This window comes from Catenovulum agarivorans YM01, from assembly GCF_000281085.1.
GTDB classification, from domain to species: domain Bacteria; phylum Pseudomonadota; class Gammaproteobacteria; order Enterobacterales; family Alteromonadaceae; genus Catenovulum; species Catenovulum agarivorans.
Genome location: NZ_JH767535.1, coordinates 65,882 through 146,735, shown reverse-complemented (window position 1 = coordinate 146,735; position 80,854 = coordinate 65,882). Strand labels below are relative to the sequence as shown.

The following is an 80,854-nucleotide window of genomic DNA, read 5'->3' as shown; positions in this document are numbered from 1 at the left end:
GGCGCGCATTCTACGCTTCTCATTTCGCTTGTCAACCCTTTATTTTTAAGCTTTTTAGATAAGTTTTAAAAACAAGTTTTTGATTCAAGCTAGCAGGATTTGGAAGAGTTGTTTCTTGCCGCGTCGCTGCGTTGTGGTGGCGCATTATAGGGACAAAAGAATTGCCGTCAATACGTTTTTTTAAGTTTTTATCGTTTTTAGATTCGTTCGGTTATTTTTCAAACAAAAGCGTACATTTCTCGTGCTTTAAGAACAAAAAAACGGCAATTAAGCCGTTTTTTTGTTTGTACAATATAACCTGAAGAAAGTTATTTATCAGATTTCTCTATTTCAGTTTGCTCAACAGAAGAATCAACTTCTTCAGGATCTTTCTCAACTACATCTCGCGCTTTTAGCTCTTTAACACTTCGGTAAGTAATAATTGGTCCAGACAAAGCGTACAAAGAAAACAAAGTAAACAATACTAAAGCAGGTTCAGTTGCTACCACTACAAATACCAGTACCACTAACAAAATACCAATAAATGGTACGCTTGATTTCCAGTTAACTTCTTTAAATGAAGAGTATCTAAAGTTACTCACCATTAATAAACCAGTTAAGATGGTGATCACTGTCGCTAAAAAGCCAAATGACCCTCTATCTAAATCATACTCTGCCCCCAACCAAACCATACCTGCAACAATCGCAGCGGCAGCCGGGCTTGCTAAACCTTTAAAGTAACGTTTATCGGCAGTATCAACCGTTGTATTAAAGCGCGCTAAACGCAGCGCGGCACCCGCGGTATAAATAAACGCAGCCAACCAACCTATTTTACCTAAATCGTGTAACGCCCAATTATACGCCACTAATGCAGGCGCAATACCAAACGACACCATGTCGGCCATACTGTCGTATTCAGCACCAAATGGGCTTTGCGTATTGGTCATACGTGCGACACGTCCGTCGAGCGCATCAAAAATCATCGCAATAAAAATGGCCACTGCGGCACTTTCAAACTGGTTATTCATAGATGCAATAACTGCATAAAAACCTGAAAACAAACCGCCAGTGGTTAATAAGTTAGGAAGAAGGTAAATTCCTTTTCTGTGATTGTGCACAGTTTCGCTATTGTCAGACATATTTTCTCTAGAGATAAAAGCCTGCGCTCAGGCAGGCTATATTTTATGATTTTGAAATGAATACTAATTTATCATCTTTTTCATCAACAACAATGGTTTTTTCCAAAGGGAGTTTGCCAGAGAGCAAATCTTGCGCTAATGGATTCTCAATTTGTTGTTGAATTGCGCGTTTAAGTGGTCTTGCCCCAAACACAGGATCAAAACCAACCGCAGCAAGTTTATCCAACGCGCGCTCACTAATTTTAAAGCCATAACCTTTTTGCTCTAATCTTGCTTTTAGACTAGACAACTGGATTTTGGCAATATTTTTAATATGTTCAGCTTGTAATGGGTGGAACACTACGGTTTCGTCAATACGATTGATAAACTCAGGTCTAAAGTGTGTACCTACAATTTCCATTACTGCACTGCGCATATCTTCAAAACTAGCATTCTTAAATTGCTCTTGAATAACATCCGAACCTAAATTCGACGTCATAATAACAACAGTATTTTTAAAGTCGACTGTACGCCCTTGCCCATCGGTCAAACGGCCGTCATCCAACAACTGCAATAAAATGTTAAATACATCAGGGTGCGCCTTTTCCACTTCATCCAATAAAATAACTGAATAAGGTTTGCGTCGCACCGCCTCGGTTAAATAACCGCCCTCTTCGTAACCAACATATCCAGGGGGCGCACCAAGTAAACGCGACACCGCATGTTTTTCCATAAACTCAGACATATCGATACGCACCATAGAGGCTTCAGTATCAAATAAAAAGTTCGCCAAGGCTTTACACAATTCAGTTTTACCCACACCTGTTGGGCCTAAGAATAAGAAGGAACCAATGGGACGATTTGGATCAGACAAACCAGCGCGTGAACGACGAATTGCATTTGCTACAGAAGCAACAGCTTCATGCTGGCCAACTACGCGTTTGTGTAATTCATCTTCCATACGCAACAATTTGTCACGCTCACCTTCAAGCATTTTAGCAACAGGAATACCCGTCCAACGCGACAATACTTCGGCAATTTCGGCATCTGTTACTCTATGTTTAAGCAAGCTCATATCTTGCATTTCAGCTTGTACAGCTAAATCAAGTTGGCGCTCTAATGCTGGAATTTTACCGTATTGCAATTCAGACATACGGTTTAAGTCACCTGCACGGCGTGCAATATCTAAATCTAACCTTGCTTGTTCAAGCGCAGTTTTAATATTTTGCGCACCTTGCAATGCCGCTTTTTCAGCATTCCAAATTTCTTCTAAGTCAGCAAATTTGCGTTCGTTCTCGTGAATTTCTTGTTCAAGCAACTGCAAACGTTTTTTACTTGCATCGTCACGCTCTTTGGATAACGCCTGTTTTTCCAATTTTAATTGAATAGTACGGCGCTCCAATCTATCTAACTCTTCTGGTTTCGAATCGATTTGCATACGAATGCTAGAAGCAGCTTCGTCAATTAAGTCGATGGCCTTATCAGGCAATTGGCGATCAGCAATATATCTATGCGACAAAGACGCCGCCGCAACAATTGCTGGATCAGTAATTTCTACTGAATGATGTAACTCGTAGCGCTCTTTCAAACCACGCAAAATCGCAATAGTGTCATCAACAGTTGGTTGTTCAACTAAAACTTTTTGGAAACGACGTTCAAGTGCTGCATCTTTTTCAATAAATTGACGATATTCATCTAAGGTGGTTGCACCAACACAGTGTAGTTCACCACGCGCAAGTGCAGGTTTAAGCATATTGCCAGCGTCCATTGCGCCTTCTCCTTTACCAGCACCAACCATAGTGTGCAATTCATCAATAAATAAAATAACTTGGCCTTCTTCTTTAGCAAGCTCGTTTAACACAGCTTTTAAACGCTCTTCAAACTCACCACGGTATTTAGCACCAGCGACGAGTGCGCCCATGTCTAATGACAATACGCGTTTGCTTTTTAAACCTTCAGGCACTTCACCATTAATAATGCGTTGGGCTAAACCTTCGGCAATCGCAGTTTTACCCACACCAGGCTCACCAATTAACACAGGGTTATTTTTGGTGCGGCGTTGCAGTACTTGAATAGTTCTGCGAATTTCTTCATCACGGCCAATTACAGGATCTAACTTACCTTGCTCGGCTCTAGCTGTTAAATCTAAGGTGAATTTTTCTAACGCTTGGCGTTTTTCTTCCGCATTTGGGTCGTCAACATTTTGCCCACCACGAATTTGCTCAATAGCTTTTTCTAAACTTTGTTGGCTAGCACCCAAGCGGCGTAAAATACCCCCTAACTCGCCTTTATCTTCAATTGCAGCAAGTAAAAATATTTCAGACGAAATAAATTTGTCTTTGCGTTTTTGTGCAAGTTTGTCAGATAAATTAAGAATATTGATAAGAGAGCGCGAAAGCTGAACGTCGGCATCCGCCCCTTCAACTTTGGCAAGCCTGTCTAACGCTTCAGCAAGTTGAGATCTTAAACCAGTAACGTTAACACCGGCTAAATTTAAAATGCTGCGAACAGAACCGCTGTCTTGATTAAGCAGCGAGTACATTAAATGAATAGGTTCAATAAATTGATGATCGCGCCCAAGCGCTAAAGACTGAGCATCAGAAATTGCAATTTGAAATTGGCTGGTCAATTTATCTAGTCGCATAACAACCCCATTTACCTGTTTGGCTGATATTTTGTATAACTAGAAAATGGGTATCAGGAAAAAATAATTCAAGAGCAACGAAAGATAAAATATGATCTAGCGCAAACTATTCCAGCCAAATTAAGGATGCTTGGCGACCAGTCGCGCCTTCTTTACGATAACTAAAATATTTATCGCTATTGGTGACTGTACATTCAAAATCAGAATAAATTTCAGTGACGTTCAGTTTATTTAACTCAATGCTGGCTAATTTAAAAATATCCGCCAAAAACTTACCTTGATTAGACGAAGGTTTAAAAGCCTGCGCGTAACTTTTATCAATTTCAACAAAAGCTTGTTTAACCTCAGCGCCAACTTCAAAAGCATCTTTACCAATTGCTGGGCCAAACCAAACTAAAATATCGCTCGCTTCAATTGAATGCTCAGCTATGGCTGACTGAATAACTTGGGTTAACAACTGCTGCTGCAAACCACGCCAACCACAATGCACTGCCGCAACAAAGTTAGCATTTTTGTCGGTTAATAAAACAGGTAAACAATCGGCCGTCATTACCACACATACTTGTTTAGGTTTATGAGTGATAGAGGCATCGGCCACAGGCACAGAATTAAAATTATCTAACTTAGATAAATCGACACAATTATTACCATGCACTTGCTCAAGCCAAACAATAGGATGTTCAACTTCTAACAATTGGCGGTTTTGCTCAACCACAGCGGCGTCATCCGCTACATGCATGGCTAAATTAAAACTGGAATAAGGCGCTTTGCTTAAACCATTTAAACGTGTTGTTTGCATGGCCTTAACCTTGGCAGGTGCAGGCCAATTAGGCGCAAAACAACGGTTTGAATTAGTCATTATCCAAGCCGTTTAATTTAGTGTCTTCACGCAAAATAGCAGCAATGCTGGTCATATCTTCAGGTATTGGCGCTTCAAACTGCATCCACTCACCTGTTGCTGGATGTTCCAACTCCAAAATTGCAGCATGCAAAGCTTGGCGACGAAAATTGCGTAGCGCTTCAATTAAACCTTCAACCGCACCTTTTGGTGGGCGAACTTTACCGCCATATGCATAATCACCCACCAAAGGATGTTTTAAATGCGACATATGCACACGAATTTGGTGAGTACGGCCAGTTTCTAAACGCAAACGCAAACGTGTATGCGCGCGATATTTTTCAGCAACACGATAATGCGTAACCGCTGGTTTACCGTCGTGTACTACAGCTTGAATTGTACGTTTAGTTGGATGACGACCAATTGGGTAATCCGCCACACCACCTGCTGTCATAGTGCCATTTACAATAGCTTCGTATTCACGCGTTACCGTTTTGTCTTGCAACTGAGCAACCAATGAAGTTTGTGCAGGTAAATTTTTCGCAACAACCATTAAACCTGTGGTGTCTTTATCTAAACGATGCACAATACCCGCACGTGGCACCTGCTCAATTTGTGGGTAATGATGCAACAAAGCATTCAAAATTGTGCCTTTTGGGTTACCCGCACCTGGGTGCACAACCAAATTAGCCGGTTTATTTATCACTAAAATATCGTCGTCTTCGTAAACAATATCTAGCTCAATATCTTGTGCTGGCGCTTCAACTTCAGCTTTAATTTCGGCTTCAATTTCAATAAGTTCGCCGCCTAAAACCTTTTCGCGCGGTTTAGTTGCAACCACACCATCCACGGTAATATGGCCAGCTAATAACCATTCTTTTAAACGAGATCGAGAATATTCAGGGAACAATTCTGAAATTGCTTGATCTAAACGGCTACCAATTGCAGTTTGGGGTAGCGTACCAGTTAATGTAATTTTTTCTGTCATATCGCGCTCTGAATGATAAATCTGTGCAACTTGGCTTGCCCTAGGTTAGAATGGGCAGATTATTATACAGATTAAATTACCATTTAAAATAAGAGGGAGTTCAGGTTGAACTTGAAACATAGCCTAATTGTGGGTGCTTTGGCGCTAAATGTACTTGCTGGATGTTCAAACACCCCAGATGAAATAGTAGTTGCAGAGCAATCTGCAGTAGAAGCTCAGTACAACGAAGCAAAAGATTTATTACTTCAAGGTAATTACGTAAGAGCGGCAGAAATTTTATCAGCACTTGATGCAAGCTTCCCTTTTGGCCCATATTCGCACCAAATTCAGCTAGACCTAATATACTCGTACTACAAAACCGACAACACAGCGCAAGCTTTAGCGTCGATAGACCGCTTTTTAAAATTAAACCCAACCCACACAGATATTGACTATGTGTACTACATGCGCGGTTTAACCAACACCAAAGCAGCACAAAATGCCTTGCAAGAAATGGTTGGCATAGAACGTTTCGACCGTGACATAACCGAACACAGAGAAGCGTTTAACGACTTTAACACCATAATTAACCAATACCCGCACAGCAAATACGCTAAAGACGCGCGCCAACGCATGATTTTTATAAAAGACTTTATTGCAAAAAGTGAATTGGCCGTAGCGCAATACTACATGAAACGCGGCAGCTACGTAGCAGCAGCCAACCGTGCACAATATGTATTGGAAAATTTAGGCGACACCCAACAAGTAGAAAAAGCATTAGAAATGATGTTAGAAAGTTACCACCAGCTTAAATTAACTGACTTATACAACAATACTTACCAAGTGTTGAAGCTAAACTACCCTGATAACCCAATGGTTAATTAAGCTAGTTTGAGCGTTTAAAGTTTGAAATAAGCCAGATTTGATTGGGGATTGAATCTGGCTTCAGCCAAAAGCATAAAGCGGCTCTGCTTCCACTTCTAAATTACTGTTTACATACAAATCATATTTGGTCTGCAAACTCAGCCAAAATGCAGCATTAATACCGGTAGATCGCTCTAACTTATATGCTAACGGCGCTGTTACAGACACCTTGCCATTTACAAAATTATTCAAATGAGGTCGGTTAACATGCATCAACTTAGCGGCTTGAACAATTGTAATCTTGTGCCTATCTAAAATACGCTTTTTAAAAATAGCTCCAGGATGCTGAGCTGGTAATTTATTGCTTCTAACTATGCTCATAAGTCACCTAATTAAACTCGTTTAAATTAACATTGTAAGCGTCACCATGGCGATACAAACAGGTAACACTACCAACTGGCTCTACACTATTAACTGTAATGGTAACAGCCCAATTTTCTGGTTCGTACTCGTCAATCTTGAAACCACCGAGTAATTCTAAGTCAGTAATGCAAGTTGACGAATCTAATAAATCTAACACCTCAATTACTTCATAAACATAAATACTCGGTAATAGCGAAATATCACTAGTCGTCCATAACCTCTCTAAAACATTTGATTTAAAACTAACAATCAAAATCCACAACCCTTTGTATAGTGTATGCTCACACGATACAAAAATAAAAATATAATATCAATAACGATTTTGTTAAATGTAATAAATTTGGATAGAAAATTAGAGCGTTGTGCAAAATGGCTGGTTCCGCAGCAGCCATTCCGTATAACTCGTTTCACCCCAAAATGAGTCGACATAAATGATCTGAGAGCGGCTTTGAGCGAATGCGGACGGTCGGACGGGTAAACACGATTTTGAATAAAAATGAGTTAGGACGAATGCGTGTTTTGTGCCAATAGCGGATCTTGGCTTATAAATTTTAAAACCAGCTGCTCATAAGCAGACATTCATCCAACTCGAATTTTGCATATTTGGTAGGTGGGGTAAGCCAGAGGAGAACCCAACGTATTGAATTATAGCATAATATTGTTAGGATTCACTTCGTTCGACCCAACCCATCGAGTTGCTAGTTAAGAAGTTTGGCGTAATGATTTAATATGAGCTATCAATTTGTCATAAGTTTCAGAAATTTCTGATTTAGTAGTATCTGGATTTTTTCTATTCTCGTACACCCACTCTACAAGTTTATCAAAATTGAATTTTTCAAATGATGAATCGCCATGTTTAAATGGCATCACCATGATGTTTTTATCAATCAAAGAAATGGAAGAGGATAGATAGTGATGTAAGTGCTCACAAAACCCTATATTTTCATTTTCTACAGCTAAACTTTTATATTGATCAGGACATAAGAAAGCCATTCGAGGCCACCTATCTCGTCGGTTAATTTCCATAATAAATTTGAGCACGGAATCATCGATTATGCATTTTGCGTCTTTAGTATATTCTATAATTTTTTCTTCCTTATTTTCAGTTTTGTTATAAGAAATATTTAAACCGTGAAAATATTTAGGCAGTAAATAATTTTGTAAAAATATAACAGACTCAATTCTGGGACTTGCACTTACTTTTATAATATATTCATCATCATGCTTTTCGATTTCAAGCTCTTGATTTTTATTAGGTTCAGATTTGATCGTGTATGTAACTAACTTTAATGTAACCGAACTGGCACTAACGACGCTTTGTGTGTAATGTTCAGTTACACCTAACTGTATATTAGGTTTATCATTATCTGCTTGCGAACCAGTAATAAAATCCTCAACAGAACTCAAGCTAATTACAAAAGCATCTAAATACTCTTTATCTTTTGAGTTACAGTTATTCCTTTCCTGCTTAACGTACGAAACTAAAGCTTCAGTAATGTATTCAAACAATTCATTTTGTTTTGATTGCTTTAGTTTGTTTCGATTTACTTCTAAATATTCATCGGCATTGAAGCCCAATATATCAATATCAAAACAGCAAAAACTGGTAGTGAAAACTGTTTCTAAGATTTGACCTTTAAAAAGCAAGTTACTTCTATATGTACCTTCGCCAAATTTACTGTTATCTGATAGCTGTATTAATTTGATTCTGAAACCTGACTCATGGAAATAACCACTATTGCTAAACCCTTGGTAATCTGTATTAATTCTCGAACCATTAAAAATTAAATCTATTGGTACATAGCTGTGCACTGAAAATTTAGTTACTTGATATATTAGTTTAAGGATATCTATATTTAGTTGCCTGTCCTCAATAAAGTCGTAATTATTAATTTCGGCGACTAGATTTTCATCATCTAAAGAATAAGAAAAGCTATTTAAAATTTTCTTCGTTCGGAATCTGAATTTAAGCAATGAGCCTGTTTCATATTTATAACCTGCTTCTTCTTTTTTTATAAAAATATTGCCTGACTTAGATTTGTTAGGAGCATTCATCTCAACAATAAGTACCTCATTGTCATAGAAACTCTTAGATCGGATAATTACTTGATCGGTGATCATAAATATACTTTGAAAGCCAATTCCAAAAGCTCCCGAAGGTTTTAGCCAATAAGGCATCGAATCGATAAGCGCTTTCTTTCTTAAATCCTTATTTGAAGAGCCAATGTTTTGTAAAAATTTCAGACCTTCTTTATTAATCCCCATCCCTTTATCTTCAATTGATATTTCCCATTCAACAATATTGTCATTTGCGCGAATCTCATCAATACAAATATTAATACTATAGTTGTCGTTTAAAATAGGATTTAAGCCATCAGACGGTTGTTCAAAACTAACCGTCTTATATTTATTCCGTATTGTTTTATCACACCAAAGCTTTAAAAGCGTAGTGTCTGCTGCATTTTGTAAAATTTCCCTTATACATTGAAAACGTTCTTTATATATTCCAGAACCTTCAATGATGCTAAACATTTTATCTGTATCAACTTCAAACTTAGGTGTACTGTCACGACTCAGTAATTCATATCCTTTTAGTTGAATATCTAGGTTCCCGATAGTCGGTAGCAATCCCATTTTTTTATTAGGTACAATATCATCCCAGTGCATCATCTGCTGCTGGACTTCTTTTTCTAAATAGCTAAACCAGCTAGACGTAGCAGTATAACCATCATATGTTTCACATTCAGCAGTAACTTCAATCCTATTCTGATCCATACGAAAATGTCTTATAGACAAATGCTTTTCTATATGAGCATGAGTTGATGCTGGGGGGTTCCCTGCTGTTTTGAGCATAACAGGGCAAAAACGGTTGTCATCTAAATCTAATAAATCCCCTAATCTTAACAAACAGGCAATATACCTAGGATGGGCCTCATCATTACCTAAACCTACTTCTTTTTTGGGCAATGACATGACGTCTTCAAATGAATAACCATGATGAGCACTAACAGCCCCCAAGACTCTAAACAGTCTATTTGGCAATAATTCATTTCTAGGGCTATTAAGCCCAATTTCAGTCGAGGGGTTTGCTATTATTTTACTGGCATTGCTAGCATGACTCTTGCGATAGAACTCTGCTAATAAAAGCTTAACCTCTTCAAGGGTATCTAACGGCCAACCTGAATTAGCCAGAAAATCATATTCAAAGCCGTCCTGATATTTCTTTGCTATAGAATTAAACTCATGGGTCGTATCATTGACGATTGAACTTAAAAAATCTTTAAACTCAGTTTTTTTCCAGTCCTCACGTATTTTATCCATAGGTACAACCATACCAATATCATGGCAAAAGGCAGATTCTAATATAAGCCATAGGTCGGTTGCTGATAATAAGTTAATATTTTCTGTTCCAAGAATGCGCTCTATGTTTGTTACAATTTGATTTGAGTGGGATGCATCATGCAAACTATAATGAGGAAACGTTTGGCCTATATTATTCAACGCTTTGGTTATTAATAACTCATCTATAGTCCATTGTGCCCAAAGAGTTTGTAGTGAATTATTTTCCTCACACAGTTCTTTAAGTCTGTTTTTTATAATTGAAGCCATATATCCCTCTGCGTTGAATAGTTATCTTAAGAATAATCTCATATTTGTTCTAATTTTCATATTCTTATGATTAGCGAAAATGGAGATCAAAATTAGAATTAATCTATAATTACAGCGACAACAAAACAGATCTCAAAAATGTTATGTCCAATATACACAATATATGAAAGCTTTATTTACTCCATATAAAATTGAACATAAGCTAACCCGATAAGCAGACGCTCCATTAAAACCTATTTAAAATCCGCTCTTCGCTCTAACCAGCCCCCAAACCACTCACCCCACCAACAAATACCTTGTACTCCTGCCACCTGCACCTGACTTAACTAGACATCCAGTTTCAACCAGTGCGGCTAAGTGTCTTGTGGCGGTTGGTCTACTTACTTTTGTTACTTTCTGGTATTGGCTGGTGTTTATGCCTTGGTCAAAATCGCCATCTAACATGCGGTTTAATACTTTTACTTGTTCGCTGGTTAATTTTGTTTGGTCTATTCGTCGCCAGTAATTTGTTTTAATTACGGTTTTGTCTACTTCGGCCATTACACCGGCAAAGGTTTTATCTAGCGTTTGTAAAAACCAAACTAACCAGTTGGTTATGTTTAAATCACTTTTTTGTGTTTGTTCTAGTATTTGGTAATAACCTTTACGGTCGGCCAATATGGCAACTGACATGGCGTAAAATCGTACCGATTGTTTCTCTGCTTGTGCCAATGCTAAGTCTGTTAATAATCGGATTATTCTGCCGTTGCCATCATCCAACGGGTGCAAAGTTACGAACCATAAATGGGTTATTGCCGCACGTAGTAAAGGGTCTAATTCGCTGTCGGTTTTGCTTTGGTTAAACCAGTTTATAAAAACATCGAGTTCGGCTTCTAATATTTGTCTGTTAGGTGCTTCAAAATGCACTTGTGGTTTGTCTATTCTGCCCGACACCACTTGCATAGGCGCATCACCTCTTAGCTGGCCTGCAACTGTAGGGTTAAATAATGTATAACCGGCTGGAAATAGCTTTTTATGCCAGTCTAAAATGCGCGTTAAGGTTAATGGCTCGTCGAGGTTTTGCACCGCGTCTAGCATAATTTCGGCTAAACCATCGGTTTGTTCTGTGGTTGGAAAAGGTTTTTCTTCGCTTAAACCGAGTTTATTCGCAAGTGAGGAGCGCACCGAAAAGGCATTGAGTTTTTCACCTTCTATCGCGCTGGAATGCACTATGTTTGCCAGCAAGGTATCTAGCATTGTTTGGTTTTGATCAGCGGTTTGTGCGCCAACTTTACCCAACAATACACCTTGGTTAAGACGAACTTGGCGTAATATAGGGTTGATTACTTGTTTATCCCAACTAAAGTTGGGCCAAGTTTCTCGTTGCCAAAGCCACATATTAACCTCGCGTGATTCAAATAAACGCCTTAATTGAATCACATTATGAGTTGAATAAACTTTTTATTCAATTATCACTATCATTAGAAAGAAATTTATACTCGCCTAAATCAACACCTTGATCATTATCTAGCGCTGCCTCCCCAAGTGAACTTGCGCTCCCCAGCCCACTTATTTTTCGAGTTTCAAATGACATTGCTCCCAGGGCATCCATTACAGACAAAGTTGATGGCGATAAACCAAGACCAAGCATCATAGAATGGGACAGACCAAGTCCTGCAACCGAATCCAAATTAGATAATACAGGGTTCCCCTTCAAAAAACGTTCTGCATATAAATGTTCTCCAGACAATTGAGCGGTTTCTCTCAAATCCCGAACCTCCAATTGCAGTTGCCTAAGATTTTCAGACATACTTTTGTGTTGCTCCTTCTCATTGGACAATGCAGAAGCTAACTCTTCGATCTTTGACAGATGCTCTTCTTGACTGGCTTTTACCTGAGCAATTCTTGCTTCGTGAACATTGATTTCTGCAGTCAGTTCCTTTACAAAAGTCCCCATCTCATCAGCATTTCCAGCAATTTTATTGAAAATGGTTAAGAAATAGGATAACAACTTGTGATTTGAAAAATTTGGGTACCTAACTCTATGATCGATTTCACTCCAAGCCTCTTCAAATATCGTTCGAACTTGAATTTCGGAAATGATTTTTTTTATCGTTGGTTGTGTTGAGATAATGTAATGAATTGACCTATAACCCGAAGGATGAGTCTCAACCTCACACTTGTTTTGTTCATAACTCTTAACAACTGAAGCCTCATCGCCTTCCCGAATATACGCTTTAATGCCTTCTAACGGAGTCCAGTAGTTCAAAATATAACCATGTATATCTAACCATTCATACTTGAACAAATGTAAAACCCTAACTCCGACTAAATCGGTGACTAATTCAGAATAATTATTTTCATTAATTTCAAGATACTTTTTTACTCCAGACATTCGCTTTCTAATTATCTTTTCCGCTAGGTGTTCTGGATCTTTAATACGCCACCGTACCGAGTGTACTTGCGGGCATTTTTGTAACATCTTAGCTAAAAACTCAGCAGCTTCATTCAAATGAGCTGTGTTATCTGCATGCTTCTGTAAAATTAGATTCAAGCTATCTAAACTAATATTAGCTCTATTCCAATCATCCTTGGAAATATTGAGTCTTGTACAGAAACCATCTAAATCATTGATCACATTTCCCCCTTTGATACTAAGTTATGGTTCTAGAATTCATAAACGAGTGATCAAATTCAAATAATCTACTCAAAATATTGGAGCCTTCTGCAATTGCTCTCTGGGTATTTCGGACAATCACCAGAAGAAGATAACATTCACTAAGCCTAATTGATTGCACAAACTACAAATTACACACAAGTGTGGAAAAATTCCACTTGCCCTGATCTTGAATGGCAACAGACACTTCATTCGCTGGCAGAAGCACAATTTGCGAGTCTTTATCTAGTAGGACATTATTACATAGAACCGACACTCCATCTGGATCGGTATTTGGGTGATACATCCATCGAACGAAATAATTGTCAACAAGTTCAGGCATAACATCTACAACAATAAACCCAGCGAAAAATTTACACACTATCCCAACCAATAACAAAATCGTACAAATTGCCAAGATAACATCCGAATTGGGTAAATCATCTTTCGCCAATTTGTACTGTAAAAATAAAGCCAGCGGCATCATCAGAGCTTGTAACACCGCAACCCACATAACCGAGCTATAGACGATGACCAATAGGTGTTCAAATATAGAAAATGTACCGGAGGGCGTTTTTGTTAAGCGCGCCATGTATGTCGCAATTTCGATAGAGCAATAAAACGTAATAGAAATACCTAACGAAATAACCACGAATTTTACAAAAAGCGACTTAAAAAGTTTGCTGCTAACCAATGAATATTTGAAATAGAAGTATGTAATACATAAAACCGCCCCTGTGAATAAAAACAAAATCAACCACTTGTTAGCCTTCAATATGGATAAAAGCGCAAAAATTGCGATTAGAACAACCGAAGCAACTTGAAAAAATAGTAAAAACCTTGGGGCAAAATGCCACAAGATATCGGATCTACATTCCAACCTTTTTTGGTCAATGTGGTGCGCATACCATCCCAAAAAAGCCGAGAAAAGAAGAAGCCAGTACAAGAATATAGATAGTTCCAAATAATCCCCCACGTCCTAATGTACAATTTAAAACAAACTACATAAATTTTTAGTTCACTCTTCTTCCGTATCAAAAATCTGGTGCGATTCTGCTTCTTCTTCCACTTCGGTTTGGTTTGACAGCAGCACAGCTAACCAGTGGGCGGAATCAGATGAGTCGGCGGCTATTTTAACAACCATAGTTAGGGGGACAGATAGCAGCATACCAACAGTCCCTAATAACCAGCCCCAAAATATTAAGCTTAAAAATACCACTAAGGTGGAAAGGCCTAACCCTTTGCCCATGTATTTTGGCTCGACCACGTTGCCCATTACCGTGTTTATAACCACATAACCTATGGCTAAACCTAACGCAGCACTTGGGCTTATTTGCACTAAAGCTAATAACACAGCGGGTATTGCAGCAATTATTGAACCTATATTCGGAATATAGTTAAACAAAAATGCCAATACGCCCCAAAGCACAAAATAATCGACGCCGATAATCCAACACAAAGTACCGGCCAATAAACCTGTGCCTATGCTGACCACAGTTTTTATGGCCAAGTAGTTATTAACCGACTTTAAAAACTCGTCAATTTTGTTGATGTGTTTGGCAGGCTCATCCCACATTAAATAGAGTTTTTTATGTGCAGTGTCGGCTTCAAACAACATAAATACTGTGGTTAATAAAATTAAAAATACGTTAGCCAGGGTATTACCTAAACCCGATAACATATTAGTGGCTAACGACATAGCTGCACCTGGGTCAAAATGTTCGGCTATTTGTTCTTTGTTTAAATGTATGTTCACTGACGCTAGTTTTTCAGTTAACCAAAATATTTCGCTTTGCAGTTTGTTTTTATAGAGTGGTAGGTCTTTACTAAAGTCGTTAATTGACTGGCCAACTAAACTAGCAAGTGAAAAACCTAAAGTAATTATCAGCGCCACCACAAGTGTAACCCCTGCCCACTTAGGTACTTTTACCCCTTCCAACAAACGGATAACCGGCTGACATACAATGGCAATAAAGATAGATAAAATAAAAGGTACAAGCAGTTGTTGCGACGCTTTAACACCTGCCAATATCACTACAAGTGATGCCAGCACAATAAAAACGCGAAAAACTGGATGATGGGTAACAGACATATAGATGATCCATTCTTTAGCAGAATTCGTTATATTGTGCACATATTGAAAATAATTGACGAATAAATCAAGGAAAACAAATGAGCAACCAGCCGCATCTTGCCACTATTAAAATTAAAAATTTAAGGCTTAGAACTTTTATTGGCATTAAAGACGAAGAAATTCAAAACAAACAAGATGTTGTGGTAAACGCCAAAATTCAATATAGCGCAGAGCAAGCTAGCCAAAGTGATAATATGGACGATGCACTTAACTACCGCAGCATCACCAAAAAAATTATTCAGCATGTTGAAAACAATCGCTTTTATTTATTAGAGAAATTAACGTCTGATGTGTTAGAAATTGCCAGCGAACATGCTTGGGTGAAATATGCTGAAGTAGAAATTGATAAACCTTATGCTTTAAGGTTTGCAGACTCAGTTTCGTTGACTTTAAGCTGCGAGAAGTAGTCTATACTCTTACTCATACCCACATATCTGGGTTAACCATCAGCTAAGGTGTCTGTTATGAAAATTTTGATAACTGGCGGTACAGGTTTAATTGGTCGTGCATTAATTAGCAGCTTGTTAGCTGATGCTAAAGCTAACAACAACTCAAACAACCATATTAGTGTGTTAACCCGCACTCCCGCCAAAGCACAAAAGTTATTGCCTGACGAAGTTGATTTGCTTTCGCAGTTGCCCGCAGCTAACGAGTTTAATTTTGATATTGTGGTTAACCTTGCAGGCGAGCCGATTGCTGATAAAAGATGGAGCGATTCGCAAAAAGATAAAATTTGCCAAAGCCGCTGGCAGATAACGCAACAATTAGCTGACTTAATTAACCAAACTGAACACAAACCACAGGTGTTTATATCAGGCTCGGCCATTGGTTATTACGGCAGACAAGCCGATAGCGAACAAGTAGACGAAAGCAACTATCAAGTTCATCCAGAATTTACTTATGAAGTGTGTAAAAAGTGGGAAGATATAGCGCTGAGTTGCAATAGCAATACGCGCGTTTGTGTTATTCGCACCGGCATAGTTTTAAGTAGAGATGGTGGCGCGCTGGCTAAAATGTTACTGCCGTTTAAGTTGGGTTTAGGTGGGCCAATGGGTAGTGGCAGGCAAATGATGTCGTGGATTTATATTGACGACCATATCAATGCGATTAAGTTTTTAATTGAACATCAGCACTGCCATGGTGCTATTAACCTAACTGCGCCAAACCCCGTATCTAATACAACCTTTAGTCAGACCTTAGCCAAAGTACTACATCGCCCTTGCATATTTCGCACGCCCAAATGGGTATTAAGTAGCATTTTTGGAGAAATGTCAGACATTATCTTGACAGGTCAGGCTGTGTGGCCTAAGTATTTAACTGACCAAGGTTTTTCTTTTCAATATAACAGTTTAGAATCCGCCTTGTCTAAATGCGTAGGCAGTTAACGCGTTAACTGCTCCTATCAGTTGTAAAAACACACTTAATGACTTTAATCCCCTTATTTTACATGATATAAAGTCACAGATAGGAGCTTAAAACCAAATATGAATATATTTTTTATAGGTGGTTTTAAGTGAAGTCCAAATTTTAAAAAGAGTAGTAGTTGGATATTATGGACAAATTTTTTAGCGGTAAACAAATAGAAGCAGCCCGTAAAGCTGTTGGTTTGGCTCAAAAAGATTTATATCAAGCAGCCAAAGTATCACGAGCGACTTACCACAACTGGGTAGTAGGTAAAAGTGAGCCAAATGTAAGTCAGTTTTTAGCAATGATGCAAATATGCTGGCAACGCTCACCCGAAACAAAAGCTAACGACGAATTCCAAAGTTTAATTAAAAACTTGGTGACCGTTGGCAAACCTAACGCCATAGCAGACTAAGACCACCTGCAAGAAAAAGAGTTAAAAGTTGGCATCGGCTAATGCTTGGTGCCAAACTTTTTCTTTGTCTTGATACTTCATTGCAGCATATGCCGGGCTAGTTGATGGCAGCTTGTATATCTGCAACCCTTCTACACTTTCCAATTTTGTAAGCACTTTCTTTTCAAATAAGCTAATGGCTTTTTGCCCATTTAAAAACACATGTTTAATTTTGTTGTATTCAGCAAATAATTGCTCAAATGGGTTGGTTTGAATGCTACTGGTAACAATTGCTGAGTCTAAACTGCCTTGGCGTTGGCAATGGGCGATAACGTCCCATAATGCAATGCCACTATTATTTAATTCAACAACATTTTGTTGATAGCTGTTGTCTGCATTAAATGCAAAATAGCTACGCATTATCGGCCAAAAAGCATTTCGTGGATGCGCATAATACTGCACGTTTTCTAACGACACCTGCCCCGGCATAGAGCCAAGTACAATACCTGTGCAATTTGCGCTAATTTGTGCGGTTAAACCTGTTAACAAGCAATTCACCATGTTTGTCTATTTAAACCATTGAATTATACATTTTTATCCCTATTAATACTCCAATAACCAATTAATGAACTTTTTGTACGGTGCTGAGTCTGACGAGCTCGGGTACAGATTAACTAACAGATAAGAATAAGATTATGCCGGCAGAACAATTTAACCAGCTAAAACACTATTTAGACACTCAAGTAATAGGTCAGCCAGAATTGACCGAAAGCATGTTAATTGCATTGTTAGCCAATGGTCACTTGTTGGTTGAAGGGCCGCCAGGTTTAGCAAAAACCCGCGCAATTAATGCCTTAGCTAAAGGAATTGATGGCGATTTTCACCGTGTGCAATTTACCCCAGACTTATTACCTGCCGATTTAACAGGTACAGATATTTATCGCCCTGAAAATGGTTCATTTGAGTTTCAGCCAGGGCCTTTGTTTCATAACCTAGTGTTGGCCGATGAAATAAACCGTGCGCCTGCTAAAGTGCAATCAGCTTTATTAGAAGCAATGGCAGAGCAACAAATTACCGTGGGCAAAAAAACCTACGCCCTGCCCGATTTATTTTTGGTTATGGCGACACAAAATCCGCTTGAGCAAGAAGGTACATATCCGTTACCAGAAGCTCAGCTAGATCGCTTTTTAATGCATTTAGAAATTGATTACCCGGGCGCAGAAGTTGAACAACAAATTTTGCGTTTAACCCGAGGCGAAGCCTTAAGCAAATCAGTTAGCTTAACTGACAAGCTGTCACAACAAGACATTTTTGCCGCTCGCGAAGCTGTATTAAGCATTCATATGGCAGATGCAATTGAACAATATATTGTTGATTTAATTGTCGCAACACGTCAGCCAGCCAAATACGATGCGCAATTAGCCAGTTGGTTAGGGTTTGGTGCTTCACCACGTGCAACTATTTCATTAGACAGATGCGCCCGTGCCAAAGCTTGGTTAGCAGGTCGTGATTTTGTAACACCAGAAGATGTGCAAGCTGTGTTTCATAATGTGTTGCGTCATCGTTTGGTATTAACCTACGAAGCAGAAGCAGATGGTGTTAAAGCCAACGACGTATTAGATAAAATTTTACAACTTGTCGCTGTTGCGTAATTCGCCTTATGTCAGCTAAACATTTAGATTGGCTGCAGTCTATTTCAGCCGATGGATTAAAAGTTGCTATGCCTGAGTTGCTGCATTATCGCAGCAAAACGGGTTTGCTCGACTTGTCACCTAAACATGGTTTGCAAGCACGCCTTGCAGGCCAATATGTTTCGGCGCACAAGGGCCGTGGTATGGAGTTTGACGAAGTTCGCCATTATCAGCCGGGTGACGATATTCGTATGATAGATTGGCGTGTTACCGCGCGTACCAATGTTACCCATACTAAATTGTTCCGCGAAGAACGCGAACGCCCTGTGTTTATTGTCACTGATTTATCTGAGTCTATGCAGTTTGGCAGTCAGCTTATGTTTAAGTCGGTACAAGCTAGTCATTTAGCGTCTTTAATGGCTTGGTCGGTTAACCGTATGGGCGATCGTTTAGGTGGTATCGTTTTTAACGAGCAACAACATAACGAACAAAAACCCAAAGCGCGCACACCTGCGGTTTTACACTATTTGCATCATTTACAACAAATGACCAAACAAATCAGTGAGCAGACTGACGAGCAAACAGCAAACAACAGCGCTAAATCAGACAATCATTTCACCCAAACTTGCATGCGCCTGCGCCGCTTAGCCCGCCCAGGTAGCTTAGTAATTATCATAAGTGATTTTCACAACCTTAATGAAGTTGCAGCCAAACACTTAACTTTGTTATCGCAACATTGTGAGTTAATGGCGTATCGCATTTTTGACCCTATGGAACAAGCTTTACCTAAATTTTCTGGGCGCATGAATTTGCCCGTTGAATACAATGGTGAACAAGGTGTTGTGACTTTAGGTGATAAAAAAATTGCACAGAGTTATCAAACTGAATACCAACAAATGATAGACCAGCAAGACACTTGGTTAAGACGCTGCCGCTGCACTGCAATTAATATTAGTGCGGGCGAACCGTTAGAGGTACAACTTAGATGAATCCGAACGATTTAATGGAAGCATTTAAAGATGTGCAAGTACCAGCAGAAACCAGTTGGTGGCCGCTAGCTTGGGGTTGGTGGTTAGTTATTATTCTAGCCTTGGTGCTTGTAATTGCCCTTGGCCGTTATATCTACCAACACAAAAAATTTAATACATTTAAAAAGCAGATTATTAAACAGCTTAAGCCTAGTTTATCTGCCAAACAAGCAGCCGTGTTGCTAAAACAACTGGCAATGCATTATTACGGTCGTGCGAGTGTTGCTAGTTTATCAGCCAGCCAAATGCATGAATTTTGGTTGAATAAAGTAGTTAAACACACAGAAAAGTCTGCTAAAAAATGGCAACCAGCTGAACTTAATTTATTAAGTAGTTTGTACAGCCACCAATATGCGGCCGAAGATCACAGCCAAATACTTTCAGCCGAACAGTTAGCAGCTGTGGTGAAATTAGTTAAACAGATCAGTCGTAAAAATGGAGCCCAAGATGTTTGAAGTTGAGTGGCCGTGGATATTTTTACTCCTTCCTTTACCTTGGTTAATAACCAAGTTTGTAACCAATAAAACCCAGCTTGAAGGTGCGCGGTTAAAAGCACCATTTCTGTCGAAGCATAGTTTAACTCAGCAGCAAACGGCTGAGTCGAAAACATCTATTGGCAAAACTTTAGCCGCTTGGCTTATTTGGTTAAGTTTATTAGCATCCGCCAGTCAACCAATGTGGGTTGGCGAGCCGATTACTTTACCAGCCGAAGGTCGCGACATTATGCTGGCGGTCGATTTATCAGGCTCTATGGAAATGGACGACATGGTGATTAACGGGCAAAAAGTTAACCGCTTAGATATGACAAAGTTTGTATTGAAAGACTTTATTCAGCGCCGTTTGGGCGATCGCCTAGGGCTTATTTTATTTGCTGACACCGCCTATTTACAAACACCCCTGACTCGCGACTTAAATACAGTTGCACAAATGTTGGATGAAACTGTAATTGGTTTAGTGGGTGATAAAACCGCTATTGGTGATGCTATGGGTTTAGCAGCTAAACGTTTTGCCGCCAAAGACAACAGCAATAAAATTTTAATTTTATTAACTGATGGGCAAAATACCTCTGGCAACTTACAACCAAAAGAAGCACTGCAACTGGCTAAAAGCGAAGGCATTAAAATTTATACCATAGGTGTTGGTGCTGATGAGATGTTGGTTAAAGGCTTTTTTGGTTATCAAAAACATAACCCGTCAGCTGATCTAGATGAAAAAACCTTAAGCAATATTGCTAAAGAAACTGGTGGTTTATATTTCCGAGCGCGTGATGCAGGTGAGCTAAGCAAAATTTACGCTGAGTTAGATAAATTAGAGCCAATTAGTGAAGAAGCCATTCAGTTAAGGCCACAAACCAGTTTGTTCTATTGGCCTTTGTCGCTCGGCTTTATTCTAACTTTATTGCTAACACTAACGCCGTTGTTATTTCAGTTTAAAATGCAGCTTAGCGATAAGTTAAGTGCCAAGTTGAACGCTAAACCAGAAGGAGCTAAATAATGAGTGATTTTCATTTTTTACGCCCTGAATGGTTAATCGCCTTACTGCCTTGTATTCTGTTGGCTTGGTATATGAAAAAACACCAGCTTATACAATCAAGCTGGCATAAATTTATTCCACCCCACTTGGCAACTAAACTGCTGTCAAACAGCAGCCAAGTTAAACAGTTTCCTTTGTACAGTTTAGTTTTTTTGTTGACTGTTATTATTGTCGCGCTAGCTGGCCCTGCGTGGGAAAAACGCCCACAACCAGTATTTAGCGCCGATATTGGCCGAGTGATTTTATTCGACTTATCTATGTCGATGCGCTCGGAAGATTTGAAACCAGACCGCTTAACTCAAGCGCGTTTTAAAGCTATTGATCTCGCACGACAAATTACTGAAGGTGAATTAGGTTTAGTAGCGTATGCGGGTGATGCTTTTACCATTAGCCCACTGACGCCAGACAGCAAAAACGTTGTTGCATTACTACCAAGCCTACAGCCAGAAATTATGCCGGTTATGGGCAGCGACGCAGGTTTAGGTATTTTAGAGGCAATTGAGTTATTAAAAAATGCTGGCCATGTGAAAGGTGAAATTTATTGGTTTACCGACCATGTAAGTGAGCTTGAATTTAAAGATGTTGGTAGCTATTTAAAAAATACCGATTACACCTTAGTTGTATTTGGTGTTGGTACACCACAAGGCGCACCAATAAAGTTGCAATCAGGCGAGTTATTAAAAGATAGCGCTGGCGGCATTGTTATTCCGAAGTTAAATGAATCGGAACTTTCAACCCTTGCAAGCTCAGTTGCTGGCCATTATCACAGATTAACAACCAACGATCGTGATATTAAATATGTAACTAATAGCCTTGAAAAACAAAACCGCAATGCTAAACAGCAGCAAACTGAAATTACCGGTGATGCTTGGTTTGATTTTGGTGCAGTTTTATCTGTTCTCGCCCTGCCGTTGTTTTTATGGTTTGCGCGTCAGCAAAGTTTGTTTGTGATCCCTCTACTGTTTTTATCTATGGGTTATAGCAATGATAGTTATGCAGGTGTATTTGATTCGATATTTAAAAACGACAATCAACAAGCTTTAACTGCTTTGCAGCAAGAAAACTATCAAGATGCGGGTGCGCTAGCGTCTGATCCTGCAATAAAAGGTTCAGCTTTATTTAAACAAGGTGATTTAGAAGGCGCGGTTGAGCAGTTTTCTAAACTAGATACGGCCGATGCTTTTTATAATAAAGGTAATGCTTTGGCGCAGTTGGGTAAATTAGACGAAGCGATTGAAGCCTATGATGAAGCGTTAAAACGCAATGCTGATTTTGAAAAAGCGCAAAAGAATAAAGCACTTGCTGAGCAGTTGAAAAATCAACAACAGCAGCAACAAAATCAAGATGGCCAGCAGAATCAAGATGATCAGCAACAGCAAGATGGCCAACAACAGCAAGATGGCCAACAACAGCAAGACGGTCAACAACAGCAAGATGGTCAGCAACAGCAAGACGGTCAACAACAGCAAGACGGTCAACAACAGCAAGACGGTCAGCAACAACAAGACGGTCAGCAACAACAAGACGGTCAGCAACAGCAAGATGGTCAGCAACAGCAAGATGGTCAGCAACAACAAGATGGTCAGCAACAGCAAGATCAACAAACCCAAGCTGAAAAAAATAAACAAGAGCAGTTGCAAAAAATGCTCGAAAACGCTCAACAAAATGGTGAAGAGTCAGATGAAAATGGCGAGCAACAAGTTATGCAGCCAATGACTGAAGAGCAAAGAGCTGAACAAGAGCAGCAACAAATTATGCGTAAATTATTAAATAAAGTGGATGATGATCCTTCTTATTTATTGCGCCGCAAAATGCAACTTGAATATCAACAACGTCGTCGTTCTCAAGCACCAACAGGAGTAACACAGCCTTGGTAACAATTAAAAAAATATGCTTGTTAATTAGTTTAAGTTTAATCACTTTTGCAAAAGCTTATGCGTTAGAAGTGGTTGCAAGCGTTAGTCAAAACCCAGCGGTTATTAACGAATCTATCGATTTAATAGTTACGGTAGATGATAAAGTCGATAGCTCAATATTCGATTTTAAAGTGCTAGAAGATAACTTTAGAGTTTTAGGCACATCGGTTAGCCAACAAACCCGTATGGTGAATTTTGATACCACCCGCGAAACGCGTTTTACCACGAGATTAATTCCTAAAGCTGCGGGTACTTTTACCATTCCAGCATTTAGTTATAAAGGTGCAAGTTCAACACCAATAAAACTGCAAGTAGTTGGCAAAAGTGCACAACAAACTGCAGCGCAAGATCAAGATATTTATATCGAAGCAGAGCTTTCAGCTGATTCTGTCTGGTTACAGCAGCAAGTTAGTTACACAGCAAAGTTATTTATTGGCGTTAACCTAAATAGTGGTTCATTAACTCAACCTGAAATTGCGGGCGCTTTGGTTGAACAACAAGGCAAAGATAAAGAAAACGAAACTCTGGTTAATGGTCGCCGTTATCGCGTAATTGAACGCACTTATTTGATTACACCTCAGCGCAGTGGCGAATTTGTTATCGATGGCCCACTCTTTCAGGGTGAAGTGGTTGATGGTAGACGCAGCCAGTTTTTCTTTAATCAAACCAAAACTATTACCCGCACAGGCCCTTCATTAACTTTGGATGTAAAACCTATTCCAGATAATTATGCAGGCCACTGGTTACCCTCTGAATTGGTTATGCTGAATGATGAAATATCGCCACCACAACAAGAATATCCAGTTGGTGAGCCAATCACCCGTACCATTACCTTATCGGCATTGAATGTCAGCGCTGAGCAGTTACCCGAAATAAAAGTGGAATACCCAAGCAGCTTTAAAGTGTATCCTGATCAAGCGCAAACCCATACCAGTGCGCGTAACAACCAAGTGATTGCCCAGCGTATTGAAACCGCGGCGATAGTGCCTAGCAAAATCGGTGAGTTTATTCTGCCTGAAATTAAACTGACTTGGTGGAATACCACGCGTGAGAAAATGGAAACCACCACAGTCGCAGAACAAAAAATTAAAGTGGTTGCGAATCCTAATCAACAGGTTGTTACACCAGTTGCTGGCCACAACACTGAAGCAATTGAATGTATTGATGTTGTTGAAGATGACAAAACAGATGCTAGCGCAACTACTACGCCTACCCCAATCAATGACAACCAATCTATTTGGTCGAATATTTATGTTTTAGGGCTAATTGGATTAACTATTATTAGTTGGTTAATTACCCTTTGGATATGGTTTGCCAACAAAAAATCAGCACCAGCAAAAACATCAATTGAAAACAATAATGGCCGTGATGAAAAATTAGCTTGGCAACAACTACTAAAATCACTCAAAAATAATGATGCCAGCGACATTCGCAGCAAGTTGCAAGTTTGGTTAAACCTGTTGTTACAAACCGAACATAATTTAGTTTTAGCTAAATTACTTAATCAAATAGCTGATAAAACTGTCGCTGAACAGTTGGCAGCAATGGAAGCAAGCCGCTATAGTAAACAACCAAGTAGTTGGAGCAGTGACCAACTGAAAAACGCATTAACTAAAGTTCGTAATCAACATTTAGTTAAGCAACAACCGCAGTTGAACAAATTAAATCCTTAGCGGAAAAAAATGAAATTATTTTCTCGAAATAAATCGGACAAAGTGTCGGTCTTATCTGACATGAGAGAAAAACAGCGCCAATACGAAGCTTTGGTCAGTGCATATCATAAAGATTTGTACCGCTATGCGTATTGGCTGATCCAAGACCAGCATATAGCCGAAGACGTGGTGCAAGAAACCTTTTTGCGCGCGTGGAAAAGCTTAGATAGTTTGGTGGATGCAAAAGCGGCTAAGTCGTGGTTAATTACCATTTTACGCCGCGAAAATGCCCGTCGATTCGAGCGCAAACAATTTGATATGAGCGAATACGACGAACCAAACATCTTAGATAAATCGACCGATATTGAAGACGACACAGAACAATATTGGTTGAATCGGCAAATTAATAAATTACCACTGGAATATAGAGAACCGCTTGTGTTGCAGGTTGTTGCTGGTTTTAGTGGCGATGAAATTGCAGGTTTGTTGGATTTAAACAAAAACACTGTAATGACACGGCTGTTCCGAGCGAGAAATATGTTGAAAGAAGCGTTGGATAACAACCCAACGTTAGAGAGGTCCGCGAATGGATGATTTAGAATTCAGACGCAAGGTATTTGCTGATCCAAAACATTTGGATGATGAAATTAAACAAGCAGCGCAAGCTGATGCAAGTAAAAAGCGTTTTGTAGATGAAATGCAAAATCTAGAAAGCAAACTTGAGCGAGCAATGAAAGTAGATGTGCCTGACGACTTGGCCAGCCGAATTATCTTACGTCAGTCACTTGATCAACACAAAAGTGAACAAAAACGTAAAATGACTTGGTATATGGCAACTGCAGCCTCTGTTGCATTTGCTATCGGTATTGGTTTTAGTCAAATGAGCCAAGATCCTGAATTTACCAATATTAATCAGTTAGCCATGCAACATGTTTACGACGACGCTATGTATCATGCATCGTTAGATTTAGATGTACCACTTACTGAAGTAAATGCCAAATTAGCAGGTTATGGCGCTGAATTAACCGATTCTATCGGCCATATTTATTCGGCCAATTATTGCCAAATGCAGGCTATTCGTGCACTACATTTAGTCATTGATGGCAAACAAGGCCAGGTAAATATATTTGTTATGCCTAAAACTGATGTTGAGTTAGATTGGCAACATATAGCAGATGAAAAAATGCAAGGCAAAGCCTCTAGGCTACAAGGTGTAGATGTTATTTATATAGCACCGAAACAAGAAGATATGCAGCAAGTGCAAAGTCATCTTGAAAACAAACTTAAGTGGCGCATTTAAAGCGCCACGCTCCTTTCCACAAACAAGTAGTCAGATAGCCTTAATATAGCTGTCACATTGACGTAATCTAGTTGTCACTCCGGTCATTTATTGTGTTGCGCAATCACAAATAGACTGACAATGGTACAACTAGAATGTTTAAAAAATCTCTTATTTGCGCTGCAATGCTTACAGGGTTAACGGCCTGTAGCTTAGAAATTAACACTGACACTGATTCAGATATGCCTAAAGGCGACAAACATGTTCAAATGGATATGTTAGGCCGTGTGGTTTTAAACGCACAATCACCTGAAGGTGCAGCTGAAATTGTTGCTTTCCAAAAATCAACTGGCTACATATACGCAGTAAATAGCTCTGGTGATGACGCGACTGTTGAAGTTATCGACTTAAACGGTGCAGACGCTGACGCTTTAACAGCTGACGACGAAGGTGTAATCAACAATCAAAACCTAAGCATCATGTACACTTTAAAAGTAAGTGATGATGTTGCGGGTGATGCAAACAGTATCGCGATTCACGATGGTGAAGAGTTATTAGCAGTTGCTATGGCTGGCGCGGCTGGCACTAAAGGCAAAATTGCGTTTTATGATATCTCAGGTGCAACGCCTGCTTTCATTAAAGCAGTTGAAGTTGGTTATTTACCAGATATGGTGACTTTCAATAATGCTGGTACGCAAGTATTAGTTGCAAACGAAGGTGAACCTTCTGGCGATTATTCCGTAGACCCTGAAGGCTCGGTATCAATTATCATGATAGCTAACGGCGTTATTGCTGACACAGCACTTGATTTAGGTTTCGCTGATTACGCAAACCAAAAAGATATGTTAATGAGCCAAGGTGTTAAATTCGCTAACCCAAATAACGCATCAGTTAGCCAAGACTTAGAGCCTGAGTATGTTGCGGTAAGCAGCGACGACAAAATTGCCTTTGTTGCAATGCAAGAAAATAACGCTATTGCTGTTATCGACTTAGCTAAAACTGAAATCAAAACCATTTATGGTTTAGGTTTTAAAAACTGGAACATGTACAAAATTGACGTTTCAGACAAAGATTCTGGCATTGAGCTGAACAACTACGAAAACCTATATGGCATGTACCAACCAGACACAATCGCAGCTTACACTGTTGATGGTAAAAGTTACGTAGTAACCGCAAATGAAGGTGATGCACGTGAATATATTGACGATGCATTGTCTGGCGGCAGCGTAAAAGATGAAAACAAACAAGCCTGTGAGACAAAACATCCAAATGGTTTGTATGTTTTTGATGATGAAGAAATTTGTTTCTCTTACCTTGAAGAGTCTCGCATAAAAGACTTAGATGATATCGCACCACTAAGTGATAATTTACAAGCAACTTTTAATGCTAATGGCGGGAATGATGGTTTTGGCCGTTTATTGGTTACAACTGCTTTAGGTTATAACGCGGCAAACAATAAATACGAAAAACTATACGCATACGGTGCACGTTCATTCTCAATTTTTGATGAAATGGGTAATTTAGTATTCGATTCAGGTGATGATTTCGAAATGTACACCTCGTTAATGCACGGTGCTGCGTTTAACAACAACGAAGACGAAAATGAAGGTGATACCCGCTCTGATGCAAAAGGCCCAGAGCCAGAAGCATTAGCAATTGGTAAAATTGGCAGCAGAACTTATGCATTTATCGGTTTAGAGCGTATGGGTGGCATTTTTGTTTACGATATTACCGACCCTTACAATGCTAAATATTCAACTTACGTTATCAACCGTGGATTAGTTGAAGGCGCAGACATTACTGGTGATTTGGCTCCTGAAGGTATGAAGTTTGTTGATGCAGCAAACAGCCCAACTGGTAAGCCGCTATTAATTGTTGGTAATGAAATTTCTGGCAGCGTTAGCGTGTGGGAAGTTTCTGTAGATAAATAGCAGAGAAAGAAGAATAGCAATAACTAAAAGCAAAATTTCTTTTTCAGGGATGAAAAAGCGAAGCGTACATGGAGGTATTCACAGCGGTTTTGCGTTAGTTATTCTGGGCTTATTTCGTTGTCGCATATTGATCAGAAATTGAACTTCTGCTCTAAATTATTGCGCTACCTTTAATTAGTAACCAATTTCAAATCTGGTGAAAAATGTTTAAAAAAAGGCGTTATTTATTTTCGATAACGCCTTTTTTGATCTAGGCTTAAAGGAATTAAATTAACAACTTAGTCCACTTGAATAAGGATGTTCGTTTTGGCGCCTCCAATAGATAAAACCAAAGTATCACTAGCATTAGAAGGTTTTAACATCCCTCCCCGCCCAGAGTTATTGCTCGCTCTGCAAAATGAACTTGATAGCAGTGAACCTGACGTTAAACGAATTTCGCGGCTAATTAGTGTCGATATAGCAATATCGGGTTTTGTGCTTAAAGTGGTTAACTCACCCATATATGCTCTAACCAGACAAATAGACAATGTACAACAAGCTTGCTTGATTTTGGGAGCAAAGCGCATAGTGCAGCTCGTTCGGAGCATTTTGCTTAGGTATAACATCAGTGATAACAAACCTGATGCATTTATCAATGCTATTTGGGATTCGTCAGCAAAACTTGCAGCAGCTTGTATGGCAATATGCCAGCACCTACATTTAGACTTTGCAGACGAAGCATATTCAGTTGGTATGTTTAATAATGCGGGTATGGCATTAATTTACTGTAAACATAAAAACTACCCGTCTATTATTGAACAAGCTTATACGCAAGAACAAATAGATATCTCAGCGTTAGAAGAAAGCCATCTCAAAACCTCTCACGAACTCTTGAGTTTTATGATCGCCGATTCATGGGGACTGAGTCATGATGTCTGCAATGTTTTAGCCTACCATCATAGCTGCCAAACACTCTTCAATACCGGCGGTTTTCATGAAAAACAAATCTTGTCAGTGCTAAAACTAGCCGAGCATGTTCTGCAACTACATAAATGGTTAGGGAATACGGACGCTGATTTTGAATGGAAAATATATAGTGAGCAGGTATTAGATATTTTAGAGCTTGAGGTATTTCACTTAATAGATATCGGAGAGTATCTTTTCCAATGTGGTATCGAAAACCAATACCACGTGGAAAAGCATTAAAAGTAACTAAGATAAAATCAGCAAGCTATTGAACCTTTGCTAAACAAAGAGGCTTGGCCGCTGATAATAACGCGGTTGCCTTTTAGCTCTGTGAATAATTGACCACCACGTTTGGATAGCTGTTTTGCATGCATCTGGGTTTTGTTTAATCGCTCTGCCCATAATGGAATTAAATGCGTATATGCAGACCCCGTAACCGGATCTTCATTAATACCACACTGTGGCGCGAAAAATCGACAGACAAAATCACAATCATCACCTTTGGCTGTTGCTACAACAAAACGCTCTGATATCTGCTTTAACTCTAAAATGTACGGTTCAAGTTCAATTAACTCTTGCTGACTTGCAAACTCTAAAACTAAATATTCGCCCTTATAACTGGCTATTGGCTTTATATTAAAACAGCTTAACCAATCATCTTGCATTGGCACAGGTTTAGGTTTTTGATTAGGAAAATTAAGCCCATAACCATGCTGATTTTTTTCAACTTGCAACAAACCAGATTTAGAGCTGAAGTTAATCACAGGTGGCTGATAAGCTAACTGCTCATACAAGACAAAAGCTGCCGCAAGTGTTGCATGGCCACATAGATTAACTTCAGTTTCAGGTGTAAACCAACGGATATGAAATTGCCCAGCTTCCTCTACGAAAAAGCAAGTTTCAGATAGATTATTCTGCTCTGCAATTTGTTGCATTAGTTTGTCATCAAGCCAAGCTTCAAGTGGCACAATCGCTGCCGGGTTACCGGTAAAAGGCCCAAATGAAAAAGCATTCACTACGTATTGAGTTAAATTTTCTGATGCTTGGTAATCTGTCATATCACTTCCTAAGCTCTAGCTCGGTAAAAATTCAATCGTCCACTGAGTTGCAGTGTCTGCGACCTCTTTGCCAACAAACTGAATACCACGAAGTTTAACAATTAAACGTCTTTCTAATTTAGCATCGTTTAATTCACTACTCACGATAGAAACTTGGCTAATTTCCCCTGTGGACGTAACCAGCATTTCAAACACCACCTTGCCCGCCAGCAGCGGATTTTTGCGTAAAGCTTTGTTGTATATCTGATATAAACTTGCTTTGTGTGCTTCTAAGGTTTGACGAATTTCCTGTTCGGAGCGGCTGGCTAACTCACCTCCTTCAGTGGTTTCGTCAGCTACGCTTGCTTCATCATTGCCGTATAAACCTAAATCTTGTAACTGCTCGTTTTCAGCTAAACGCATTTGTTGATTTGGCACAGCATCGGCTTGTTCAGCCGCTTCCACTTTTGCCACTTGTGCTTGCTGCATGCTCGCAGCTTTTTTACCAGCAGTTGCATCTAACATATCACGCTTAAACTCTGTTTGCGTTTGTTTGCCTTGTTTTAGCGGCTGTTTCGGTTGCTCTACTTTTACTGCATCCCGCAGTGCAAATAACGAGTCTTTCATTGCTGCTAAACCCGCCTTTTGTGCGACTTTTTTCGCCGCTGCTTTGGCAGCTTGTTTTTTCTCGACAGGCGTTGGCTCTGGCGTTTTTTCTTCGATGATTTCTTGTGGTGCTGGTTCAGGTTTTGGTGGTATTTTTTTATCCAATACAACTTTTGCTAATTGTGGCGGCAAACGAGTTTGCTGCTCGCGGGTTAACTCAGGCACATCGATATTGGGTACAACCACTGCCACAACAAAATAACCGATAAACAGTACGGCTAATATTTGTTTAAACAGTTTGTCGGAATAACCGCCGTGCGCTAGCCATTGTGATTCCATTTGCATGCTTGCTGTTGTCATCACCAGTCCCCTTAACCTGCTTGCACTGGTTTAGATTTTTGCTCAACTGCGAGCGATAAATCTCGATAGCCGACTTCTGCACAAATCGCCATCACTTCTTTTAACAAAGCGTATTCGGTTGTTGCATCGCCCAAAATAGTCACTGGCCAACCAGCTTCTGGTATTGTTGCACTACCGTTTTGTTGTTTCTTATCCAGATGAAATTTAAGCTCTTGCTCAATGCTTTGTTTAATTTTATCCAGCTCGTTTACTGCAGCTTGTTTATCACGGCCTTGCCAAACCAATCTTTCATGTACGAGTATTTTGTTGGCTTGAACAGTAATTGTAATATTTTCTTTAGGCAAAGTTTCCGCTACAGAAGCAGGTAGGGTTAATTCTTTATTATTTTGTAATACCCGAACTTCCGACTGATTAACCATTAAGAAAAACACCAAGATGGTGAATATATCCATTAACGAAACAAGATTTAACTTAGCCCCTGCGGCATTGCGTTTTCTGTGTTTAATTTGCCGACGTACTTTTGCTGATACACGCATAATTACAGCTCCTCTGTAGTTGGCTCAGCCAATTGGCTTGTTGGTGCATCGCCCAATGAGATATTGGGAAATAGCTCGGCGTCTACTAAGTTAGCCGCAACCACAGCTTTAAACGACCGCACAGTGTCCATAGTTGAAACTATGGTTTGGTAGTCGGTATTTTCAGCCAGCAATAATACAATGTCGGATTTTTCAATTTTTTGCTGCTGAAAAGTTTGTTTTAAACTTTGCAAATATTCAGATAGCTTTTGATATGGGTAACTGCCATCTGCTTCTTTGGCAAAATCTTTAAGCATAACATTGCTTGGGTAATTCAAAGTAAAGCCCTGATCGCTAACTACAAGCTCAAGTATCTGTTGCTCTGGATCATCTTCGCTTTCTCCTTCTGCTTGTGCGGGCAATTGAATATTTAAAATGCGTATTTGTGAAAAGACTAAACTCAACAACAATACAGGTACTAGCACTATCATTAAGTTCATAAATGATGTGATATCCAACTCAGCATCTTGCCGTACCTTTTTTAGTTTTCTTCTTCCAAAAGCCATATTTAAACCTTTTTCAATTTATCCTTTTTGTGCGCCATATTGAACAATCGAGTTAAGTAATTGAGCAATAATTAAGAGCAAAACTTCAATCGCCATGGATGGCGTTTGCGAGCGTACAAGGACATATTTACAGCGTTTTTGCGATAATTATTCTCAAATGCTTAACCTGCCGACAACTCAAAATCCAATAACTCCAAATGCACAATCCAGTTAAGCAGCTGCCGAACCAGTGGCAATCGTCGGCACCAAAGCATAGCTTTCGCAAACCGCTGTAAATACTTCCATGTACGCTTCGCTTTTTCATCCCTGAAAAAGAAATTTTGCTCTAAGCTATCGCTTTGATACCTGCTAAAGTACCAATCGAGTCGCTGAGGCATTATGCGTCCGAGTTTTGCTTCTTATACGACAAACCATTTAATAACTTGATGCCTGCCATTTCCAACATATCTTCAATTTCCGCCGTCTTATTCTGCAAATTCGTGTGAAAGAAAATAAGCGGAATAGCCGTAATCAAACCAAATGCAGTGGTATTCATCGCCACCGAAATACTTGAAGACAACAAATTCGCTTTCTCAGCAGGATCAGCATTAGCAACAGCAGAAAATGCAGCAATTAAGCCCATAATTGTGCCTAACAAACCCAATAAAGTTGCGATATTTGCAAGTGTCGCCAACATAGGCGTGCGCTTTTCTAAGCGAAACATATATTCCATAACCGTTTCTTCCATCGCATATTCAAGATCTTCTCGGCGTTTAACTTCTGCCATACGATTAATACCCGCTTGCAACACCTGCGAAACTTGCGCATCTGACTGAGCAACTTGTTGTTTAATGCGCTCTATGTCTCCCGCCTTTAAACTTGGATGTAAATTGCGCATAGCAATACGGTTGGCTTTTAAACTTGAAGATAAAACTAAATATCTTTCAATAGTAATAGCCAAACCTGTTACTAACACGGCGGCGATCACATAAATAAACGGACCACCTTCTTGTAAAAATCGAATAATTGAGTCAAATGCTGACATTGTTATTTACTCCTTTGCTGCGTTGTTTGATTGCCCTTGAGCAGCTACATTTGGCTGATTGCTCAAGGCTTGTAATTCATTGAAATAAACCGGTGTTAGTTGAGGTAACACAAGTTGTGTTTTCGGTTGATCAATTTGAATATTTGGCGTCATATTTTGCCAAGGCATTATGTATAAAACATTTGGCTGTGCTTGCTCACCTTTTACCTGGCTATTAATAACAACTTTTTTGCCAGAACTGGTGGAGCTGGCGGCTGAATTAGGGTTCTGATTTGCTGATACAGATTTACTGTTTGCGCAAACAGTAAACAGCACAAGGCCAGCAATCAGTTTTACGACTATTGATAATTTCTTGTTCATCGACTACCCCTGCCCTTGCTGCGCCGCTGCAGCTTTTTGTTCTACTGCAGCTAACCACATTTTAACTTGCCTGTTATCAGGCTCTAGCTGCAAAAAAGCTTGGTAATATTGTTTTGCGCCCTGCCAGTCACCCCGATATAAATCCAATAACACAGCGTAATTAAGCATGGCTTGTTTGAATTCTGGTTTAGCTTTTAACGCATCTTTGTAGGCTTGTTCTGCTTTATCAAAAATACCTTGTTGCTGATAAACCGTTGCCAACAAATGTTGTGCGTGTGCATGGTTTGATTGCTCGGTTATAACTTGCTCAAGTAGTTGTTGCGCTTTAACTAGGTTTTGCTGTTTTTTCGCGATTATGGCGCAGTTAATTAACGCACCAGTTTGTTTTGGGTTTAGCTGTAGTATTTGTTCGAATAAACTTTCCGCTTGTTTATAATCTTGCGCTCGCATGGCGTCTAACGCTTGTTTATACAAATCTTCAATTTGCTGTTGCTGCTGTGCAAGTTTTTCAGCCTGCTGTTGGGCTGCAGCTTGTTCTACAGCTAGTTGCTCAGGAGTTTTTAGTGATTTGGTTGTTTGAGCGGCTGGTGTTTCTGTCGTTTCTGAAAGTTTAGATTCCGATGATTCTGCACTCTGTTTTGGCGAGTCGGCTGAACTGATATCTGTGCTCGTTTGCTCGTTAGCAGTTTGATTGCTTGCGGCAACTTGATCAGTATTACCCGCCGTTAAACTACAACCAGTTAATAGCAACATAAGCACGACAATAGCTAACTGAAAAACGTTGCGAGATAGATCAGCTAAATATTTAGTTAAGTTCTTCATAAATCTCCACCTCAATCAAACTACGCTTGTATTGGGCCGGCACTAAGGCTGCAAGTTTATCTAAACTTTGGGCTATCCACTCATCATATTGATTTGTCCATGTACGGGCTAAATTAACTTGGTGTAGCTCAATAGCTTTTTCTTCAAACGGATAAGCTATTTCTTCCAAAATTAATTCGTATTCTTCAAGCGCAAATTCGTCGATCTCAGCAGGTCTTTCTGACTGCATAATTTCACGCGCTAAGGTGCGATAAAGCTCAGCTAAATGGAAATTAGCGCTAGGGACAAAATCCACTAAAGCAAAGTCTAATACTTGTTGATAATAATAAATTGCATCTTTCATCGCTTGTTGTTTTTTCGCCATACTTTGTTGCAAAGGCACAACTAATTTAACTCTATCAAATGTTTGATGATGTGCTTTTGCCAGTTCAAATGCAGCGAAACTCGCTAAGTATTCAGAGCGTTGTTGTGCTTGAGCTGAATGTAAACTTGCCTCTTTTTTATGGAATTGAACAATTTTGCGATACCAGAAATATTTTTTATTCAGATCACGCGGCTCATTGTAAAACTCAGCCATTTTTAATCTAACTTCTTGCGCCATATCAAAAGGTTTTGGGTAATTATGCGCGTATGTTCTAAGGGCTAACCGCGCAGCTTCCATATCATTGTCTTTGGCGTAATATTCGGCTGCTGTGTATTGAGCTTGGCGTGCTAGTTCGTAACCTTCAGGTTGTTTGGTATTAGTATTTTTTGCAATCAATTCTAATTGTTTAGCGGCAAGCGTCCACTCTTGCTGGTCGGTATAAACCTTGGCTAATTTAGCTGGCACAGCTTTAGCGTAATCACTATTTGGATACTGTTTACTGATGCGTTTTAACACAGCTACACCTTGGCTTTTATCCGCTTGTTCCATCAATATATCTGCTGCTTGGGTTAATGCATTTTGGGTATATTCATTGCTAAAAACAAAGTCAGCTACTTTTAAAAATTGATTTGCGGCTTGTTGAGGTTTTAGCTCCAATAAAGATTGTGCATAGAAATAAACACTCGCAGCGACTAAATTTTGCGTCTGCTTAAATAAATCTTTTTGGCTATTTTTATCTATATATAACAAAGCTTGCTGATAACTTCGCTCAGATTCAACATATTGTTTTAATTGATATTGTAAGTTGGCCACCAGCAAAGTCGCTTGTTGTTTATCTTTAGTTTTGCCATCTAGGTGCTGAATAATAAATTGTTGCTGGCTGATTAAGCTGACTAAATCTTGCTGGGCATAAGCGTAATCCGCTAATTGGCGCGCCATATATAGTGCACGGCGATCAGCTGGATACAAAGAGATAAAATCTTGCCAGTAGTTTGATAATTGTAGCTCTGTAAATTTTTGCTGCGGTTGCACTGATTGCGATTGTTGTTTTAACGCTTGCTGATAAACAATAATTAAACTGTAGAGGCTATCCGCACTACCAGGCTGAAGTTCAACCAACTTTTGATAATGCTCGATACTCGCAACATAATCACTGGCAATATATCTAGCTTGTGCTGCCAGCATAAGTTGTTGAATAAAAGTTTGTTGTTCATCTGTGGTTAAATTCAACTCAGCTAACATTTGCTGACTATTTAAGTATTTTTCAAACCAAATGGCAGCGATACGATAAGCAGCGCTTTCGTCTTCCTCCAAGTCGTAATCTGTATCTTGTGCTGTGGCATACAACTGGCGAGCTTTTAACAAACTAAACTGGCTTAAGTTGGCAAGTATTTGCTGTTGCTGCTGGTCGCTAAACTTATTCCATGCATCGGTGCCAATAAAATAGTCTTCAACAAATTTCACTTTGTATGCAAAAGCTTTGGTGGAATTTTCTGGATATAAAGCAATCACTTCTAGTAAAAATTCAGCTGCAGCGAAATTCTCTGGTTTGCGCTCTATATAAGTTAGATAAGTTGCTAAAGCTTCATTTTTAAGGTCTTTGGCTAACCAGAACTGCGCGAGTTTTTGATACAAAATGGGCTCTAATTCAGTTGTGTCTAGACCTTGTTGCTGCGCTTGTTCAATTAAGGCGACCAGCGGGTTTTCAGTTTGTTGTTCTGTTGCGGTTTCTTGTTGACTTGTTTCTTGTTGGTCCGTTTCTTGTTGACCTGTTTCTTGTTGGCTTAGCAGCAAAATAAGTGCGCGCTCAGCATCCGATATCATGGACGATGCTCTGCCTTGTTTAAGCTTTGCAACTTCACCACTTTGGGCAATTAACTTGATAAAGTGCTGGCTCGCATTTTGGTAATCGTTTAACTTAAATTGGCTCCACGCCAACATATACAAGGCATTGTTTTGATATTTACCTTGGCCAACAGCCAAAGCTTTAGTCAGTGCATCTCGTGCTCTTGGGTAGTTATTATGCGAAAAATAAATATCGCCAATACGAAAATAAACTTCTTCAAGATAAGTACTGGTTGGATAAAGCTCAGCTAACTTTTCTAATGTTTGTAAACTTAATAAGGTTTCCCCAAGCAAGCTGTATGACTTAGCCAGTTGATAATAAATTTTAGGGTTATTGCTGTTATTTGGGTAACTCGCTAATAATTCTTTAAAACGCTCAATGTTGCTGCGCAACATCTCATCTGAATTTTGTGCGCTATCTGCCACTGAGTTATCTTCAAGATCACTACCAACAAGTTCCTCTCCTTGAGCTTGCTCTACTTGATAAGTATACAACTCAGCTAAACGATAACGTATGTCTTCAACCACTTGGTTATCTGGTGTGGCAGTTAATATTTGTTGATATAAATCCGCCAATTGTTGTTTACGCTTGTACGCTGACTGCCAGAGTTTTTCTTCATCAATTGTTTGTTGATTTTGTTGTTGGTTAACACTGACCCAAGCACCTAGACCCTTGTTGTTTTTTGTATAAGCTTGCGTTTGCCCATCTATACTAGAGCAGCCCTGTAATGAACTAAACAATAGTGCAGATGCAAGAACAGACAAACCAAACTTAATGTTAGAGTTTTGGGAATTAAACATCATTGACACTCCCAGCTGAATCTAATTCGATTGTGCCAGCTTGGTTTTTGTGCTCTGCTCGCTCTGGTAAGTTTTCCAATAAGTGTGCAATTGCTTGTTGAGTGGTTAACAAGGCTTGTTCCAACATGCGTTGCTGTTGCTGATAAAAAGCTTGTACCTCTGTTTGATATTGCTGAGTTACTTGCTGTTTGCTCAGCTCGGTTAACTGAACAATGTGCTGATAACTTTGCTGAATTTGGGCAAAGTCACTTTTGTACTGATTGAGTTTAAACTGCTCGCTGGTTAAACTTTGCAACCTTTGTTCTTGTTGACTAAGCTCGGCTAAAGTTTTTTCAATTTGCAGCAATGCCTTTTTGTACTGCCAACTACGCTCGGGTAATTGTTGGTGTACTTGCCAATACAATACAGCCGCAACTTTATCTAGCCTTTGTTGGTATCGCGCTTTTTTCTTGGCATCTTTCTTTTCATTAGGGCGGCTATCGATAATTTGCTGGCTACGATTAAAATCAGCTAACCAAACTGCTTGTTGTGGCTCTAATGTTTTACTCAACTGATTTAACAGCTCAAGTGGTGTTTGTTGCAGGTTTGAATCAGCTGTGTTTGCGCCAATATTTTCAACTATAGCAAGCTCTTGGTTAAACTCAGTTAATTTAGCAGTTAGTTGACCAATCTGTTGCTGCAATTCTGCTTGTTGCACTGAATCTGCAATACGGGTAAAGCGCTTTTGCTGTACCTCAAGCAAATAATCAAACCACTCAATTTTTACTTTAAGCGCAGCTAACAAAGCATCTAATTGACTGACTTGGTTAATTAATTGCTTTGCTCCTGCTACCCCATTATTTTGCATGGCTAAACTGTGCCAAATATCTGGTTCTGGAACAGAGTTAGAGTTAGTCGATGGTGCTTGAGAAATACCAGCAACTAACATTTGCTGTTGTGAGCTGGGTAATTGTTTAATTGCTTGGGTTATTTCTGTTTCAAGTTGCTGATATACATTAAAAGCACGCACATATTGTTGTTGCTGTTGCCATTTTTGTGCGAGCAATGGCATGTTTAACCAATAATAATGGCTAATGCCAAATTCTTGTTTATGCAAGTTTAAAGCAGCTTCGCTTGCGGCTAATTCGTTCATTTGCATTAAAGTTAACGCGTATAAATATAGTGCGTGCTGGCTAAATACATTGTCGCGGGCAAAGTTTTCTAATTGTTGTTTTGCTTGCAAAAATTGCCCTTGAGCGAAAGAAATTTGGCTACGAATGATAGACGCGTAAGCAATTAGGTTTTCAAAGGTTTTACGAGGGCTCGTTTGTAGCGAGCTACTATTCTCTAAATCATCTAGATTGAAATCTTTTACTCGTGCAAACCAAGCCGTTATCTGGGTAGCTGCTTGTTGGTAGTTTTGCTGCTGATACTGATACACCACTTGGTTAAGTTGGTTGGTTAAATCCGCTAGCTTTGTCTCTTTTTTATCATTTTTAATGTTTTTAGCTGCAACTAACTGAGCAATAGTTTCACTGTCAGAGCCTATGTTTGGCCAATAAATAACTTGCGCCAAATTTAAGAACAAAGCTTGCTGTTTGTTTGTTAGTTGCTGCGGCTTATTAATTTGCTCTAAATAAAAGGTTGCGCTGATTAAGTCTTTTTGGCCGAGTGCAACTTGGGTTAGACCTAAAAAAACATCTGCCAACAAAACTTGGGTTTTACTGCGGTTATCGGTTTGCGAAAATTGATATTGTTGAATGCTGCTTTGTGCTTGCCACGGCATATTCAGCTGTAAATACAATTCGGCTAATAACTGATCATGTTTAAGTTGTTTATGCTTAAACTTTTCTAATAAAACAACGGCGTTGGACACTTCGCCTACTTGTTGTAGATAGCGAGCTTGGCGATAAATTTTATCGGCAATGGCTGTTTTATTGAGCTTGGTCGTGTTTTTTGCTATTGCCTCATCTGCGAAAGTCTTGGGGCTTGTAGAAAGAGCGAGTATTAGCGCAAAGACGAGTAGCATAACTTGTTTTAGCTTTGTGATTAAACCAGCTTTTTGCAAAGCAATTTCTCGTAAACAAGTGCACTGCAAATTATTTATTTGAAAGCTTATTCCGCGCCCCAAATCCATATTTATAGCACCCACTCTTCCACTTCAACTTTAGCTTGCTGGCTGCCAGTATCATCCACCAGCTTGAACTCAATCATGCTGGCTTCATCAAGCTTTTCAAAACTAAACTGTTTAGCTTTTTTAATGTTATTGCCTTGTTTGTCTAAACCAATAAAAAACGCAGTTAAGTTATGCTCACCCTCTTTGATATTGCCAATAAAGAGTTTTTGAATACCACCTTGTTCAAGCGCTGTACGCTGCCTGTCGGTGTACAAGGTGCCTGCAATGGGTTGGTCGTTTAGTTTAAGCTCAACACTGTCTAACTTAAAAAACTGGCCGACGTCTAATGAAATAAATACCGCTAATTGGTTACTTGCAGGAAACAATAAATCTTCTTCTAAAATAAACAGTTTGCGATTGAGCTCTAATACTTGTTGTTTGAGATCTTGAATTGATTGATTCAACTCACTGTTATTTGCCATAGCTATATTAAAAAAGCTGCTGGCAAAACTGATGCTGCTAACCACCAAAACTACTTTTAATAACTGCTTATACATTTTCATATCCTGTTCCTTGCCTCTAATACTAGTTATGGCTACCTGGCTTTGGGCACTTAAAAATAAATGCTGGCAAACACACGAATAACATCAGCGGAAAACTGATACAAAGGCTCTTCACCTATCGGCGCTTGCTGTTGAGTGTCTCTAAAATTATGATAATCAAAATCAATTCTGTCCCACTGCACACTCATTTCTGCTGGCCAATCAAAGGGCTGATAAGCTTTGGGTACAATGTAAGTTAAACTTGCACCAATTGTGGTATCAGTAAATTCACTCAGCTCTTTGTCGCGTGCTAAGTAATTTTGTGCGTTGCGATATGGGTATAAATCTTGATAAAACTCAGCTTGAGTTTGCTGATAATGACGCGTTTTTAATTCAAATTCCCAATCGGTAAAAATGGGTTGGCGAAACAAAATTTCGTAATCAGATGCTTGAATATCCCAGCTATCTTTAAAACCGCGATAGCTCAGCACAACTGCGGCTCGCCAAGGCAGAAAATAACGTAGTGATAATTTACCAGCTAGAGAGTTACGCGTTTCTGGATAAACCTCTGGTTGGTAACCGACACCCGATTCTGATTCTTCATCAATAAAACGGACAGCTCGATATGGATTGTTTAAAAAGCCGTTGCTAGCGATTGCTTCTAATTCGAAGCTCGCAATTAAATTGGAAGTTAAAATTTGACTGATGCCAGTGCGAACTCGGTAGCTTTGGGTTTGCGCGATAAAATTGTCGTCGCCATTGCGCTTTACTTCATCATCCCCATAGGAAATACCAAGTTGAACTGTTGTTAAATCACCAAAAGTATCGTGTGATACATTAAAACTAACTGACTGAGCTAGGTAATCATCTTCTTCACTTTGACGCAGCGATAAGGTCATTTGAGTTTTGTTATTTAGGTATTCAAAACCTAAATTTAGCTCGTCACGCTCTTCTTCATACGGGCTGGCGGTACTCATTACATCCACAGAGGCCGAGCTTATGGTATCAGCATAATAAAATGCACTGACAGCAAACGACTCAGAGGCTTTTTTGCGAATAAGTACAGCTGGACCGTCTATTTTCATGCCACCACCTTCATAACTGTGGTACATAACTTCAACTTTATCATCTTCTAAAACTGCGGCTTTAACTGTGCTGGATAACAACAGAGTTAGAGTTGTCAGCAATAACTGAATGAAGTTAAACAAGTGTTTAGTTACAGCCACAACCACCGCCTCCAGTGCCTTCTGCGCCACGCGCAGCTTCCCTAGCTTCGTATACGTGCGCGGCATGGCTTGCTGCAATACCATGGCGACTTGCACTCATGATAGGATCAGCTAAGTTTTGCCGCTCGTAAGGTTGTACCCAAGGTTTTATAGAACTGCAGCCAGAAATAGCACTACAGCTAATTAATAAAACCATTATGGCAAGTTTATTCACGAATAAGCTGCTTAATTGCTTTAGCATATTTCTTTTCATAACCTGCTTTATATCCTTTAAATTCGGCTCTTACTTTGCCATCTCTATCAATTAAAATTGTTGTTGGCATAGCGGCAACTTCATAGGCTGCAGTTACAGTATTTTCGCTATCAAACATAATAGGGAAAGACACTTCAATTTCTTTTAAAAAGCCTTTGCCCGGCTCTGGGTCTTGCTCAACATTAACGCCCCAAACAGCAACACCTAAATCACTAAATTGCTGATGTAAATCTTCTAGTGCTGGCATTTCTTTGCGGCAAGGGCCACACCATGATGCCCAAAAGTTCAGCAATATAATTTGTCCTTTTTGTTCAGACAATTTTACGTTGTTACCTGCAACCGTTTTTAATGTGAAATCTGGTGCTGGTTGGTTTTCTTCTAACGCCCATGCGTTGTTTGCCACAGCCAATAAACTGATGGATACAAGCGCAGCTTTACAGCCTTTTTTAAATTTATTTAGATAGTTATTTATCGCTAAAGTCATTTTGCAACCCGTTAAAAATAAATTGAAAATCCAGTATTAAAACTCAAGTTGTGGGTGGTTTTATTCACACCAGTAATTTGAGTATCAAAAATTAAGTTTTGCATTGAGATATCCCATGCAAGCCAGTCGGTTAAAAACACCCGAAATTGGCTAGCAATCGCTAATGCAAATTGGTCTTGCCCTGCAAATTGCACATTGCCCCCACCTAATTCGAAGGAAAATGCACTATTAAATGCAAGTTCGGGAGTAATAAACACTTCGCCTGGCATTAGGTTATAACCGACATTTAACCCATAATATTTCAGTTTTCTTTGCTCGTCGTCTAACAAAGGCGACACATTAGCGAGCTTTTCAAAGCTAGTTAATCCCCCTTCACCTTGCGCGTAATTAGCCTTGAAGTAGAAAAACTCATTTAAGTGATAACTTAAATTGGCTTGATACCAAGTGTCTGAACCAAAATCTTCGATGCTTAATATGCCTGCCTGCACACCAATAGAAAAATTTTCATCGTCGAGCTTATCTAAAGTTATCTCACGAGTTGTTTTTTCATCTTCAGCTTGCACTTGTGTGGCAAACACTGCCATTGCCAACACACATACCATTGGCAAAATTTTATTTAGAAAAATGCGCTTATCCCAAGTTTCCATATGGTTAAATCTTCATTTAAATCACGATCTGTTAATGCCAAAGCTTGCTGTGCTTCAGCGCGAATGACAAAGTTTCTTGCCAAATGATATTTCAAACCAAACGCCGCTAACATTAGCGTGTGGCTACGTGTTTCTGCTTGTGCCAACACTGAATGCGGCTGAATATGCATGTAACCGCCACCAGCTGATACATATGGTGTTACCGTCCAATCAGGGAACAAATGCATAGTCAGTTGCAAACTATAAATATCACTATTAGAGCTTTGCCCTAAAACCTTACCTGCAGTTAGCTCGGCGGCAACACTTGCGTCAAACTGGTAGCTCAAATTTAAGCTGTAATATGTCGCTTCTTGCATTTGTCCAAACAATACACCAACTTCCCAATCACGCGCTAAATAATCATCTTGGCTGATGGCTAAATCTGATATTTTTTGTGTTGCTGTGGTTAGTTGTTTAAATGCATCTATATGCACCCAACCTTGGTTTGTACGCCTGTCTATTACTTTTATCCAAGATCCACGTTTGCGCTCAATACTGAGCATTTCACCTTTTTCTATTACATTGGTGACTGGATATGCCCAACCAGGGCCTGAATGTAATTCGACAAAAGCTACATTTACTTCAAGTGTATTGCCTTGTTCACTGTTAGTTGTTTGTGCATTTACCCACGCAGGTAAACTCAAAAACATCAATAAAAGCAGTGCTAATTGTTTAATCATTTTATCCATACTTTGCATAGTTAACTTTTATTCCTTTATTGAGGATAAAATGGATTGTTGTAATACTGACCGCCCAAATCTAACCATTCAGAGATCAGTCTTAACTCTGCTGGGCTAAGCATGTTTGTGTGATCAACCGTTTGGCTGTCGGCATCAAATTCGCTGAATAACTGGAAAAACCTTGAACTGCTACGTGCCCCACCCGTTGAGAGAATATTGCGTACAGGAATGGTGGTTAATACAGGAATAGGCTGCTCATTTTCATCTAAAATCAACTCCCCTTCTTCGTCAACTTCGAATAATGGGTTACCGTCACCATCGGTTTGTTGAATAAGTTTGTCTTGCAAAATACCGTCCACAACCTCTTGTTCAACATCATTAAACATAAGTTCTCGATAGCTGGTAAAGTGACGCGCTTGCTCAGTTGATGCACTATTGCTTAAGTCTAATTGCCCTGGCGGTACTTGTGCTAAACCATCTGCATCTTGAGCTGCATGGCAGGCGGTACATTGATTATTGCCTATCACCACAGGGTTTTCATCATCTAGGGTTGTAGGGTCAAAAACTTCACGTGATAAGTCCCAAATAGGCTGAATATGCCATGGGTAATTAATTGAGATGCGGCAATAAAATTGCCATTGGCTAAAACATACAACACCTTCAGGTTGTGGCGTTTGTAAGTCTGCATAAACTAAGTTTATTTGTTCGAGCGCTGGCTGTGCGGCACTATTGCTGGTGTCTGTCCAAACATCGGTTAACTGCATATCCGCTTTAACAAATTGTGCGCCTAAAAGCCGCCATTTAGTTTGTGCCATTGTTTCGCCAATTTCTGCGGTTAAATCTGTTTTGCCAGCGTTAAAAGCACCACTTGCTGCAGCACCCGAATTAATTGGCTCAACTTGGCTATCTAACCTGCCATGGGTTGATGGGGTATTTCTGTCATGACAGCCTGTACATTTGAGCGTTTCCCCCGCGGTTAAGCTTATCCAATGCTGATGGCGTCTACCAATACGTTGACCATTTTCATCTACCAAACTCAGCATAAAAGGTGTATTGGCTGGTAAAGTAACTTTTACTGAACCATCTGGCTCAATTGGCGCATAACCAATAATTTCGCGCATAAGTTGACCCGAGCTACGGCCAAAATCAGTCCCTCGGATTGTGCGTACATCTCGCGGCGGCATTGGCACACCACGAATAAAACGTACCATTTTAACCGGCATATCGTTTTGATTGTGCAAAGTTAAATCTTGTAACTGGCCAATTGAACTGCCGTAATCAAGCTCTCCATCCATATCAAACACACTGGCGATATCTAATACCCCCAAGTTTTCCGCGGCCAACTCAGGCGAGATATTCCCATCTGTATTTTTAATCGCTGGCGCTACGTAAGGCTGCATCACAAAAGCTTGTTCAATAATCTGATTTTCTACTTGGTTAGTAGATTCACTTTGCTCGGTTTGCTCTGCTTGGGTATTTGATGTGCTGCGATTCACTAACTGCTGAGTTTTGTTGGTTGGATCGTACAACCATAACTCGTAAGCTGGCGGCGCTAGTTGATATTCCTCAGCAGCTACATCTTTAACTTGTTGACAAGTTTTTACTTTTTCTTGGTGGATAACCCGACATAAACTCAAGCTTAATAACAAACGGCCGCTGCCATCCTGCATAGGGAATAAATCTGCCAACTGACCCGAGTAAGTGGTTAAGTCTTCATCTGCCAGATTAAAATCAAAATTAAATTGGCTGAGCAAGGGGTATTTTTGCGTTGATGCGGTTTCAATATCCTCAGCGGTAATATCTAAATTATCTTCAACATAATCATTGATATTTAATAGAATAGGGATAATTTTAAATTCGCTGTCTGCTTCTTGCTCGGCTAACCATAATAAATTGCCATCATCCATATTGATAAAACGGCGAAAACGGCTGGGTAACTCTAAGTTTTCATTAATGCTATGTTGCTCGGTAGACCAACCATAAACATAAGAATTTTCGCTACCGTCAGGATTTACTCGATACAAGCTGATGCGATTATTACCATTGGTATCCCAACGGTTATATAAAATACTACCGTCGTCCAAAACATGCGGATACAAATCGTGATTCATATTAAAGGTGATTTGCTGAATGTTTTGCCCCAAATCATCCATAACATGTAAGTTTATTGACGTTGCATCACGCCTATCATTTAGTGCTAAATACTGTGGCCTGCCTTCGTCAAGCAACAAGGCTTTTGATGTTTGCTGGCGGGTAGAAGCAAAAACAATGCGGCCATCCGGTAAATATTTCGGCGAAAAATCATCGGCTAAATTGGCAATTTCGTCACTTTGAATAATTGGATAAAAAGTTTTACTCGAATGTTGATACGACCAAATATTCCAGGTTTGTTGCTCGTTTAACTCTGCTACATCATCACCGGTAAATTGTACTTTTAGCGAAAAGAGCAACTCGTCGCCATTTGGCGCTAAGGTTAAATCTTTAATATCGAATACAGCATTTTCGCCAAAATACTGTTGAAAAAAAGCATCACTGATATTTGTCGCTTTCGATAGAACCGAGGCATTGTGCTTAAGCCAAATAGCAGCACCTGGGTTAAATTTAGTAGGGTTTAAAAACTCATGACTGGCTTGAATCGTTTGGTCGTCAACCGAATAGCTGACGCTGCGCTGTAAAAACACCACAGGGTATTCAACCAACACAGGATCTAATTGTTTTCCTGACTCATCGTTTGTTTGCGTGTCTTGTGTACACCCAAACAAAAGAAGAAATGTCAGCGCGACTCCGCTACAACTCAAAACCGGATTCATGCTTAATTCCTTTAATCCTTTTTTATATCTATAAATTATGCACCTAAGTGCATGTCCAAATTTGTCTGAAACATCGTGCCTATTGAACACATGCTAGAGCATAATTATCGCAAAAACGTCAAACACCACCAGCGCATGTCCAAGCAAGTTCAGAGGTTAACTAGAACAAGTGTAAGAGATATAATTTAGAGCAAAACCTCTTTTTCATGGATGAAAAAGCAGAGCGTACACGGATGTATTCACAGCGTTTTTGCGAAAATTATACTCTTGGACTTGTTCGACAACTCCTGTTGCGATAATCATGTTCTAGTGCTTATCCAACTGCACCAAGTCAAAAATCGATAACAACTCATCAGCCAAACTGGATATGTACTAGAAATAAGATTAAGAGCAAAACTTCAATCGCCATGGATGGCGTTTGTGAGCGTACAAGGACGTATTCACAGCGTTTTTGCGATAATCATGTTCTAGTGCTTATCCAACTGCACCAAGCCAAAACCAATAACGACTCATGAGCCAAACTGGATACGTACTAGCAATATGATTAGGAGCAAAACTTCAATCACCATGGGTGGCGTTTGTGAGCGTACACGGACGTATTCACAGCGTTTTTGCGATAATCATATTCTAGTGCTTATCCAACTGCACCAAGCCAAAAACCAATAACTACTCATGAACCAAACTGGATACGTGCTAGAAATATGATTAAGAGCAAAACTTCAATCGCCATGGATGGCGTTTGTGAGCGTACAAGGACGTATTCACAGCGTTTTTGCGATAATCATATTCTAGTGCTTATCCAACTGCACTGAACAACCGAACTAGATTCCAACAATAAAAATCATTTTTAGGTTAGTTGATATTCAAATAAGATGCTAGCAAACTAATTCACAAATTTGCCAACTAAGTCAAAATAATTTTCCATAACTAAGCTACACTTGCTCAATAGTAACTTCAGTTAACAACTGAAAAACGTAGTTTCTAAGGTCACGGAGACAATAGAATGTTTAACAAAGGTCAAAGGATGAGGTCTATCAAGGCTTTATTAATTTCAGCAAGTCTGCTCATACCCGCCTATGCAGGTTCGCTAGAGCAAGCACAATATATTCATAACCGCCTAGCCGGAGTTCCCGCATCAGCCGAAACCTTGCTACAAATGCAAAGTTTAATCGAACAAGATGATGTACAAGGTGCAGCAGCCCTAGCCGTCGAACACCCAGATTTTTATCGAGTCACGCTTAAATTATTTGCATCCCCATGGACCAATATCGACCAAGACATATACGAGCCGCTGAACGACTACAGCGCAACCGTCATTGGCATGGTAAGAGACGATGTAGATTTTCGCCAAGTGCTACAGGCAGACCTAGTATATACCGCTGATACAACTAAAGTTTCAGTGCCTGCATATCAAGTAAATAACAACAACCACTACCAAACACTTGATGAACAAGCCATTGACCTAAAAGCAAACCTAATTGCCCGTACCCAGTCAGAATTAACCGACTTACCCAGCGAAGCAACCGCAGGCATATTAACCTCACGTGCAGCCGCTAAAGCCTATTTTTACTTGGGTACAAACCGAGCCATGTTGCGCTTTACCTTAATGAACCACCTATGTACCGATTTAGAAGCGCTAAAAGATAATACCCGCCCTGCCGACAGAATTCGCCAAGATGTTAGCCGCAGTCCAGGTGGTGACAGCCGTTTATTTTTAAACAACTGCTTAGCTTGTCATTCAGGCATGGATCCACTTGCACAAGCATTTGCTCGCTACGATTATCAATTTGATAGCGACACAGATCCTGAAGGCGAAAACGGCCAAATAATTTATAGCGACTCAGTAGTTGGCAAATACCATATCAACGCCACCACATTCCCATATGGTTACCGAACAGAAAACGACAACTGGGATAACTTTTGGCGACAAGGCATCAATCAAAAATTTGGCTGGTCACCTGCGCTTTCTGGCTCTGGCCAAGGTGCAAAATCATTAGGTGAGGAGTTATCAAATAGCCGTGCATTTGCAACATGCCAAGTTAAAAAAGTTTTTAACTCAGTATGTTTGCGCCCACCTGCAAGCGAAACAGATAACAACCAAGTGACTAGCTTAACTGACAGTTTTATTAATAACGGATACAAACTCAAACAAACCTTTGTTGAAGTAGCCGAATATTGTTCAAAGGAGAATGAATAATGTTGTTTCGGAATTATAAAGATGCGCTCTGCGCGGCCAGCTTAGTGTTGTTGTCGGCTTGTGGTGGCGGAGAAGTAGCAGAAAATCCACCACCGATTAAACAGCCAGAAACAACAACCTACCAAGGCCCAGCACCAATTAATCAAGAAGTACAAAACTTCAAAATTGCTGTGTGGGATAATATTTCTAGCCAAAACCGCTGTGGTGGTTGCCATACACCAGAAACGCAGCAGCCTTATTTTGCAAGCCGTGAAGATATCAACCAAGCCTTTACCCAAGCAAGTTTATTGGTAGATTTAGCCAAACCAGAAGATTCACGACTGGTCGCCAAAGTATCGAACGGTCACCATTGTTGGTTAAGTTCAGACCAAGCTTGTGGCGAAACTATGACCCAATGGATTAAACTGTGGTCGGACGATAGAGTTGAACAAAACAACCAGCTAGACTTAACCGCACCAGCTGAAAAACTCCCCGGGAGCAGCTTAGCTTTTCCTGACGATGACAATTCATTTGTTGAGCATATTTACCCACTAACCAATACTTATTGCTCGAACTGCCATAGTCCTAGCGCACAATTTCCGGTCTCACCATTTTTTGCGAGTAACGACCAAGTTCAAGCATATCAAGCAGCACAAAAAGTCATTAACTTAGATCAAATAAATCAATCACGTTTAGTTGTGCGTTTAAGCCAGGAATTCCACAACTGTTGGAGCAACTGTGGTGACAACGCCAATGAAATGCGTAGCGCAATTGAAAGTTTTGTTGCCGAGCTAGACAGCAATGAAATAGATGAAAATCTATTAGCCTCTCGCGCACTTGCCATGACAGATGGCATAGTCTCAGCGGCAGAAGGTCGCTACGAATCAGATCTGATTGCTTTATACGAATTTAAAGCCGGTGAAGGTTTGCAAGCTTTTGATACCTCAGGTATTGAGCCTGCTGCCAATTTAACCTTTTATGGCCCAGTTGAATGGCTAGGTGGTTGGGGCATTGATTTAAAAGGAAGCCGCGCACAAGCAAGTACTGCTGGCAGTAAAAAATTCCACCAGCTTATTTCGTTAACCGGCGAGTTTTCAATTGAAACTTGGGTCACGCCAGCCAACGTTGTGCAAGAAGGTCCAGCCCGTATAGTTAGCTATTCTGCCAATGATAACGAGCGCAATTTTAGCCTTGGGCAAACCCAATACAATTATGATTTTATGTTGCGCCATAGCGAATCAGATAACAATGGCTCACCCGCTTTAAGCACGCCAGATGCTGATGAAATACTGCAAGCAAGTTTGCAGCATGTGGTATTAACCTTTGATCCGATAAACGGGCAAAAAATTTACGTCAATAATCAATTAGTCGCCGATGGCAATGCAGAACAACTGGCTTTGGGCACATTATCTAATTGGGATTCTAGCTATGCGCTGATGTTAGGTAATGAAGCCACAAACAATCACCCTTGGTTGGGTCAGGTACGATTATTAGCCGTATATAACCGTGCACTATCACAAGAAAACATCACAAAAAATTATGATGCAGGTGTTGGTGAAAAATTTGTACTGCTGTTCTCAGTCGACCATTTAATTGATTTAGCCGATAGTTACATTATGTTTGAAGTTAGCCAATTTGATAACTACAGCTACCTGTTTGCTACACCTAAATTAGTTAATTTATCTGGCGCGAGTTTAACAACAGACCTCAACATAAAAGGTTTACGTTTAGCCATTAACGGCCGTGACACCTCAGTTGGGCAAACCTTTATAAACTTGGATGTAAACTTAACCAGTGGCACCAATTTAACTGAACCAGTGAGCTTATCTGACCAAGCCAGTTTATTAGCCATCGAAAAAGGTTTTACTCAAGATGAGTTTTTCTTAACTTTCGATAAAATTGCAGAGCATACTTATGCCCGCAGTGAACCAGCCATTAGCGAAGAACAAGCAAGCACAAGTTCAACAGAATATTCAAAAATTGCCTTGCGTAATTTTGCGGAAATCAGCGCGAGCATGAGTCAATTAACCGGCGTAAGCGAAAGCACAAGCTCAGTCGCTAATTTGTACCAAACTATCAAGCGCCAACTTCCGAATATAGAATCAATTGATATTTTTGTTTCAGCGCAGCAAATGGCAATCACCCAGCTAGGCATTGCCTATTGTGATAGTGCGTTCAACAATGAACAAATTCGCAGCAATTGGTTTGGTACATTCGATTTTAATCAACCACCGACTATCACCTACGCTGAAGCAAACAGAACAAACTTTATTGATAATTTATTGGGCAAATTAATGCCACTTGCCAATGCAGACACACAGCCGCTTGATCAACCAAGTAAAAACGAAGTGGCTACCGAAATAAATAATTTAATCGACAGATTAAGCCAATGCGCAACCAATGGCACTGACGGCAGCAGTACTTGCGCAGCCAACAGAAGTTTAACCATAGCAAAAGCCAGTTGTACCTCTGTGCTTGCTAGTGCAGCGACCTTGCTGCAATAAGCCTGAAGGATAAGGACAAGCAAAATGAAAAAAAGACCTTTTCATGTAGATGCACCAATTTTACATTCAGACCATAGCAAACCCGTTTCGCGCCGCGATTTTATCGCCTCAGGGTTAAAAACGGGTGCACATGTTATTGGCGGTTTGTCGATATTTAGTTTATTTGCTAATCCAACAAAAGCATTTGCTGAGCTATCAGGCGATTTACAAACTTTGCGCCAATCGTGCGGTATTAATGTACAAGGTGCAGGTAAAATTCCGTTTATTGCGTTTGATTTAGCAGGCGGCGCCAATATTGCAGGTTCGAACGTATTAGTGGGTGGACTGCGTGGCCAACAAGATTTTTTATCAACCGCAGGTTACAACAAGCTAGGTTTACCAGGCGATATGCTGCCAGGGCAAAACCTCACCAATACAGATTTAGGTTTGGCTTTTCATTCAGACTCACAATATTTACGCGGTATATTAGAACGTTGTGACGCTACTACTGTTGAAAATATTAATGGTGCAGTGATAGCCGCACGCTCTGAAAATGATACGGCGAATAATCCACACAACCCTATGTATGCAATTGCAAAAGCTGGCGCGGATGGTTCGTTACTATCACTGATTGGCTCGCGCAATACCGACTCGGGTGCAAACTCTATGGCACCACTTGATTTTATCGATTCGAATAAACGCCCAACAAAAGTGGATAGACCGTCAGATGTAACTGGCTTAGTCGATATTGGTGATCTATTCGCCCTACTCGACCAGCAAGACGCGGTTGCGGTAATGGAAAGCATTCAACGCATTAGCGCGCAAAAACTGAATAAAGTATCCACAGGCATTAGCCGAGATGAAGTGATTAAAGATTTAATTAACTGTGGTTATGTTAAAAGTGCTGATTTGGCCGACAGATTTGGTGATACCTCAACACTTGACCCAGCAGCCGATCCCGATATTGTTGGCGCAGCAGGCGTATTTAGCAGTGATGAATTTTTGAATGACAGAGAATTTCAAAAAACCGCCTCAATTATGAAGCTTGTAGTTAACGGTTATGCTGGCGCTGGTACAGTAACTATGGGTGGTTTTGATTACCACACAGGCGAGCGTGGAACAGGAGAAATGCGAGATTTACGCGCAGGCCGCTGCATGGGCGCATGTTTAGAATATGCAGCACGTAAAGGTAAACCTTTAATGTTATATGTGTATTCTGACGGCTCGGTTGCGAGTAATGGCCGCATTGACGATTCAGAAGAAGGACGTGGCAAAGGTGAATGGACTGGCGATAACTCATCAACCGGTGCAGCATTCTTTTTAGTGTATAACCCAACGGGCCGTGCAAGCTTAATGGGATCAAGCATTGAAGATCAGTTAAGGCACCAACAAATTGGATTTATGCGCCCTGATGCATCAGTCGAAACCGCATCAAGCCCAGCGGCAAACAATGTAAATTTATTAGTGCAAACCGTATTGCTGAACTACATGGCACTGCATGGTGAACAAGCAAATTTTGCTAATGTAGTCACTAATCAAGGTTTAGGCAACGCGGCAATGTTGGATAGATTAACCGCGTTTCAACCGCTGGATTTTGGGGTTGGTGTATAAACTACGCCATACCCAAAGCACTTTTAATCTTACCAAACAATGTAGGTGCTGAGCTTGGTTTAGCAGCTTGTGCATCCTTCATTGCTTCAATCATAGTGGTGGCAAGAATGGTGTAAGCTGTTACCCAGGCTTCTTTTACTTCGTCATTCCAGTCATCACCTAAACCCTGTTCTAATGTCCACAATAATGCATCGGCAACTATTGGGAAGTGTTCTTCTTTAACACCATAATCTATGTGTTTCACACCGAGTTGCTGTACTACAGGTACTATGGCTTCAAGGTTGGATAAACCATTTACAGCCAAACCAATTGTTTGCATCAACTTTTTGCCCTGCTCGGCCATGTCGGTTGATTTAAACATAGGTTTTACTTGAGGGGCTATCTCAAATAATCGACCATAAAATAATTCTGCTGCTTTTTCGGCAATTGGTGCAACTTTAGCGAATGATTGTTGAACGAGTTGTACTTGAGTTTGATTCATAATTGTCTCCTTGGCTTGTTGACCTATAAACCAGAGCAATTAATATACCAAACAGGTAAATAGAGCTAAATCAATAAGTTAAACAAATAACCGCTCTTAAAATGTTCAATTGTGGTATTTTTTATGCCACTTTTGGTTCAATAGCTTCTTTGTGGTGCATTTAATGGATAGGTGTACTTAGTTAGTGGATAGACCTTTAGAGAAATACATATTTAAATCATCATCAATGACTATGGCCTCATAACCAACAAACTGCTCTAATAATTTAAACCCTTGCTCCTTGCCTAAAATAAATAAAGTAGTTGATAGTGCATCTGTGGTCATTGCGTCTGGACCAACAACCGAAACGCTTACAAGCCCTGTCGCAGATTTGCCCGTTTTAGGGTTAAGTATGTGATGATACCTCTGGCCATCTTCAATAAAATAGCGTTCGTAGTCTCCTGAAGTTGAAATTGCTTCGCTAGCCAATGGTAACAGAGCGGCTTGTTTATCTGCTTGTCTTGGGTGTTTAATTGCTACCAGCCAATTTTGTCCAAACTTGTCACCTAACAATCCAGTGTCACCACCCGCGTTTACCAAAGCATGTTGCACACCGGCTTGCTTAAGTATATTTAAGCATTTTTGCACAGCAAAACCTTTGGCGATGCCACCTAAATCTATCTTAGTGCCTGGCTTTAAAAAACGAATGGTCGATTGCTGTTCATCCAGCAAGATATCATGGTAATTGATAAATTGTGTCGCTTGCTGCAATTCATTATCTGACGGCTTGATATGCTCACGATATTGATATAAATGGCCGGCGCTAGCAAAGGTGATATCAAAAATACCATTACTCAATTTAGCGATATGTTGAGCTTTAGTAATAACCCTAAGTAGATCATTCGATATTTTAACTGATTGAGCATAAGCTTGTTGATTGATTAGTGACAATTCACTGCTTGGTTTGTACGGGCTCATACTTTCATCAACCCCATGCATCACATCAACAAGCTGCTGTAATAATCGTTGTGTTTGTTGATCTGGCATTTTATCTGGCTGGTAAAAACGAATTTCTGCCGCTGTCCCCATTACATTAAATTTATGCTCAAACCACTTTGCATTCACTGAGCTGATAGATAGGCAAGCGATAAAAGCTGAGGTTGTGAGTAAAATTTTAACCAATTTATTCATAAATGATTTGCGCGACTCTCCTGCGTAATTTTGGTAATGTTTGTTCAACAAACCAGTTATTTTTATTTAACCAGATATTATTACGCGGGCTTGGGTGTGGCAAATTAAACAGCTCAACTGCGGGCAACTTTGGATCAATTTTAGTCTGTAACATCCCCTGCTTCACATTGTCAGTTACACCTAAATCATCTTCTTTTAAATAACATTTTTGCGAATATTGGCCAACTAATAACACCAAGTGTAAACGCTCGAATGTGTCCAAAATTGCATTATGCCAAGTGGGTGCGCAAGCTTTTAATGGCGCTTTATCACCAGAACCATTTTTTTGTTTGCCCGGATAACAAAATGCCATTGGCATAATCGCAAAGTTTTCAGCTTGATAAAATTGCTCATCTGTTACACCTAACCACTCGCGTAAACGCTTGCCACTCGCATCTGCAAAAGCTTTGTGCTGTTTATGCGCTTGCAATCCGGGTGCTTGGCCAATAATGAGTATTTTGGCTTGAGCTGATAATTGCACTATCGGTTTTGGCGGCAACGGCAACTGCGCCTGACATAAAGTACAGCTGGTTATTTGCTGGTATAACTCTATGTTTGTTGCTTTTGTTTGCAATGCAAATCCTTAAAAACGAACAAAGCGGCCATAGCCGCTTTGTTAATTCAAAAACGTTATTTAAAACTAAATTTAGCTTAACATTAAATCTGCTTTGGTAGTGCTGCTATATACCTGTTTATTTGTTTGACGATGACAAAAGGCTCTAGTGCTTTTTGGATAATGTAGAACCAACTCGGTTGTTTTGTTTGCTAGCCCTAAATGCCCAGCTTCGTTCAGCCAATAATGTCCTTTGGCTAATTTGTGTTTACTGTGTTGCTGGCAAAAATATGCCTCTTGTTGACACAGTTCACGGCCATTAATAAAAATCCCTGAGTGACCATTGGAAGCACTGGTAACAAGTTTATTATTCACTAACCCTTTCTGGGTCTGGCCGATTGCGGCTTGGTTGGCTTGTCCCCATAAGCCTGATTCAGCATCATACCAATAATGGCCCGCTTGAATGTCGTACCCCAATTTCATTTCAATATGTTCAATTTGTTCTGCAGATAAAACTTGTTGGTTGATGACAACTTCTTTACTAACACTATAAAAACTCGATAAACAGAAAAAGATAAAAAATGTGCGTTTGAAAATATTCATAATAACCTCTACTACTGGAAAAATGCTGCATCTGGCAGCTAACGAAAGAAAGGAAAAGAACAGAATTAAGAAAGGTTTTAGTTGCTTAAATTGTAAGCAACCGCAGGCTAAATACAAGCCTGCGGTAAGTTTGTTTAGTTATATAACAATAACTACTTGCTAACAGCTTCCAGCCAATCCGAAGCTTGTTGTTGATTCGCGCCAGTTAACTCTCGGTACAACCTCATTGCTTTAAGCTTATTGTCAGAACGAATAGCATTAAATATTTCGGGGGTTAATACCGCATCACCATGCGGTATTAAATTCTGTAGTTGAGCTAATTGAGCAACTTGTATTTCTAATTGACTGATGCGCTTGTTTTGCCTGTCTAATAAAAGCAACAAAACAGGTAAAAAGCCACAGGCTAGCGGCAATAACCAAGTAAATTCAGTGGAATCCATAGTACTTCCTTATACGTTTCGAGAAATTAAAATATTAGTCTATCGTTTAGATTCCAGCAAGGTTACTGTAAGCTGAAAACGACTTCTACGCTGGCATTAACATCCGTTGTTCCTGGTTGGCTCGCGCTATCACTACGCATTAATTTCATTTCAGCGACAGCATAGGGGCGATATCCTCCTTGCTCGGTAATTTGCATTGCTCGGCCGAGTTTGCCACCAGCGCTTTCTGCAAGAATCTGCGCCTTAAATCTAGCTTGTTCAATTGCTGCAGCGAGCGCTTGATTGTATAAGTTTTGGTGATTGGAAACATCGGCTTGGACATTACCTACTCGTGTTGCACCAAGTGCCAAAGCGCTGTCGATAAGTTGATCAAAAGTATCCCAATTTTCAATTTCTACCGATAAGGTACGACTCACAACAAACCCGTCTTGAATTTGCTTGCGTGTATCTTTATCGTATTCGTAAACTGGCTGTATTGATAAATCAAAGCTGCTCACTTGGCTATTTTTTATTCCAAGGTTTATCCAGCGTTTAAGTATTTTGTCAGTATTGAGGTCAACTATGCGTTTGGCTTGGCTAACACTGTTGTTTTTTTCTTCTACATAAACTTTCAGCGATAGTTTATCCGGGACTGCTGGCACACTGGCGCTGGCATTTACACGTACCCAATTCTCAGTTTGAGTGGATAAATGATTTTGCGCATTACAAGCTATTAAAAAAGCGGGTAAAACGAGCATTGAGATCCAGCTAATAGCGTGTTTTTTATAAGTTTCGATATTCATAAATTTATTTATCCTGTAAATGAAGCGAGCAACACAAAAGCCGATTTTGGGAGATGGATTGGGGATAATTTAGAGCAAAATCTCTTTTTCAGGGATGAAAAAGCGAAGCTTACAAGGATGTACTTGCAGCGTTTTTGCGATAATTACCCCAAGCCTTCGACCATGCCACGTAACTTTTAGACGAAGTACGCAGCATTCTTGCATAAGTCCCCATTAAATCACGCAAAGTTCCATATTCCCCAGCTTAACTTTGTTACCAATTGTAAATCACACGGTTTTATAATTAATTCTAACCGCTAAGCAAAAAACCAATAACACACTAAAATTGCACTGCTGATCCCAGCCATATCAGCAATCAAACCACAGCTTATTGCGTGGCGGGTGTATTTAATGCCAACGCTGCCAAAATAGACTGCTAATACATAAAAGGTGGTTTCGGTAGAGCCTTGCATTACACTCGCCAAACGACCAGCGAATGAATCAGCACCATGAGTATTCATAGTTTCAACCATCATGGCACGAGCTCCACTACCAGATAAAGGTTTTAATAAACCTGTAGGTAGCGCTTCAACAAATTGGCTGTCGCCATTAAACAATTGCACTAGCCACCGCACTGCCGACAAAATACCGTCTAACATGCCACTGGCACGAACAGCGGCGATAGCGACTAACATAGCAACCAAATATGGGATAATTTGCACTGCAACGGAAAAGCCTTCTTTAGCACCCTCGACAAAATAATCATACGCAGCGAGCTTTTTATAACCAGCGACTGCCAACACTAAACAGATAAAAGACAACAACAAGAAATTTGCCCAAAAAGATGACATTTCAGCTAACTGAGTGGCGGATAAAGTTAACATATAGCTGATTGCAGCAGCCGCTAGTGCAAAACAGCTCGCAAAGATTACTAGCGGCTTTAATTTAAATAACGGCAATTTTTGCACTGTCGCCACAGCAATAATACCAGCCAAGGTTGAAGCAAGTGTGGCGAGTAAAATAGGTACAAACACATCGGTTGGCATAGCCGCGCCAGCTTGCGCACGGTACATAAATACAGTAACTGGAAAAATAGTGACCGAAGAAGTATTCAGCACTAAAAACATAATTTGTGCATCACTTGCAGAATCTTTTTGAGTATTGTGCTGCTGCAAACTTTGCATGGCTTTTAAACCAAGTGGCGTTGCCGCATTATCTAAACCAAGCATATTGGCTGCTAGGTTCATCGAAATATGCCCTTGCGCTGGACTATTGGTAGGTATGCTTGGCATTAATACCCGAAACACAGGCGACATAAAATGGGCAAGTTTATCTATTAAGCCTGCTTTTTCAGCAATTTTGCTTAAGCCCAACCAGAAAGCGAGTAAGCCGATTAAACCAAGTGATATATCCACGCTTAATTTGGCCATATCAAATATAGCTTCAACCATACGGCCAAATATATCGGCATCTTGATTAAATATCGCGCCCCCGCAGGCATAAACAAATGCGCTTAAAATAAACGCTAGCCAAATTCTATTTAACAAACATCACTCCTTGTTAGGATCACAAGACAATTTGCGCTATATTTACGCCACAACAGACTAACCGAAAGCTTCTTGTGAACAAAGCGCTATTACCCGACCACTTTATCAATTTTATTACCCCATGTTTACCCAGCCACCTGAATTTACAAGATTTTATTGACTATTGTGGCAAACCGCTGCGCAAGAGCATTCGAGTCAATACACTAAAAATTTCAACCGAAGAATTTGTTGAAAAAGCAACTCAGCAAGGTTGGCAACTAACGTCTATTCCTTGGTGTAAAGATGGTTTTTGGTTACAAAGACCTGAAGAACAAGAGCAACAAATACAACTTGGTAATACGCTGTCACATTTAACCGGCGAGTTTTATATTCAAGAAGCCAGTTCTATGCTGCCGCCCATTGCTTTGTTATATAAACAAGGTCATGAACTCGATTTAACCTGTTTAGATGTTGCAGCTGCGCCTGGTTCAAAAACCACCCAAATGGCTGCGCTGCTCAATAATCAAGGTGTGATTGTTGCCAATGAGTTTTCATCTAGCCGAATAAAAGTATTATCCGCCAATGTTCAGCGCTGTGCCGTAACCAACACAGCACTCACCCACATGGATGGGCGTATGTTCATTCACCTAAAAGAGCAATTTGATGCCATTTTGTTAGATGCGCCATGCTCGGGTGAAGGCACTGTACGTAAAGATGTTGATTCAATGAAAAATTGGACTGAGCAAAGCGTTCACGATATTGCTGGCGTGCAGCGCGATTTAATTGATGCTGCATTTCACGCCCTCAAACCAAATGGAGTGATGATTTATTCAACCTGCACTTTAAACCAAATTGAAAACCAGCAAGTTTGTTTGTGGTTAAAAGAACAGTATGGCGACGCAGTTGAATTTGAAAGTTTGGCTGATTTATTTGAAGGCGCAGAAAACAGTACAACTGCTGAAGGCTTTTTGCATGTGTGGCCGCAAATTTACGACTCAGAAGGTTTTTTTGTTGCACGTATTCGTAAAACAGCCAGTATTGCTCATCAACTAGACAATCCATTTGCCAAATTAGGTCAATTTCCATTTAAACCTTTGAGTAATAAAAACAGCCAACAATTACGCGAGTTTTTATCAACTCAATTTTCGATGGATAATTTCCCGCTTGAAGCTTGCAGTCAACGTGAAACAAAAAAAGCGCTAGAAATTTGGTACTTCCCACCAAAACTCGAAGCGCTAAAAGGCAAAGTAAAATTTGCTCGCGTTGGGGTTAAATTAGCAGAACTGGCTAAACATGGTTTCAAACTAGAGCATAGCCTAGCAATTAACTTTGCCCAGTTGGCGAACAAACAAACTCAAGAGCTGAATGCAGAACAATGCCAGGCTTATTGGCAAGGTAAAGATATCGACGGTGATTTTGCCAAGCTTAAAAAAGGTGAGGTAATAGTTTGTTACCAAGGCCAAGCGCTCGGTTTTGCAAAAAAATTACCAGATAGACTGAAGAATCAACTACCACGGGAATTGGTGAGAGACAATTTAGACTTTAGCGAGTTTTTATAACCACAGGTTATAAAAATATCCTGTTTAAAGTTAAATGTTCCTTCACTTTCTGCAAAGTTAACTACACTTATTAATACTAAGTTTAGGTGTTCAGCAGTGTGCACTTAATTAGTTAGCGCAAAAAGGCTCAATCCCATTGAGCCCTTCCCCTGTACCCGGACAGCCGTTTGTCCGGGCTTTTTTATGGGCGATATTTAGCTTTAAGTCTTACATATAAGGTGCGCTCGACCCTAGCCACCAATTTACCCTGTTTGTCGAACACTTCTAAAATAAATACAGGAAAATATTTTTTCCCGTCTTTAGTGCGTTCAACTATTTCATTAATCACTTGTTGGGATAGTTCTGCTGTCGTATACAAACTTGACTGCCCTGGTGAGATAAAGTCTATGTGCGCTGATTTATCCCATACATGGTACTTATCACCTAAATTCGCCATTAGCATCAAACTATAAACCGGATCTGTCATGCTAAAAACGCTGCCACCATATTGAGTTCGATTGGCGTTTAAATTGAATTTTTTGAATTTCAACTCAATAATCGTTTTGCGATAGTCTGCAGAAAGCTCGATAATTTTGATGCCCGAATATCGAAATGGTGGCCATATATTCATACCACGGCGAATTAACTTGGGAAATTTAAGTAACTTTTGCATCATATTTTCCGCTAATAAATGTTATAGTTAGATGTTTTTCGTGCCCAGTGATATTTTTACTTTAATTTTACCCACTGGCTTATATAATCTAAACAAACTTAATAAATATTTATCATTATGTCTGATCAAAACACAGAGTTAAAAAAGGCTGGTTTAAAAGTTACCCTGCCTAGAATAAAAATATTGGAAATTTTACAACAGCCAGAAAACCAGCATATCAGTGCAGAAGATTTATATAAACTGTTATTAGATATGGGTGAAGAAATCGGATTGGCCACTGTGTACCGCGTACTCAACCAATTTGATGATGCTGGTATCGTAAACAGACACCACTTTGAAGGTGGTAAGTCAGTATTTGAACTAAGCCAGAAAAAACATCACGATCACTTGGTTTGTTTGAAGTGTGGTAAGGTTGTTGAGTTTATTGACAACATGATTGAAGATCGCCAAGAAAAGATCGCTGAAGAGCAAGGTATGCGTCTTACAAACCACAGCTTATACCTATACGGTTACTGTGTAGACGAAGATAAATGTGGCAGCGAATAAGCTGTCACTTTTCTGCCGCTAAACATATACAACTCTATCTAACTGACGCTTCAGGCAATCTTACGTCTCTTATTTCCAATATTCTCTAAGATGTGACTAGTAACTTGTAGCAGATTTTTAGTTTTTAAATATATAAAAAAGCCGCATGTATAATGCGGCTTTTTTGTTGTTCGATTTTAATTGCTTAAACTATTAATTCAAACCTAAACTAGCTAACTCTTTATTTGCTACTGCAGCAGGAACTGGAATGTAGCCATCTTTTTCTACAATATATTGACCAGTTTTAGACAATACCATTTTTAAGAATTCAGCAGTTAACGGATCTAATGGTTTGTTTGGATGTTTGTTGATGTAAACATACAAGAAACGAGCAAGTGGATATTTACCAGTTACCGCGTTTTCCATAGTTGCATCAATATAGTTAGTACCACTTTTAGCTAATGGTACAGCTTTAACACCAGAAGTACGGTAACCGATACCCGAATAACCAATAGCGTTTAATGAAGAAGATACAGATTGAACAACTGAAGCTGAACCAGGTTGCTCATTTACGTTATTTTTAAAGTCGCCTTTACACAAACCAACTTTTTTAAAGTAACCATAAGTACCAGATACTGAGTTACGACCAAATAACTGAACGTCTTTACGCGCCCACTCACCAGTTAAACCTAAGTCACCCCAGCGCTGTACGTCAGTGTCTGCACCACATTTTAAAGTAGATGAGAAAATTGCATCAACTTGTTGAATTGATAAACCTTGAATTGGGTTATCTTTGTTGACGAATACAGCTAAAGCATCAATTGCTACGCGTACCGCAGTTGGTTTGTAACCAAAACGTTCTTCAAAAGATTCGATTTCTTTTGACTTCATTTTGCGGCTCATTGGACCAAATTGTGCAGTACCTTCAGTTAAAGCTGGTGGCGCAGTTGAAGAACCCGCCGCTTGAACTTGAATAGTTACGTTAGGGTAAACTCTTTTATACTCCTCAGCCCAAAAAGTCATCATGTTAGCTAAAGTATCAGAGCCAACTGAAGAGATTTTGCCTGAAACACCACTCGTTTTTTGATATTCAGGTAAATTACTATCGATTGCGATTGCATTTGCGCTTAACAACACACCTGCCGCTAAACCAATTACCTGAGAGATACGTTTTAACATCATATGCAGCTCCAAAAGCTTATTTGTTGATTAGTTAACCATTCACTTTTGATATGGTTATTTAACTTCGATTGGGATTAGGTTATTACACATTTATGTCACTAATATTACAAAGATGACATTTTTGTTTTTTATGATTAAATTTATTTTTGGCAAAAAAAAGCCCCCAACATTTGGCTTGGAGGCTGCTTCGTATCCGACAAAAGTCTAACTTAGAATTTGTGCTCTATACCAACTGCTAACGTATTGGTATCACCACCTTTCTCTTCAGTTGTATACCAAGCAAATAACTTGGTTGCATCACCTAGTTTATAGTCAACACCCGCTGAAATTGTATCAACACGCAGGTCATTAGCCTTATCATCTAATGTTTGATATTGCAGTTTGTAAGTTAATTTACCAGCTGAGTATGCACCGTTAACCATAACGCCTGTATCAGCGTCTCCAGTGCCATCTGAGCTCTCTTCACGTTGCACAACAGCACCTAACTTAAACGCACCAAATTTTTGGTTGTATACAGCACGAATGATGTCGTGGTTGTCTACATCATTGTCAACCGCAATAGCTGCATATACTTTTGACTTTTTAAGCTTAGCATCACCATACATCACAGCAGCTGATACACCTGCGCTGTCAGCAAAACTCTGATCATTCTCTTCATGGGTAATATAAGTTGCGCCGAACGAGAAACCAGAAAAGCTAGGCGAAATATAAGTGACTGAATCGCTCTCACGATTTTCACCTTCAAATAAGTTTTTGATATCAGCATTGTAATCATTGAATAAATCAACCTTACCTTGCGCTAACTTCAAAGCAGTATCCATACGGCCTAATCTTACTTGACCAAAACCACCCTTTAAACCTACATATTGGTTACGTGCAGTTACATTTTTTTCTTTCGATTCATCCGCAAAATCAACACCAAATTCCGCTTGGTAAATAGCAGTCAATCCATTATCTAATTCAACTTCACCTTTTACCCCAAAACGTGAAGCATTGCTTTTTAAGTCAGTCGCAGTTTCTGCAGCATCAGCATATTGAAAGCTTAAATTAGCTTTACCATATACAGTAAGTGGATCAGCCGCTAAAGTGCCAGCTGAAAAACCTAAAACAGATACCGCTAAAATGCTTTTAGATAGTGTTTTCATGGAATGTTCCTGTATTAACATCTCAGCTCTTAAGCCTAGATTTAACTGGCAAAATATCAAGCTGATTCAAAGTAAAATTAAAACTTCATTTAAAAGATGCGAATATTGTATGAATGTTTTATTACAGTTTTATTTCACTGAAATATTTTTGTAGTAAATTTGAAATATTAAAATTGATAAATGTGCTGTTAAGGCGGGAATTTTAGTGCGAAATCAATGATCTCGCACTAAAAACAATCTTATTTTTTTGAGGCTAACATAGCTTCAATTTTTTCGGTTGGCGTATGGCGAACATCTTTACCTTTAATTAGATAAATGACATGTTCACTGATGTTTTGACATCTATCACCAATACGCTCTAGCGAACGTGTTGCCCACATAACATCCATTATTTTTGGAATTGAACGAGGATCTTCCATCATATAGGTCATTAACTGACGAGTAATGCCCTCATACGCTTTATCAATTTTTTTGTCCATTTTGTAAACGTCATAAGCAGCATCACTGTCCATCCGCGCTAGCGAATCCAAAACTGCCTTAAACATTTGCAAAACTTGTTGACCCATATGGTCAACGTCAACTAAAAATTGGCGTTCAGTTTTATTAAAATGCTCTTGTGCAGCGCGCACCATACGGCATGTTTCGTCACCAATGCGTTCAAGATCAGCAATTATTTTCGCAATAGCCAAAATAATACGCAAATCAACCGCAGCAGGCTGGCGCTTAGCAATAACACGGGCACACTGCTCATCAATTAACATTTCGTACGCGTTAACTTTTTCATCTTCTTTGATAATTTTTTGTGCAAGCTTTGAATCAAATTGACTGATGGCTTCCAATGCTTGCGCAATTTGTTGCTCAACTATGCCGCCCATGTCTAAAACATAGCTCAGCATTTCTTCTAGCTCTTTATTAAACTGGCCAGATATATGTTTATCTATTTTTAAATCCATAGTTACCTCTAATTGCCCCTATTAACCGATGCGCTGTTTAAGTATAGGCACGAATTAACCATATCGACCAGTAATATAATCTTCGGTCTTTTTCTTTTCAGGAGCAGTAAACAACTGGTTTGTATCAGTATACTCAACTAGTTCGCCCATGAACATAAACGCAGCATAGTTAGAAACACGCGCAGCCTGCTGCATGTTATGTGTAACTATCACAACTGTGTAGGTTTCTTTTAGCTCATTAATCAACTCTTCAATGGTTAATGTTGAGATAGGATCAAGTGCAGAAGTTGGTTCATCCAACAACAATACTTTAGGCTCAATCGCAATTGCACGTGCAATCACTAAACGTTGCTGCTGACCACCTGATAAACCAAAAGCGCTGTCGTGTAATCTGTCTTTAACTTCATCCCACAAAGCAGCTTTGCGTAATGAGGTTTCAACAATTTCGTCTAATCGACGTTTATCATTGATGCCTTGAATACGTAAGCCATATACAACATTTTCATAAATTGATTTAGGGAATGGATTTGGACGCTGAAACACCATACCAACGTTTTGGCGCAAGCTGGCAACATCTACATCTTTGTCATATATATTTTTGCCTTCAAGTAATATTTCGCCATCAACTCGACAAATATCAACTAAATCATTCATACGGTTAATACAGCGCAATAAAGTTGATTTACCACAACCCGAAGGACCGATAAAGGCAGTTACCTTACCTTTAGGTATTTTCATGTCGATATTGTACAAAGCTTGTTTTTCGCCGTAGAACAAACTTAAGTTATTCATTTGTAGTGCTGTTTGCTCAGGGGTTAAATCCGTTGGAGCAACTACATTTTTAATTTTGGCTATCTCTGGAGATACTGAAATCATCTTTTTAAACCTTTAAATCTTAATGTTCTAACGACTTATATTTTTCACGTAGGTGGTTACGAATACCAATGGCTGTAATGTTTAACGCCACAATTACGGTAACCAATAAAAATGCAGTTGCATATACTAGCGGTCTTGCCGCTTCTACGTTTGGACTTTGGAAACCAACATCATATATATGGAAACCTAAGTGCATAAATTTTCTATCTACATGGACAAATGGGAAGTTGCCATCTATTGGTAGCGTTGGTGCCATTTTTACCACACCAACTAACATTAGTGGTGCAACCTCACCGGCTGCTCGCGCTACGGCTAAAATTAAACCTGTCATAATTGCTGGACTCGCCATAGGAATAATAATACGCCATAAAGTTTCTGCTTTAGTTGCCCCCAAAGCTAAGCTGCCTTGACGCAATGAGCTAGGGATACGAGACATACCTTCTTCGGTTGAAACTATGACAACTGGCAAGGTTAAAATTGCCAAGGTTAATGCTGACCAAATAACCCCTGGGGTACCAAAGGTAGGATTAGGTAGCGCTTCTGGGTAGAACAATTCATCTATACTGCCCCCCAACATATACACGAAGAAACCTAAACCAAATACACCATATACAATAGAAGGTACACCAGCTAAGTTAATAACCGCGATACGAATAACCTTAGTTACTGTATTTTTAGCCGCGTACTCGTGTAAATAGATAGCTGCGACCACACCAAATGGCGTAACAATAACAGCCATCAACATAACCATAAATACGGTACCGAATATAGCTGGGAATACCCCACCTTCAGTATTCGCTTCACGCGGGTCGTCAGTTACAAAGCGACCCAACTGTACAAAGAATCGACCGAGTTTTTGTAACGCTGACATATCATTTGGAAAATGTACGTCTAACACTTCAGCAATGCGTAAGGTAACAAGTTCACCACGCATGTCTTTTACAACTACTTCATCGCGATCTAGCGCTTTACGTAGCTGAAACAACTCTTTTTCGAATTCTTGGTAAGATTCTTTTAATTGCTTACGCTCTTGCTCAAATTCAGCAATACGCTCGTCTGTCAGTTTATCTTTAAGCTCTAGCGCACGCTCTTCAAGGCGCATTTTTTCTAAACGATAGTTAATTGAACCAATTTCGCCATTTTGTAAATCAACTGCTTGCTCTGAAATATCCACAGCTCGCTCAATCAACTCTTCTAGTCGAGCTGAATCAACCTGCTGACCATCCAAAATAACCTTATCGACATAACCATAAAAGTTACCATTTCGGCTTCGCTCAAACACACCTAAACCCGAAGGTGTGTCGGTTTTTTTGATATCAGTTTGCAACAACCAACGAAAATCTAACTCTACAAATTCGCGGTTACCGGTTTTGATCAATATACGCTCAACTGTTTCACCTTGAAAATCACCTAGGTCAATGCCCATGTTTTTCAAACGTTTAGCAGGAACTTGTTCTCTGTCGTAAATTTCACCGATAATCGTTTGTTTATTATCAGCCTGTTGCACATCAAACTCATACACGTCAGCAGGCCAGAAAAAGCCTAAGCCACGTGCAGCAATCATCACTAACAAACCAATTACAGAAATTAAGCTAATACTTACTGCACCGGCAGTCATCCAGATCCAAGGTGATCCTGATTTAAACCAATCTTTCATTAACAATAATCCCGCCGTTATAGTGAACTGTATTTATCACGCAAGCGCTGACGAACAAACTCAGCTATGGTGTTAAATACAAAAGTAAAAATGAATAATACAAATGCTGCTAAGAATAGAATGCGGTAGTGGGTACTACCAACTTCTGATTCAGGCATTTCAACTGCGATATTTGCAGATAATGTACGCATACCTTGGAATACTGACCAATCCATAATTGGTGTATTACCCGTTGCCATAAGCACTATCATAGTCTCGCCCACAGCGCGGCCTAACCCCATCATTACCGCTGAGAAGATACCAGGGCTAGCAGTTAACAATACAACACGTACCAAAGTCTGCCATTGACTAGCGCCTAGCGCTAGCGAGCCGTTTGACAAATGTTTAGGTACAGAAAATACAGCGTCTTCTGCAATTGAGAATATGGTTGGAATAACCGCAAACCCCATAGCAATACCAACAACTAGCGAGTTTCTTTGGTCAAAGGAAATACCTAAATCGTCGGTGATAAATAAACGTACATCACCATCAAAGAAAACATCATTAAACCAAGGGCTCGCCTCTAACAACAAGTAAGTCATCAATAAAATAACAGGGATAAGTAATAACGAATCCATACCTGTTGGCAAACTATTGAGCAATTTACGCGGCAAGTTGTGCCATGCAAAAGCGAACAAAATAATTGCAACTGGTAAAAACAGAATCAATATAGCTATAGCCGCTAAGTGTTCTTCAATTAACGGTGCTAACCACAAACCCGCTAAGAAACCTAAAATTACCGTTGGTAAAGCTTCCATAATTTCTACCGTAGGTTTAACCACAGTACGGATTTTTGCCGGCATAAAATAAGCAGTGTAAATAGCAGCGGCTAATGCAATTGGCACTGAGAATAACATAGCGTAAAACGCAGCTTTAATCGTACCAAAAGTTATTGGTACTAAAGAGAACTTAGATTCAAAATCATCAGATGCAGAGGTCGATTGCCAAATGTAATCTGGCTCACCATAACCTTCATACCAAGTTTCTTGCCACAAGGCAGACCAAGTTACTTCAGGATGTTCGTTTTCAACATCAAATAAATGCATACCTTGTGAAGTCAAAGTAATGTAAGCATTTGCACGTGGTGAAATTGCCAAATCTAGCACAGCTTGATCAAGCAATTTATCCGCATATAAATGCGCTTCACTTGTGGTATAAAATACGTCTAAATGACCTGAGCTTGATGTTGCAACAAAACTGCGACGGAAGAATTCTGGATATAAACCATTGATGTTGGTGTTATCACTTTTAAAGCTACGGATTTTAGTAAATTCACGACCTTGTTCCGCATTCACTTCAAACCACTGCGCAACGTTGCCTTTATTGTCGGCAATCACGATTGAACTTGCGCCTGCAAGTAAAGTTGAAGCGGTAACTTTTACACCATGCTCTACTACACGGCTTTGCGATACCAATTTAACTTTGTTGGCATTGCGGACATCAAATACATACATATAACCATTTTGCAGTACAAAGGCACGCGATAAATCTGCGGTTAAATGCAGTTGGTCAACTTCGCCTGTAACATTTGGTAATTCGACATTCGATTGAGACCACTCAATCTCATCTGTCATAAAATTAACTTCGCCTAACAAACGCGAGTAAAACACAGCTGATTTATTCTGAGTTTGATAAACAACACCAGCGCCGTCGTTTTCAGAGGTGGTCGCAAATGCAAATTTATTGATTGGCGCATCCGTCGCTATGGTTAAACCATCCCGACCAAAAGGATATTCGATTCTTGGCTCTATGGTACGGCGGTTATTGGCAAAACCAATTTTAAAACCCGGTTTGATGATAACAACACTATTATCAGCAAAAGCGTAAGCATATTGTTTAACATGCGGCATAGCTTTAGCAAAAGCAGTGATTTCGCTACTGTTGTTGATATCAAATTGTGTGATTAGCTGAGTTTTATCCGCACCATGCAATTGATAATACTCAAGCGATGGTTGATTGGTAAATCGATAAGCAGTTTCTACGTGATCGTCTGTCCCTAACGCTAAAGTTTTATGCTTATCCTCTAGTGCTATGGTTAAGTTAGGTTCGATAGAAACATCTTCAAATATAGGTTGTACAACATACAACAAATAGAAAAAGATCATCAAAAGAGCGACTAACACCATGATACCGCCAGTGGCGACACCATACTTGGCAAAGCGATCTTTGAACTTCCTCATCGCATGCTGTTTGTTTTGTAAAGTGTTTGACTGATACATTGAAAGCCTTAGCCTAATTGAGTTGCGCGCAGTATATGATACTTTTATGACAGTTATGTTACACGCAACGTAATATTACTAAACTGTAATTTATGGATACAAAAAAGGCTTCCGAAGAAGCCTTTTACCGTTCGAAACTGATGAAGAATTATAGAAGGATACTAGTTAGAAGCAAGTAAGCGATAATAGCTAAACCAGCACCAGCAGGTAATGTAACTACCCAAGAGATAACAATATTGCGTACAGTGCCCATGTTAAGCGCAGCAATACCTCTAGCAATACCTACACCTAATACAGCACCAACTAAGGTTTGAGTTGTTGAAATTGGTAGACCCGTACCAGAAGCGATTACCACTGTACTTGCAGCCGCTAACTCTGCGGCAAAACCACGGCTTGGGGTTAAATGCGTGATACCTTTACCTATAGTTGCCATAACTCTATGGCCAAATAAAGCCAAACCAGCAACAATACCAAATGCGCCTAAAGGTAAAATCCACCAAGCTAATGCAGATTTAGCACCAATAACACCATCGTTTTCAACTACACTGACAACTGCAGCTAGCGGACCAATTGCATTTGCAACGTCATTAGAACCATGAGCGAACGCCATACAACAAGCAGTTACTATCATTAATACCGCAAAGATTTTTTCAACGTTAGAAAACTGCTCTTCACGTGCTGCATTCTCATCAATATTTAAGCGCTTGATAAAAATACCACCGATAATTGCCACAATAATACCGACTATGATTGCGTATACATATGCTTCGGTCGTGCTAATGCTGATTGATGCATCTTTAAATACGTGTTTTAAACCTTTTTTAATGGTAACCAAAGCCATAACAAAACCGCCAAGCGCCATATAAATTGGTACATAACGTTTAGCATTTTTAATTGGATTTTCAGTGTCAAATATAAATCGTTGTGCGCTCATAAAGATAATATAAGCGAGTACACCAGAAAGTAACGGGGTAACAATCCAACTACCAACAATGCCACCGACTTTATCCCAATGAATCGCTTCACTGCCAGCAGCGATAACAGCAAAACCTATAATTGCACCAACAATTGAGTGAGTTGTAGAAACCGGCCAGCCCATATAAGAAGCGACAGCTAACCAAGTACCAGCGGCAATAAGCGCAGAAATCATACCAATAACAAACAACTCAGGTACGTGCATAAAGGGTTCTGCATCGATAATACCTTTACGAATTGTTGATGTTACTTCACCACCAGCTAAATAAGCGCCGGCGAATTCAAAAATCATCGCAATAATAATTGCTTGTTTAATAGTTAAAGCTTTCGATCCAACTGAAGTGCCCATTGCATTTGCAACGTCGTTGGCGCCAATCCCCCACGCCATAAAAAAGCCGACAACTGCCGCTAAAATAACCAGCATTACGCCGTAAGTAGTTAAAATATCCATTGGATTTCCTGAAATTAAACTTATTAAATTATCTTGCTAGAAGTAGCTCTAAACGACCACCGACAGATTCAGCTTTATCAGCTAAATCACCAACCCATTCAATTACGTCATATAAGAAAATCGCATCAATTGGGTTCATCTCTGTTTCAGCAGCACGAACAGATAAACGAAGACCGATTTGTAATTTATCTGTGTCTTCTTCGATGCTTGCTACTTGAGAAATGATTTTTTCAACTAGGTCAACTTCACGGCCACGAAAACCGGTTTCGAGTAACTCGTCTAATTCGTTAATCGCTTTTGCGGCCATATCAACAGCATCAATACAACGCTTAAGATAAACCATAAAATCATTTTGCAAATCGGCTGGAATTGGCAACTCTCGACCTATTACCCGACCTGCAATATCTTTTGCTTTGTTTGCTATTTTGTCTTGCTGTACAAGTAACTCTAATAAGTCAGCACGATCAACAGGCAAAAATAAACCTTTAGGTAATTGAATTCTTAACTCTCTTTTTATCGCGTCTGCTTCTTTTTCAAGCTTTGACACCTCGTCGCGCACAACTTGAGCAGTTTCCCAATCAGCCTTAAAAACAGCTTCAAAAAAAGCTGGCAATCTATCTGCAGCAGCTTTAACAACATCGATATGCGTTTCAAGCGCTTTAAAAGGGGATTTACCGAATACGCCTAAAAATGAATTTCCTGACATAAATAAACCTTTATATTTACTTTGATGACGCGGCGGATTCTACACCAAATCAAGCAAAGATGACCAAGTTTCAGAAAAATTAATTATTTGTTCATAAAATTATTATGGCTACACCATGGCAAGTTCGCCATTATCGGCCAAAGTTTTCATAATGTTGCTTGCTTGTAACTGTGTGCTTTGGCTTACTTTATTAGTTTTTTCACGTGTTTGGTCAATTTGATTCTGAATTTGCATTATCGCTTTTTCAAACGCGTCTATATGCTGTAATTGATCACTTGCATTGTGGAAACTTTGCAAGGCAGCACTAGCTGACTCTTGAGCTTGCGAGCGCACAACCAGAGCATTTTCATATAAATCGACCGCGGTTTGTTTTTGTTCGTTTGAAAGCTGGTCAATATTTTTCACCACTTGTACTAATTCATCTGATGATGTGCGCAACAATTCTAGGATAGACGAAATATCAGATAATGACTCTTGGGTGCGCTTGGATAAACTTCGAACTTCATCAGCAACTACAGCAAACCCTCGTCCGTGTTCACCTGCCCTTGCAGCTTCAATCGCGGCATTCAGTGCCAACAAGTTGGTTTGCTCGGCAACACTGCCTATGGTATCTACTATGGTACTTGCTTTATCAACTGAATCTAACAGTAGCTCAACCGATTGATAACTCGTTTGTGTTGAAGCGTATATTTTTTCAGCGTTGTCAGTCACTAAATTAATTTTTTTGTTGCTGTCAGCGATAAAGGTTTCGGTTTTTTGCGCGTTTTTCTGCACAGTTTCTGCGCCTGTATACACTTCTTCAGCCAATGAAACGAGCTCTTTAATGATGTGCATATTCCCTTGCATTTTGCCGTGTACTTCACCGGTTTGCAGCTCAATTTCTTTGCTTTCACTGACCAAACCGTCTAACGCGGTCGAGATTTGCGACAAGGTTTGATTTTTGCCTTCATTTTCTTGTTCAATTTGATCAAGTAGCTGATTAAAACACATAGCGACTTCATCTATCTCTGTTTTATTTTTTGATACTTGGATACGTTCTACTTCACCTGTTGCAACTAAACGATGGAAATTTTTACGTAACTTACGCACAGGTTTAACAACCCAAGCATATTGGAAAGCCATCAAACCAATAGCCACTATCATGAGGACAATTGCAGCGGAATAAAGCACCACGCGGGTTTGACTATCAACTTGCTGCTGATGATGCAACAATTCGTCTTCAAGTAAAATATAGTCAGCTTCAAAATTATCTACTTTATTACGAAGATTGTAGTACGAAGTGCTTACTAAACGCAGTGAGTTTTGGGTATTGCCTACTTCTTTAGGATAACGATTGACCTGTGCATATAAGCTCGAAATCAACTCATCGCCAATTTCGTCTGCTTCCACTGCCATGCCGAGCGAAAACTCATCTTCCTCTTCTTCAGACTCTGGATATATATCGAATCTATCCAATTGTTTTAAAACTTGTATACTCGATTTCAGCTCAGCCGCTTGATTTAACAATAAGCGTGAGTCAGTTCCCGATTCAGTTGAGCTAAAAGTACGTTCACGTCGATAAGATAAACCTGCAACACCATTTGCTATTTTGACGGCGATAGGATAATAAGCTTGGGCTAACTCAGGCTTGCTTTGACTACCTTGCTCTATATATTCAAGCAAACTTTGGCTATCAGATAACAAACTTTTTTCTGCAAATTGCAACAGTGCTTCACTATTTGCGCCTAACTTACCCGCGGCGCGCACGTCATCTTCAATAAATTGAATGAGCTGTTCAATTTGCCCTACGAGCGCTTGATAAGAAGTATTGTCATTATTCTTTAAAGTAGCAGAAATAACTTCTAATGTTTCTTTCGCTGCATTTAGCTCAAGTGAATCGCTGGTAGTCAAATAGCTATTGACTTGGTTTTTAAAAACTTGGGTCAATTGGTTTTTAGTTTTTTGGTATTCAGCTAAATTTTGCTTGACTTGTTGCTGCTGAATATTTGACCAAACCAACAGGGAAATAAGTCCTAGCCCAATTAAAATCAGGATTGACGAGGATAATATCGAAAAACGAGAAATGTTCATTTACTGCTTCATTGTGTGTTCAGCTTTTTTGATGCGGCTAAAATAACAGCCACACATGACACTTTTGTTACAAATGTCATAATTCTTGTCATATTTTCCGAGTAATCGAAGTAGTTTGCGCAAACAAATATTTGTCCATGATATAGATTTTGTAACAAGCCTTTCCTATACTTAAATCTAACCTTTTAAGCCTCTGATATAGCGATCATTTTTATGCAAAGCCAACTTATTATTTCTATTATTTCAGCCGATAAACCAGGTATTATCGAGTTATTATCTAAAACCGTTAGAGCCCACCATGGTAACTGGCTCGCCAGTAATTTTTGTCGTATGTCCGGCCAGTTCGCTGGTATTGTAGAGGTTGAAGTTGCACACGAATATCAAGCAGAGTTAACCCACGCTATTCAAGCTCTAACCCAAAACAACATCCAGTTACATATTGCTATAGGTGCAGAAGCACCAGCACAAGAATGTAACCTTGCTAAGTTAACCGTAGTAGGTAACGATAAATCCGGCATTATCAACCAAATTGCCACCAAACTAGCTGCATTAAAAGTTAATTTGCTTAATTTAAAATCTAGTTGTGAAAGCGCGCCTAACTGGGGTAGCCAATTATTTAAAGCAGAAGCAACGCTAGAGCTACCAATTGAACTGGATATTGATGACGTACAAGAAGCACTAGAAGACATAGCTAATGATTTAGTCGTAGAAATAAGCTTAGAGTAATTTGCAGCAAATATGACAATTGTAATAAATCTGCAATAGACAAATTATCTAATGACTACAGATCACTAAAAGAAAGAACAAAATATAAATGGCAAAAGACAAATTATTTGTTGAAAAAGAGCTAAGTTGGTTATCTTTTAACGAACGTGTATTACAGGAAGCTGCAGATAAAACAGTACCTGTAGTAGAACGTGTGCGTTTTTTGGGGATTTTTTCTAACAATCAAGATGAATTCTTTCGGGTACGCGTTGCTGATGTGCGCCGCCGTGCCTTGTTAGAAAAAGAGCAAAATGAAGAGCACGCAGCTAAATTACTTGTCAGTATTCAAGAAAAAGTTATATCGCTGGCAACCAAGTTTGACGCTATTTATAAAGAAGTGGTCAGAGAATTATCTAAGCATAAAATATACTTTGTCGATCACTCACAACTGTCTCAGTTTCATAAATCATGGTTGATTGATTTTTTCCAGCAGCAAGTTGTTAAACATGTACGACCGTTAATACCATCTAAAACACGTAAACTGATTGATTTAATTGAAGACAATACCACTTATCTCGCGGTGCAAATGACCAGCGGTGAACACACTGACTATGCAGTTGTTGAAGTACCGACGAATGAAGTATCGCGCTTTATTCTACTTCCGCCAGAAAAAAGCAAGGTAAAAAAAGAAGTTATATTATTAGACGACGTTCTGTTATTAAATCTTGCGAGCATCTTCCGTGGTTTTTTCCAATTCGATGAAATTAGCGCATATAGTTTTAAAATGACCCGTGATGCTGAATATTACGTTGAAGATGAAATAGATCAAAGTTTAGTCGAACAAATGTCTGAAAGTTTAAAACAGCGTTTTAGTGCCGACCCGACACGCGTGGTTTACGACAGGGAAATGCCTGCAGCCATGCTAAAATTTTTGAAAAAACATCTGCAAATATCAGACAACAACGAAGGTTTGTTACCCGGCGGTAAATATCGCAACTTTAAAGATTTTATTGGTTTCCCAAATTTTGGACGCAAGTACTTAGAAAATCCGAGTTTACCAGCGCTGACAAACAGTCAGTTTTCATCGTTTGATAGTGCTTTTGAAGCCATTCGCCACAAAGATATTTTGTTATATTACCCGTATCATAGTTTTGACCATTTCACTGAATTAGTTAGGCAAGCAGCATTCGACCCTGCTGTGACACATATCAGACTAAATATTTATCGAGTTGCTAAAAATTCGCGTATTATTCATTCACTCATTGATGCCGTAAAAAATGGCAAAAATGTCCATGTAGTTGTTGAACTAAAAGCGCGTTTTGACGAAGAAAATAATATTGAGTGGTCACGTGTTATGACTGACGCAGGTATACGCGTGTCATTTGGTATTCCTACATTAAAGATTCACTCTAAATTGTGTTTAATTCACCGTAAAGAAGGCGACAATTTAAGCCGCTATGCCCACTTGGGTACAGGTAATTTCCACGAAAAAACCGCTAAAATTTACACAGACTTTAGTTTATTTACTTGTCATCCTGAAATTACTCGCGAAGTCGAAAACGTCTTTGACTTTATTGAATACAGCTATAAACGCTATAAATTTTATCACTTGATGGTTTCGCCAATTAATACTCGTTTGTCCATTACCCAAATGATTGACCAAGAAATTCAAAATGCTCGTGCAGGTAAATCAACAGGTATTTGTGTCAAAGTTAACAATTTAGTTGATGAGCCGATTATTCATAAATTATATGAAGCGAGCCAAGCTGGCGTTAAAATTCGCTTAATCATTCGCGGCATGTGTAGTTTAGTCCCTGATATTAAAGGCGTAAGTGACAACATTAAAATTATCAGTATAGTTGATAGGTTTTTAGAACATCCGCGGGTAATGATTTTCGACAACGCAGGTGATAAAAAAGTTTATATTTCTTCTGCCGACTGGATGACCAGAAATATAGAACATAGAATTGAAGTTACCTGCCCTATATACGATGAAAAGTTAAAACAAAGAATCGTTGACATTTTTGAACTTCAGTTCAAAGATACCACTAAAGCTCGTATTATCGACGCTGAGCAAAAAAATGATTATGTAGCACGCGGCAATCGTAAAAAGCTGCGTTCTCAAGTCGAAACGTACAATTATATTAAAAAGTTAGAGGATAATTATATCCCCTAACCACAAAACAAGGCCACCACATGACATCAGCCACAACAAATGAAAGAGAAATAATTGCTGCACTTGATATAGGTTCTAACAGTTTTCATTTGATTGTGGCGCGGATTGTCGACGGCTCAATTCAAACCCTACACAAAGTAAAACAACGAGTTCGATTAGCTCAGGGTTTGTCGGCCGATGGTACACTTAATCAAGCCGCAATCGACAGAGCGATAGACACATTAAAACAAATGGCGCAGACACTCCAAGATGTGCCGCCACATAATGTTCGTGTTGTTGCAACTTACACTTTACGCAAAGCAACCAATGTACAAGATTTCTTAAATCAAATTGAAAGTGTTTTCCCCTACCCAATCGAAATTATCCCAGGAAAAGAAGAAGCACGTTTAATTTATCAAGGTGTAGCACATACAGTTGCAGGTGATGACAACCGCATCGTCGTCGATATAGGTGGTGGCAGTACCGAATTTATTATTGGTCAGCATTTTACCCCGCTAAAGCTCAGCTCTCGTTCTATGGGTTGTGTTAGTTTTACCGAACAATATTTCCCACAAGGAAAAATAACTGAACGCAATTTCCAAAAAGCCATATTAGCTGCAGAGCGTGAATTAGAGCCTATCGCTGATTCGTACAAGTCAGTCGGCTGGAAAAGTGCACACGGCACCTCAGGTACAATTAAAGCGATTAGAGAGTCTATTGTGCAAAACGGCTGGAGTGACGGCGAAATAAAAGCGAATCACTTAGAAAAGCTCAAACAAACCCTGATCACCTTTGAAAATATTAACAATATTGATATTCCAGGTGTGAGTGAACACAGACGCCCTGTTCTCGCTGGCGGTTTAGCTGTATTAATCGCCGCATTTGATAGCCTTAATATTAGCAGTATGCGTTATGAAGATGCAGCGCTACGCGAAGGTGTTTTGTATGAGATGGAAGACAGGTTCCAACATCATGATATTCGTGAACGTACAGTTGAAAGTTTGAGCCAAAGATACGCAGTAGATACAGCACAAGCGGCTCGTGTTCACAGATCTGCTAACTTTATTTTTGAACAAATTTCTGACGACTGGCAATTAAACAAAAAAGATTTTCAACAACTATTAAGTTGGGCAGCCAGTTTACATGAAGTTGGCCTGCATATTCATTCAACCAGTTACCACAAACACAGTGGCTATATTTTAGAACATACAGATATGCCAGGTTATAACCTAGAGCAACAACTGGCTGTGGCTACTTTAGTTAGGTATCACAGAAAAAAACTAAAATCTGCCGAAATTGCTAATTTTAATTTTTATAAATCGAACAAAATTGTCCGATTAATTCGCATTTTGCGCATAGCTGTTATGCTCAATTTACGCCGTATTGAGGGTTATTTACCCCAATACAAAGTCAGTGTTGCAGGTGAAGCGTTAGCCATTCAATTCCCTGATGGCTTTTTAAGCGAGCAACCTTTATTGGAAGCTGACTTGTACTCTGAAGTTGAGATGCAAACAGACGCTGGGTTCGACTTTTCTTTTAGTTAACCTGAACCAGGATATTACGCTGAAAGACGTGGTTTTCTCGCTCTTCGTTGGCGGGTTACCACTAAGTCAGTTGGAAAGCTGAATGAAAAACAGCTACCTTGATCCACCACACTGTCTATATCCAGTTGGCTTTTATGGTGAGCTAATACATGCTTAACAATAGACAAACCTAAACCTGAACCACCTGTGGTGCGAGAGCGCGCTTTATCAACACGATAAAACCTTTCTGTTAGCCTATTCAGATGCTGCGCTTCGATACCTTCACCATTGTCCGTTACGCTAAAAGTTGCAGCTGTGCCCTGTTTTCTCCAAGCTACTTTGATAACCCCACCCTGTGGTGTGTAACGAATTGCATTTTTTACTAAATTGGTAAAAGCACTACGCAATTCATCTTCGATACCATGAATTAACAAATTATGGTCGATATCAAAAGAAATAGCGTGCTGACTTTCAAGGTTAAGTTGTTCTGCTTCTTTTTCTAACAACAACATTATTGCTGGCACATCTACAATATTGTCATAGATGTTTTCTTTATTTGCTTCGATGCGCGACAACACTAATAACTGGTTAACTAAGCTGAACATACGCTCACATTGCTCAGACATCATGCCAACTGCTTTTGTACCTGGCAAAGCTTGAGCCATATCAGGGTCTTGCATCATTTCTAGATAACCCTGCAACACAGTTAGTGGCGTGCGCAATTCGTGAGATACATTGGCAATAAAGTCTTTGCGCATTTGATTTAAACGCTGACTTTGCGTGACATCACGACCCAATATCAATACTTGGCCAAGCGCATACGGCACCATACGAATTTCGATAATGCTTTCCCTGTCAGTCGAAGAAGGGATCAGAATATATTCGCCTGATGATTCTTTATCTTTGCTGTGTTTATGAAAATGCTCAATAAAGTCTGGGTAGCGTAATAAGTTGGTGATTAACAAACCTGAATCTTCAGGCCAGCGTAAACCAAATAACATTAAGGCGAGTTTGTTACACCAAATTATCTGACCAGTGTCTTCAACAACAACCGCAGCATCAGGTAAAGCTTCAGCACCATCGCGAAAACGTTTAAGTACCTGGCCTAACTCTTTGCGGCGTTGACGATTTTTTTTCTGCAGACGATAGATACCGTCAAATGTATCTGACCACAAACCATTGCTTGAAGGTGGGTATAAATTCTTTTTCGAGGTTAACCAGTCATTCAGTCGGTTTAAATTATAGGTATACCAGATCAGCAAAACTGACAATAAAATCACAATACATAAAGCTATTTGATCAATCAGATATCCTATCAAAACAGCAACCGACAACAGTAAGATAAATCGACTAATAGCTCTTATGTATTGTTCTTGGATCATATTTTACACTTTAGCAGAGAAGCGATAACCCGCACCACGCACAGTTTGGATCATTTTGTCGTGGCCATGCAAAGATATCGCCTTACGTAAACGACGAATATGTACGTCTACAGTTCTGTCTTCAACATAAACATTAGTACCCCAAACATGGTCTAATAGCTGTTCACGGCTATATACACGCTCTGGGTGTGACATAAAAAAGTGCAATAATTTAAATTCAGTTGGCCCCATATCAAGACCTTGCTCATTCGCGGTTACGCGGTGAGATACAGGGTCGAGTTTTAAACCTTGAACTTGAATCATCTCTTCTACGCTGGTTGGCGCAGAGCGGCGCATTACTGCTTTTATACGAGCTAGTAATTCTTTTGGCGAAAAAGGTTTGGTCATATAGTCGTCAGCGCCGACTTCTAAACCACGAATTTTATCTTCTTCTTCGCCACGCGCAGTTAACATGATAATTGGAATTTGGCGTGTGTATTCATTTTGTTTAAGCTGTTTAGCTAATTGAATACCACTACCACCAGGTAACATCCAATCTAAAAGGATTAAATCTGGATACGGCTCATTAATTTTTTCTAAAGCTTCACCATAAGTTTCAGCTTCTAAGGTGTAATAACCTTTCTGTTCTAAAGCGAAGACTAACATATCGCGAATTGGCATTTCGTCTTCAACAACAAGTATACGGCTTGACATATTTTTGTTTCTCATCTTACTGTCCACTGTTGCTGATTATCTGGCTTAATTTTGACAGTTTTATGAACGTCATGCCAATTAAAAGACAAATTTGCAATATTTTTGTCACTCGCAAACTTTATCACCTATACAAGTACAAGAAATGCTTAGTTTTTTAACCGATTGAACAAACAAATCAATTATTACACCAGCACTAAATTGTCACATATATGTAATAATAGGCTATTTTTTACCTTTGTAGTACTTCATCATACGACGACGGTTTCGCATTTGACTAAGCGATAACTTATTTTTCTTACCTGCATATGGATTTCCACCTTCTCTAAATTCAATTCGAATTGGTGTACCCATCATATCTAACGACTTACGATAATAGTTCATTAAATAACGTTTGTAAGAATCTGGCAGGTCATCTACTTGGTTGCCGTGAATAACAATAATTGGTGGATTATGTCCACCAGCATGTGCGTATTTAAGTTTAACACGGCGACCTTTAACCAATGGTGGTTGGTGATCGTCCTGCGCAGCTTCCATAATACGTGTCAACATTGCGGTAGATAGTTTGCGTGTCGCTGATTCAAATGCTTCTGTTACAGATTCAAATAAATGACCAACACCAGTACCGTGTAACGCCGAGATAAAATGCAAACGGGCAAAATCTAAGAAGCCTAAGCGACGGTCAATTTCAGATTTAATTCGCTCTTTAACATCTGTATCTAAACCATCCCACTTGTTAACCGCCATGACAATTGAGCGGCCTGCATTTAGGGTAAAGCCTAATAAACTTAAATCTTGATCAGTTAAACCTTCACGTGCATCTACGACAATTAAAACAACGTGTGCATCTTCAATTGCTTTAAGCGTTTTAATGACTGAGAATTTTTCAACAGTTTCATTTACTTTTTTACGACGACGGACACCAGCAGTATCTATTAATACGTATTCTTGGCCATCACGTTCCATTGGAATATAAATACTGTCACGTGTTGTGCCTGGCATGTCATACACAATTACGCGATCTTCACCCAATATGCGATTGGTTAAAGTTGATTTACCTACATTTGGTTTACCAACAATCGCCAGTTTAATTTTGTCGGCGTATTCATCTGGCTCTTGCTCTGCTTCAGCAGCTTCTTGTTCTTTTTCTTTGGCAAGCAAAGCTTCGTAATCTAAATCGTCAAAATCATCTTCGGCGTCTTCAGCATCTTGCTCAATTACCGCATCTGGGTATTGTTCTAAAATAGGCTCAAAAGTTTGGTCTAAAAGTGCATTAACACCACGACCATGTGCAGCAGCTATTTGATAAACCGGACCTAAAGCAAGGCTATAAAACTCTGCTGTTGCTGAGTCTGCATCTATACCATCGGTTTTATTGGCAACCAAATAAACAGGTTTGGTTAAACGGCGTAAATGATCAGCTAACAACTGGTCTGCTGCACATACACCGTCACGTGAATCAACTAAAAACATTACAATGTCAGCTTCTTCAATCGCCTGCATAGACTGTGAGGCCATTTCAGCGTCAATACCTTGCTCGTCGCCTG

The 80,854-nt window shown here is 39.6% G+C and carries 70 protein-coding genes; 22 read left to right on the top strand and 48 right to left on the bottom strand.

What is annotated here, in order from left to right; translation table 11 throughout:
- Positions 1–308 precede the first annotated feature (308 nt).
- The 4 genes from pssA to rluD all read right to left on the bottom strand — a co-directional run bounded on the left by pssA (position 309) and on the right by rluD (position 5,567).
- Positions 309–1,118 (bottom strand): CDP-diacylglycerol--serine O-phosphatidyltransferase, encoded by an 810-nt coding sequence (pssA, locus tag WSC_RS0117665; protein WP_016957285.1) that lies wholly within the window; start codon positions 1,116–1,118, stop codon positions 309–311.
- Between the two features lie 43 nt (positions 1,119–1,161).
- Entirely contained in the window at positions 1,162–3,741 is a 2,580-nt protein-coding gene (gene clpB / locus WSC_RS0117660; protein WP_016957284.1) for an ATP-dependent chaperone ClpB, read from the bottom strand.
- Between the two features lie 106 nt (positions 3,742–3,847).
- Positions 3,848–4,540, bottom strand: a complete 693-nt coding sequence (gene pgeF, locus WSC_RS0117655; RefSeq protein ID WP_237716334.1) for a peptidoglycan editing factor PgeF — start codon at positions 4,538–4,540, stop codon at positions 3,848–3,850.
- A 52-nt stretch (positions 4,541–4,592) separates the two neighbouring features.
- On the bottom strand, positions 4,593–5,567 hold the full coding sequence (rluD, locus tag WSC_RS0117650; protein WP_016957282.1) for a 23S rRNA pseudouridine(1911/1915/1917) synthase RluD: 975 nt from the start codon (positions 5,565–5,567) through the stop codon (positions 4,593–4,595).
- A 105-nt stretch (positions 5,568–5,672) separates the two neighbouring features.
- Here rluD and WSC_RS0117645 point away from each other — a divergent pair, with 105 nt between their 5' ends.
- Positions 5,673–6,431 (top strand): outer membrane protein assembly factor BamD, encoded by a 759-nt coding sequence (locus tag WSC_RS0117645; RefSeq protein WP_016957281.1) that lies wholly within the window; start codon positions 5,673–5,675, stop codon positions 6,429–6,431.
- A 60-nt stretch (positions 6,432–6,491) separates the two neighbouring features.
- On the opposite strand, the gene WSC_RS23265 is transcribed toward WSC_RS0117645, so the two are convergent.
- From WSC_RS23265 to WSC_RS0117610, 7 genes are all read right to left on the bottom strand, one after another.
- Positions 6,492–6,791, bottom strand: coding sequence for a HigA family addiction module antitoxin (locus WSC_RS23265; RefSeq protein ID WP_016957280.1), 300 nt, complete (start codon positions 6,789–6,791; stop codon positions 6,492–6,494).
- 7 nt (positions 6,792–6,798) lie between these two features.
- Positions 6,799–7,086: a hypothetical protein gene (locus tag WSC_RS23260; RefSeq protein WP_016957279.1), complete on the bottom strand. Its 288-nt coding sequence runs from the start codon at positions 7,084–7,086 to the stop codon at positions 6,799–6,801.
- Between the two features lie 449 nt (positions 7,087–7,535).
- On the bottom strand, positions 7,536–10,442 hold the full coding sequence (locus WSC_RS0117630; protein WP_016957278.1) for an HD domain-containing protein: 2,907 nt from the start codon (positions 10,440–10,442) through the stop codon (positions 7,536–7,538).
- 276 nt (positions 10,443–10,718) lie between these two features.
- Positions 10,719–11,819, bottom strand: coding sequence for a Fic family protein (locus WSC_RS0117625; protein ID WP_016957277.1), 1,101 nt, complete (start codon positions 11,817–11,819; stop codon positions 10,719–10,721).
- A 67-nt stretch (positions 11,820–11,886) separates the two neighbouring features.
- Positions 11,887–13,059: a RelA/SpoT domain-containing protein gene (locus WSC_RS0117620; protein ID WP_016957276.1), complete on the bottom strand. Its 1,173-nt coding sequence runs from the start codon at positions 13,057–13,059 to the stop codon at positions 11,887–11,889.
- Positions 13,060–13,222: 163 nt separating this feature from the next.
- Positions 13,223–14,041 (bottom strand): hypothetical protein, encoded by an 819-nt coding sequence (locus WSC_RS0117615; RefSeq protein ID WP_016957275.1) that lies wholly within the window; start codon positions 14,039–14,041, stop codon positions 13,223–13,225.
- Between the two features lie 54 nt (positions 14,042–14,095).
- On the bottom strand, positions 14,096–15,169 hold the full coding sequence (locus tag WSC_RS0117610) for an AI-2E family transporter (RefSeq protein WP_016957274.1): 1,074 nt from the start codon (positions 15,167–15,169) through the stop codon (positions 14,096–14,098).
- Between the two features lie 80 nt (positions 15,170–15,249).
- On the opposite strand from WSC_RS0117610, the gene folX reads away from it, so the two are divergent.
- The 3 genes from folX to WSC_RS0117595 all read left to right on the top strand — a co-directional run bounded on the left by folX (position 15,250) and on the right by WSC_RS0117595 (position 17,030).
- The gene (folX, locus tag WSC_RS0117605; RefSeq protein ID WP_016957273.1) at positions 15,250–15,618 is read left to right on the top strand and encodes a dihydroneopterin triphosphate 2'-epimerase; all 369 of its coding nucleotides are present in this window, start codon (positions 15,250–15,252) and stop codon (positions 15,616–15,618) included.
- A 57-nt stretch (positions 15,619–15,675) separates the two neighbouring features.
- Positions 15,676–16,596, top strand: a complete 921-nt coding sequence (locus tag WSC_RS0117600; protein ID WP_016957272.1) for a TIGR01777 family oxidoreductase — start codon at positions 15,676–15,678, stop codon at positions 16,594–16,596.
- A 167-nt stretch (positions 16,597–16,763) separates the two neighbouring features.
- Positions 16,764–17,030 carry a helix-turn-helix transcriptional regulator gene (locus WSC_RS0117595; RefSeq protein WP_016957271.1) on the top strand — a complete coding sequence of 89 codons (267 nt, stop codon included), beginning with the start codon at positions 16,764–16,766 and terminating at the stop codon, positions 17,028–17,030.
- A gap of 21 nt (positions 17,031–17,051) precedes the next feature.
- Here WSC_RS0117595 and WSC_RS0117590 read toward each other — a convergent pair whose 3' ends face one another.
- Positions 17,052–17,558, bottom strand: coding sequence for a DNA-deoxyinosine glycosylase (locus tag WSC_RS0117590; protein WP_016957270.1), 507 nt, complete (start codon positions 17,556–17,558; stop codon positions 17,052–17,054).
- A gap of 146 nt (positions 17,559–17,704) precedes the next feature.
- Here WSC_RS0117590 and WSC_RS0117585 point away from each other — a divergent pair, with 146 nt between their 5' ends.
- The 10 genes from WSC_RS0117585 to WSC_RS0117540 all read left to right on the top strand — a co-directional run bounded on the left by WSC_RS0117585 (position 17,705) and on the right by WSC_RS0117540 (position 29,164).
- Positions 17,705–18,661: an AAA family ATPase gene (locus WSC_RS0117585; protein ID WP_016957269.1), complete on the top strand. Its 957-nt coding sequence runs from the start codon at positions 17,705–17,707 to the stop codon at positions 18,659–18,661.
- Positions 18,662–18,669: 8 nt separating this feature from the next.
- Positions 18,670–19,629 (top strand): DUF58 domain-containing protein, encoded by a 960-nt coding sequence (locus tag WSC_RS0117580; RefSeq protein ID WP_016957268.1) that lies wholly within the window; start codon positions 18,670–18,672, stop codon positions 19,627–19,629.
- Positions 19,626–20,123, top strand: a complete 498-nt coding sequence (locus tag WSC_RS24370; protein ID WP_016957267.1) for a DUF4381 domain-containing protein — start codon at positions 19,626–19,628, stop codon at positions 20,121–20,123. The genes WSC_RS0117580 and WSC_RS24370 overlap by 4 nt, the downstream gene beginning before the upstream one ends.
- Positions 20,116–21,162, top strand: coding sequence for a vWA domain-containing protein (locus WSC_RS0117570; protein WP_016957266.1), 1,047 nt, complete (start codon positions 20,116–20,118; stop codon positions 21,160–21,162). The genes WSC_RS24370 and WSC_RS0117570 overlap by 8 nt, the downstream gene beginning before the upstream one ends.
- On the top strand, positions 21,162–23,078 hold the full coding sequence (locus WSC_RS0117565; RefSeq protein ID WP_016957265.1) for a vWA domain-containing protein: 1,917 nt from the start codon (positions 21,162–21,164) through the stop codon (positions 23,076–23,078). The genes WSC_RS0117570 and WSC_RS0117565 overlap by 1 nt, the downstream gene beginning before the upstream one ends.
- The gene (locus WSC_RS0117560; protein ID WP_016957264.1) at positions 23,072–24,790 is read left to right on the top strand and encodes a BatD family protein; all 1,719 of its coding nucleotides are present in this window, start codon (positions 23,072–23,074) and stop codon (positions 24,788–24,790) included. Before WSC_RS0117565 ends, WSC_RS0117560 begins: the two co-directional genes overlap by 7 nt.
- 9 nt (positions 24,791–24,799) lie before the next feature.
- Positions 24,800–25,363 carry a sigma-70 family RNA polymerase sigma factor gene (locus WSC_RS0117555; RefSeq protein ID WP_016957263.1) on the top strand — a complete coding sequence of 188 codons (564 nt, stop codon included), beginning with the start codon at positions 24,800–24,802 and terminating at the stop codon, positions 25,361–25,363.
- Positions 25,356–26,069, top strand: coding sequence for a DUF3379 family protein (locus WSC_RS23250; RefSeq protein ID WP_016957262.1), 714 nt, complete (start codon positions 25,356–25,358; stop codon positions 26,067–26,069). The genes WSC_RS0117555 and WSC_RS23250 overlap by 8 nt, the downstream gene beginning before the upstream one ends.
- A 134-nt stretch (positions 26,070–26,203) precedes the next feature.
- Positions 26,204–27,979: a choice-of-anchor I family protein gene (locus WSC_RS0117545; RefSeq protein WP_016957261.1), complete on the top strand. Its 1,776-nt coding sequence runs from the start codon at positions 26,204–26,206 to the stop codon at positions 27,977–27,979.
- 306 nt (positions 27,980–28,285) lie between these two features.
- Positions 28,286–29,164 (top strand): HDOD domain-containing protein, encoded by an 879-nt coding sequence (locus WSC_RS0117540; protein WP_026016925.1) that lies wholly within the window; start codon positions 28,286–28,288, stop codon positions 29,162–29,164.
- A 17-nt stretch (positions 29,165–29,181) separates the two neighbouring features.
- On the opposite strand, the gene WSC_RS0117535 is transcribed toward WSC_RS0117540, so the two are convergent.
- From WSC_RS0117535 to WSC_RS0117455, 16 genes are all read right to left on the bottom strand, one after another.
- Positions 29,182–29,982, bottom strand: a complete 801-nt coding sequence (locus WSC_RS0117535) for a PhzF family phenazine biosynthesis protein (RefSeq protein WP_016957259.1) — start codon at positions 29,980–29,982, stop codon at positions 29,182–29,184.
- A 15-nt stretch (positions 29,983–29,997) separates the two neighbouring features.
- The gene (locus tag WSC_RS0117530; RefSeq protein ID WP_016957258.1) at positions 29,998–30,927 is read right to left on the bottom strand and encodes an AgmX/PglI C-terminal domain-containing protein; all 930 of its coding nucleotides are present in this window, start codon (positions 30,925–30,927) and stop codon (positions 29,998–30,000) included.
- 11 nt (positions 30,928–30,938) lie between these two features.
- The gene (locus tag WSC_RS0117525; RefSeq protein WP_016957257.1) at positions 30,939–31,463 is read right to left on the bottom strand and encodes an ExbD/TolR family protein; all 525 of its coding nucleotides are present in this window, start codon (positions 31,461–31,463) and stop codon (positions 30,939–30,941) included.
- 2 nt (positions 31,464–31,465) lie between these two features.
- Positions 31,466–32,008: a biopolymer transporter ExbD gene (locus WSC_RS0117520; protein ID WP_016957256.1), complete on the bottom strand. Its 543-nt coding sequence runs from the start codon at positions 32,006–32,008 to the stop codon at positions 31,466–31,468.
- A 376-nt stretch (positions 32,009–32,384) separates the two neighbouring features.
- The gene (locus WSC_RS0117510) at positions 32,385–33,032 is read right to left on the bottom strand and encodes a MotA/TolQ/ExbB proton channel family protein (RefSeq protein ID WP_016957254.1); all 648 of its coding nucleotides are present in this window, start codon (positions 33,030–33,032) and stop codon (positions 32,385–32,387) included.
- Between the two features lie 6 nt (positions 33,033–33,038).
- The gene (locus WSC_RS0117505; protein WP_016957253.1) at positions 33,039–33,392 is read right to left on the bottom strand and encodes a hypothetical protein; all 354 of its coding nucleotides are present in this window, start codon (positions 33,390–33,392) and stop codon (positions 33,039–33,041) included.
- 3 nt (positions 33,393–33,395) lie between these two features.
- Positions 33,396–34,214: a tetratricopeptide repeat protein gene (locus WSC_RS0117500; protein ID WP_016957252.1), complete on the bottom strand. Its 819-nt coding sequence runs from the start codon at positions 34,212–34,214 to the stop codon at positions 33,396–33,398.
- Positions 34,198–37,227, bottom strand: coding sequence for a tetratricopeptide repeat protein (locus WSC_RS0117495; protein ID WP_016957251.1), 3,030 nt, complete (start codon positions 37,225–37,227; stop codon positions 34,198–34,200). Before WSC_RS0117495 ends, WSC_RS0117500 begins: the two co-directional genes overlap by 17 nt.
- The gene (locus WSC_RS0117490) at positions 37,217–39,232 is read right to left on the bottom strand and encodes a coiled-coil domain-containing protein (RefSeq protein ID WP_157447337.1); all 2,016 of its coding nucleotides are present in this window, start codon (positions 39,230–39,232) and stop codon (positions 37,217–37,219) included. The genes WSC_RS0117495 and WSC_RS0117490 overlap by 11 nt, the downstream gene beginning before the upstream one ends.
- A gap of 110 nt (positions 39,233–39,342) precedes the next feature.
- Positions 39,343–39,882: a hypothetical protein gene (locus tag WSC_RS0117485; protein ID WP_016957249.1), complete on the bottom strand. Its 540-nt coding sequence runs from the start codon at positions 39,880–39,882 to the stop codon at positions 39,343–39,345.
- Positions 39,883–39,932: 50 nt separating this feature from the next.
- Entirely contained in the window at positions 39,933–41,087 is a 1,155-nt protein-coding gene (locus tag WSC_RS0117480; RefSeq protein ID WP_016957248.1) for a DUF3570 domain-containing protein, read from the bottom strand.
- Entirely contained in the window at positions 41,074–41,301 is a 228-nt protein-coding gene (locus WSC_RS0117475) for a DUF4266 domain-containing protein (protein WP_016957247.1), read from the bottom strand. Before WSC_RS0117475 ends, WSC_RS0117480 begins: the two co-directional genes overlap by 14 nt.
- Positions 41,294–41,824 carry a peroxiredoxin family protein gene (locus WSC_RS0117470; RefSeq protein WP_016957246.1) on the bottom strand — a complete coding sequence of 177 codons (531 nt, stop codon included), beginning with the start codon at positions 41,822–41,824 and terminating at the stop codon, positions 41,294–41,296. Before WSC_RS0117470 ends, WSC_RS0117475 begins: the two co-directional genes overlap by 8 nt.
- A gap of 11 nt (positions 41,825–41,835) precedes the next feature.
- Positions 41,836–42,471 (bottom strand): outer membrane beta-barrel domain-containing protein, encoded by a 636-nt coding sequence (locus WSC_RS0117465; protein WP_016957245.1) that lies wholly within the window; start codon positions 42,469–42,471, stop codon positions 41,836–41,838.
- Positions 42,441–43,190, bottom strand: a complete 750-nt coding sequence (locus WSC_RS0117460) for an SH3 domain-containing protein (RefSeq protein ID WP_157447336.1) — start codon at positions 43,188–43,190, stop codon at positions 42,441–42,443. Before WSC_RS0117460 ends, WSC_RS0117465 begins: the two co-directional genes overlap by 31 nt.
- Positions 43,191–43,225: 35 nt before the next feature.
- Positions 43,226–46,000, bottom strand: coding sequence for an HzsA-related protein (locus WSC_RS0117455; protein ID WP_016957243.1), 2,775 nt, complete (start codon positions 45,998–46,000; stop codon positions 43,226–43,228).
- A 1,024-nt stretch (positions 46,001–47,024) separates the two neighbouring features.
- Here WSC_RS0117455 and WSC_RS0117450 point away from each other — a divergent pair.
- From WSC_RS0117450 to WSC_RS0117440, 3 genes are read left to right on the top strand one after another with little or no spacing between them, the layout of a single operon-like run.
- Positions 47,025–48,197 (top strand): hypothetical protein, encoded by a 1,173-nt coding sequence (locus WSC_RS0117450; protein WP_157447335.1) that lies wholly within the window; start codon positions 47,025–47,027, stop codon positions 48,195–48,197.
- The gene (locus WSC_RS0117445; protein WP_016957241.1) at positions 48,197–50,680 is read left to right on the top strand and encodes a LamG domain-containing protein; all 2,484 of its coding nucleotides are present in this window, start codon (positions 48,197–48,199) and stop codon (positions 50,678–50,680) included. Before WSC_RS0117450 ends, WSC_RS0117445 begins: the two co-directional genes overlap by 1 nt.
- A 24-nt stretch (positions 50,681–50,704) precedes the next feature.
- A complete protein-coding gene (locus WSC_RS0117440) occupies positions 50,705–52,270 on the top strand; it encodes a hypothetical protein (protein ID WP_016957240.1) in 1,566 nt (521 codons plus the stop codon).
- A gap of 1 nt (position 52,271) precedes the next feature.
- Here WSC_RS0117440 and WSC_RS23245 read toward each other — a convergent pair whose 3' ends face one another.
- The 7 genes from WSC_RS23245 to WSC_RS0117400 all read right to left on the bottom strand — a co-directional run bounded on the left by WSC_RS23245 (position 52,272) and on the right by WSC_RS0117400 (position 57,864).
- A complete protein-coding gene (locus WSC_RS23245) occupies positions 52,272–52,751 on the bottom strand; it encodes a globin family protein (protein ID WP_016957239.1) in 480 nt (159 codons plus the stop codon).
- 177 nt (positions 52,752–52,928) lie between these two features.
- Entirely contained in the window at positions 52,929–53,921 is a 993-nt protein-coding gene (locus tag WSC_RS0117430) for an FAD:protein FMN transferase (protein WP_016957238.1), read from the bottom strand.
- Positions 53,914–54,534, bottom strand: coding sequence for a uracil-DNA glycosylase family protein (locus WSC_RS0117425; protein ID WP_016957237.1), 621 nt, complete (start codon positions 54,532–54,534; stop codon positions 53,914–53,916). The genes WSC_RS0117430 and WSC_RS0117425 overlap by 8 nt, the downstream gene beginning before the upstream one ends.
- A gap of 72 nt (positions 54,535–54,606) precedes the next feature.
- The gene (locus WSC_RS0117420) at positions 54,607–55,116 is read right to left on the bottom strand and encodes a hypothetical protein (RefSeq protein WP_016957236.1); all 510 of its coding nucleotides are present in this window, start codon (positions 55,114–55,116) and stop codon (positions 54,607–54,609) included.
- A gap of 152 nt (positions 55,117–55,268) precedes the next feature.
- Positions 55,269–55,556 carry a hypothetical protein gene (locus WSC_RS0117415; RefSeq protein ID WP_016957235.1) on the bottom strand — a complete coding sequence of 96 codons (288 nt, stop codon included), beginning with the start codon at positions 55,554–55,556 and terminating at the stop codon, positions 55,269–55,271.
- A gap of 62 nt (positions 55,557–55,618) precedes the next feature.
- On the bottom strand, positions 55,619–56,338 hold the full coding sequence (locus WSC_RS23240) for an SIMPL domain-containing protein (RefSeq protein ID WP_016957234.1): 720 nt from the start codon (positions 56,336–56,338) through the stop codon (positions 55,619–55,621).
- A 296-nt stretch (positions 56,339–56,634) separates the two neighbouring features.
- Positions 56,635–57,864 (bottom strand): nucleoside recognition domain-containing protein, encoded by a 1,230-nt coding sequence (locus tag WSC_RS0117400; RefSeq protein WP_016957232.1) that lies wholly within the window; start codon positions 57,862–57,864, stop codon positions 56,635–56,637.
- A 74-nt stretch (positions 57,865–57,938) separates the two neighbouring features.
- Between WSC_RS0117400 and rsmF the strand changes: the two genes are divergently transcribed.
- Entirely contained in the window at positions 57,939–59,402 is a 1,464-nt protein-coding gene (gene rsmF, locus WSC_RS0117395; RefSeq protein ID WP_016957231.1) for a 16S rRNA (cytosine(1407)-C(5))-methyltransferase RsmF, read from the top strand.
- 181 nt (positions 59,403–59,583) lie between these two features.
- Here the strand turns inward: rsmF and WSC_RS0117390 are convergent, their stop codons facing one another.
- Positions 59,584–60,057, bottom strand: coding sequence for a DUF4442 domain-containing protein (locus WSC_RS0117390; protein ID WP_016957230.1), 474 nt, complete (start codon positions 60,055–60,057; stop codon positions 59,584–59,586).
- A 114-nt stretch (positions 60,058–60,171) separates the two neighbouring features.
- Here WSC_RS0117390 and fur point away from each other — a divergent pair, with 114 nt between their 5' ends.
- On the top strand, positions 60,172–60,600 hold the full coding sequence (fur, locus tag WSC_RS0117385; protein WP_016957229.1) for a ferric iron uptake transcriptional regulator: 429 nt from the start codon (positions 60,172–60,174) through the stop codon (positions 60,598–60,600).
- 192 nt (positions 60,601–60,792) lie between these two features.
- On the opposite strand, the gene WSC_RS0117380 is transcribed toward fur, so the two are convergent.
- The 9 genes from WSC_RS0117380 to WSC_RS0117340 form a co-directional block, all read right to left on the bottom strand.
- Positions 60,793–61,761: a PstS family phosphate ABC transporter substrate-binding protein gene (locus tag WSC_RS0117380; RefSeq protein ID WP_016957228.1), complete on the bottom strand. Its 969-nt coding sequence runs from the start codon at positions 61,759–61,761 to the stop codon at positions 60,793–60,795.
- Between the two features lie 209 nt (positions 61,762–61,970).
- The gene (locus WSC_RS0117375) at positions 61,971–62,906 is read right to left on the bottom strand and encodes a porin (protein ID WP_016957227.1); all 936 of its coding nucleotides are present in this window, start codon (positions 62,904–62,906) and stop codon (positions 61,971–61,973) included.
- Positions 62,907–63,145: 239 nt separating this feature from the next.
- A complete protein-coding gene (phoU, locus tag WSC_RS0117370) occupies positions 63,146–63,859 on the bottom strand; it encodes a phosphate signaling complex protein PhoU (RefSeq protein WP_016957226.1) in 714 nt (237 codons plus the stop codon).
- A 54-nt stretch (positions 63,860–63,913) separates the two neighbouring features.
- Positions 63,914–64,735, bottom strand: coding sequence for a phosphate ABC transporter ATP-binding protein PstB (gene pstB / locus WSC_RS0117365; protein WP_016957225.1), 822 nt, complete (start codon positions 64,733–64,735; stop codon positions 63,914–63,916).
- Positions 64,736–64,754: 19 nt separating this feature from the next.
- Positions 64,755–66,392, bottom strand: a complete 1,638-nt coding sequence (gene pstA / locus WSC_RS0117360; protein ID WP_016957224.1) for a phosphate ABC transporter permease PstA — start codon at positions 66,390–66,392, stop codon at positions 64,755–64,757.
- A gap of 17 nt (positions 66,393–66,409) precedes the next feature.
- On the bottom strand, positions 66,410–68,650 hold the full coding sequence (locus tag WSC_RS0117355; protein ID WP_016957223.1) for an ABC transporter permease subunit: 2,241 nt from the start codon (positions 68,648–68,650) through the stop codon (positions 66,410–66,412).
- A 148-nt stretch (positions 68,651–68,798) separates the two neighbouring features.
- Positions 68,799–70,076 carry an inorganic phosphate transporter gene (locus tag WSC_RS0117350; protein ID WP_016957222.1) on the bottom strand — a complete coding sequence of 426 codons (1,278 nt, stop codon included), beginning with the start codon at positions 70,074–70,076 and terminating at the stop codon, positions 68,799–68,801.
- A gap of 28 nt (positions 70,077–70,104) precedes the next feature.
- On the bottom strand, positions 70,105–70,782 hold the full coding sequence (locus WSC_RS0117345) for a TIGR00153 family protein (protein ID WP_016957221.1): 678 nt from the start codon (positions 70,780–70,782) through the stop codon (positions 70,105–70,107).
- A 108-nt stretch (positions 70,783–70,890) separates the two neighbouring features.
- On the bottom strand, positions 70,891–72,852 hold the full coding sequence (locus WSC_RS0117340; protein ID WP_082196209.1) for a methyl-accepting chemotaxis protein: 1,962 nt from the start codon (positions 72,850–72,852) through the stop codon (positions 70,891–70,893).
- A 213-nt stretch (positions 72,853–73,065) separates the two neighbouring features.
- On the opposite strand from WSC_RS0117340, the gene WSC_RS0117335 reads away from it, so the two are divergent.
- The 3 genes from WSC_RS0117335 (at position 73,066) to ppx (ending at position 77,256) form a co-directional block, all read left to right on the top strand.
- Positions 73,066–73,578 carry a glycine cleavage system transcriptional repressor gene (locus WSC_RS0117335; RefSeq protein WP_016957219.1) on the top strand — a complete coding sequence of 171 codons (513 nt, stop codon included), beginning with the start codon at positions 73,066–73,068 and terminating at the stop codon, positions 73,576–73,578.
- An 88-nt stretch (positions 73,579–73,666) separates the two neighbouring features.
- Positions 73,667–75,733: a polyphosphate kinase 1 gene (ppk1, locus tag WSC_RS0117330; RefSeq protein WP_016957218.1), complete on the top strand. Its 2,067-nt coding sequence runs from the start codon at positions 73,667–73,669 to the stop codon at positions 75,731–75,733.
- A gap of 20 nt (positions 75,734–75,753) precedes the next feature.
- Complete coding sequence (gene ppx / locus WSC_RS0117325; protein WP_016957217.1) at positions 75,754–77,256, top strand: exopolyphosphatase; 1,503 nt, start codon at positions 75,754–75,756, stop codon at positions 77,254–77,256.
- Positions 77,257–77,270: 14 nt separating this feature from the next.
- Here ppx and phoR read toward each other — a convergent pair whose 3' ends face one another.
- From phoR to der, 3 genes are all read right to left on the bottom strand, one after another.
- Entirely contained in the window at positions 77,271–78,617 is a 1,347-nt protein-coding gene (phoR, locus tag WSC_RS0117320; RefSeq protein WP_016957216.1) for a phosphate regulon sensor histidine kinase PhoR, read from the bottom strand.
- 3 nt (positions 78,618–78,620) lie between these two features.
- Positions 78,621–79,310 (bottom strand): phosphate regulon transcriptional regulator PhoB, encoded by a 690-nt coding sequence (gene phoB / locus WSC_RS0117315; RefSeq protein ID WP_026016920.1) that lies wholly within the window; start codon positions 79,308–79,310, stop codon positions 78,621–78,623.
- Between the two features lie 222 nt (positions 79,311–79,532).
- Positions 79,533–80,854 (bottom strand): ribosome biogenesis GTPase Der (gene der, locus WSC_RS23235; RefSeq protein WP_040394975.1); only part of this gene is annotated, 1,322 nt, incomplete at its 5' end.

Bases quoted from the DNA above. Each gene is read 5' to 3' on its own strand.
- WSC_RS0117630 (WP_016957278.1), bottom strand. From the start codon at position 10,442: ATGGCTTCAATTATAAAAAACAGACTTAAAGAACTGTGTGAGGAAAAT.
- WSC_RS0117430 (WP_016957238.1), bottom strand. From the start codon at position 53,921: ATGAATAAATTGGTTAAAATTTTACTCACAACCTCAGCTTTTATCGCT.
- WSC_RS0117530 (WP_016957258.1), bottom strand. From the start codon at position 30,927: ATGACAACAGCAAGCATGCAAATGGAATCACAATGGCTAGCGCACGGC.
- WSC_RS23245 (WP_016957239.1), bottom strand. From the start codon at position 52,751: ATGAATCAAACTCAAGTACAACTCGTTCAACAATCATTCGCTAAAGTT.
- WSC_RS0117600 (WP_016957272.1), top strand. From the start codon at position 15,676: ATGAAAATTTTGATAACTGGCGGTACAGGTTTAATTGGTCGTGCATTA.
- WSC_RS0117625 (WP_016957277.1), bottom strand. From the start codon at position 11,819: ATGTGGCTTTGGCAACGAGAAACTTGGCCCAACTTTAGTTGGGATAAA.
- rluD (WP_016957282.1), bottom strand. From the start codon at position 5,567: ATGACAGAAAAAATTACATTAACTGGTACGCTACCCCAAACTGCAATT.
- WSC_RS0117490 (WP_157447337.1), bottom strand. From the start codon at position 39,232: ATGCTACTCGTCTTTGCGCTAATACTCGCTCTTTCTACAAGCCCCAAG.
- folX (WP_016957273.1), top strand. From the start codon at position 15,250: ATGAGCAACCAGCCGCATCTTGCCACTATTAAAATTAAAAATTTAAGG.
- WSC_RS0117420 (WP_016957236.1), bottom strand. From the start codon at position 55,116: ATGAATATTTTCAAACGCACATTTTTTATCTTTTTCTGTTTATCGAGT.
- WSC_RS0117485 (WP_016957249.1), bottom strand. From the start codon at position 39,882: ATGAAAATGTATAAGCAGTTATTAAAAGTAGTTTTGGTGGTTAGCAGC.
- WSC_RS0117500 (WP_016957252.1), bottom strand. From the start codon at position 34,214: ATGAAGAACTTAACTAAATATTTAGCTGATCTATCTCGCAACGTTTTT.
- WSC_RS0117470 (WP_016957246.1), bottom strand. From the start codon at position 41,824: ATGACTTTAGCGATAAATAACTATCTAAATAAATTTAAAAAAGGCTGT.
- WSC_RS0117610 (WP_016957274.1), bottom strand. From the start codon at position 15,169: ATGTCTGTTACCCATCATCCAGTTTTTCGCGTTTTTATTGTGCTGGCA.
- WSC_RS0117580 (WP_016957268.1), top strand. From the start codon at position 18,670: ATGTCAGCTAAACATTTAGATTGGCTGCAGTCTATTTCAGCCGATGGA.
- WSC_RS0117450 (WP_157447335.1), top strand. From the start codon at position 47,025: ATGAGGTCTATCAAGGCTTTATTAATTTCAGCAAGTCTGCTCATACCC.
- WSC_RS0117585 (WP_016957269.1), top strand. From the start codon at position 17,705: ATGCCGGCAGAACAATTTAACCAGCTAAAACACTATTTAGACACTCAA.
- WSC_RS0117380 (WP_016957228.1), bottom strand. From the start codon at position 61,761: ATGATGTTAAAACGTATCTCTCAGGTAATTGGTTTAGCGGCAGGTGTG.
- WSC_RS0117345 (WP_016957221.1), bottom strand. From the start codon at position 70,782: ATGTCAGGAAATTCATTTTTAGGCGTATTCGGTAAATCCCCTTTTAAA.
- WSC_RS0117355 (WP_016957223.1), bottom strand. From the start codon at position 68,650: ATGTATCAGTCAAACACTTTACAAAACAAACAGCATGCGATGAGGAAG.
- WSC_RS23265 (WP_016957280.1), bottom strand. From the start codon at position 6,791: ATGAGCATAGTTAGAAGCAATAAATTACCAGCTCAGCATCCTGGAGCT.
- WSC_RS0117525 (WP_016957257.1), bottom strand. From the start codon at position 31,463: ATGCGTGTATCAGCAAAAGTACGTCGGCAAATTAAACACAGAAAACGC.
- phoR (WP_016957216.1), bottom strand. From the start codon at position 78,617: ATGATCCAAGAACAATACATAAGAGCTATTAGTCGATTTATCTTACTG.
- pgeF (WP_237716334.1), bottom strand. From the start codon at position 4,540: ATGCAAACAACACGTTTAAATGGTTTAAGCAAAGCGCCTTATTCCAGT.
- WSC_RS0117445 (WP_016957241.1), top strand. From the start codon at position 48,197: ATGTTGTTTCGGAATTATAAAGATGCGCTCTGCGCGGCCAGCTTAGTG.
- WSC_RS0117440 (WP_016957240.1), top strand. From the start codon at position 50,705: ATGAAAAAAAGACCTTTTCATGTAGATGCACCAATTTTACATTCAGAC.
- WSC_RS0117520 (WP_016957256.1), bottom strand. From the start codon at position 32,008: ATGGCTTTTGGAAGAAGAAAACTAAAAAAGGTACGGCAAGATGCTGAG.
- WSC_RS0117350 (WP_016957222.1), bottom strand. From the start codon at position 70,076: ATGGATATTTTAACTACTTACGGCGTAATGCTGGTTATTTTAGCGGCA.
- WSC_RS0117505 (WP_016957253.1), bottom strand. From the start codon at position 33,392: ATGAACAAGAAATTATCAATAGTCGTAAAACTGATTGCTGGCCTTGTG.
- phoU (WP_016957226.1), bottom strand. From the start codon at position 63,859: ATGGATTTAAAAATAGATAAACATATATCTGGCCAGTTTAATAAAGAG.
- WSC_RS0117510 (WP_016957254.1), bottom strand. From the start codon at position 33,032: ATGTCAGCATTTGACTCAATTATTCGATTTTTACAAGAAGGTGGTCCG.
- WSC_RS0117565 (WP_016957265.1), top strand. From the start codon at position 21,162: ATGAGTGATTTTCATTTTTTACGCCCTGAATGGTTAATCGCCTTACTG.
- WSC_RS0117555 (WP_016957263.1), top strand. From the start codon at position 24,800: ATGAAATTATTTTCTCGAAATAAATCGGACAAAGTGTCGGTCTTATCT.
- pstB (WP_016957225.1), bottom strand. From the start codon at position 64,735: ATGATTTCAGTATCTCCAGAGATAGCCAAAATTAAAAATGTAGTTGCT.
- ppk1 (WP_016957218.1), top strand. From the start codon at position 73,667: ATGGCAAAAGACAAATTATTTGTTGAAAAAGAGCTAAGTTGGTTATCT.
- ppx (WP_016957217.1), top strand. From the start codon at position 75,754: ATGACATCAGCCACAACAAATGAAAGAGAAATAATTGCTGCACTTGAT.
- WSC_RS0117455 (WP_016957243.1), bottom strand. From the start codon at position 46,000: ATGAATCCGGTTTTGAGTTGTAGCGGAGTCGCGCTGACATTTCTTCTT.
- pssA (WP_016957285.1), bottom strand. From the start codon at position 1,118: ATGTCTGACAATAGCGAAACTGTGCACAATCACAGAAAAGGAATTTAC.
- pstA (WP_016957224.1), bottom strand. From the start codon at position 66,392: ATGAAAGATTGGTTTAAATCAGGATCACCTTGGATCTGGATGACTGCC.
- phoB (WP_026016920.1), bottom strand. From the start codon at position 79,310: ATGTCAAGCCGTATACTTGTTGTTGAAGACGAAATGCCAATTCGCGAT.
- WSC_RS23250 (WP_016957262.1), top strand. From the start codon at position 25,356: ATGGATGATTTAGAATTCAGACGCAAGGTATTTGCTGATCCAAAACAT.
- WSC_RS0117375 (WP_016957227.1), bottom strand. From the start codon at position 62,906: ATGAAAACACTATCTAAAAGCATTTTAGCGGTATCTGTTTTAGGTTTT.
- WSC_RS23240 (WP_016957234.1), bottom strand. From the start codon at position 56,338: ATGAATATCGAAACTTATAAAAAACACGCTATTAGCTGGATCTCAATG.
- WSC_RS0117335 (WP_016957219.1), top strand. From the start codon at position 73,066: ATGCAAAGCCAACTTATTATTTCTATTATTTCAGCCGATAAACCAGGT.
- WSC_RS0117465 (WP_016957245.1), bottom strand. From the start codon at position 42,471: ATGGAAACTTGGGATAAGCGCATTTTTCTAAATAAAATTTTGCCAATG.
- WSC_RS0117390 (WP_016957230.1), bottom strand. From the start codon at position 60,057: ATGATGCAAAAGTTACTTAAATTTCCCAAGTTAATTCGCCGTGGTATG.
- fur (WP_016957229.1), top strand. From the start codon at position 60,172: ATGTCTGATCAAAACACAGAGTTAAAAAAGGCTGGTTTAAAAGTTACC.
- WSC_RS0117570 (WP_016957266.1), top strand. From the start codon at position 20,116: ATGTTTGAAGTTGAGTGGCCGTGGATATTTTTACTCCTTCCTTTACCT.
- WSC_RS0117495 (WP_016957251.1), bottom strand. From the start codon at position 37,227: ATGATGTTTAATTCCCAAAACTCTAACATTAAGTTTGGTTTGTCTGTT.
- WSC_RS0117545 (WP_016957261.1), top strand. From the start codon at position 26,204: ATGTTTAAAAAATCTCTTATTTGCGCTGCAATGCTTACAGGGTTAACG.
- WSC_RS0117415 (WP_016957235.1), bottom strand. From the start codon at position 55,556: ATGGATTCCACTGAATTTACTTGGTTATTGCCGCTAGCCTGTGGCTTT.
- WSC_RS24370 (WP_016957267.1), top strand. From the start codon at position 19,626: ATGAATCCGAACGATTTAATGGAAGCATTTAAAGATGTGCAAGTACCA.
- WSC_RS0117595 (WP_016957271.1), top strand. From the start codon at position 16,764: ATGGACAAATTTTTTAGCGGTAAACAAATAGAAGCAGCCCGTAAAGCT.
- clpB (WP_016957284.1), bottom strand. From the start codon at position 3,741: ATGCGACTAGATAAATTGACCAGCCAATTTCAAATTGCAATTTCTGAT.
- WSC_RS0117535 (WP_016957259.1), bottom strand. From the start codon at position 29,982: ATGACAGATTACCAAGCATCAGAAAATTTAACTCAATACGTAGTGAAT.
- WSC_RS0117460 (WP_157447336.1), bottom strand. From the start codon at position 43,190: ATGATTAAACAATTAGCACTGCTTTTATTGATGTTTTTGAGTTTACCT.
- WSC_RS0117340 (WP_082196209.1), bottom strand. From the start codon at position 72,852: ATGAACATTTCTCGTTTTTCGATATTATCCTCGTCAATCCTGATTTTA.